The 110,854-nt window shown below is 63.4% G+C and carries 113 protein-coding genes, 1 tRNA gene and 1 pseudogene (1 of these 115 only partly in view); 52 read left to right on the top strand and 63 right to left on the bottom strand.

Going from position 1 to position 110,854, the window contains the following annotated elements:
* Nucleotides 1-39: 39 nt before the first annotated feature.
* From H1S03_RS04160 to fabF, 6 genes are all read right to left on the bottom strand, one after another.
* A complete protein-coding gene (locus H1S03_RS04160; protein WP_430693141.1) occupies nucleotides 40-597 on the bottom strand; it encodes an HK97 family phage prohead protease in 558 nt (185 codons plus the stop codon).
* 30 nt (nucleotides 598-627) lie between these two features.
* Nucleotides 628-873, bottom strand: a complete 246-nt coding sequence (locus H1S03_RS04155; protein ID WP_166191951.1) for a GTA head formation protein, RCAP_rcc01685 family — start codon at nucleotides 871-873, stop codon at nucleotides 628-630.
* On the bottom strand, nucleotides 870-2,006 hold the full coding sequence (locus tag H1S03_RS04150) for a phage portal protein (RefSeq protein ID WP_185803282.1): 1,137 nt from the start codon (nucleotides 2,004-2,006) through the stop codon (nucleotides 870-872). The genes H1S03_RS04155 and H1S03_RS04150 overlap by 4 nt, the downstream gene beginning before the upstream one ends.
* 82 nt (nucleotides 2,007-2,088) lie before the next feature.
* Nucleotides 2,089-3,492 (bottom strand): DNA-packaging protein, encoded by a 1,404-nt coding sequence (locus H1S03_RS04145; RefSeq protein ID WP_430700872.1) that lies wholly within the window; start codon nucleotides 3,490-3,492, stop codon nucleotides 2,089-2,091.
* Between the two features lie 497 nt (nucleotides 3,493-3,989).
* Complete coding sequence (mltG, locus tag H1S03_RS04140; RefSeq protein WP_185803281.1) at nucleotides 3,990-5,150, bottom strand: endolytic transglycosylase MltG; 1,161 nt, start codon at nucleotides 5,148-5,150, stop codon at nucleotides 3,990-3,992.
* A 6-nt stretch (nucleotides 5,151-5,156) separates the two neighbouring features.
* Nucleotides 5,157-6,413, bottom strand: a complete 1,257-nt coding sequence (gene fabF / locus H1S03_RS04135; RefSeq protein WP_185803280.1) for a beta-ketoacyl-ACP synthase II — start codon at nucleotides 6,411-6,413, stop codon at nucleotides 5,157-5,159.
* Here fabF and H1S03_RS17340 point away from each other — a divergent pair.
* Nucleotides 6,412-6,579 carry a hypothetical protein gene (locus H1S03_RS17340; RefSeq protein ID WP_221892587.1) on the top strand — a complete coding sequence of 56 codons (168 nt, stop codon included), beginning with the start codon at nucleotides 6,412-6,414 and terminating at the stop codon, nucleotides 6,577-6,579. The genes fabF and H1S03_RS17340 overlap by 2 nt on opposite strands.
* Nucleotides 6,580-6,616: 37 nt before the next feature.
* Nucleotides 6,617-7,186 (top strand): hypothetical protein, encoded by a 570-nt coding sequence (locus H1S03_RS04130; protein ID WP_185803279.1) that lies wholly within the window; start codon nucleotides 6,617-6,619, stop codon nucleotides 7,184-7,186.
* Nucleotides 7,187-7,383: 197 nt separating this feature from the next.
* Here H1S03_RS04130 and H1S03_RS04125 read toward each other — a convergent pair whose 3' ends face one another.
* The 4 genes from H1S03_RS04125 to H1S03_RS04110 form a co-directional block, all read right to left on the bottom strand.
* The gene (locus tag H1S03_RS04125; protein WP_166191965.1) at nucleotides 7,384-7,617 is read right to left on the bottom strand and encodes an acyl carrier protein; all 234 of its coding nucleotides are present in this window, start codon (nucleotides 7,615-7,617) and stop codon (nucleotides 7,384-7,386) included.
* Between the two features lie 212 nt (nucleotides 7,618-7,829).
* Nucleotides 7,830-8,567, bottom strand: a complete 738-nt coding sequence (fabG, locus tag H1S03_RS04120; protein WP_185803278.1) for a 3-oxoacyl-[acyl-carrier-protein] reductase — start codon at nucleotides 8,565-8,567, stop codon at nucleotides 7,830-7,832.
* Between the two features lie 5 nt (nucleotides 8,568-8,572).
* Nucleotides 8,573-9,499 (bottom strand): ACP S-malonyltransferase, encoded by a 927-nt coding sequence (gene fabD / locus H1S03_RS04115; protein WP_185803277.1) that lies wholly within the window; start codon nucleotides 9,497-9,499, stop codon nucleotides 8,573-8,575.
* A 63-nt stretch (nucleotides 9,500-9,562) separates the two neighbouring features.
* Nucleotides 9,563-10,708 (bottom strand): alpha-D-ribose 1-methylphosphonate 5-triphosphate diphosphatase, encoded by a 1,146-nt coding sequence (locus H1S03_RS04110; protein ID WP_185803276.1) that lies wholly within the window; start codon nucleotides 10,706-10,708, stop codon nucleotides 9,563-9,565.
* 62 nt (nucleotides 10,709-10,770) lie between these two features.
* Between H1S03_RS04110 and H1S03_RS04105 the strand changes: the two genes are divergently transcribed.
* Nucleotides 10,771-11,451, top strand: a complete 681-nt coding sequence (locus tag H1S03_RS04105) for a DUF1045 domain-containing protein (protein WP_185803275.1) — start codon at nucleotides 10,771-10,773, stop codon at nucleotides 11,449-11,451.
* A gap of 256 nt (nucleotides 11,452-11,707) precedes the next feature.
* A complete protein-coding gene (locus H1S03_RS04100; RefSeq protein WP_185803274.1) occupies nucleotides 11,708-12,574 on the top strand; it encodes a DMT family transporter in 867 nt (288 codons plus the stop codon).
* A 6-nt stretch (nucleotides 12,575-12,580) separates the two neighbouring features.
* Here H1S03_RS04100 and H1S03_RS04095 read toward each other — a convergent pair whose 3' ends face one another.
* Nucleotides 12,581-12,910, bottom strand: coding sequence for a DMT family transporter (locus tag H1S03_RS04095; protein ID WP_185803273.1), 330 nt, complete (start codon nucleotides 12,908-12,910; stop codon nucleotides 12,581-12,583).
* A 236-nt stretch (nucleotides 12,911-13,146) separates the two neighbouring features.
* On the opposite strand from H1S03_RS04095, the gene rpsF reads away from it, so the two are divergent.
* From rpsF to rplI, 3 genes are read left to right on the top strand one after another with little or no spacing between them, the layout of a single operon-like run.
* Complete coding sequence (rpsF, locus tag H1S03_RS04090; RefSeq protein WP_185803272.1) at nucleotides 13,147-13,545, top strand: 30S ribosomal protein S6; 399 nt, start codon at nucleotides 13,147-13,149, stop codon at nucleotides 13,543-13,545.
* Between the two features lie 17 nt (nucleotides 13,546-13,562).
* Nucleotides 13,563-13,790: a 30S ribosomal protein S18 gene (rpsR, locus tag H1S03_RS04085; protein ID WP_108781873.1), complete on the top strand. Its 228-nt coding sequence runs from the start codon at nucleotides 13,563-13,565 to the stop codon at nucleotides 13,788-13,790.
* Nucleotides 13,791-13,800: 10 nt separating this feature from the next.
* Nucleotides 13,801-14,439: a 50S ribosomal protein L9 gene (gene rplI, locus H1S03_RS04080; RefSeq protein WP_185803271.1), complete on the top strand. Its 639-nt coding sequence runs from the start codon at nucleotides 13,801-13,803 to the stop codon at nucleotides 14,437-14,439.
* A 53-nt stretch (nucleotides 14,440-14,492) separates the two neighbouring features.
* On the opposite strand, the gene H1S03_RS04075 is transcribed toward rplI, so the two are convergent.
* The 3 genes from H1S03_RS04075 to H1S03_RS04065 are packed head-to-tail and all read right to left on the bottom strand — an operon-like array spanning nucleotide 14,493 to nucleotide 15,781.
* The gene (locus H1S03_RS04075) at nucleotides 14,493-15,101 is read right to left on the bottom strand and encodes a hypothetical protein (protein ID WP_185803270.1); all 609 of its coding nucleotides are present in this window, start codon (nucleotides 15,099-15,101) and stop codon (nucleotides 14,493-14,495) included.
* A 40-nt stretch (nucleotides 15,102-15,141) separates the two neighbouring features.
* The gene (locus H1S03_RS04070) at nucleotides 15,142-15,426 is read right to left on the bottom strand and encodes an ATP-binding protein (RefSeq protein WP_185803269.1); all 285 of its coding nucleotides are present in this window, start codon (nucleotides 15,424-15,426) and stop codon (nucleotides 15,142-15,144) included.
* Nucleotides 15,427-15,469: 43 nt separating this feature from the next.
* The gene (locus tag H1S03_RS04065) at nucleotides 15,470-15,781 is read right to left on the bottom strand and encodes a hypothetical protein (protein WP_185803268.1); all 312 of its coding nucleotides are present in this window, start codon (nucleotides 15,779-15,781) and stop codon (nucleotides 15,470-15,472) included.
* Nucleotides 15,782-15,877: 96 nt separating this feature from the next.
* On the opposite strand from H1S03_RS04065, the gene H1S03_RS04060 reads away from it, so the two are divergent.
* From H1S03_RS04060 to H1S03_RS04015, 10 genes are all read left to right on the top strand, one after another.
* Complete coding sequence (locus H1S03_RS04060) at nucleotides 15,878-17,362, top strand: replicative DNA helicase (protein WP_185803351.1); 1,485 nt, start codon at nucleotides 15,878-15,880, stop codon at nucleotides 17,360-17,362.
* The gene (gene alr, locus H1S03_RS04055) at nucleotides 17,359-18,378 is read left to right on the top strand and encodes an alanine racemase (protein ID WP_185803267.1); all 1,020 of its coding nucleotides are present in this window, start codon (nucleotides 17,359-17,361) and stop codon (nucleotides 18,376-18,378) included. The genes H1S03_RS04060 and alr overlap by 4 nt, the downstream gene beginning before the upstream one ends.
* Nucleotides 18,379-18,549: 171 nt before the next feature.
* Nucleotides 18,550-19,344 (top strand): MlaE family ABC transporter permease, encoded by a 795-nt coding sequence (locus tag H1S03_RS04050; protein WP_185803266.1) that lies wholly within the window; start codon nucleotides 18,550-18,552, stop codon nucleotides 19,342-19,344.
* A complete protein-coding gene (locus tag H1S03_RS04045) occupies nucleotides 19,341-20,093 on the top strand; it encodes an ABC transporter ATP-binding protein (RefSeq protein ID WP_185803265.1) in 753 nt (250 codons plus the stop codon). Before H1S03_RS04050 ends, H1S03_RS04045 begins: the two co-directional genes overlap by 4 nt.
* A gap of 3 nt (nucleotides 20,094-20,096) precedes the next feature.
* Entirely contained in the window at nucleotides 20,097-20,522 is a 426-nt protein-coding gene (locus H1S03_RS04040; protein WP_347339205.1) for a paraquat-inducible protein A, read from the top strand.
* Nucleotides 20,519-20,827: a hypothetical protein gene (locus tag H1S03_RS04035; RefSeq protein WP_185803264.1), complete on the top strand. Its 309-nt coding sequence runs from the start codon at nucleotides 20,519-20,521 to the stop codon at nucleotides 20,825-20,827. The genes H1S03_RS04040 and H1S03_RS04035 overlap by 4 nt, the downstream gene beginning before the upstream one ends.
* Nucleotides 20,828-20,898: 71 nt before the next feature.
* Complete coding sequence (gene radA / locus H1S03_RS04030) at nucleotides 20,899-22,266, top strand: DNA repair protein RadA (protein ID WP_166192010.1); 1,368 nt, start codon at nucleotides 20,899-20,901, stop codon at nucleotides 22,264-22,266.
* A 28-nt stretch (nucleotides 22,267-22,294) separates the two neighbouring features.
* A complete protein-coding gene (locus H1S03_RS04025) occupies nucleotides 22,295-22,852 on the top strand; it encodes a CvpA family protein (protein WP_185803263.1) in 558 nt (185 codons plus the stop codon).
* A 158-nt stretch (nucleotides 22,853-23,010) separates the two neighbouring features.
* Nucleotides 23,011-24,486, top strand: coding sequence for an amidophosphoribosyltransferase (purF, locus tag H1S03_RS04020; RefSeq protein ID WP_166192016.1), 1,476 nt, complete (start codon nucleotides 23,011-23,013; stop codon nucleotides 24,484-24,486).
* Nucleotides 24,479-24,889 carry a DUF1284 domain-containing protein gene (locus H1S03_RS04015; RefSeq protein ID WP_185803262.1) on the top strand — a complete coding sequence of 137 codons (411 nt, stop codon included), beginning with the start codon at nucleotides 24,479-24,481 and terminating at the stop codon, nucleotides 24,887-24,889. The genes purF and H1S03_RS04015 overlap by 8 nt, the downstream gene beginning before the upstream one ends.
* A 70-nt stretch (nucleotides 24,890-24,959) precedes the next feature.
* On the opposite strand, the gene H1S03_RS04010 is transcribed toward H1S03_RS04015, so the two are convergent.
* Nucleotides 24,960-25,523, bottom strand: coding sequence for a biotin transporter BioY (locus H1S03_RS04010; protein WP_240910337.1), 564 nt, complete (start codon nucleotides 25,521-25,523; stop codon nucleotides 24,960-24,962).
* A 111-nt stretch (nucleotides 25,524-25,634) separates the two neighbouring features.
* On the opposite strand from H1S03_RS04010, the gene H1S03_RS04005 reads away from it, so the two are divergent.
* Complete coding sequence (locus H1S03_RS04005) at nucleotides 25,635-26,306, top strand: SDR family NAD(P)-dependent oxidoreductase (protein WP_185803261.1); 672 nt, start codon at nucleotides 25,635-25,637, stop codon at nucleotides 26,304-26,306.
* A 6-nt stretch (nucleotides 26,307-26,312) separates the two neighbouring features.
* On the opposite strand, the gene der is transcribed toward H1S03_RS04005, so the two are convergent.
* From der to H1S03_RS03990, 3 genes are all read right to left on the bottom strand, one after another.
* The gene (gene der, locus H1S03_RS04000; RefSeq protein WP_185803260.1) at nucleotides 26,313-27,731 is read right to left on the bottom strand and encodes a ribosome biogenesis GTPase Der; all 1,419 of its coding nucleotides are present in this window, start codon (nucleotides 27,729-27,731) and stop codon (nucleotides 26,313-26,315) included.
* Nucleotides 27,732-28,063: 332 nt separating this feature from the next.
* Nucleotides 28,064-29,347 (bottom strand): PQQ-like beta-propeller repeat protein, encoded by a 1,284-nt coding sequence (locus H1S03_RS03995; protein WP_185803259.1) that lies wholly within the window; start codon nucleotides 29,345-29,347, stop codon nucleotides 28,064-28,066.
* A 3-nt stretch (nucleotides 29,348-29,350) separates the two neighbouring features.
* Nucleotides 29,351-30,040 (bottom strand): tetratricopeptide repeat protein, encoded by a 690-nt coding sequence (locus tag H1S03_RS03990; protein ID WP_185803258.1) that lies wholly within the window; start codon nucleotides 30,038-30,040, stop codon nucleotides 29,351-29,353.
* A gap of 132 nt (nucleotides 30,041-30,172) precedes the next feature.
* Here H1S03_RS03990 and H1S03_RS03985 point away from each other — a divergent pair, with 132 nt between their 5' ends.
* Entirely contained in the window at nucleotides 30,173-30,502 is a 330-nt protein-coding gene (locus H1S03_RS03985) for an ArsC/Spx/MgsR family protein (RefSeq protein ID WP_185803257.1), read from the top strand.
* Nucleotides 30,503-30,583: 81 nt separating this feature from the next.
* Here H1S03_RS03985 and H1S03_RS03980 read toward each other — a convergent pair whose 3' ends face one another.
* From H1S03_RS03980 to coaD, 4 genes are all read right to left on the bottom strand, one after another.
* Nucleotides 30,584-30,982 carry an MAPEG family protein gene (locus tag H1S03_RS03980; protein WP_185803256.1) on the bottom strand — a complete coding sequence of 133 codons (399 nt, stop codon included), beginning with the start codon at nucleotides 30,980-30,982 and terminating at the stop codon, nucleotides 30,584-30,586.
* A gap of 109 nt (nucleotides 30,983-31,091) precedes the next feature.
* Nucleotides 31,092-31,625: a peptidylprolyl isomerase gene (locus H1S03_RS03975; protein ID WP_185803255.1), complete on the bottom strand. Its 534-nt coding sequence runs from the start codon at nucleotides 31,623-31,625 to the stop codon at nucleotides 31,092-31,094.
* Entirely contained in the window at nucleotides 31,622-32,131 is a 510-nt protein-coding gene (locus H1S03_RS03970) for a peptidylprolyl isomerase (RefSeq protein WP_185803254.1), read from the bottom strand. The genes H1S03_RS03975 and H1S03_RS03970 overlap by 4 nt, the downstream gene beginning before the upstream one ends.
* 102 nt (nucleotides 32,132-32,233) lie before the next feature.
* On the bottom strand, nucleotides 32,234-32,725 hold the full coding sequence (gene coaD / locus H1S03_RS03965; protein WP_166192049.1) for a pantetheine-phosphate adenylyltransferase: 492 nt from the start codon (nucleotides 32,723-32,725) through the stop codon (nucleotides 32,234-32,236).
* Between the two features lie 184 nt (nucleotides 32,726-32,909).
* Between coaD and H1S03_RS03960 the strand changes: the two genes are divergently transcribed.
* Nucleotides 32,910-33,527 (top strand): methyltransferase family protein, encoded by a 618-nt coding sequence (locus H1S03_RS03960; RefSeq protein ID WP_185803253.1) that lies wholly within the window; start codon nucleotides 32,910-32,912, stop codon nucleotides 33,525-33,527.
* Nucleotides 33,528-33,578: 51 nt separating this feature from the next.
* Here H1S03_RS03960 and H1S03_RS03955 read toward each other — a convergent pair whose 3' ends face one another.
* A complete protein-coding gene (locus H1S03_RS03955; protein ID WP_166194181.1) occupies nucleotides 33,579-34,016 on the bottom strand; it encodes a CBS domain-containing protein in 438 nt (145 codons plus the stop codon).
* A gap of 124 nt (nucleotides 34,017-34,140) precedes the next feature.
* Here H1S03_RS03955 and H1S03_RS03950 point away from each other — a divergent pair, with 124 nt between their 5' ends.
* The gene (locus H1S03_RS03950) at nucleotides 34,141-34,464 is read left to right on the top strand and encodes a hypothetical protein (protein ID WP_185803252.1); all 324 of its coding nucleotides are present in this window, start codon (nucleotides 34,141-34,143) and stop codon (nucleotides 34,462-34,464) included.
* A gap of 32 nt (nucleotides 34,465-34,496) precedes the next feature.
* Here H1S03_RS03950 and uvrA read toward each other — a convergent pair whose 3' ends face one another.
* Nucleotides 34,497-37,358: an excinuclease ABC subunit UvrA gene (uvrA, locus tag H1S03_RS03945; protein ID WP_185803251.1), complete on the bottom strand. Its 2,862-nt coding sequence runs from the start codon at nucleotides 37,356-37,358 to the stop codon at nucleotides 34,497-34,499.
* A gap of 221 nt (nucleotides 37,359-37,579) precedes the next feature.
* On the opposite strand from uvrA, the gene H1S03_RS03940 reads away from it, so the two are divergent.
* From H1S03_RS03940 to gluQRS, 7 genes are all read left to right on the top strand, one after another.
* The gene (locus H1S03_RS03940; RefSeq protein ID WP_166192061.1) at nucleotides 37,580-38,083 is read left to right on the top strand and encodes a single-stranded DNA-binding protein; all 504 of its coding nucleotides are present in this window, start codon (nucleotides 37,580-37,582) and stop codon (nucleotides 38,081-38,083) included.
* A gap of 324 nt (nucleotides 38,084-38,407) precedes the next feature.
* Nucleotides 38,408-39,589, top strand: a complete 1,182-nt coding sequence (locus H1S03_RS03935; RefSeq protein ID WP_185803250.1) for an AI-2E family transporter — start codon at nucleotides 38,408-38,410, stop codon at nucleotides 39,587-39,589.
* A 153-nt stretch (nucleotides 39,590-39,742) separates the two neighbouring features.
* The gene (gyrA, locus tag H1S03_RS03930; RefSeq protein ID WP_185803249.1) at nucleotides 39,743-42,529 is read left to right on the top strand and encodes a DNA gyrase subunit A; all 2,787 of its coding nucleotides are present in this window, start codon (nucleotides 39,743-39,745) and stop codon (nucleotides 42,527-42,529) included.
* On the top strand, nucleotides 42,519-42,884 hold the full coding sequence (locus H1S03_RS03925; protein WP_185803248.1) for a DoxX family protein: 366 nt from the start codon (nucleotides 42,519-42,521) through the stop codon (nucleotides 42,882-42,884). Before gyrA ends, H1S03_RS03925 begins: the two co-directional genes overlap by 11 nt.
* Before the next feature lie 68 nt (nucleotides 42,885-42,952).
* On the top strand, nucleotides 42,953-44,323 hold the full coding sequence (gene trmFO, locus H1S03_RS03920; protein ID WP_185803247.1) for a methylenetetrahydrofolate--tRNA-(uracil(54)-C(5))-methyltransferase (FADH(2)-oxidizing) TrmFO: 1,371 nt from the start codon (nucleotides 42,953-42,955) through the stop codon (nucleotides 44,321-44,323).
* A 43-nt stretch (nucleotides 44,324-44,366) separates the two neighbouring features.
* The gene (locus H1S03_RS03915) at nucleotides 44,367-44,969 is read left to right on the top strand and encodes a class I SAM-dependent DNA methyltransferase (RefSeq protein ID WP_166192070.1); all 603 of its coding nucleotides are present in this window, start codon (nucleotides 44,367-44,369) and stop codon (nucleotides 44,967-44,969) included.
* Nucleotides 44,950-45,798, top strand: coding sequence for a tRNA glutamyl-Q(34) synthetase GluQRS (gene gluQRS, locus H1S03_RS03910; RefSeq protein WP_185803246.1), 849 nt, complete (start codon nucleotides 44,950-44,952; stop codon nucleotides 45,796-45,798). The genes H1S03_RS03915 and gluQRS overlap by 20 nt, the downstream gene beginning before the upstream one ends.
* Before the next feature lie 3 nt (nucleotides 45,799-45,801).
* On the opposite strand, the gene hisI is transcribed toward gluQRS, so the two are convergent.
* On the bottom strand, nucleotides 45,802-46,164 hold the full coding sequence (gene hisI, locus H1S03_RS03905) for a phosphoribosyl-AMP cyclohydrolase (protein WP_221892586.1): 363 nt from the start codon (nucleotides 46,162-46,164) through the stop codon (nucleotides 45,802-45,804).
* 64 nt (nucleotides 46,165-46,228) lie between these two features.
* On the opposite strand from hisI, the gene H1S03_RS03900 reads away from it, so the two are divergent.
* Nucleotides 46,229-46,693 (top strand): iron-sulfur cluster assembly scaffold protein, encoded by a 465-nt coding sequence (locus H1S03_RS03900; protein WP_185803245.1) that lies wholly within the window; start codon nucleotides 46,229-46,231, stop codon nucleotides 46,691-46,693.
* A gap of 327 nt (nucleotides 46,694-47,020) precedes the next feature.
* On the opposite strand, the gene recG is transcribed toward H1S03_RS03900, so the two are convergent.
* From recG to sciP, 4 genes are all read right to left on the bottom strand, one after another.
* Nucleotides 47,021-49,111, bottom strand: coding sequence for an ATP-dependent DNA helicase RecG (gene recG, locus H1S03_RS03895; protein WP_185803244.1), 2,091 nt, complete (start codon nucleotides 49,109-49,111; stop codon nucleotides 47,021-47,023).
* A 59-nt stretch (nucleotides 49,112-49,170) separates the two neighbouring features.
* Entirely contained in the window at nucleotides 49,171-51,282 is a 2,112-nt protein-coding gene (ligA, locus tag H1S03_RS03890; RefSeq protein WP_185803243.1) for an NAD-dependent DNA ligase LigA, read from the bottom strand.
* Between the two features lie 62 nt (nucleotides 51,283-51,344).
* The gene (gene ctrA, locus H1S03_RS03885) at nucleotides 51,345-52,055 is read right to left on the bottom strand and encodes a response regulator transcription factor CtrA (RefSeq protein ID WP_166192085.1); all 711 of its coding nucleotides are present in this window, start codon (nucleotides 52,053-52,055) and stop codon (nucleotides 51,345-51,347) included.
* A gap of 177 nt (nucleotides 52,056-52,232) precedes the next feature.
* Entirely contained in the window at nucleotides 52,233-52,508 is a 276-nt protein-coding gene (gene sciP, locus H1S03_RS03880; RefSeq protein WP_185803242.1) for a CtrA inhibitor SciP, read from the bottom strand.
* Nucleotides 52,509-52,642: 134 nt separating this feature from the next.
* On the opposite strand from sciP, the gene mnmA reads away from it, so the two are divergent.
* Nucleotides 52,643-53,770 carry a tRNA 2-thiouridine(34) synthase MnmA gene (gene mnmA, locus H1S03_RS03875; RefSeq protein WP_185803241.1) on the top strand — a complete coding sequence of 376 codons (1,128 nt, stop codon included), beginning with the start codon at nucleotides 52,643-52,645 and terminating at the stop codon, nucleotides 53,768-53,770.
* A 151-nt stretch (nucleotides 53,771-53,921) separates the two neighbouring features.
* Here mnmA and H1S03_RS03870 read toward each other — a convergent pair whose 3' ends face one another.
* Both H1S03_RS03870 and H1S03_RS17710 read right to left on the bottom strand, forming a co-directional pair.
* Nucleotides 53,922-54,260 (bottom strand): hypothetical protein, encoded by a 339-nt coding sequence (locus tag H1S03_RS03870; protein ID WP_166187198.1) that lies wholly within the window; start codon nucleotides 54,258-54,260, stop codon nucleotides 53,922-53,924.
* A 12-nt stretch (nucleotides 54,261-54,272) separates the two neighbouring features.
* Nucleotides 54,273-54,494, bottom strand: coding sequence for a hypothetical protein (locus H1S03_RS17710; protein WP_347339203.1), 222 nt, complete (start codon nucleotides 54,492-54,494; stop codon nucleotides 54,273-54,275).
* 195 nt (nucleotides 54,495-54,689) lie between these two features.
* Between H1S03_RS17710 and H1S03_RS03860 the strand changes: the two genes are divergently transcribed.
* Nucleotides 54,690-56,069, top strand: a complete 1,380-nt coding sequence (locus H1S03_RS03860; RefSeq protein ID WP_185803240.1) for a M20/M25/M40 family metallo-hydrolase — start codon at nucleotides 54,690-54,692, stop codon at nucleotides 56,067-56,069.
* Nucleotides 56,070-56,139: 70 nt separating this feature from the next.
* On the opposite strand, the gene H1S03_RS03855 is transcribed toward H1S03_RS03860, so the two are convergent.
* From H1S03_RS03855 to queA, 7 genes and pseudogenes are all read right to left on the bottom strand, one after another.
* Nucleotides 56,140-56,460, bottom strand: coding sequence for a nitrile hydratase accessory protein (locus H1S03_RS03855; protein WP_185803239.1), 321 nt, complete (start codon nucleotides 56,458-56,460; stop codon nucleotides 56,140-56,142).
* Nucleotides 56,447-57,100, bottom strand: coding sequence for a nitrile hydratase subunit beta (gene nthB, locus H1S03_RS03850; protein ID WP_185803238.1), 654 nt, complete (start codon nucleotides 57,098-57,100; stop codon nucleotides 56,447-56,449). Before nthB ends, H1S03_RS03855 begins: the two co-directional genes overlap by 14 nt.
* Entirely contained in the window at nucleotides 57,097-57,708 is a 612-nt protein-coding gene (nthA, locus tag H1S03_RS03845; RefSeq protein WP_185803237.1) for a nitrile hydratase subunit alpha, read from the bottom strand. Before nthA ends, nthB begins: the two co-directional genes overlap by 4 nt.
* Nucleotides 57,709-57,774: 66 nt before the next feature.
* Nucleotides 57,775-58,539: pseudogene (locus H1S03_RS03840) on the bottom strand (SDR family NAD(P)-dependent oxidoreductase).
* Complete coding sequence (locus H1S03_RS03835; RefSeq protein ID WP_185803236.1) at nucleotides 58,536-58,973, bottom strand: VOC family protein; 438 nt, start codon at nucleotides 58,971-58,973, stop codon at nucleotides 58,536-58,538. Before H1S03_RS03835 ends, H1S03_RS03840 begins: the two are co-directional and overlap by 4 nt.
* Nucleotides 58,974-59,002: 29 nt before the next feature.
* Nucleotides 59,003-60,274: an MFS transporter gene (locus tag H1S03_RS03830; RefSeq protein WP_166192112.1), complete on the bottom strand. Its 1,272-nt coding sequence runs from the start codon at nucleotides 60,272-60,274 to the stop codon at nucleotides 59,003-59,005.
* Nucleotides 60,275-60,438: 164 nt separating this feature from the next.
* Nucleotides 60,439-61,485 carry a tRNA preQ1(34) S-adenosylmethionine ribosyltransferase-isomerase QueA gene (queA, locus tag H1S03_RS03825; protein ID WP_185803235.1) on the bottom strand — a complete coding sequence of 349 codons (1,047 nt, stop codon included), beginning with the start codon at nucleotides 61,483-61,485 and terminating at the stop codon, nucleotides 60,439-60,441.
* A gap of 112 nt (nucleotides 61,486-61,597) precedes the next feature.
* Between queA and bcp the strand changes: the two genes are divergently transcribed.
* The 4 genes from bcp (at nucleotide 61,598) to H1S03_RS03805 (ending at nucleotide 64,980) form a co-directional block, all read left to right on the top strand.
* Nucleotides 61,598-62,092 (top strand): thioredoxin-dependent thiol peroxidase, encoded by a 495-nt coding sequence (bcp, locus tag H1S03_RS03820; RefSeq protein ID WP_185803234.1) that lies wholly within the window; start codon nucleotides 61,598-61,600, stop codon nucleotides 62,090-62,092.
* Nucleotides 62,092-62,904 (top strand): ferritin-like domain-containing protein, encoded by an 813-nt coding sequence (locus tag H1S03_RS03815; RefSeq protein WP_185803233.1) that lies wholly within the window; start codon nucleotides 62,092-62,094, stop codon nucleotides 62,902-62,904. The genes bcp and H1S03_RS03815 overlap by 1 nt, the downstream gene beginning before the upstream one ends.
* 290 nt (nucleotides 62,905-63,194) lie before the next feature.
* On the top strand, nucleotides 63,195-64,505 hold the full coding sequence (locus H1S03_RS03810; protein ID WP_185803232.1) for a DUF5930 domain-containing protein: 1,311 nt from the start codon (nucleotides 63,195-63,197) through the stop codon (nucleotides 64,503-64,505).
* Entirely contained in the window at nucleotides 64,495-64,980 is a 486-nt protein-coding gene (locus H1S03_RS03805; RefSeq protein WP_166192127.1) for a bactofilin family protein, read from the top strand. Before H1S03_RS03810 ends, H1S03_RS03805 begins: the two co-directional genes overlap by 11 nt.
* 213 nt (nucleotides 64,981-65,193) lie before the next feature.
* Here the strand turns inward: H1S03_RS03805 and prfB are convergent, their stop codons facing one another.
* The 3 genes from prfB to H1S03_RS03790 form a co-directional block, all read right to left on the bottom strand.
* Nucleotides 65,194-66,318: a peptide chain release factor 2 gene (prfB, locus tag H1S03_RS03800; RefSeq protein ID WP_185803231.1), complete on the bottom strand. Its 1,125-nt coding sequence runs from the start codon at nucleotides 66,316-66,318 to the stop codon at nucleotides 65,194-65,196.
* A 123-nt stretch (nucleotides 66,319-66,441) separates the two neighbouring features.
* Entirely contained in the window at nucleotides 66,442-69,012 is a 2,571-nt protein-coding gene (locus H1S03_RS03795) for a penicillin-binding protein 1A (RefSeq protein WP_185803230.1), read from the bottom strand.
* Nucleotides 69,013-69,114: 102 nt separating this feature from the next.
* A complete protein-coding gene (locus tag H1S03_RS03790) occupies nucleotides 69,115-70,299 on the bottom strand; it encodes an N-acetylmuramoyl-L-alanine amidase family protein (protein WP_221892585.1) in 1,185 nt (394 codons plus the stop codon).
* Between the two features lie 482 nt (nucleotides 70,300-70,781).
* On the opposite strand from H1S03_RS03790, the gene H1S03_RS03785 reads away from it, so the two are divergent.
* On the top strand, nucleotides 70,782-73,697 hold the full coding sequence (locus H1S03_RS03785) for an Rne/Rng family ribonuclease (protein ID WP_185803228.1): 2,916 nt from the start codon (nucleotides 70,782-70,784) through the stop codon (nucleotides 73,695-73,697).
* A gap of 134 nt (nucleotides 73,698-73,831) precedes the next feature.
* Here H1S03_RS03785 and H1S03_RS03780 read toward each other — a convergent pair whose 3' ends face one another.
* The gene (locus tag H1S03_RS03780; RefSeq protein WP_221892584.1) at nucleotides 73,832-74,287 is read right to left on the bottom strand and encodes a PRC-barrel domain-containing protein; all 456 of its coding nucleotides are present in this window, start codon (nucleotides 74,285-74,287) and stop codon (nucleotides 73,832-73,834) included.
* A gap of 113 nt (nucleotides 74,288-74,400) precedes the next feature.
* Nucleotides 74,401-75,561 carry a pyridoxal phosphate-dependent aminotransferase gene (locus tag H1S03_RS03775; protein WP_185803227.1) on the bottom strand — a complete coding sequence of 387 codons (1,161 nt, stop codon included), beginning with the start codon at nucleotides 75,559-75,561 and terminating at the stop codon, nucleotides 74,401-74,403.
* A gap of 88 nt (nucleotides 75,562-75,649) precedes the next feature.
* Between H1S03_RS03775 and H1S03_RS03770 the strand changes: the two genes are divergently transcribed.
* The 5 genes from H1S03_RS03770 to aat all read left to right on the top strand — a co-directional run bounded on the left by H1S03_RS03770 (nucleotide 75,650) and on the right by aat (nucleotide 80,408).
* The gene (locus H1S03_RS03770) at nucleotides 75,650-76,984 is read left to right on the top strand and encodes a M48 family metalloprotease (RefSeq protein WP_185803226.1); all 1,335 of its coding nucleotides are present in this window, start codon (nucleotides 75,650-75,652) and stop codon (nucleotides 76,982-76,984) included.
* Entirely contained in the window at nucleotides 76,981-77,790 is an 810-nt protein-coding gene (locus H1S03_RS03765) for a DsbA family protein (protein WP_240910339.1), read from the top strand. Before H1S03_RS03770 ends, H1S03_RS03765 begins: the two co-directional genes overlap by 4 nt.
* 104 nt (nucleotides 77,791-77,894) lie before the next feature.
* Nucleotides 77,895-78,395, top strand: a complete 501-nt coding sequence (accB, locus tag H1S03_RS03760; RefSeq protein ID WP_185803225.1) for an acetyl-CoA carboxylase biotin carboxyl carrier protein — start codon at nucleotides 77,895-77,897, stop codon at nucleotides 78,393-78,395.
* A 7-nt stretch (nucleotides 78,396-78,402) separates the two neighbouring features.
* On the top strand, nucleotides 78,403-79,752 hold the full coding sequence (gene accC / locus H1S03_RS03755) for an acetyl-CoA carboxylase biotin carboxylase subunit (protein ID WP_185803224.1): 1,350 nt from the start codon (nucleotides 78,403-78,405) through the stop codon (nucleotides 79,750-79,752).
* Nucleotides 79,752-80,408, top strand: coding sequence for a leucyl/phenylalanyl-tRNA--protein transferase (gene aat, locus H1S03_RS03750; protein ID WP_430700871.1), 657 nt, complete (start codon nucleotides 79,752-79,754; stop codon nucleotides 80,406-80,408). Before accC ends, aat begins: the two co-directional genes overlap by 1 nt.
* Here aat and H1S03_RS03745 read toward each other — a convergent pair.
* From H1S03_RS03745 to H1S03_RS03720, 6 genes are all read right to left on the bottom strand, one after another.
* A complete protein-coding gene (locus tag H1S03_RS03745; protein ID WP_185803223.1) occupies nucleotides 80,391-80,903 on the bottom strand; it encodes a DUF2155 domain-containing protein in 513 nt (170 codons plus the stop codon). The genes aat and H1S03_RS03745 overlap by 18 nt on opposite strands.
* Entirely contained in the window at nucleotides 80,888-81,628 is a 741-nt protein-coding gene (locus H1S03_RS03740) for a class I SAM-dependent methyltransferase (protein ID WP_221892583.1), read from the bottom strand. The genes H1S03_RS03745 and H1S03_RS03740 overlap by 16 nt, the downstream gene beginning before the upstream one ends.
* Nucleotides 81,621-82,067, bottom strand: coding sequence for an outer membrane lipid asymmetry maintenance protein MlaD (gene mlaD / locus H1S03_RS03735; protein ID WP_185803221.1), 447 nt, complete (start codon nucleotides 82,065-82,067; stop codon nucleotides 81,621-81,623). Before mlaD ends, H1S03_RS03740 begins: the two co-directional genes overlap by 8 nt.
* Before the next feature lies 1 nt (nucleotide 82,068).
* A complete protein-coding gene (locus tag H1S03_RS03730) occupies nucleotides 82,069-82,449 on the bottom strand; it encodes an NADH:ubiquinone oxidoreductase subunit NDUFA12 (RefSeq protein WP_185803346.1) in 381 nt (126 codons plus the stop codon).
* A gap of 132 nt (nucleotides 82,450-82,581) precedes the next feature.
* On the bottom strand, nucleotides 82,582-83,847 hold the full coding sequence (gene clpX, locus H1S03_RS03725; RefSeq protein WP_166192173.1) for an ATP-dependent Clp protease ATP-binding subunit ClpX: 1,266 nt from the start codon (nucleotides 83,845-83,847) through the stop codon (nucleotides 82,582-82,584).
* A 135-nt stretch (nucleotides 83,848-83,982) separates the two neighbouring features.
* Nucleotides 83,983-84,603, bottom strand: coding sequence for an ATP-dependent Clp protease proteolytic subunit (locus tag H1S03_RS03720; RefSeq protein ID WP_185803220.1), 621 nt, complete (start codon nucleotides 84,601-84,603; stop codon nucleotides 83,983-83,985).
* Nucleotides 84,604-84,858: 255 nt separating this feature from the next.
* Here H1S03_RS03720 and H1S03_RS03715 point away from each other — a divergent pair, with 255 nt between their 5' ends.
* From H1S03_RS03715 to H1S03_RS03700, 4 genes are all read left to right on the top strand, one after another.
* Nucleotides 84,859-85,629, top strand: a complete 771-nt coding sequence (locus tag H1S03_RS03715) for a carbon-nitrogen hydrolase family protein (RefSeq protein WP_185803219.1) — start codon at nucleotides 84,859-84,861, stop codon at nucleotides 85,627-85,629.
* Nucleotides 85,626-87,278 carry a flavin monoamine oxidase family protein gene (locus H1S03_RS03710; RefSeq protein WP_185803218.1) on the top strand — a complete coding sequence of 551 codons (1,653 nt, stop codon included), beginning with the start codon at nucleotides 85,626-85,628 and terminating at the stop codon, nucleotides 87,276-87,278. Before H1S03_RS03715 ends, H1S03_RS03710 begins: the two co-directional genes overlap by 4 nt.
* Nucleotides 87,279-87,360: 82 nt before the next feature.
* Nucleotides 87,361-87,732 (top strand): hypothetical protein, encoded by a 372-nt coding sequence (locus H1S03_RS03705; protein ID WP_185803217.1) that lies wholly within the window; start codon nucleotides 87,361-87,363, stop codon nucleotides 87,730-87,732.
* The gene (locus H1S03_RS03700; RefSeq protein WP_185803216.1) at nucleotides 87,732-88,376 is read left to right on the top strand and encodes a hypothetical protein; all 645 of its coding nucleotides are present in this window, start codon (nucleotides 87,732-87,734) and stop codon (nucleotides 88,374-88,376) included. Before H1S03_RS03705 ends, H1S03_RS03700 begins: the two co-directional genes overlap by 1 nt.
* Nucleotides 88,377-88,605: 229 nt before the next feature.
* Here H1S03_RS03700 and tig read toward each other — a convergent pair whose 3' ends face one another.
* The 3 genes from tig to H1S03_RS03685 form a co-directional block, all read right to left on the bottom strand.
* Nucleotides 88,606-89,937, bottom strand: coding sequence for a trigger factor (gene tig, locus H1S03_RS03695; RefSeq protein WP_185803215.1), 1,332 nt, complete (start codon nucleotides 89,935-89,937; stop codon nucleotides 88,606-88,608).
* Between the two features lie 57 nt (nucleotides 89,938-89,994).
* Nucleotides 89,995-90,079: transfer RNA gene (locus tag H1S03_RS03690), tRNA-Leu, on the bottom strand.
* A 70-nt stretch (nucleotides 90,080-90,149) separates the two neighbouring features.
* The gene (locus H1S03_RS03685; RefSeq protein WP_185803214.1) at nucleotides 90,150-91,718 is read right to left on the bottom strand and encodes an NAD(P)H-hydrate dehydratase; all 1,569 of its coding nucleotides are present in this window, start codon (nucleotides 91,716-91,718) and stop codon (nucleotides 90,150-90,152) included.
* A gap of 166 nt (nucleotides 91,719-91,884) precedes the next feature.
* Between H1S03_RS03685 and H1S03_RS03680 the strand changes: the two genes are divergently transcribed.
* Nucleotides 91,885-92,223 carry a P-II family nitrogen regulator gene (locus H1S03_RS03680; protein WP_185803213.1) on the top strand — a complete coding sequence of 113 codons (339 nt, stop codon included), beginning with the start codon at nucleotides 91,885-91,887 and terminating at the stop codon, nucleotides 92,221-92,223.
* 45 nt (nucleotides 92,224-92,268) lie between these two features.
* Complete coding sequence (gene glnA / locus H1S03_RS03675) at nucleotides 92,269-93,678, top strand: type I glutamate--ammonia ligase (RefSeq protein WP_166192197.1); 1,410 nt, start codon at nucleotides 92,269-92,271, stop codon at nucleotides 93,676-93,678.
* Between the two features lie 43 nt (nucleotides 93,679-93,721).
* Here glnA and H1S03_RS03670 read toward each other — a convergent pair whose 3' ends face one another.
* Entirely contained in the window at nucleotides 93,722-94,483 is a 762-nt protein-coding gene (locus H1S03_RS03670; protein WP_185803212.1) for a heme-dependent oxidative N-demethylase family protein, read from the bottom strand.
* Nucleotides 94,484-94,978: 495 nt separating this feature from the next.
* Between H1S03_RS03670 and H1S03_RS03665 the strand changes: the two genes are divergently transcribed.
* The 3 genes from H1S03_RS03665 (at nucleotide 94,979) to H1S03_RS03655 (ending at nucleotide 98,533) form a co-directional block, all read left to right on the top strand.
* On the top strand, nucleotides 94,979-96,199 hold the full coding sequence (locus H1S03_RS03665) for a bifunctional alpha/beta hydrolase/OsmC family protein (protein WP_185803345.1): 1,221 nt from the start codon (nucleotides 94,979-94,981) through the stop codon (nucleotides 96,197-96,199).
* A gap of 24 nt (nucleotides 96,200-96,223) precedes the next feature.
* Nucleotides 96,224-97,102 carry an alpha/beta fold hydrolase gene (locus H1S03_RS03660; RefSeq protein WP_185803211.1) on the top strand — a complete coding sequence of 293 codons (879 nt, stop codon included), beginning with the start codon at nucleotides 96,224-96,226 and terminating at the stop codon, nucleotides 97,100-97,102.
* Between the two features lie 141 nt (nucleotides 97,103-97,243).
* Complete coding sequence (locus H1S03_RS03655) at nucleotides 97,244-98,533, top strand: HlyC/CorC family transporter (RefSeq protein WP_185803210.1); 1,290 nt, start codon at nucleotides 97,244-97,246, stop codon at nucleotides 98,531-98,533.
* Nucleotides 98,534-98,645: 112 nt separating this feature from the next.
* On the opposite strand, the gene H1S03_RS03650 is transcribed toward H1S03_RS03655, so the two are convergent.
* On the bottom strand, nucleotides 98,646-100,205 hold the full coding sequence (locus tag H1S03_RS03650; RefSeq protein WP_185803209.1) for a helicase HerA-like domain-containing protein: 1,560 nt from the start codon (nucleotides 100,203-100,205) through the stop codon (nucleotides 98,646-98,648).
* A gap of 400 nt (nucleotides 100,206-100,605) precedes the next feature.
* Here H1S03_RS03650 and H1S03_RS03645 point away from each other — a divergent pair, with 400 nt between their 5' ends.
* Nucleotides 100,606-101,223 carry an invasion associated locus B family protein gene (locus H1S03_RS03645; RefSeq protein ID WP_185803208.1) on the top strand — a complete coding sequence of 206 codons (618 nt, stop codon included), beginning with the start codon at nucleotides 100,606-100,608 and terminating at the stop codon, nucleotides 101,221-101,223.
* Nucleotides 101,224-101,276: 53 nt separating this feature from the next.
* Here H1S03_RS03645 and H1S03_RS03640 read toward each other — a convergent pair whose 3' ends face one another.
* The 4 genes from H1S03_RS03640 to H1S03_RS03625 form a co-directional block, all read right to left on the bottom strand.
* The gene (locus H1S03_RS03640) at nucleotides 101,277-102,485 is read right to left on the bottom strand and encodes a beta-ketoacyl-[acyl-carrier-protein] synthase family protein (protein WP_185803207.1); all 1,209 of its coding nucleotides are present in this window, start codon (nucleotides 102,483-102,485) and stop codon (nucleotides 101,277-101,279) included.
* 1 nt (nucleotide 102,486) lies between these two features.
* Entirely contained in the window at nucleotides 102,487-102,753 is a 267-nt protein-coding gene (locus tag H1S03_RS03635) for an acyl carrier protein (RefSeq protein WP_166192220.1), read from the bottom strand.
* 30 nt (nucleotides 102,754-102,783) lie between these two features.
* Complete coding sequence (gene lpxD, locus H1S03_RS03630) at nucleotides 102,784-103,872, bottom strand: UDP-3-O-(3-hydroxymyristoyl)glucosamine N-acyltransferase (protein WP_185803206.1); 1,089 nt, start codon at nucleotides 103,870-103,872, stop codon at nucleotides 102,784-102,786.
* Nucleotides 103,873-103,983: 111 nt separating this feature from the next.
* Entirely contained in the window at nucleotides 103,984-105,693 is a 1,710-nt protein-coding gene (locus H1S03_RS03625; protein WP_185803205.1) for a L,D-transpeptidase family protein, read from the bottom strand.
* A gap of 351 nt (nucleotides 105,694-106,044) precedes the next feature.
* On the opposite strand from H1S03_RS03625, the gene mepK reads away from it, so the two are divergent.
* Entirely contained in the window at nucleotides 106,045-106,611 is a 567-nt protein-coding gene (mepK, locus tag H1S03_RS03620) for a peptidoglycan L,D-endopeptidase MepK (protein ID WP_166192229.1), read from the top strand.
* A 60-nt stretch (nucleotides 106,612-106,671) separates the two neighbouring features.
* Here mepK and H1S03_RS03615 read toward each other — a convergent pair whose 3' ends face one another.
* The 5 genes from H1S03_RS03615 to obgE all read right to left on the bottom strand — a co-directional run.
* Nucleotides 106,672-107,028, bottom strand: a complete 357-nt coding sequence (locus tag H1S03_RS03615; protein WP_185803204.1) for a VOC family protein — start codon at nucleotides 107,026-107,028, stop codon at nucleotides 106,672-106,674.
* Nucleotide 107,029: 1 nt separating this feature from the next.
* Nucleotides 107,030-108,289, bottom strand: a complete 1,260-nt coding sequence (locus H1S03_RS03610; RefSeq protein ID WP_185803203.1) for a glutamate-5-semialdehyde dehydrogenase — start codon at nucleotides 108,287-108,289, stop codon at nucleotides 107,030-107,032.
* 14 nt (nucleotides 108,290-108,303) lie between these two features.
* The gene (locus tag H1S03_RS03605; protein ID WP_185803202.1) at nucleotides 108,304-108,834 is read right to left on the bottom strand and encodes a hypothetical protein; all 531 of its coding nucleotides are present in this window, start codon (nucleotides 108,832-108,834) and stop codon (nucleotides 108,304-108,306) included.
* A gap of 160 nt (nucleotides 108,835-108,994) precedes the next feature.
* Nucleotides 108,995-110,092: a glutamate 5-kinase gene (proB, locus tag H1S03_RS03600; protein ID WP_430700873.1), complete on the bottom strand. Its 1,098-nt coding sequence runs from the start codon at nucleotides 110,090-110,092 to the stop codon at nucleotides 108,995-108,997.
* 14 nt (nucleotides 110,093-110,106) lie between these two features.
* Nucleotides 110,107-110,854: the 3' portion of a GTPase ObgE gene (obgE, locus tag H1S03_RS03595; protein ID WP_185803200.1), read on the bottom strand. Its footprint extends 293 nt past the window's final position; only the last 748 of its 1,041 coding nucleotides appear in the window; its start codon lies beyond the right edge, outside the window; its stop codon occupies nucleotides 110,107-110,109.

Raw genomic sequence — 110,854 nt, 5'->3', positions numbered from 1 at the left:
AATCCATCCTTGAAATTACTTGGGTAAAAAGACGGCCAATCAGGCCAGCAGTGCCGCCGCGTCATCAAAAAAGGACGCGAGGTCGTTCGCCAGCGCATCGGTTTCCGTATCGTCGGATTTCGATTGCGCCCGCGCCTCGGGAAGCATCGGAAAGGTCACGAGGGACACTTCCCAAAGCTCGATCTCATGCAGCAACCGCCCGACGCCGGATTTCTCCGCGCGGATGGTGCGATATCCGATGGACAGCCCGTCGATGGCCCCGGCCTTGAGCAGCGCCAGCGCCTCTCGTCCGGCGCGAACCTCGGTCAGGATGCGACCGCGAACATGCAGCCCGGTGCCGTCCTCCTCGACCGCCTCCCACACGCCGATCGGGGTGGCGGGGTCGTGCTGCCACAGCATCTTGACGGTGCGCCCCTTGGCGAACAGACGTTCCAGCGCGCGGCCATAGGCGCCCTTCTGCACGATGTCACCGCCCTGATCGGCGATCCCGTACAGCGAGGCATAGCCCGCAATCGTCGTATCCCCGTCCAGCGCTGGCGCATCGCCCAGACCGCAGAATTTCGTTTCCAGCATTCCCGCCGGATCATATCCCGTCATCCGCACTCTCCTTTGTAAAACAATTGGTTGTCAGGCGATGCTCAGCTCACCTGTCACCACCAGAAACAGACCCTGCGCCGCCACCGTTCCGGCCACGCCATAGACGGCCATCCACATGCGCCGTTCCATCCGGTCCAGCAGCGCCTCGATCCCGCCCAGCCGCCGCTCCAGCGCCAGCCAGCGTTCCTCGCTCACACGTTCCAGCGTTTCGACCCGCGCGCTCGTCGCGTCGAACGGTTCATACAGATAGCGCGAGCCTGCCGCGCGCGCCGTCAAACCGCACGCGGCGGCAGTCCGAGCAGAGCACGCTTTTCGTCCTCGCTCAGAAAGTCCGCCTCCGCGACCCTGCGCCACTGTGCTTCACGCTCCAACGCCAAGGCCGGCACGCCGTCCAGGTCGGGTTTCAACTGCGTACCGCCCATGCCGGGCAACCACTGGCTCAACGCGCCGGTGACCTTGCTCACCAGCGGCAGAACCGTCAGGCGATAGAATGCACGGTTCGCCTCGGCATAGTTCGCATAGGTCGCGTCACCCGGCAGGCCCAGCAGCATCGGCGGCACCCCGAAGGCCAGCGCGATCTCCCGCGCCGCCGCCTCCTTGGTCTTCTGGAATTCCATGTCGGAGGGGGAGAATCCCATCGGCTTCCAATCCAGCCCCCCTTCCAGCAACATCGGCCGCCCGGCATTCGCCGCACCCTGATGTTGTCCCTCCAGTTCGTTCTTGAGCCGATCATACTGATCCGCGCCCAACACCCCGGCCCCCTCGGCGGAGCGATAGACGATCGCACCCGAGGGCCGCGCCGCGTTGTCCAGCAGCGCCTTCGACCATTTCGAGGCCGCGTTGTGCACATCCACCGCCGTCGCGGCTGCCTGCATCGGGCTCAGGCCATAATGATCATCCGTCGGATGCCAGCCCCGCACATGGCAGATCGCATCCGCCGCGAACCGGTGTTTCTTGGCCCCAACGGTGTAGTCATACCCGACCGGCCACCCGTCGCGCCCCGGCACGACCCGCATCCGGTCGGACCGCACGACATGCAGCTCCATCGGAACGTCCGCGCCGGCCACCGCCTCCATGTATCCGTTACCGCTGAGCAGAAGCTGGCCGTAGAACGCCTCGAACAGTTCTCCCGCACCCTGCCCGCCATTAGGCCGCGCCAACAGGTCGAGCACGGGATGCACGTCATAGCGCCGCTCCGCATCGGACAGCACCATGGGCACGGCGGCAGCCGCCTCCGCGATCAGCTTCACACAGCGAAACCCGACCGGGTTCGAGGTGAACCCGACCCGTGTCATCGTCGCCCCGTCGCGCCCGCTCCACATCGCGCGGCCCGCGCCGTGAAACGCCACCATGGGGCCGGCGGCACTCGCCTTGACCTCGGGGGCTTCCCTCTTGAACAAACCCAGCATCGCTTTCTCCCGTAAAAATCCGGTAAACGAAAAGGGAGCCCGCAGGCCCCCTTTTCTTCTGTCTTCAAATATCCATGAAACCCTACAACCCGCGCACCTGCGGGCGGTTCACGACCGCCTCCGCATCCTGCATCAGGTCCGTCACGGCCCAGACCAGCGCGTCCAGCCGGTCCGGCGATCCACGCCCCGAATAGCCCGAGCGCAGCATTGCCGCCATCTCGTCCTCCAGTGCGGGGAAGCTGCCCGCATGCAGCACCCGCCCTTGTTCATAGAGCGCGGCCACCGGCTCCGCCCGCGCCTGCTTGGACCGGCTGGCATGGACACCGCGATAACTGACGTTCCGATCCACCTGCCGCAGCAGGTTCTCGACCAGATCGCCGCCCTGGTTGACCTCCGCGACCACCCGGTCGGCGCTCCAGTCGTCACGCGCCGCAATCGCCGCCTTCGCCCAGGTCAGGGGCGAGGCCGCCTCCACGCTCAGATCCGCAAGGATGACCGCCTTCCAGCTGTCCCCCTGACGGTGCAGACCCGCAACGACGATGCCGCACGCGTCCGAATCCTCGCGACCCGTGACCGGCGGGTCCACCGCGACGACGATCCGCTCCAACTCGGGCGTTTCAGGCACCCGCGCTGCCTCGATCCGGTCGCGGGGCCACAATGCACCGGGCAGATCCTTGATCAGCTCCCCGTCCAGCTCCTGCCGTCCCAGCGCGGTGCCGCCATACCGCTTCGTCACCGCCTTCAGAAATCCCGGCGCCAAATTCGCCGTGTTGGCCGAGGTTGCGGCCTGCGTGACCACGGTTCCCTCCTCGCCCAGAACCTCCTCAAACAAGGCCCCCGGCGCGGGCGTCGTTGTCACCACGCAGCGCGGATCATCGCCCAGTCGCAGCGCGAATTGCAGCATGTCCCAGGCGTGTTGACCCTTTTTCCACTTGGCAAGCTCGTCGCACCAGGCCCCGTCGAATTGCGGGCCGCGCATCGCCTCTGGGTCCGAGGCGGAGAAGACCTGCGCCTCCGCTCCGTTCGGCCAGACCAGAACCCGGCGTGACGCGATCCAGCGCGGCTTGCGGTCGGGGGGGCAGCAGGCGATCAGCCCGCTGTCGCCCAGAACCATCACATCGCGCGCCTGGTCGTAGGTCTCACCGATCAGGGCGATCCGGCGGCACGCACCCGGCGCCTCCGGTGTTGGCCCCTCGACCAGACCGCGCACCCACTCGGCCCCGGCGCGGGTCTTGCCCGCCCCACGTCCGCCCATGATCATCCAGGTGTTCCAGTCCCCTTCAGGGGCGACCTGATGGCCCTCGATGGCCCAAAGCTCGAACAGATAGCTGATCGAGCGCAGGGCGTTTTCACTCAGCCCGTCCAGAAGCTCCTCGATCTCCGCGTCGCTGGCGCAGCTTAGAAATTCGCGCACGAAGCTCATCTCTAGCGGCGTCGAGGTCGAGCGGTGCTGCCGCTCCGGTTCCGTCTGTCGAATAGCGTTCATCGAATTCAGCCTCATATTCCATGAGTTGCAAGAGGGCCTTACGGTGCGTGCGCACCTCGTCGGCAATCACCTTGGCCGCTTTATCGTCGGGCTCGGACCCTTCGAGTTGCAGAATGCGGCACTTCAAAGCGCGCCCGACCGATTGATATACGATCCGGGCGCACTCGACCTTCCACCCGGGCCCGCCCGGCTGGTCTTCGATTTCAAATGTCATGAATAAAATTACCGCTGCTATTGGCGAAAATAAAAAGCGGCCCCGGTTGCCCGTGCCGCTTACCCACTTATTTCAGCTTGCAACAAGTTATGCCTGAGACCGTTCGATAGGTCAACCAAAAAATGCATTTTTACTTACTGTTAACCTTTACGTTAACGTTCTTATCTGAGAATATCATGTATATATAGGATTCAATCATCCGAAACGTTAACCTTTTACCCTCCTCGCAAAGAAAAGGGGCGCGCGCCATATGGCCCGCACCCCGAATCTCGACCGAATCTGCCTACTGGTTGCGCTGCGCCTCGATCTCACGCCACCTGGCGACATTCGCGTTGTGCTCTTCCAGCGTCTCGGCAAAGGCATGGCCCCCGGTTCCATCCGCGACGAAGTAGATATACGGCGTCTCGTCCGGCTGGGCCGCCGCCATGATCGCCTCACGCCCCGGATTCGCGATGGGCGTCGGCGGCAGGGCGTCGATGACGTAGGTGTTGTATGGTGTCGAGGCATCCAGCTCACTGCGCCGCAGCCCGCGACCCAGCACCCCCTCACCATTCGTGATGCCGTAGATCACCGTCGGATCGGTCTGCAAGCGCATGCCCTGACGCAGCCGATTGACGAAGACCGACGCGACCTGCGCCCGCTCCGCCGCGACCCCGGTTTCCTTTTCGATCAGGGATGCGAGGATCAACAGCTCCTCCGGGCTCTCGACCGGCACGTCCTCGTCCCGCTCCGCCCAGGCGGCGGCCAGAATATCCTCCTGCGCCCGCTGCATCCGCTCGATCACAGATGCGCGCGTATCCCCGGGGCTGACCTCATAGCTGTTGGGGTTCAGCGAGCCTTCAGCCGGCACCTGCGCGATCTCACCGGACAGGATATCGACCCGTTGCAGCGCATCGCGAACCTGCCAGCTGGTCACACCCTCGGCCAGCGTGATGCGGTAGCGCGGCACGGCGTCACCCTCAACCAGGGCGGTGAATTCTTCAGGAATGACCACTTCCTCGGCGGTGGGGTCGTATTCCGCGACCTCCTCGTAGCGACCGGTGGTGGGGTTCAGCTCCCGCGCGACAACGCTGATCGACGTCACGCCGACGCGAAAGTTGATCTCAGCCCCGCAGGTGCTGGCCCCGCCCTGCGTCACGGTATCGAGGATTTCGTCCATCGTGGCCCCTGCGGGCACCAGATAGTTGCCGAATTTCAGGTCCTCCGTCCGGCCCGTGTAGTTCGAGCCGATGCGAAACAGCCCGGGGCTGACGATCGCGTCCTCGTCCTCCAGCCGCTGCGCGACCACAGCCACCGAATCGCCGGGCGCCACACGCAGACAGATCGCCTGCTCCAGCGGCCCCTGCGCGACAAATGTCCGCTGCCCCCAGAAGATCGCGCCCGCCACAATGACGAGCGCCACGATCAGGAAAGTGAGCAGATTCGAGACGACGGAACGCATCATGATCCTTCAGACCTTGCGAAACAGGACGGAGGCATTGGTGCCGCCGAACCCGAAGGAGTTGCTCAGGGCCACATCGATCTTGCGCTCCCGTTTCGCGTTCGGCGCGAGGTCCAGCGCCGTTTCCACCGCCGGATTGTCCAGATTGATCGTTGGCGGCGCCACCTGATCGCGGATCGCGAGGATCGCGAAGATCGCCTCGATCGCGCCCGCCGCGCCCAACAGATGCCCGGTCGCGGATTTCGTCGAGGACATGGTCGCCTCTGCTGCCGCATCGCCCAGCAAACGCTCCACAGCGCCCAATTCGATCGTGTCCGCCATGGTCGAGGTGCCGTGCGCGTTGATATAGTCCACATCGGCAGGCGTCAGGCCCGCCCGCTCGATCGCCGCACTCATCGAGCGGTAGGCCCCGTCGCCATCGTCAGCCGGCGCAGTGATATGATACGCATCGCCCGACAGGCCGTATCCCACCACCTCGGCGTAGATCTTGGCCCCCCGCGCCACCGCGTGCTCGTATTCCTCCAACACGACGACGCCAGCGCCCTCACCCATCACGAAACCGTCGCGGTCCTTGTCATAGGGACGCGAAGCCTTTTCGGGAGTGTCGTTGTAACCTGTGCTCAGCGCCTTGCAGGCATTGAAACCGGCGATCCCCAACTCGCAGATCGCACTTTCCGCGCCGCCCGCGACCATCACGTCCGCATCGCCAAACTGGATCAGCCGCGATGCATCCCCAATGGCGTGCGCGCCTGTCGAACACGCGGTCACAACGGCGTGGTTCGGCCCCATGAAGCCGTATTTGATGCTGACCTGGCCGGAGCACAGGTTGATCAGACTGCCGGGGATGAAGAACGGAGAAACCCGTCGCGGGCCCTTTTCCTTGAGCAACAGCGTGGTCTGCGCAATGCTCTCCAACCCGCCGATGCCCGAACCGATCATCACGCCGGTGCGGTTCTGCCCTTCGACGTCTTCCGGCGTCCAGCCCGAATCCTCGACCGCCTGCGTGGCGGCGGCCATCGCGAACAGGATGAAGGTATCGACCTTGCGCGCATCCTTGGGCGACATCCAGTCATCGGGGTTGAACGAGCCGTCGCTGCCATCGCCCTTGGGCACTTCGCACGCGATCTTCGTCGCCAGATTTTCCGCGTCGAACTTGGTGATCGGACCGGCGCCCGACTGACCGTCCAACAGACGGCTCCACGTTTCCTCGACCCCGCAGGCCAAGGGCGTCACCATTCCCAGCCCGGTCACAACCACTCGCCGCATGCCCGCTCTCCTCATCGTTTTGTTGAGGGAGGATATAGCGTTCAAAGGGGGGGTGCGACAAGGGACGGATACGCGCGACAGCGACATGCGCCTCCGGCGGGGATATTTCGGGACAGAAGATCAGGCGCAGCGCCGCGATCTGGACGGCCCCGGCACCGCCAGCTAACTTCGACATAGTCCGAGAGCGATATCGAGGCCCAGCCATGCGCAGACGTCCCCTGATCCTGAGCGTGACAATCCTTGCCGCAATCCTTGGCGGTTTCACACTTGGTGCCATGCTGAGCGGTCAGAAGGAGTATCAGGACGATCCGGTATTGGTGGCGCTCGATCTGTTTCGCGAGATCTGCATTCCTGTCAGCAACGGCGCGCGTCCGCCCTTCCTTCAAAACAAGTTCGACTTCACGATCTCCGAACTGGGACCGACGTGGATCGACAGGCCAACCGGCATGTCAGCAACCGTTTCTGATCTCGGATGCAGCGTAAGCGATGTGCTCAACCCGCTTTCGATTGCGAACCGCGACAGATTCGCGGCCACTGCTGCGGCGCATACCATTGAGGTCTTTCCCCAGCTGTCCCATCACGACGTGGACGCACCCGAAGGCTGGGAATTATATCGCGCCTGGATGAGCCATCCATCGGGCGATCCCCGCCGTTGGGGGATCCTCCTGTACCGTGGCGGACAAGCTATAGGCAGACCTGAGACCTTTCTCTCGATCTCCCGCAATCCGGCGTACCACGAACGGCGGCAACGTCCCGCCCGGCGCACACCGTAGCCCCGGCCAGACGGAACGCCGTCTCCTGTCACGGCCATCGGCGTCCCCGCCTGTACCGCCCGCCCTGACTAGCGCCCAAACCTTTCTTCTGTCTTAAAATATCCCTGCCGGAGGCACTGAAACGAAAACACACAATAAAAAAAGCGCGCCCCCCTTTCGGGGAACGCGCCTTTCAAAAGCCATCAGGCGGTCGCGGGTTACTGCGCGCCCTTGATGAAGCTGACTGCGTCGCCGAACGTCTGGATCGTCTCGGCGGCGTCGTCGGGGATTTCGATTCCGAACTCTTCCTCGAAGGCCATGACCAGCTCGACTGTGTCGAGGCTGTCCGCGCCGAGGTCGTCGATGAACGACGCGTTCTCGGTCACTTTTTCCTCTTCGACGCTCAGGTGCTCGACGACGATCTTCTTCACGCGATCTGCAATGTCGCTCATATGTCTCTTCCTCGTTTCGGGTCGGCGGGCTGGGCCCGTCCGCTCTGATACCCGTTCACTATGTGACCGGGCGATGGTTCCGCCGTAACGGAAAATGGCCCACATGACAATCCGGCACGATGATGTGCGCGGCTGGCGTCGGCCCGTGTGCGGCGCGCTATAGCACACCCGTTGGGTTGCGCAAACGCTTTCGCACGGCTTGCGAAATCGGCCTAGATCATTGCCATGCCGCCATTGACGTGCAGCGTCTGTCCGGTGACGTAGGCCGCCTCCTGACTGGCAAGATAGAGGACCGCCGACGCGATTTCATCCCCCGTGCCCATGCGACCTGCGGGAATCGCGGTCAGGATGCCGTCCTTCTGCTTTTCGTTGAGCGCGTCGGTCATCGCCGTCTCGATGAAACCGGGGGCGACGCAGTTCGCGGTGATCCCGCGTGAGGCGACTTCCTGCGCGATGGATTTGGTCAAACCGATCATTCCGGCCTTGGACGCGGCATAGTTCACCTGCCCGCCATTGCCGGTCACCCCGACGACGGAAGTGATGTTGATGATCCGCCCCCAGCGCGATTTCATCATCGGGCGCATCACGCCCCGGCACAGCCGCATGGTGGAGGTCAGGTTCACCTCGATCACCCGCGACCATTCGTAATCGGTCATGCGCATGAAGATGTTGTCGGCGGTGATGCCCGCATTGTTCACCAGGATATCGAGCGACCCCATCGCCGCGATGGCCTGCTTTGGCAGGGCCTCCACCTCCACCGCTTCGGACAGGTTGCAGGGCAGGACGTGGGCCCGATCGCCCAGCGTGGTTGCCAGCGCCTGCAACGGTGCCTCGCGCGTGCCGCTCAGCCCAACGGTCGCACCGGCGCTGTGCAGGGCCGTGGCGATGGCGCCGCCGATGCCACCCGATGCCCCCGTGACGAGGGCGGTCTTGCCGGTCAGATCGAACATGATGATTACTCCTTGAGTGCGGCGATGTCGTCGGGGGAGCCGACGGCCTTGCACGCGATGGATTTGTCTATGCGGCGGATCATGCCCGACAGCGCCTTGCCCGCGCCGATCTCCCAGATCTCCGTGACGCCCTGCGCGGCCATGAAGCTCACACTCTCGCGCCAGCGCACGGCCCCTGTCACCTGATCGACCAGCAAGGCCCGGATCAGCGTCGGATCATCGACTGCGGTGGCCGTGACGTTGGCGATCAGCGGCACGCCGGGCTGAGCGATGTCCACATCGTCCAGCGCCTCGGCCATGACATGAGCCGCAGGTTCCATCAAGGCGCAGTGGAAGGGGGCGGAGACAGGCAGGATCACGGCCCGTTTGGCCCCGCGCGCCTTGGCGATCTCACAAGCCCGCTCGACCGCGCCCCTGTGGCCGGAAACGACGACCTGTGCGGGGTCGTTGTCGTTCGCGGCCTGACAGATTTCACCCTGTGCGGCCTCCTGCGCGACCTTTTTGACCGTGGCCAGATCCAGCCCCAGCAGTGCGGCCATCGCACCGACGCCCACCGGAACGGCCTCCTGCATCGCCGTGCCACGGCGGCGCAACAGGCGTGCGGTGTCGGCAAGGCTCAACGCGCCCGCGGCGCACAGCGCGGAATATTCACCCAGCGAGTGCCCCGCCACGAAGGATGCACCCTGCAGGTCGAACCCCTCGGCGGCGAGCGCGCGCATGGCCGCGATGGACGTGGCCATCAATGCAGGCTGCGCGTTCGCGGTCAGGGTCAGGGCCTCTGCGTCCCCCTCCCATATGAGGGTAGAGAGCTTTTCGCCCAGCGCGTCATCCACTTCCTGAAAGACCTGAGCGGCCTGCGGATAGGCATCGGCAAGCGTCTTGCCCATCCCGATGGTCTGGGCGCCCTGCCCTGGAAATACGAATGCCCGCATGTCGGCCTCCCCTGAATGTCTTCGCGTCATGTTTTACGCACCGTAACACGGGGGGGCAAGCGCTCAGGACACTTGCACGCCCGCCGACCACGTGCCGCGCAGCACGGGCGTGTCGTCGATCACGGCAAAGCGGATCACGTCGGCGCGCAGCCCGACCGCCAGAACCCCGCGATCCGTCAGCCCCACCGCCCGCGCGGGTGCCGCGCTGACCGTCGCCATGCCGCGCGGATAATCGCCCCACATCTGCGCCAGACGCACCGCCCCCATCAATAGGGAGGCCGGCACATAATCCGATGACAGGATGTCGAGCCGGTCGCGCCCGGCCAGTTCCGCCGCCGCGACATTGCCCGAATGTGAGCCGCCCCGCACCAGGTTCGGGGCCCCCATGATGGTCAGGAGGCCGAGCTGCCGACAGGCATTCGCCGCCTCGATCGTCGTCGGAAACTCCGCCAGCGTGACGCCATGGGCGTGGCTGGCGGCGACCTGGGTCGCGGTGGTGTCGTCATGGCTGGCCAGCGTCGCGCCCAGCTTGCGCGCGGCGGCGACGGTCGCGGCCTCATGCTTCGCGCCGTATTCCGCGTGAATCCCGCGCAGGAACGCGACGTAGTCCTCGAACTCATCGGCGGGCAGACCGTGCTTGCCGCAGACGTAATCCTTGTATTTGCCCATATCCGAGAATTGCCGCTGCCCCGGCGTGTGATCCATCATCGACACGATTCCGATCCGGTCGCGGGGATCGAACTCCGCCAATTCCTCGACCAGGGTTTCCGAACAGGTCTCCGCCCTGAGATGAATGTGGTGGCTGATGCGCAAGGCCCCGGCGGCGCGCATCGCGATGATCTCATCCGCCATGCGGCGCGCATACTTGCCGTAGCGCCGCTGCCCGCCCGATACGATGGAACCGACGCGGATCGCGTCGAACACCGTGGTGATGCCCGCCCCGGCCAGCTCGCGATCATGTGCGACGATGGCGGCGCCGTGGGGCCAGTCCACCTTGGGGCGCGGCGACAGATGCCGCTCCAGATTGTCGGTATGCAGCTCCACCAGACCGGGGGCCAGCATGTCGCCCTGACAATCCACGGCACCCTCGGGCACCCCGCCGCCGCGCGTGATACCGGCGATCAAACCTTCCCGCAGGTGTAAAGTTCCCGTGATAACCTCGTCTTTCAGGATCAGGCTTGCATTTGAAAGCAGAATATCTTGAGTCATTTGAGCGTCACGCTGAGTTGGCAGTCTCGGCGGACTGCGTGAGTATGTTGGGAAGTATGTTCATGTACGCACGATACGCGATTTTCTACACCCCTGCACCCGGCAGCGATCTGGCCGTTTTCGGCGCGCGTTGGCTGGGATGGGACAGCGCGAAGGGCCGGACGGTCGCGCATCCTTTCGCCCACGGGCTGGACGTTCAGACCATCACGAAAACGCCCCGCAGATACGGCTTTCACGCCACGCTGAAGGCACCGTTCCACCCGGCGGCGGGCCTGATCGAAAGCGATCTGATCGCCTGCGTGACCGATTTCGCCGCGGCGGCCCGCGTCGCCCCGCTGAACGGTCTGGTGCAGGGTTATCGGAGCGGCTTCGTCGCGCTTCGCCCGGCGGGCGATACCAGCGAAATCAATAGATTGGCCGAAACCATCGTGCGCGAACTAGACATGCTGCGCGCCCCGTTGAGCGAAGCGGACATCGCGCGACGGCGCAGGGCCGGCCTGAGCGCGAAGCAGGACGCACAGATGCTCGACTGGGGCTATCCCTACATCTTCGACGATTTCCAGTTTCACATGACGCTGAGCGGCCCGTTGGACGAGGAGACCGCCAACCGCGTGATCGATTCCATCGCCCCGCATGCCGCCCGCGCCATTCCCGATCCGCTCAGCATGGATGCGATCACCTTGATGGGAGAGGACGCAGCAGGCCAGTTCCATCAGGTCCGCCGCTGTTCACTGACCGGGTAGAGCCGCGCCCGCACCGCCTTCACGCAATCGCCGCCTTCACGCAATCGTCAAGGGTGCCTCGTTGCCGATGTGGTGCACCTTGCCCCCCACGAAAGCCGAATGTCGGCCACCTGATGCCGCGCCATCATGCCTGATGGCATCGGACTGTCCCGGCACGGCGCTGACACCGGGCTTCGCGCCTCGATCACGATTGCCTGAATGGAGCGGACGTGACAGGTCTGCCGGGTGAGGCGGACACGCTGGAGCGGAGGGCGTTATGGATCAAAAGCGACACGGCGCGGCCATCGCGGTGATGTGCCTTGGGGTGTTCAGCCTGGTGCTCAGCGATACGGCGGCCAAGGAACTGGCGCAACGCTACGAGGCGTTGCAGATCATGTTCCTGCGCTCATGCATCGCCCTGCCCATCGTCACCGCCATCGTCTTGCAGGCAGAGGGGTGGGGCGCTTTGCGCTCAAAACGGCCCGGCGTGCATCTGCTGCGCGCGGTGCTGACGCTGGGCGCGGCCTATACCTTCTTTACCTCGCTGCGCACATTGCCGCTGGCCGGGGCCACGGCGCTGGCCCTGACCGCGCCGCTGTTCGTCACCGCCCTGTCGGTGCCCTTGCTGGGCGAGAAAGTCTGCAGGTTGCGCTGGGGTGCGTTGATCGTCGGTTTCGGCGGCGCGATGGTGATCGTGCAACCGGGGGCGGAAACCTTGCAACCCGCCGCCCTGCTGGCGCTGGGAACCGCGCTTTGCTACGCGCTGGTGATGATCGCGGCCCGCTGGATCGACGCGGATGACAGCGTGCGCACAGTGATGTTCTACCTGACCGCGCTGCCGGTGCTGCTGACCTCATGGACCTTGCTGCTGGACTGGCCTGCAATCACCGGCGTGGACCTGAGCCTGTTCGCGACGATGGCCATTTGCGGCACGATCGGCATCACCTTCATCACGCAGGGGTTTCGCATGGCCCCCGCCGCCATCGTGGCACCGTTCGACTATACCGCGCTGGTCTGGGCCTCCATCACGGGCTGGCTGTTTTTTGGGGAGTTGCCGCAAATCGCCACCTATATCGGGGCCGCGATCATCGTGGCGGCGGGCCTGTTCGTGATCTGGCGTGAGGCGCAACTGGCAAAACGTTGAGCGGCCTCAATGCCCCGATGTGCCCGACATCGTGTTGAGCACGACCACACCCGCAGCGATCAGCGCGATGCCAATGATCGCGGCCGGATCCAGCCTTTGCCCGAACATCACCAGTCCGATAAGGGCCATCGCCGCCACCCCGACGCCGGACCAGACCGCATAGGCCACGCCGATGGGAATCGTGCGCAGCACCATCGCCAGAAAGTAGAATGCCACCGCGTAGCCGATGATTGCGACGATCCCCGGCAAGGGTCTGGTGAACCCCTCCGACAGCTTCAGCGCCGTGGTGCCCACAATTTCGCCGATTATGGCCAGCGTCAGCAGGAACCACGGCATAAACATCTCCTCTTTCCCGGTATACGCGATCCTATGTCACGATCCCGTCCGGCGGCGCACTTTGCCCGGTCGGTGACACTGGGGCAATCGGGCAATGCCGCCAGCCCCCTTGCCACGGGCGATCACCTATGTATAACGCCCCATCCGGTGCAATTCGTTGAATCGCGACGCCCCTCGTATGTGCCTGCCCGGTGATCTCCGGCACGTTTTGAAGCGCGCAAGCAAATGGTGAACTCATGGCTCTGTACGAGCATACCTTCATCGCGCGGCAGGATCTGTCCACCGCGCAGGCCGAAGGCCTTATCGAGCATTTCTCCCAGGTCCTGACCGACAATGGCGGTTCCGTGGCTGAGAGCGAATACTGGGGCCTCAAGACGATGGCCTACAAGATCAACAAGAACCGCAAGGGCCACTACGCCTACCTGCGGTCCGACGCCCCCTCCGCCGCCGTGCAGGAGATGGAGCGTCTGATGGGCCTGCACGAGGACGTCATGCGCGTTCTGACCGTGCGCGTCGATAAGCACGAGGAAGGCCCCTCCGCAGTGGTTCAGGCAAAGAACTCGCGCGATGAGCGTGGCCCCCGCCGTGACCGCGGCGACCGTCCGGACCGGGGCGACCGCCCCCGTCGCGATTGATCAGGAGTATTTGACACATGGCACGTAAACCATTCTTCCGCCGTCGGAAATCCTGCCCGTTCTCGGGTGAGGGCGCTCCCACGATCGACTACAAGGACGTGAAACTGCTTCAGCGCTACATCTCCGAGCGCGGCAAGATCGTTCCTTCCCGTATCACCGCAGTGTCGGCCAAGAAGCAGCGCGAACTGGCGAAAGCCATCAAGCGCGCCCGTTTCCTCGCCCTGCTGCCCTACGCCGTGAAGTGAGGGTCTGAACATGGACGTTATTCTTCTTGAGCGCGTGGCCAAGCTCGGCCAGATGGGCGAAGTGGTCACGGTGAAATCCGGCTACGCCCGCAACTTCCTGCTGCCGCAGGGCAAGGCGCTGCGCGCGAACGATGCCAACAAGGCACGGTTCGAGGCACAGAAGGCACAGCTCGAAGCACAGAACCTGGAAACGAAGAAGGAAGCCGAATCGCTCGCAGCGAAACTCGACGGCCAGACCTTCGTCGTCATCCGTTCGGCCTCGGACGCGGGCGGGCTCTACGGCTCCGTCACCACGCGCGACGCGGCCGATGCGGCGACCGAGAACGGCTTCACCGTCGAGCGTCGCCAGATCGTGCTCGACCAGCCGATCAAGGAACTGGGCCTGCACGACATGGAGGTGGTGCTGCACCCCGAAGTGTCCGCGACCATCACCGTGAACGTCGCCCGTTCGGTTGAAGAGGCCGAGATTCAGGCCTCCGGCAAATCCATCGCGGACATCCGCGCCGAGGAAGACGCCGAAGCCGAGTTCGATATCGCCGAGCTGTTCGACGATGTCGGCGGTGCCGCGAACGACTTCGACGACGACGAAGACGAGCGCGCCCCGATCGAGGACGCCCCCGCCGAGGACGACGATCAGCCCGAGGTCTGAGACCTTCCGGCCCGGTTATGATTTTGACCCCGTCCGCTGTAAAGCGGGCGGGGTTATTTCGTTAATTCAGGAACTAAAGGAACCCCTTCGGCCTCGGCGCGGAGTCTAACATATCCGCGAACAACATTTTCTCTAAATTCAAACCACCCGGAACCAGTACCTACAATGATATTAGAATGACTGTCCTTACGGAGGGCGAGCATACGTCCATTTAGCTTCTCGCGAGACAGCTTCTCAGTTACACCTCGGTGAGAGTTCACTCTTAGATAGGAATTTTCATAAATATCTTTAATTTGCCGTCGGGTTGCTGTGCGGTCGGCAAGTGCCCATAGCGCTTCTTCATAATCTTTAGTGGCACTACTCTTTTGTGTAGCTAAATCATAAATAGAGCGTAATGATGGCTCTGCTTTTGCTAAACTAACACTCAACGCAGATTTGAAATGATCTTCTGTACATTCCTGAATTGAATCTTCATCATCATAAATCTGATAGAATATACTCTCGCCAATGAGGTGTACAAAGTGCGGGAAGCTGTCACTTATTATGCCTATTCGCATCAAAAAACCTTGCGGAATTTTTATCGATAATTCATCCGCAACGCTACTTATTATGTTCCAGAGCTGATCGTGATGCAGTTTCTTCACTTCAACAGGCTCAAACATTCTACCAACTGATAAATGCTGCCCTATAATTTCATCTACATTAAATAGCTTCTAGAAAAGTAGTTTCTTCTCCGCAGGGAATGTAGATAAAATTTTCAGGCGAAGTGACACACATATGTGCCGCTGTAACGGCCAGAGAAGTCTTCCCCACACCGCGTTCACCATAAATAAAAACATGTCGGCTCTCTGAAGATAAAGCACGACGTATATTTTTAAGATTTTTCTGCCGTCCAATTAATCTTTTTGGATCTTTAATCTCTGATGATGGCGTGAAGTTTTTGCTCAGAACCTCAATCAGATCAGCTTCGGAGAGGTTTTCTATCATAATGTGCCATCCTTAGGGATACGTTCTGTTTATTCACATTAGCTTAAATTAGATAACTCCACCACTCCGCATAGCTGGAATTCCACGGCGCCCGCCCCGTCTCGTCTTCCGCGCCATCATCCCACCACACCGGGCCGCGTTCGCCCAGACGGACTTTCGCGTCTTGGACCGCATCGCGCGCCGCGCGCGTCTCATCCTCGGTCTTTGCAAACCGCACCGCGCGGCGCGCCTTCATCAGATCGCTGACCGCCGCTTTGCGATCGTCCTCGCTCAGGCGTGGATCGGTCTTGCGCCACAATCTTTCCTTTGCCACGAAGTAGCGCCCGTCCGGCGTTTCGGGGTAGGATGGTTTCAAAACACGACTCCCTGACTTATCCCCGTTCTTCACATCGTGGGGATCAAGGTAATCCAGGGTATAAGATCGGCAAATCAGGCGTAGCGGGTGAGCAGTATGGCGGATGGCGGTTATCAGGCGGCGGACAAGGCGGATGAGATCGCCCTGCCGCACAATATCGAGGCGGAGCAGGCGCTGCTGGGTGCGCTGCTGGTCAACAACGAGATCTACGACAAGGTCGCCGCGATCGTCGAGCCGGTGCATTTCTACGATCCCGTGCACCGGCGCATCTATGACGTGGCCGCGCAGCGCATCCAGAAGAACGCCTTAGCCTCACCAGTAACGCTGAAGGCATTTCTGGCGGATGATCCGGGTCTGGCGGAACTGGGCGGTCCGGCTTACCTCGCGCGGCTCGCGGGGGCGGCGATCTCGATCTTTGCGGCGCGCGACTACGCGCAGATGATCTATGACCTCGCCATCCGCCGTGCCCTGATCGAGATCGGGGAGGAGATCGCAGGCACCGCGAAATCCATCACCGTGGATAACGAGCCGAAGGCCCAGATCGTCGAGGCCGAGGCGCGGCTTTATCAGTTGGCCGAGCAAGGCCGCGTCGAGGGCGGTTTCCAGTCGTTCCTGCGATCGCTGACCACCGCCGTGAATGTCGCCAACTCCGCCTATCAGCGTGAGGGAAAGCTCGCCGGCGTCTCCACCGGGTTGCGCGATCTGGACAGCAAGCTGGGCGGTCTGCACAAATCCGACCTTCTGATCCTCGCCGGGCGGCCCTCGATGGGAAAGACGGCGCTGGCCACGAACCTCGCCTTCAACGTCGCCAATGCCTACAAGAAAGGCATGCGCTCCGACGGGGTGGAGGGCACCATCGACGGCGGCGTCGTCGGCTTCTTCTCGCTGGAGATGAGCGCGGATCAGCTTGCCTCACGTATCCTGGCCGAGCAGGCGGAGGTGGACAGCCACAAGATTCGCGACGGTTCGCTGGATGCCGATGAATTCCGCCGGTTTATCGAGGCGTCCAAGACGCTGGAGCGGATCCCGCTTTATATCGACGACACCCCGGCGCTGAAAATCTCGACTGTCGCGGCACGCGCAAGGCGGCTGAAGCGCCAGCACGGGCTGGACCTGCTGGTCATCGACTATCTTCAGTTGCTCAAAGGCACGAACACCAAATCCGACAACCGGGTGAACGAGGTTTCAGAGATTACCCAAGGTCTGAAGGCCATCGCCAAGGAGCTGGAAATCCCTGTGATCGCCCTGTCGCAGCTGTCGCGTCAGGTCGAAAACCGTGAGGACAAGCGCCCGCAACTCAGCGATCTGCGCGAATCCGGCTCCATCGAGCAGGACGCCGACGCCGTGATGTTCGTCTACCGCGAGGAATATTATAAAGAGCGTGAAATGCCCTCCGAAACCGATCTGGAGGCCACGGCCCGCTGGCAGGAACTGATGGAACAGGTCACGGGCAAGGCCGAGGTCATCATCGGAAAACAGCGCCACGGCCCGATCGGATCGGTCCAACTGGCGTTCGAGGGACGCTTCACCCGCTTCTCCGACCTCGCGCAAAGCTGGCAGCAGCGGCCCGACGATTATTGATGCAGGCCGGGCTGCACATCGACCTGAACGCGATCCGCGCGAATTGGCGGGCGCTCGACCTGGCGCCCGAAACCGGCGCGGTGGTCAAGGCGGACGCCTACGGGCTGGGGCTGGACCGGGTGGCACGGGCCTTGGCGCAGGCCGGGGCGCGCAGCTTCTTCGTGGCACAGGTTGAGGAGGGCGTGGCGCTGCGTGAGGCCTTGGGCAATGGGCCGGAGATCTACGTCTTTTCCGGGCTGATGTGCGCCTCGGACGCCGTGCATTTTCGGTCAAACGCGCTGACCCCGTGCCTTAACTCCCTGCCGCAAGCCGCTGATTACAGGGCCAATATGGCGGGGCATCCCTTCGCCCTGCAATACGATACTGGCATGAACCGTCTGGGGTTCGAGGCAACGGATCTGGCGCATCTGCCCGATCTGGGGACCCCCCGTTTGATCCTGTCGCATCTGGCCTGCGCGGACATGCCGGACCATCCGCAAACCCTGCGGCAACTGTCCGCGTTCACCGCCATGGCACCGCAGGGCCGCCGATCCCTGTCGGCGACCGGCGGGATCGGGCTTGGCCCCGATTATCATTTCGACATCACGCGCCCCGGTATCGGCCTGTATGGCGGTGCGCCGTTCGATGCCGCCCGTCCCGTGGTGACACTGCGCCTGCCGGTCATCCAAACGCGTGATGTCGCCATCGGGGAAAGCGTCGGCTACGGTGCCACGTGGATCGCCAAGCGGCCCTCGCGCATTGCCACGATCTCCTCCGGCTATGCGGACGGGTTGATCCGGGCCATCGGTGGTGGCGGGGCAAGCCTGTGGTCCGACGACACGCCCTGCCCCCTCGCCGGTCGCGTGTCGATGGATTTGATCGGCGTGGACGTGACAGATCTGGATCACGACCCGCAATCGCTCGACATCCTGGGGCCGCATCAGGGCATTGACGCATTGGGCAAGGCCGCGGGAACCATAGGCTATGAAATACTGACTTCGCTCGGCGCGCGCTATGAGCGGCATTATATCGGGTGAGGTTATATCGGGTCGTGATCCACGTGTAAGATGTGCTTTCGCGCCGCGCCGCCTGCATAAGACAGGTTCGCCCCGCGCGATGATCGCCGGTCGCATTTGCACGGCAATGCGTAACAACTCTTGGCCTGCACGTCCGGTCAGGGTAGGTCTGCGCGAACGATGGAGGCTTGAATGGTCGTTTTAAGGTATGCGCAGGAGATTCTGGCCAGCATCGGCGCGGCCGTTCTGGCCCTGTGCGCGGCAACCGGCGCGCTGCTGATCTTCGCGGCGACGGCTGTCAGTCATCTGGTGCGGCCGCCGTTCTATCCGGTGGAGATCGGGCGGCAATTGCTGCGGATCGGCTGGTTCTCGCTGCCGGTGGTGGGCCTGACGACGCTGTTCACCGGGGGGGCGCTGGCGCTGCAGATTTTCGCAGGCGGCGCGCGCTTCAACGCGGAATCGGTGGTGCCGTCGATCGTGGCGATCGGCATGGTGCGCGAACTGGGGCCCGTTCTGGGCGGGCTGATGGTGGCGGGGCGGGTCTCTGCCTCCATCGCGGCGGAAATCGGCACGATGCGCGTGACGGAGCAGATCGACGCGCTCAGCACGCTCAGCACCAACCCGATGAAGTATCTGGTCGTGCCGCGCCTGATCGCGGCGGTCATCGCCCTGCCCCTGCTGGTGCTGATCGGGGATATCATCGGGGTGATGGGCGGATTTATGGTCGGCGTCGGGCGGCTCGACTTTAACGCCGCGACCTATATCAACACGACCGCGGATTTCCTGACGACGGCGGATGTCGTCTCCGGTCTGGTCAAGGCGGCGGTGTTCGGCTTCATCCTGGCGTTGATGGGCTGCTATCAGGGCTATCATTCGCAGCGCGGCGCACAGGGCGTCGGGCGGGCGACCACGAACGCTGTCGTGTCCGCATCGGTGCTGATCTTCGCGGCGAACTACATCCTGACGGAGGTTTTCTTTACCTCATGAGCACGCAAATCACTCTCAAGAACCTGACCAAATCCTTCGGTCGCAAGCATGTCCTGCGCGGCGTCGATCTGGTCGCGCCGGCGGGCCAGAACACGGTCATCATCGGGGAGTCGGGTTCGGGCAAGTCCGTGCTGCTGAAATGCATCCTGGGGCTGGTAAAGCCCGACGCGGGCGAGGTTCTGCTGGATGGGCAACCGGCGGATCGGGATCGCGATGCGTTCCTCGCGCGGTTCGGAATGCTGTTTCAGGGCGCGGCGCTGTTCGACAGCCTGACGGTCTGGGAAAATGTCGGCTTTCGTCTGGTACGGGGCAAAAACAAGCTCAACCGCAGCGACGCGCGCGATGTCGCGGTCGAAAAACTGCGTCGCGTCGGGCTGAGCGCGGACGTGGCGGACCAGTTTCCCGCTGAACTGTCAGGTGGAATGCAAAAACGTGTCGGTCTGGCGCGGGCCATCGCGGCGGACCCGCAGATCATCTTTTTCGATGAGCCGACGACCGGCCTCGACCCGATCATGGCCGGTGTCATCAACGACCTGATACGCGAGATCACGGCCGAGATCGGCGCCACCGGCATGACCATCACCCATGACATGACCAGCGTTCGCGCCATCGCGGATCAGGTGGCGATGCTGCACAACGGCAAGATCCGCTGGATCGGTCAGGCGGATCAGATGGACACTTGCGGCGATCCCTATGTGGAACAGTTCGTCACCGGGTCCGCCGATGGTCCGATCGAGGCGGTCCGATAGGCGGTGCGGCTGGCACGGGGCATCAACCTGGCACTGTTGGTCGCGTATCCAATCGCCTGGCTGGCCCCGCTGATGCAGGCGCGGGTGCTGTGGTTTCTGGGCGGGGACCGTGTTTCGATGCTGGGCGGTTTGCGCGCTTTGTGGGGGTCTGACGCCGTTCTGGCGGGGCTGGTGGCCCTGCTCGCCATCGTTATGCCCTATGCCAAGGTCATCGCGACGGAACTGCACTTCGCCGGTCGCCTGCCCGCGCGTCTGGCCCCCGCGCTGCCCTATATCGCGCGGTTGTCGATGGCCGATATCTTTCTGATCGCGCTCTACGTCGTGCTGGCCAAGGGCATCGCGGGCGCGAACGTAACGCCGCTATGGGGTCTGTGGCTGTTCACGGGCTGCGTGGTGACCTCCCTGGGATTGAGCATGGTGAAGAGATGACGATATTCGAATTGATGGGGGGCATCCTGATCGGCTTCGGCGCGTTCGGCGCGATGGGGTGGAGCGTATGGCGCGCGATATCCGCGCAGCCCATCCGGCGCGGATTGTATATCGGCACGGTGGTCTTCACGCTGCTGGGCATGGCGTCGATCTCCCTGCTGTCGCCGCCGCTGGCACTTTTTGCGGGCGGGGCGCTGGCGTTCTGCGCGGCGAGCCTGTTTTGGGCGGAGCGCGGGTCGGAGCGTGTGCTGCCCCTGTTCCAGATCGCCTTCGGCGTGATCCTGATCACCGGCGCGCCTTTCTGAAATCCTCACTGAAATGGCGCGCATCCCGCACAAATGTTGCGGTTTCGTTCCGGTCGCGATAGACCCGTCACATGGCAAGACAGACGAACAATTTCAGATGCACGGAATGCGGCGCAACCCACAAGAAGTGGGCCGGGCGCTGCGATGCCTGTTCAGCGTGGAATTCCATTGTCGAGGATGCAGGCACCGGATCCTCCGCCCCCAAGGCGCTGGGAAAGGCGCGGGGGCGCACCGTCGCGCTGAGCGATCTGAGCGTCGAGGATACCGCCCTGCCGCGCGAATTGTCGGGCATTGCTGAACTGGACCGCGTGACCGGCGGCGGGCTGGTTCCGGCCTCCGCCACTTTGGTGGGCGGTGATCCGGGCATCGGCAAATCCACCCTGCTGTTGCAGGCGGCGGCGGCCTATGCCCGCAACGGCGCGAAGGTCGTCTATGTTTCGGGTGAGGAAGCAGCGGCGCAGATCAGGATGCGGGCCAAGCGTCTGGGCCTCGCCGATGCGCCGGTCAAGCTGGCGGCGGAGACGAACCTGCGCGACATCCTGACCACGCTGGAGGCGGAGCAGCCGCGCCTGGCCATCATCGATTCAATCCAGACAATGTGGTCCGATCACGTGGACAGCGCCCCCGGCTCCGTCTCGCAGGTCCGGGCGGCGGCACATGAGCTGGTGACCTTTGCCAAGCGCAAGGGGATCAGCGTCATCCTCGTCGGGCATGTGACCAAGGACGGGCAGATCGCCGGCCCGCGCGTCGTGGAACACATGGTCGATACCGTTCTGTATTTCGAGGGGGAGCGCGGCCACCAGTTCCGCATCCTGCGCGCGGTCAAGAACCGGTTCGGCCCGGCGGATGAAATCGGCGTGTTCGAGATGACCGGCGCCGGGCTGGCGGAGGTATCCAACCCGTCAGCCCTGTTCCTGAGCGAGCGTGGCAAACCGGCCAGCGGTTCGGTCGTGTTTGCGGGAATCGAGGGGACGCGCCCGTTGCTGTGTGAAATTCAGGCGCTGGTCGCGGCCTCCCCGCTGGCCACGCCACGGCGCACGGTCGTGGGCTGGGATTCGCAACGGCTGGGCATGATCCTCGCCGTGTTGGAGGCGCGGGCCGGGATCGGCTTTGGCGGGATGGATGTCTTTCTCAACGTGGCGGGCGGGCTGCGCGTCAGCGAACCCGCCGCCGATCTGGCAGTTGCCGCCGCCCTGATCAGCGCACGGCAGGATCACGCCCTGCCGCCCGAGACGATCCTGTTCGGAGAGATCAGCCTGTCCGGTGCCCTGCGCCCCGTGCCCCAGCCCGAGGCCCGCCTGCGCGAGGCGGCGAAGCTTGGCTTTACCCGCGCCATCGCACCCGCCGGCATGCGGCGCACCGGAAGCGACCCGATCCAGGTGGAAACCCTTGACGATTTGCCCGGCTTTGTGGAAAGCGTATTTGGTCAACTCGACTAAAACTCAATAACCAACGGGACCGCGTCGCATGGATCAATTCACTCTGGTGGACGCCGGTGTCGCGGGCATCGTCATCATTTCGGCCCTGCTGGCCTATTCGCGCGGTTTCGTGCGGGAGGTTCTGTCCATCGCGGGCTGGGTGGCGGCGGCGATCGTCGCCTTCCTCGTGGCCCCCTCGGTCGAGCCGATCATCTCGGAACTGCCGGTCATTTCCGACATTATCGGCGGATCGTGCCAGATTGCGATCATCGCCGCATTCGGCATCGTGTTCGTCCTGGCGCTGGTGGTCATTTCGCTGTTCAGCCCGCTGATCTCCGGCACGGTTCAGAAATCGGCGCTCAGCCCGATCGACAGCGGTCTGGGCCTGCTGTTCGGCGTGGCGCGCGGTCTGCTGTTGGTGGCGATCGCCTTCGTGATCTACGATCAGGCGCCGGTCAGCGACAGTGCCATCGCGATGGTGGACAATGCAGCCAGCCGCGATCTGCTCGCCGCGCTCAAGGACTGGGTGATCGACCTGCTGCCGACCGAGGTGCCGCCCCAGATCGTCGAGAGCTACGATCAGCTGATGGGCCGCTGCTCCAGCTGAATTGGCCAAAGACCAGCCTGCCGGGGCGCGAACCCGCCCCGCCCCGGATATCGTTCACATTGACGTGCGGCGCGACACAGTCAGGTGGTGACAAGCAGGTGACGCGCAGCTACAAGGCGCGAAAGTCATCGCAAAGCGCGCCTGTGGGAGACTTCGCCATGTCCACGATCCCTGATTTTCCAGCTCACCCATTCGACGCACGGGGTGACGACAAACCGCGTGAGGAATGTGGCATCTTCGGTGCGACAGGCGTTTCGGACGCGGCGAATTTCGTCGCCCTCGGCCTGCACGCCCTGCAACATCGGGGGCAGGAGGCTGGCGGCATCGTCAGCTTCGCACCCGGTATCGGGTTCTCCTCCGTCCGGCGGTTCGGCTATGTACGCGACAACTTCACCTCCGCCAAGGTGATGGAGCAGTTGCCCGGTCAGATCGCCTGCGGGCATGTGCGCTATTCCACCGCCGGGTCCAAGGGCGCCGCGATCCGCGACGTGCAGCCGCTGTTCGCGGAATTCGCCATGGGCGGCTGTGCCATCGCGCATAACGGCAACCTGACCAATGCCGAGGCGCTGCGCGCGGAACTGATCGACCGCGGCTCGATCTTCCAGTCGTCCAGCGATACCGAATGCATCATTCACCTGATGGCGCGGTCCATCCAGCGTTCCATCCCCGAGCGGATGAAGGACGCCCTTCGCCGGGTCGAAGGTGCGTTCAGCGTCATCGCCATGACCCGAACCAAGCTGATCGGCGTGCGCGACGCGCGCGGCGTGCGCCCGCTGATGCTGGGCCGCTTGACCGGCGGCGGCTGGTGCCTCGCGTCCGAGACCTGCGCGCTCGACATCATCGGTGCGGAATTCGTGCGTGAGGTTCAGCCCGGCGAGATGGTGATCTGCACCCCCGACGGCATCGAATCCTCCTTTCCGTTCGAGGCGAAGCCCAAGAAGTTCTGCATTTTCGAATATGTCTACTTCTCCCGCCCCGACAGCGTGATCGGCGGGCATTCCGTGTACGAAACCCGGCGTCGCATCGGCGTGGAGCTGGCGCGTGAGGCCCCGGTCGAGGCCGATCTGGTTTGCCCGGTGCCGGATTCGGGCACGCCTGCGGCCATCGGTTATTCGCAGGAAAGCGGGATTCCCTACGCGATGGGCATCATCCGCAACCAGTATATGGGCCGGACCTTCATCGAGCCGACAGCGGAGATCCGCAATATGGGCGTACGGTTGAAGCTGAACGTCAACCGCGCCCTGATCAAGGGCAAGCGGGTCATTCTGGTCGACGACTCGGTCGTGCGCGGCACCACCAGCCAGAAGATCAAGGACATGGTCCTGGACGCGGGCGCGGCGGAGGTGCATTTCCGTATCGCCTCCCCCCCCACTCAGTGGCCATGCTTTTACGGCGTGGATACCCCGGATCGGGAAAACCTTCTGGCCGCGCAGATGACGGTGGAGCAGATGCGCGATCACCTTGGCGTGGCCAGCCTCAGCTTCGTCTCGATGGACGGGCTTTACCGCGCATGTGGTGAGAAGAAGCGCGCGGCGGAACCGCAATTCTGCGACGCCTGCTTCTCCGGCGATTATCCCGTGCGCCCCAGCGACGTGGTCGATTCCGGCCGTGTGAAGCTGAAGGCGGATGCCTGATCCCGTCCTCTTTCGCGCACATCACTTCCTGTGCGCGTTGGGGTTCGAGGGTAAGGGCTATTCCAACGGCTTCGTCGCCAACATGGCGCAAATCGTCCAGCGTCTGTGTGACGCGCCCGACACGATGATCGAGGTGATCGCGCAGACCGACGACATCTGCGCCCCCTGCCCCAAGCGCCGCGATACCTCCTGCCTCAGCCAGACGCGCATCATGACGCTGGACCAACGGCATGGTGCGGCATTGGGTTTGCAGGCTGGCGATCGGTTGAGCTGGGCCGAGGCGCAGCAGCGGATGCGTGACAGGATCACACCAGATACATTGGAGCGGATCTGTGCAGGCTGTGCCTGGCTGGATCACGGCATGTGTCGCAACGCCGTCGCGCGCCTTCACCAACCGGCCTGAGCGAGCGGAAGCCCCAAACGCAAAACGCCGCCCCGGATGGAGCGGCGTCTGAGATCGTTATGGGGTCGGATCAGCGGCGGGCGATTTTGAAGCCTGCCGTGACGATCAGCGCCGCAATCACCAGCTTGACCAGATCGCCGATGATGAAGGGCGTCATGCCCGCAGCGACCGCACCGTTAAAGTCGAGCCCGGTGGCCGCGTTGAGGTACAGCACGCCCGGCACATACAGCGCCACATTCGCCACGAAACCCGCGATCAGCAGGCCGACGAGGGTCTGGCCGGACACACGCTCCGCCATGAAGCCTGCAATGCCGGCCATCGCAACGAAGCCGTAGAGGAAACCAGCGGTCGGGCCGAACAGGGCTGCACCGTTCATTCCATTGGCGAAGACCGGCAGGCCCATCGCGCCCTCGGCCAGGTACAGCGCCAGAGCGGCCGCACCGCGCCATGCGCCCAGGCTCAAGCCCACGAACAGGATCGCCAGCGTTTGCAATGTCATCGGCACCGGGAACATCGGCACGGAGATTTGCGCGGCCATCGCCACGATCATCGAGCCGCCGACGATCAGTGCAGCGTCACGCAGCATGGAGTTAGACTGCCACAGCGTTGCGGCCATAGGGGTTTGACGGGTCATAGAGAAAATCCTCGGCTGAATTATGTTGCCACAGGTCTGCCGTTCCTGCGGCACAATGTCAACGTGCAGGGTGACTTGCGCCGGTCGAAGAAGCGGGGCAGAAAGCCGCCCATGACACAGGAAACCACACAGAATCTGGCCGGGCGCATCGTGCTGGTCACCGGGGCCTCACGCGGGTTGGGGCGCGGTGTCGCGATCGCTGCCGCGGCGGGCGGGGCGCATGTCGTGGCGCTGGCACGCACCGTCGGCGCGCTTGAGGAACTGGCAGACGAGATCGACGCCCTGCCCGGCGGCGTGACGCTGGTGCCGCTCGATGTTACGGACGATGCGGGCTTGCAGCGCATGTGCCTCGCCCTGCATGAGCGTTGGGGCCGGGTCGATGCCTGGGTTCATACCGCGATCTATGCCGCGCCGCTGTCGCCTGCCGCGCATGTCGCGGTCAAGGAGCTGGACAAGTCCATCGCGACCAATGTGCGCGCCGCGCAACGTCTTGTAACGATGGTGGAACCTCTGCTGAAGGCCTCCGATAGCGGGCACGCGATCCTGGCCGACGATCCGGCGGCGGGAACAGCTTACCATGGCGGCTATGGCGCGTCGAAGGCAGCGCAGCGCGCACTGTGGCAAAGCTGGCAGGCCGAGACGCAGAAGCTGGGGCCGAAGGTCACGCTGCACGTGCCCGCCCCGATGGCCACTGCGGTACGGGCGCGGTTTCATCCCGGCGAAAACCGGGACGTGCTGGCAGATGTTCGTGCCGAGGGGGAGAAGCTGGTCGCGCTTTTGTAGCCGCGATCAGTACTCGTTATCCTTGAACCCGGAGCGTTTGCGCAGTTTCGTGGCGCGGTGCACCTTGCGATCGGCATAGGGGTTGTCGCGCTTGCGCAATTCCAGTCGGATCGGCACGCCCTGCATGTCAAAGTCGCGGCGCAAGCCGTTGACCAGAAAGCGTTTATAGGCCGTTGGCAGATCCTCCGGCAACGAACAGAACGCGATGAAGGTCGGCGGGCGCGATTTGGCCTGCGTCATGTAGCGCAAGCGGATGCGGCGACCGCCCGGTGCGGGGGGCGGATGGCTGGCGACCATGTCGATCAGCCACTGGTTCAGCTTGCCGGTCGAAATCCGCTTGTTCCAGATCTCATGCTGCTTCTCGATCGCCTCACGCAGGCGGTCAAGCCCGCGCCCTGTCAGGGCGGAGACGGTAATCAGTGGCGTGCCGGACAGTTGTGGCAGCAAGCGGTCGAGCTGTTCCTTCATGCTGGCCAGCTTTTCGGAGCGGTTGTCCTCGGCGTCCCACTTGTTCGCGGCGAAGACGACGGCGCGGCCCTCACGCTCGGCCAAATCCGCGATGCGCAGGTCCTGGCTCTCGAACGGAATGGAGGTATCGAGCACGACCACCACGACCTCCGCGAACTTGACCGCGCGCAAACCGTCGGAGACGGAGAGTTTCTCGAGCTTCTCCTGCACCTTCGCCTTGCGCCGCATTCCGGCAGTATCGAAGATGCGGAATTCGCGCTGGCCCCAGGTGGTGGACACGGCGATGGAATCGCGGGTGATCCCAGCCTCGGGCCCGGTCAGCAGACGATCTTGGCCCAGAATCTTGTTGATCAGGGTGGACTTGCCGGCATTCGGGCGCCCGACGACGGCGATTTGCAGGGGGCGGTCGCTGGGATCCACGCCCTCCTCCAGATCGGTTTCGGCGACTTCTTTCTCGAACTTCCTGGCCCATGGCTCCAGCATGGAGCGCAGTTCGTCCATCCCCTCACCATGTTCGGCGGAGATGGCGATCGGCTCTCCCAATCCCAGGGTGTAGGCTTCGTAAAAACCGGCATCGCCGGCGCTGCCCTCGGCCTTGTTCGCGGCGAGGATGACGCGGCCATTGGCGCGCTTGCGCAGGATGTCAGCAAAGACGAGGTCCTGGCGGGTGATTCCGGTGCGGGCATCGACAATGAACAGGCACAAATCGGCCTCGGATACGGCGCGTTCGGTCAGCGCGCGCATCCGGCCAGGAAGGCTCTCATCATCCGCCTCCTCCAACCCTGCGGTATCCATCGCGGTAAAGCGGAGGTTGCCGAGCCGCGCCGCACCCTCTCTCAGGTCACGGGTCACGCCGGGCTGGTCGTCCACCAGCGCGAGGCGTTTGCCCACGAGCCGGTTGAACAGCGTGGATTTGCCGACATTCGGACGACCGACGATGGCGAGGGTAAAGGACATGAGCTCACTCGAATGATGCGAAGCGTGGGCTTTAACGCCTTTGCGACCCGATGGAAAGGGGGCGGCGTTAACGGGGCGGTAGGGAATCGGGCAGATGGTCGTGACGAAGGAGAACGCCATGCTGATCTATCTGGCAATCGCGATTGCCGCAAACTCGGTCGTGACGGGCGGATATGTACCGTTGCCGCCCGAAAGGCCCGTGCGCGGCGATCTTGCCGCCGGATCGTGGGCCCGGGGCAGGAAAACCGTGCGTCCCCGATGGCTCAGGTTGCCATGGCGCACCGGATCGGCACAGGTCCGCCGGGGCGGAGCTGCTTCATTGCGCCGGGTTTCTAACGAAAGGCGTGCAGCGTGCCGCTGTTGGACAGCACGTAAAGGGTGTTGTTGATGACAGCAGGCGCACCCGCAACACCATCCGCCACGTCGAGGCGGCCAAGGGAGCTGCCATCCGTGGGCGAGAAGACCTGTACCCCGTTGTGACCGTTCGCAACATAGACTTGCCCGCCTGCAACGACCGGCCCGCGATAGCGTGCGGCGAGGTCGTCATCGCGCGGGTTGAGCAGGTTCAGCTGCGTGCGCCACACCACCGCGCCTGTCGAGCGGTCGAGGCGGATCAGCTCCGCCTGATCGGTCACGAAGAAGACGCCCTGTCCGACCACGGCGGCGGCATCCTGCGCCCCGTCCGGGTGGGTCCAGTTGCGGCGGCCGGTGCGCGCGTCAATGGATACAAGGCTGCCGGACTGGTTGCCGGCAATGACATCCACGTCACCGAACACCGGATCGCCGGTCACATCCCCGATGGACGACCGGGCAAGCCCGCGACGCCCCGCCGTGATCGCGGCGGCCCATGCCCGCCGCCCGTTCCGCGCGAAGGCCGCGACCAGCTCACCTGAGGAGAAAGGCAATACCACCAGTGCCCCGTTGCTGGCCGCCTGTGCGCCACCCAGCACACCCGCGTCACCGCGCGCACCTGTCAAACGCCACAGGATTTGCCCGGTCTGCACGTCATAGGCCGTGGCGACGTCGTTGCGCGCAACCGCGATGACCCGGCGACCGGCGACGGTCGGGGGCGCGCGGAACGGGGCGTCAGCCTGCTGTTGCCACTGCACGGCACCGGTCGTGGCGTCGAGGGCATAGATCTCACCAAACCCGGTGGTGACGAAAACGGACCCTTGCCCCAACGACACGCCCCCGCCGAAACCATCGGATTCGGGCTGTCCCTGCGCGACCAGAGAACGGCTCCACAATCGTTCACCGCTGGGTGAGGTCGCGGTGATCTGCGCCCTTGCATCCAATGTGTAGATCGCGGTGGCGTTTCCTACGGGACCGGACGTGATGCGGGCATCCTTTCCGCCGCCCTGGCCCACGGATACGGCGAAGACGCGGCTCGGCGCAGTTCCCAGGGCGGGGTGGGGTACGAGATGGCTCTCACTGCCGCCCTCATGCGTCCAGGCTGCATTGGGTGACGCGGGAGGCAGCGCGCCGGGGGTCGCGCCAGTGCTGACGACATCGTGAGGGCGCACGGCGATGCGTTCACCTTGCAGGATCTCCTCGTCATCGCCGCAGGCGGTCAGAAGCAGCGCGCCGAGCGCAAGAAGCGATGCACGAAGGATCATGGTTCAGTTCCCGTCAATCTGGCCTTGCGGCGTGGTCAGTTCGGCTGCACCCGGAGTGCCACCCGTCGCGATAATCATCTGCGTCACCCGGTCCCGCAGCGCCGCCGTGGCGAGCGGATCGCCCAGAATGAACCGGAAATCGTCATGCGCGGATTTTATGTTACCGGCCTCGACATGGGCCAGCCCACGTTGTTCCAGTGCAAGCAGGCTCATCTGGCTGCCCTCGTCGATCACGGCGCTCAACGCATCGATTCGCGCCTCCACCGGGGGCAGCGCGCCGGGAACAACGGCCCATTTCAACGTGGCCAGCGCGGTATAGAGCGGCGGCAGATCGGGGGCGTTGCGCAAATCGTCCAGCAGGGCCGACGCCTGGACGGGCTCACCCGCCTCGACAAGAGCCTGCGCGCGGGCGAAGGCTGCGAGCGCCGCAGCATCGCCATCGGCCTCAATGGCATCGAACGCCTCGGCACGCTGTTGCGGATCGGATTGCAGACGCGCCTGATCCAGCGCCAGACCGAAGGATTCCGCGCTCGTCCGGGTGGAGGCTTCGCGATACTCGTTATACGCGGCCCCCCCGACGATCCCCAGAACCACCACGACCGCGATCCAGCCGTAGCGGCGCGCGTAGGTATAGAGCTGGTCGCGGCGGACCTCTTCGCTCACTTCGTCGATAAATGAATCGGTATTGCTCACCGGAAGCCTCACTCTGTTTTCTGCGCGACACTAGCCGACAGGGGCGAAGGGTGCAAAGCGGTTTCCCCCGCCGCTTGCCTTCACCCCGTCGATGAACGAGATTGCCGCATGGCCTGACGGGAGATTTTCGCCGTGATCATCTATGGACTGAACACCTGTACGGTAAGCCAGCGCGCGCGCAAGACGCTGGAGGCCGCAGGGCATGACGTGACCTTTCGCGATATCCGAGAGGAACCGATGAGCGAGGCCGAATGGGCGGAACTGATCGCTGAATTCGGTGACGCGCTGGTGGATCGAAAGTCGAACGACTGGCGAATGCTCAGCGACTGGCTCAAGCATTCCGAGGTGGAGGACCAGCTGGCCGCGAAGCCGAAGCTGATGCTGCGCCCGGTGATCCGCGATGGCGATTCCCTGTATCTGGGCTGGAACGAGGATGTCGAGCGGGCGCTGGTCGCAAACTGACAGCCCTGTGTTGTGGGGGACGCGCGCGCGGCTGATGCAGTACTGATACCGTTCAAACCGCGCGCGCAGGGCGTTCGCCCCTCAGAACAGGGCGTGGCCGATCAGCCCCAGCGCGCTGAGCACCAGGACCGCCAGGGTGGCGATGGTGCCGTACATCCGCTGCCAACCCGGCGCATCCTCGGAAATGAAGTGCATCGCGTGGATCAGACGGCCCAGCGTCAGCACGATACCAGCGATATGAACAGCCAGTGCAGGCGCACCCTGCAAAGCCATGATCGTCAGCATTATCAGCGCCATCGGCACATATTCGACGAAGTTCGACTGACCGCGCTGCGCCCGGATAAGCGGCATATAGCCCCCATCCCCGATGGAGATTTTCCCCTCGCTGCGTTTCTTGCCGACGTTCACGGCAAGCCACAGGAGGATGAACGTGTTGAATGCGGCATAGAGCGCCACGGCGTTCAGGGCGTTGTCTGTCATGGGATATCCTGTCCAGGCTGAAGTTCAGCATACAGTGACAGGAACGCGATCATACGCAAGCCCCGGCAGGGGCATGGCAGCGCGCCGTCGGTCGGCGCGCTGCGAGGGATCATTCAGCGATGCGCGCCGAAATGATCCGGTCGGGATCAGCCACGGAGCCACCACGGCCCGAGCCGCGCGTGATGCCGTTCACCACATCCATACCTTCGGTCACTTCACCCACGACGGTGTACTGGCCGTTCAGGTGCGGCGCGGGGGCGAACATGATGAAGAACTGCGAGTTCGCGGAATCAGGATTCTGCGAGCGTGCCATGCCCACGACGCCCGGCTCGAAACTGCGGTCGGAAAACTCCGCCGGCAGATCGCCCATGTCGGAGCCGCCGGTGCCTGCGGGGCAGGATGCGCCCTCGACACCGCATTCCACATCGCCGGTCTGGGCCATGAAGCCCTCGATCACCCGGTGGAAGGCGACGCCGTCATAGGCCCCGGTTTGCGTCAGCTCGACAATGCGTTCGACATGCTGGGGTGCCGCCTCGGCGTCGAGAGCGATGGTGATCTCGCCGCTTTCCATTTCGAGGACCAGATCCTGTGCCGCCAGCGGCGTGGCCAGCACAGCCGCCAGAAGTGCGAGGCGCGCGATCATACCGTATCCCCCATGCGCACGGTGATCATGCGGTCGGGATCGGTCACGGCACCGGAGCCGCCTGCCCCGCGCTTGATCTTGTCCACATGCTCCATGCCTTTGATGACCTGGCCGAACACAGTGTACTGACCGTTCAGGAAGGCACCCTGATCGAACATGATGAAGAATTGCGAGTTCGCGGAATCAGGGTTCTGCGACCGCGCCATTCCGGCGGTTCCACGCTCGAACGGCACCTTGGAGAATTCGGCCGGCAGATCGGGCAGATCGGACCCGCCGGTGCCCGCGCGACGGGGATCGCCGCCTTCCTTGCCATGCTCCACGTCGCCGGTCTGGGCCATGAAGCCGTCGATGACGCGGTGGAACGCAACGCCGTCATAGGCCTTTTGCGCAACGAGGGTCTTCATCCGCTCGACATGCTTGGGCGCGACATCCGGCATCAGTGCGATATGCACCTCGCCTGCGGGCAGCGTGATGATCATGGTGTTTTCGGGCGTAGCGTCGGCCATGCGGGTCTCCTCGCGTTTTCGGTTCGCGCCTTATGTAGGGGCGCGGGCGCGGTTAGGCCACCCTTGCGCGGCGGGGATCTGGTGCAAAGCGGGTGGGCGGTGCTATCCGAGCCGTTCGCGCAGGGCATCCTCGACCGCCTGCGGAACGAAGGAGCTGATATCGCCGCCCAGACGGCAGATTTCCTTGACCAGACGCGACGCGATCGCCTGATGCTGCGCATCCGCCATCAGGAAAACCGTTTCGATGTCGTTGTCCATCGCCCGGTTCATGCCGACCATCTGGAACTCGTACTCGAAATCGGAAACCGCGCGCAGCCCGCGTATGATCATGTTGGCGCTGACATCCTGCGCGCAATGGATCAGCAGGTTTTCGAACGGATGCACGACCAGTTCGCATCCCGCGGCCTTGGCCAGGGGGGTGACTTCGGCCTCGATCATCGCGACGCGTTCCTCCAGGGTGAAGAGCGGCCCCTTGTCGCGGTTGATCGCCACGCCGATCACCAGCCTGTCCGTCAGCTTCATCGCGCGACGGATCACGTCGAGGTGTCCAAGGGTGACCGGATCGAAAGTTCCGGGGTAAAGGGCAATACGCATGTCAGCTCCCATCGGGCTTGTTTTCGTGACGCAACAATATTGCGCAGCGCAGGTCAAGCGGGGAAGCGCGAAATCTAGCACAAGAGGATTCCGGTTGACGTAGCACTATTTTGGGAACAGACACCTTTTTACAACATTTCCGCGGGGAGCGAAGCATCCTCGCATGAATATGAAAGGGATCGTGATGAGCGACACCTACTCCCCCCCGGCAAGACAACGTGTGCGGATCATAACCTTGCGGATCGCGCTGCTGATGGCGGTTCCGCTCATCATATTCAGCACGCCCGCCTGGGGGAACGAGACGCTGACGCTGGAAATCTTCGAGAATATCGGCATCCTGCTGCTGATCGGCGGGGTGATCGGGCGGTTGTGGTCGATCCTCTATGCCGGTGGGCGCAAGAACGAGATGATCGTGCAGGTCGGGCCATATTCGATCTGCCGCCACCCGCTTTACCTGTTTTCGACAATCGCGATGCTGGGTCTGGGCATGATGCTGGGCAGCATCGTGTTGACGGTTCTGCTGACGGGTACGGTCTTCGTTGTTTTGAGTGCAACCGCGCGTCGTGAGGAAAAGCACCTGCGGGCGAAATTCGGGGCCGCCTATGACGAATATGCCTCGCGCGTGCCGCGGATCCTCCCCAGCCCCTTCGCCTATGTCTCACCTCGCGAAGTGACGGTGAACCTTAGCGCATTTCACAGCACCATGCTCGACGCAGTCGGTTTCCTGATGCTGATCCCGTTTGCGGAATTCGTGGAATTGCTGCGCGAAGTCCAGTCAGTCCCGCATTTCGTGATCTGGTAACGGCGGATGAAACGAAGGTCGCGCGGGCGCGACAGTTAATAGGAGCGTCTCTCAATAGCCACGGATCATGTCGGACAGGGCGGAATTCTCGTTCTCGACCTCACCCAGGCGCGCCTTGACCACATCCCCGATCGAGATGATTCCAACGACCGCGCCGTCATTTCCACGCACAGGCATGTGGCGGAACCGTCCGCCGGTCATGCGGGTCAGCACGGCGACGGCCTCATCCGAGGGGGTGCAGAACTGGACCTTGGCCGTCATGATGTCCATCACGGAATCGGACAGAGCCGCGGCCCCGCGTGCCCCAACCTCACGCACGATATCGCGTTCAGACAGGATGCCCCGGATCGTGGCCCCATTGTCGTCGGAGACGATCAGCGCGCCGATTTTCTGCGTGGAAAGCTGCTGCGTGGCCTCGGATACAGACGCACTCGCAGGGATGGTCTGGACCCCAGCCGCCTTGGACGTCAAAATGTGCTGTACGAGCATCATGGTTCCTCCTGCTTTGCTCAACTGTGACGCAGGTGTCACGGAGCCGTCAAGCAAGCCGTCACGTCCTCGTGAAAATTGATGCTTTACGGATCTGACGCAACGTGATGAACGTTACATACCCATGAAACGTATTCGCCCACTGATGTCTGTTCTGCTTGCCACGGCGATCCTGCTGCCGCTGACGCCTGCTGTGGCGCAGGTGGATTGCATCCCGCCGCAACTGGACACGCAGAGAGGATGCATCTGGCCCGAGCAATTGGGCCTGGCGGTCATTCTGGGGCAGCCCCTGCGGGGGGCGGCCATCCTCACCGTGCTGTCGGCCGATCTTGTCGGACCGAAATACGAGGAGGAGTTCACCTATTACCGCGTGGGGGATTCAAGCCTGGTTCTGGCCCTCGAAGGGGAAAATCTGGTGGTGCGGGACATGTTCTACATCTCCCGCTGAGCCACCCCCGCTGAGCCCACCCGGTCAGGCGCTCATTCCGCTGCGATCTTTCGCTTTGCCAGCACCTCACGCAGGTAGTGGCCGGTATAGCTGCCCTCGGTTCTGGCGACCTTCTCCGGCGTTCCGACAGCAACCAGTTCACCGCCGCCATCGCCGCCCTCAGGCCCGATGTCGATGATCCAGTCCGCACATTTGATAACGTCGAGATTGTGTTCGATAATCACCACGGAATTGCCCTGGTCCACCAGTTCCTGAATCACTTCGAGCAGCTTTTTCGTGTCCTCGAAATGCAGACCCGTCGTCGGTTCGTCGAGGATATAGAGCGTGCGGCCCGTTGCGCGCTTGCTCAGCTCCTTGGCCAGCTTGACGCGCTGCGCCTCACCGCCTGACAGCGTGGTCGAAGATTGGCCCACCTTGATATAGCCCAGACCGACCCGCTTGAGCGTTTCCATCTTGTCGCGGATCGCGGGGACGGCCTGAAAAAGGTCCGCCGCATCCTCGATCGTCATGTCGAGCACGTCGGCGATGGAGTTGCCCTTGAACTTCACCTCCAGCGTTTCGCGGTTATAACGTTTGCCGTCGCAGGTTTCGCAGGTGACATAGACGTCGGGCAGGAAGTGCATCTCGATCTTGATGAGGCCGTCGCCCTGGCACGCCTCGCAGCGACCGCCCTTGACGTTGAAGCTGAACCGGCCCGCCTTGTAGCCACGGGTCTTTGCCTCGGGCATTCCGGCGAACCAGTCGCGGATCGGGGTGAAGGCGCCGGTATAGGTGGCGGGGTTGGAGCGTGGCGTGCGGCCGATGGGCGACTGGTCGATGTCGATGACCTTGTCCAGATGCTCCAGCCCCTTGATCTGCTCACAGGGCGCGGGGGTTTGGCGGGCACCGTTCAGTCGCATGGAGGCTGTCTTGAACAACGTCTCTATGGTCAGCGTGGACTTGCCGCCGCCCGATACGCCGGTGACGCAGCAGAGCAGGCCGAGGGGGAATTCCGCGGTCACGGTCTTGAGGTTGTTGCCGGTCGCCTTGACCACCTTGACCTTCTTGCCGGAACCTTTGCGCCGCTTGGCCGGGACGGCGATTTCGCGCACGCCGGTCAGGTATTGCCCGGTAATGGACTCAGGCGTGGCGGCGATTTCCGCCGGCGTGCCGGAGGCGATGATCTGGCCGCCATGCACACCCGCGCCCGGTCCGATGTCGAGCACGTAATCCGCCTCGCGGATCGCCTCCTCGTCATGTTCGACCACGATCACGGTATTGCCCGCATCGCGCAGATTCTTCAGCGTGGTCAACAGGCGGTCATTGTCGCGTTGGTGTAGGCCGATGGACGGCTCATCCAGAACGTAGAGCACGCCCGTCAGGCCGCTGCCGATCTGCGAGGCGAGCCGGATCCGCTGGCTCTCCCCCCCAGACAGGGTGCCCGAATTGCGGCTGAGCGTCAGGTAATCCAGACCCACATTCACCAGAAAGCCAAGCCGCTCGCGAATTTCCTTGAAGATCGCGCGGGCGATTTCCTGCCGTTGTTTCGTCAGGGTTCCGGGGGCCTTCTCGATCCAGTCGAGCGCGTCGCGGATGGACAATTGCACCACCTGCCCTGCGTGCACGCCGTCGATCTTGACCGCCAGCGCCTCGGGCTTGAGCCGGTAGCCATCGCAGGCCCCGCAGGCGCGGTTGTTCTGATAGCGCTCCATTTCCTCACGGCTCCACGACGAATCCGTCTCGCGGTAGCGACGTTCGAGGTTGGGCACGACCCCTTCGAACACGCGTGAGATTTCATAGACGCGCCCACCCTCATCATAGCGGAACTTGATCTTTTCCGTGCCCGTCCCGTGCAGAATCAACTGTTTCACATGCGGCGGCAGGCTGTGCCAAGGCGCGTTCTTGTCGAACTCGTAATGATTGGCCAGCGCGTCGATGGTCTGGCGGAAATAGGGGGATTTGGATTTCGACCACGGTGCGATCGCGCCCTTGTACAGGCTCAGCGATTCGTCCGGCACAATCAGGCGCTCGTCAAAGAACAGCTCCACCCCCAGCCCGTCACAGACCGGGCACGCGCCGAACGGCGCGTTGAACGAGAACAGGCGCGGCTCGATCTCGGGGATCGTGAAGCCGCTGACAGGACAGGCGAAGTTTTCGGAGAAGGTCGTGCGTTGCGGTTCCTCATCCCCGGTGACGGCGGTTTCCAGAACGGCGATGCCGTCCGCAAGGTCGAGCGCGGTGCGGAAGCTGTCGGCCAGCCGCGTCTCCAACCCCTCCTTCACGACCAGGCGATCGACCACGACGTCGATATTGTGGCGGAACTTCTTGTCCAGCACGGGCGGTTCATCCAGCTCGTAGAACGCGCCGTTGACCTTCACCCGTTGGAAGCCCTGCTTCTTCAGCTCGGCGAATTCCTTGCGGTATTCCCCCTTGCGATCGCGGATGATCGGGGCGAGCAGATAGGCGCGGGTGCCCTCCTCCATCGCCATCACTCTGTCCACCATCTCGGACACTTGCTGCGCCTCGATGGGCAGGCCGGTGGCGGGGGAATAGGGCACGCCGACGCGGGCGAACAGCAGGCGCAGGTAATCGTAGATCTCCGTCACCGTGCCGACGGTGGAGCGCGGATTCTTCGAGGTCGTCTTCTGCTCGATGGAAATCGCGGGGCTGAGGCCGGTGATGTGATCCACATCCGGCTTTTGCATCATGTCGAGGAACTGCCGCGCATAGGCGCTGAGCGATTCCACGTAGCGTCGCTGCCCCTCAGCATAGATGGTGTCGAAGGCAAGCGAGGACTTGCCCGATCCAGACAGACCCGTGATGACGATCAGCGTGTCGCGCGGCAAATCCACATCAATGGATTTCAGGTTATGCTCCCGCGCACCCCGGATCGAAATCGTCTTCAGCTCGGCCATGCCACACTCCGTTTATGTCCAGCCGCTTCATGTAGGGTCCGCAGCCGCGTTTACCATAGAACAAAAATGGAACACTTGGAAGCGCGTCATAACGTTCCGTTAACCTGTGGCGGTCTTGATGGCGGCACGGAATCTGGGCAAAACGCCAAATTGCGGGGTGCATCGGGTCGCAGGCGGCCATATCGTCGGTCCTCAAACAGAATCATGAGCGGAGAAGCCCCATGGCAGGCAGCGTCAACAAGGTCATCCTGATCGGCAATCTGGGCCGCGACCCCGAGGTCCGGTCCTTCGCCAATGGCGGCAAGGTGTGCAACCTGCGCATCGCCACATCCGAAACCTGGCGCGACAAGCAGTCGGGCGAGCGGCGTGAAAAGACGGAGTGGCATTCCGTCGCAATCTTCCAGGAGGGGCTGGTCCGCATCGCGGAGCAATACCTCAAGAAGGGCTCGAAGGTCTATATCGAGGGCAAGCTGCAAACCCGCAAGTATCAGGATCAATCCGGCGCGGACAGGTACTCGACCGAGGTTGTCCTGCAAGGTTTCGACGGCACCCTGACCATGCTGGACGGGCGCGACGGCGGCGGGTCCGGCGGGGGCGGCGGTGATTACGGCGGTGGCGGGGGCCGCAGCGGCGGTGGCGGCTCCTATGGCGGCGGGTCTTCCTCGGGCGGGGGTGCGTCAGGCGGCAATTACGGCTCCGACATGGATGACGACATTCCGTTCTGATACCGAAATCCGGCGGGCCTGACCCTTTTGCCACCGCGGTGGCAAGGGGGGGCGGCCCGCCCGGAGACCTGCTGCGGCGAACGCGGCAGGCCTCACCACATCATACAAGGGACGCAAGATTCCTTTGTTTAGAAGAGCCTGCCGGCAGCCGCAGGGTGCCGGTACGCAGGTCAGGTTCCTGACGGCGCAGTTCAGTCGGGCTTCGCAAACCCTAATGTTATGCGGTCCGATCCCGCCCCGTGCACACGCCACACAGGAAAATGTGCCATTGAAGGCTACGACAATGCGTCTAGGTTCCCCCTCAGGCACAGGGGGCGGTACGAAATGACGCAGTTGGATCGAGGGATCGAAGGACGGGTGATCGCCTGGGCCGTCACCATTATCGCGATCATCATGCTTACGGGCGCCCTTGCCTCGGCACGTGATTTCCTGATGCCGGTGCTGGCCGCGATTCTGTTGGCGCTGGTCTTTCGCCCGGTTCGCAGGGGCATGAACCGGATCGGGCTTTCCGATGGGATCGCTGCCTTGGTAATCACGCTGACGCTGGTCAGCGGTCTGGCCGCTCTGGTCACCGCGCTCGCCCAGCCCGCCAGCGACTGGATCGACGACGCCCCCAACATCGCCTTTCGCATCGAACGTAAGCTGGCGAGCCTGCAAGGAACCGTCGAGGCCGTGAACGAGGCCGCCCAGAAGATCGACGAATTGGCGGAGACAGGCGGCGCCAGCGCCAGCACCGAAGTCGCGTCCCAGGACCCCGACGGGATGCAATCCGTGCAGGTCGAGGTCAGTGAACGTGACGGCAACATCGCCGCACAGATCGCCGCCACCGCCCCGCTGGTGCTGGGCCAGATCGTCTTTACCCTCGTGTTGCTGTTCTTCATCCTCGCGTCGGGCGACCTGTTTCGCAAACGCGTGGTCGAGGTCATCCCGAAGCTGCGCGACAAGAAGCGCGCGATGGCGATTGCAGACGATATAGAACGGCGTCTGGGCCGCTACCTGTTCACCATCACGGTTATCAACGCCGGACTGGGCGTGGTGGTCGGCCTTGCCATGTGGGCATTGGGCATGCCGGATCCGCTGTTGTTCGGGGTTGCGGCCTTCATCCTGAATTACATGCCTTATGTCGGCGCGATCATCGGCACGGCCGGGGCGCTGATCATCGGACTAATCGCGCTGCCCGATATCTGGATGGCAGCCCTGACCGCTGGTGTCTATTTTGGCTGCACCTCGGTGGAGGGACAGCTCGTGACACCCTATTTTGTCGGTCGATCGTTGAAGCTGAACCCGGTGGTGGTGTTCCTGTCAGTCGCGTTCTGGGCTTGGCTGTGGTCGGTCGTGGGAATGGTCGTCGCCGTGCCCATGTTGGTGGTAATCCGGGTGTTCAGCGAACATATGCCGGTCCTGTCGAAGTTGGGGCGCTTTCTGGCGTCGGAGACGGATGGCGCGCACGCTGACGATGGGCAGGACGCGCCTGCCGCTGACCCCCCCTCCCCCGACACGCGGTAGCCCGAAATCGCGCGCAGCGCCTCCTGTTTGTGAAACCGGGGTGTCGAGCGTTTATTTACAGGGTGTTTTTGCCCCATACAGATTGCCTTCCCCGCCCCGTTGTCGCATAAGAGACACACAATATATAGCGGCACGGGATAGGCAGGACCACGAGTGAGCGATACGCCAGACACACCCGAAAACAACGACGATCATCCGCAACGCCCCGTCTATGACGGGCCCAGCATCACGATCGAGGAGGAGATGAAACGCTCCTTCCTCGATTACTCGATGAGCGTCATCATCTCTCGCGCGATCCCGGATGTGCGCGACGGCCTGAAGCCGGTGCACCGGCGCATCCTCTACGCGATGCATGAGACGGGAAACACCGCCGACAAGGGCTATCGCAAATCCGCGCGGCCCGTCGGCGACGTGATCGGTAAATATCACCCGCACGGCGATACCGCGATCTATGATGCACTGGTGCGCATGGCGCAGGACTTCTCCATGCGACTGCCGCTGCTGGACGGTCAGGGCAACTTCGGCTCGATGGACGGCGACAGCCCGGCCGCGATGCGATATACTGAGGTGCGCATGGCGCCCCCCGCGGACGCGATGCTGGCCGATATCGACAAGGATACCGTCGATTTTCAGGCCAACTATGATGGCAAGGACATCGAACCCACGGTCCTGCCGGCCCGCTATCCCAACCTGCTGGTCAACGGGGCGGAGGGGATTGCCGTCGGCATGGCCACACGCATTCCGCCGCACAATCTGGGTGAGGTGCTGGACGCCGCATCCGCCTTGATCGACAACCCCGATCTGACCTCCGAGGATCTGATCGAATACGTCCCTGCCCCGGATTTTCCGACCGGCGGCATCATCATCGGGCGTCAGGGCGCGCGCAAGGCGTATACCGAGGGGCGCGGCTCCGTCGTGATCCGGGCCAAGACCGAGGTCGAGGAAATCCGCAAGGATCGCTACGCCATCGTCGTGCGCGAAATCCCCTATCAGGTGAACAAGTCCACCATGATCGAGCGGATCGCGGAACTTGCCCGTGACAAGAAGATCGAGGGCATCGCCCACGTTCAGGACGAATCCGACCGCTTCGGCGTGCGGGTGGTGATCGAGCTGAAGCGCGACGCGACGGCGGATGTGGTGCTGAACCAGCTTTACCGTTTCACGCCGCTGCAAACCAGCTTCGCCGCGAACATGCTGGCCCTGAACAATGGCCGGCCCGAGCAGTTGACCCTGCGCGGCTTCCTGACCGCCTTCGTCGCGTTCCGTGAGGAGGTCGTCGCCCGCCGCACCGCGTTCGAGTTGAACAAGGCCCGCGAGCGCGCCCACATCCTGTCCGGTCTGGCCGTCGCCGTCGAAAACGTCGATGAAGTGGTCGCGACCATCCGATCCTCCGCCGATCGGGGCGAGGCGCGTGAGAAACTGATGACCCGCCGCTGGCCGGCGGAGAAGATCGCCGAATACATCCAGTTGATCGACGATCCCAGCCACACGATGAACGAGGATGGCACCTATAACCTGTCGCTGGAGCAGGCGAACGCGATCCTCGAATTGCGTCTGCAACGCCTGACCGCGCTGGGTGTCAAGGAAATCACCGATGAGTTGGAGGTGCTGGCGGTCAAGATAGCGGATTACCTCGATATCCTGCGCTCCCGCGATCGGATCATGACGATCATCCGCGATGAGATTGCGGAAGTGCGCGAAAAATACGCAACGCCACGCCGCTCCGAAATCGTCGATTACGCAGGTGATATGGACGACGAAGACCTGATCGAACCGGCGGAGATGGTCGTGACCATCACCAATGGCGGCTATATCAAGCGCACCCCCCTCGACGAATTCCGCGCGCAACGGCGCGGTGGCAAGGGGATCGGCGGCATGAACATGAAGGACGAGGATTTCGTCACCACGCTGTTCGTCGCCAACACGCATACCGCGATCCTGTTCTTTACGACGACCGGGATGGTCTATCAGCTCAAGACTTGGCGCCTGCCGCAGGGCGGTCGCAATGCACGGGGCAAGGCGCTGGTGAATATCCTGCCGATTCAACCCGGTACGGGGATTGCCGCAACCATGCCCGTTGACCGGGATGAGTCCGATTGGGGCGATTTGCAGGTCGTCTTCGCCACTTCGGCGGGTGACGTGCGCCGCAACCGGCTCAGCGATTTCACCAATATCATGCGCAACGGCAAGATCGCGATGCGTCTGGCCGATGACGGCACCCGTCTGGTCAATGCCCGCATCTGCGGCGAGGATGACGACGTGATGCTGGTCACGGCAATGGGCCGGGCGATCCGCTTCCCGTCCACGGCGGTGCGTGTCTTCAACTCCCGTACCTCGACCGGGGTGCGCGGCATCCGCCTGGCCGAGGGGGACGCGGTCGTGTCCATGTCGGTGATCCGCCACTTCGAGGCCGATCCGGCGGAGAGAACCGCTTATCTGAAACGGCGTCGCGCGACCGAAGGTCTGGTCGATGAAGATGAGGTCGATACAGATGAAGAGACCGTTGCAGAGGCTGGGCCTTTGTCGAACGAACGCTATGCCGAGATGTCCGCATCCGAGGATCTGATCCTGACCCTGACGGAAAATGGCGCGGGTAAGCTCAGCTCCTCGCACGATTATCCGGTGCGCGGGCGCGGGGGCCAGGGCGTGATGGCGATGGACAGGGCGCTGCGCGGCGGGCGTCTGGTCGCCAGCTTCCCGGTGGATATCCACGATCAGATCATGCTGGCAACCGATGCGGGGCAGTCGATCCGTACCCCGGTCGCGGACATCTCGTTCCGGTCCCGCTCCGCCGGGGGTGTGCGCGTGTTCAACACCCGCGAGGGGGAAAAGGTCGTCAGCGTCGCCTGGATCGCCGAGGCGGAGGAGGCGGACATCCTGCCCGATGTCGGACCCGACACGACGCAGGACACCGGCCCCGATACGCCGAATGCCGAATGATGCGCTGATGCTGGCGGGCCGGGTTCTGCTCGGCCTGCTGTTTCTGGCCGGGGCGGTGCAAAAGGGGCTGGACCCCGCGCCCGCCGCCGACCTGCTGACTGAGCGCGGCCTGCCCGGTGCGCTGACCTGGCCTGCTTTGGCGTTCAACGCACTTGGCGCCCTATGCCTGTTTCTGGGCCTGTGGACACGCCCAATGGCACTTGCACTGGCGGCGTACTGCATGATGACCAGCATCTTTCACCTGATCCCGTCCGATCCGTGGCAGATGAGCATCTTCGTCAAGAACTGGGCCATTGCGGGCGGGTTGCTGATCCTCGCCGCGCAGGGGCCGGGGCGGTTCGCGCTGCATCGGTGAAAGCGCCCGGCGCGTAAAATTCACATGCGCCGCTTTTCAATTCGCATCGGGGGGCGTACATGGCGCACATGAAAACACCCATCCATATCATCGGCGGCGGCATGGCCGGTTGCGAGGCTGCCTGGCAGGCCGCGACCCTCGGCGTGCCGGTCGTGCTGCACGAAATGCGACCCATGGTCGAGACGTTCGCCCACCAGACGCAGGGCCTGGCGGAGCTGGTGTGTTCCAACTCCTTCCGCTCGGACGATGATGAGAGCAACGCCGTCGGCCTGCTGCATTGGGAAATGCGTCAGGCGGGCGGGCTGATCATCTCCACCGGCGACCGGCACAAGCTGCCCGCAGGTGGCGCACTGGCCGTGGACCGCGATGCGTTCTCGGATGAGGTCACGGCGAAGATCGAGGCGCATCCCTTGATCGAGATCGCGCGCGGTGAAGTCGCCGGTCTGCCGCCCGAGGATTGGGGCAGCACCATCATCGCCACCGGGCCGCTGACCTCACCCGCCATGGCGGAGGCTTTGCGCGCGCAGACGGGTGAGGAAAGCCTCGCCTTCTTCGACGCGATTGCGCCCATCGTCCACGCCGACAGCATCGATCTGAGCAAGGCGTGGTTCCAGTCCCGCTATGACAAGGGCGAGACGGAGGAGGAGCGCACCGCCTACCTCAACTGCCCGATGGACCGCGACCAGTACGAGGCCTTCATCGACGCGCTGTTGTCCGCCGACAAGACCGAGTTCAAGGATTGGGAGCGCGACACCCCCTATTTCGACGCCTGCCTTCCCATCGAGGTGATGGCAGAACGCGGGCGCGAAACCCTGCGCTGGGGCCCGATGAAGCCGGTCGGCCTGACCAATCCGCACCAGCCGGACATCAAGGCCCATGCCATCGTCCAGTTGCGCCGGGAAAACGCGCTCGGCACGCTCTACAACATTGTCGGCTTTCAGACCAAGATGAAGTACGGCGCGCAAACAGATGTTTTTAAAAGCATTCCTGGGTTGGAGAATGCTGAGTTCGCGCGGCTGGGCGGCATTCATCGCAATACGTTCCTGAACTCCCCCCGGTTGCTCGATGGTCAGATGCGGTTGAAATCCCGGCCCGATCTGCGTTTTGCCGGGCAGGTCACCGGGGTCGAGGGATACGTGGAATCCGCCGCGATGGGCCTGCTGGCCGGGCGTCTGGCGGCCTATGAAAAGCTGGGTGTCGATGTGCCGACACCGCCCCAGACCACCGCCATCGGTGCCCTGCTCGGCCACATTACCGGCGGCGCCGAGGCTGAGACCTTTCAGCCGATGAACGTCAATTTCGGCCTGTTCCCGCCACTCGACGCGCCAAAGAAGGGGCGTCGTGGCAAGAAGGACCGCAAGATCGCCTATACCGACCGCGCCAAGGTCGCCTGGGCAGAGTGGTTGAACAGCCTTCCATCTGAGATCGCTGCACAATAGCCCTCGCCGTCGAACCCCGTTAGGATGGGGGAAGGAGGTGACGATGGCCAAGAAGTTTTTCGAAGAGGTCTACACGCTGGAGGGCGACGCGCGGGATTTGTACGCGCAATGGGCGACCAGCTATGACGAGGAAGTGACGCAGAACGGCTATGTCACACCGGAACGCTGCGCGGTGGCCCTGCGTGAGGCCGGGGCGGACCCGGCGCAACCGGTTCTGGATCTGGGCTGCGGCACCGGGCTGGGAGGTCTGGCGCTGAAACTGGCCGGGTTCGAGACTGTGGACGGCGTCGATCTGACCCCGCAGATGGTGGATCAGGCGCGCGAACGTGGCATCTATCGCAACTTGAGCGTCGGGGATGCGGACGATGCGATGCAGGGGCAAAGCTATCACAGCGTGTCAGCCATCGGATTGTTCAGCCCCGGTCATGCCCCTGCCAGCCTGATTGATACGGTTCTGCAAGCGTTGCCCCACGATGGCCTGTTCGTTTTTTCCCTGAACGATCATGCGCTTGCGGACAAGAGTTATATCGGTCGCATCATGGCCTGGGTCGATGCCGGCGCGGCGCGCTGTCTGCTGCGCGAGCATGGTGAGCATATGCCGGGGCAGAATGTCGGGGCCACGATCTATGTCCTGCAAAAAAGTTGAGCGGTTCGCGCCCTCTCCGACCGGGCCGTTGCATCTGGGACATGCCTTTTCCGCGCTGACCGCCGCACGGCATGCCGACCGGTTCCTGCTGCGAATGGAGGATATCGACACCGCCCGTTGCCGGCCTGAATGGGAGGCTGCGATCCTCGACGATCTACACTGGCTGGGCCTGACCTGGCAGGAGCCGGTGTTGCGGCAGTCCGAGCGTTTGCATCTGTATCGCGATGCGGTCGGCCGGTTGACCGAGGCGGGCCTGACCTATCGCTGCACTTGCACCCGCGCCGATATCAAGGCCGCGTTGAGCGCCCCGCAGGAGGGGGCCCCGATGCACGGGCCGGACGGTCTGATCTATCCCGGCACCTGCCGGAACGCCGGACATGTGGCGATGGATGCCACGATCCGGCTGAACATGGCCGCCGCAATCGGCGCCATTGGCGGCGTTTCGCGGATCGGTTTCACGGAACTCGACTTTGAGCCGGGGCGGCACGCGCTGGATGCCGAGGCGCTGTTGCATAATGTGGGCGATATCGTTCTGGCCCGTCGGGATATCGGCACGTCATACCATATCGCCGTGGTGATCGACGATGCCGCCCAGGGGGTTACGCATGTGACACGCGGGCGCGACCTGTTCGCCGCTACGCCCCTGCACCGACTGTTGCAAGTGCTGCTGGACCTGCCCGAACTGCTATATCGCCATCACCGCCTGATCCGCGACGAAAACGGCAAGCGCCTGGCGAAGCGGGACGATGCGCGCGCGCTGGCTACTTTGCGCACCGAAGGGTGGAGCCGCGAGGACGTGCTGCGCGCGATCGGCTTTCAAGCCGGGTGAGGGTCAGACCTCGGGGGCCATCAACTCCACCTCCGCCCCGTCGCGAATCGCGGTGTAGAAGCAGGAGCGGCGGTTGGTGTGACAGGCCGGGCCCGCCTGATCGACAATCATCAGCAGGCAATCGCGGTCACAATCCACGCGCATCTCGATCAGGGTCTGAACGTGGCCCGAGCTTTCGCCCTTGCGCCAGATCGCCTGCCGGGAGCGGGACCAATAGGTGACCTGCCCGGTGGTCAGCGTTTCCTCCACCGTTTCGCGGGTCATCCATGCCATCATCAAAACGGCACCCCCGGTATCCTGAGCGATGGCGGGGATGAGACCTTCGGCGGTATAGCGCAGGGTGGCGGGGTCGAATATCACGGTCATGTCGGGTCTTTCCGTAAGCGGTGTCCGGACCTATCTAAGGGGCAGAACAGCGAAAGGCGAGAGCATGAGCGAGCGCGACGACGAGATGATGAAGCTCTATTCCCAGCGGATCCTCGCGCTGGCCTCCGCCATTCCGCATCAGGAGCGGCTGGACAGCCCGGATGCGAGTGTGACCAAGCGGTCGCCGCTGTGCGGATCGACGGTGACGGTCGATCTGGACATTGCCGACGGAAAAATCGTCCGGTTCGGCCAGGATGTGAAGGCCTGCGCGTTGGGCCAAGCCTCGGCTGCGGTGTTCGGGGAACAGGCCGTCGGGCTGAGCCTGGAGGAGGCCCGAGCCGGCCGCGATGCCCTGCGCGCCATGCTGCGTGAGGACGGCCCGGTGCCGGATGCCCCCTTCGACGGCTACGCGGCGCTGGAACCGGCCCGCGCCTATCGCAACCGCCACGCCTCGATCCTGCTGGTGCCGGACGCGACGGTCGCGGCATTCGAATCCATCGCAGACAAAAAAATCGCCGCAACGTCCTGAGACGTGCGGCGAGTTGGGTTGCATCGGGTCGCGGCCAGAATGACGCGGAAACCCGCATCGTGAGGGACAACTGGACCGCGCGGCATCCCGATTGCGGCAGAAACTTCGTTACGGGCTCAGATCACCAACGCGCCGACGATCATCACGCAGATCGCGGCGAGGCCGATGGCATCCCCCAGCATTTCCGATCCATGGTGGCGGGCGGTGTTCAGCATATGCGGGATCATCGTGGCAACCTCCTGTTCCGTGTTGCCTTAATGTTCCGTTAACTCGGCCCTAAGGTCAAGACAAAATGAGAACATTTGCGAACTTTTGGGGATAACTGCGTTAACCTACTGATAGCAAACGGATCGCGCGATCCTGCTCCATCAGGTAAAGAAGCGTTCGCACCGCCCTGCCTCGATCCGTTGTCAGGTCAGGATCCCGGTCCAGCAACAGGCGCGCATCCTTGTGCGCAAGGGCCAGCAGGGCGGTCTGACGCTCCAAATCCGCGATTCGGAACCTCGGCAGCCCGGATTGCGCCGTTCCCAGAACATCCCCCGCCCCGCGCAGGCGCAAATCCTCATCCGCGATGCGAAAGCCGTCCTCGGTTTCTCGCATGATCTCCATCCGGGCGCGTGCGGCCTCACCCAGGGGCGGTTGATACATCAGCAGGCAGGTGGATTTTTCGGAGCCGCGTCCGACACGCCCGCGCAACTGGTGCAGTTGCGCCAGCCCGAAACGCTCCGCCTGTTCGATCACCATGATCGTCGCGGCGGGCACGTTCACGCCAACCTCGATCACTGTCGTGGCGACCAGAACGCGGGTGCGCCCGGCGATGAAATCAGCCATTGCGGCGTCTTTCTCTGCCGGGGGCAGTCGCCCGTGGACCAGGCCGACATTCTGCTCGCCCAGGGCGATACGCAGGGCACGGTGGCGTTCCTCCGCCGCTGTCGCCTCGACCACCTCGCTTTCCTCGACCAGCGGGCAGACCCAATAGGCCTGCCGCCCGGCGTCCAGAGCGGATCGCAAGCGCGCGACCACCTGATCCATCCGCTCGGCCGAGACGAGCGCCGTCTCGATCGGCTGGCGGCCGGGTGGCTTTTCGTCCAGCACGCTGAGGTCCATATCCCCGTATTGCGCAAGGCTGAGCGAGCGGGGAATCGGTGTCGCCGTCATCACGAGGATGTCCACCGCCCGCCCCTTCGCCCCCAGGGTCATCCGCTCCCGCACGCCGAAGCGGTGCTGCTCATCTATGATGGCGAGGCGCAGATCGGCGAAATCCACGTCCGATTGGAACAAAGCGTGCGTTCCCAGCAGGATGTGGATCTGACCATTGGCGAGGGCTGACAGCTTCTCCTGCCGGGTGGTCCCCTTGTCGCGCCCGGTCAAAAGAACGATCCGCAGGCCAAGTGGCGCGATCAGGGGGGCGAGCGCCTCCATATGCTGCCGTGCGAGGATTTCCGTCGGGGCCATCAGTGCCGCCTGCCCGCCCGCCTCAACCACAGCCAGCATGGCAAGCAGGGCGACCAGCGTCTTGCCCGAGCCGACATCGCCCTGCAACAACCGGTTCATGCGGAGAGGGGCGGCGAGATCCTCGACGATCTGCTGCACCGCGCGGGTTTGCGCGCCCGTCGGTCGATACGGCAGGGCCGCCAGCGCCCGTTCGCGCAGATGACCATCCCCTGATGAAGCGCGGCCCGGCTTGCGGCGCGCCCGTGCCCGCGCCAGGGTCAGCGTGACCTGATGCGCGAACAACTCGTCATAGGCGAGCCGTTGACGCGCCGGTGTCGTATCCGCCAGATCGGCACTGGAATCGGGCGCATGCGCGGATTTGAGCGCTGCGCTCCATCCCGGCCAGCCGCGATCCGCAACGATCTGCGGGGCGATCCATTCCGGCAGGTCCATCACCCGGTCGAGCGCGCCGCGCTGCGCCTTGACCACCGTTTTCAACGTGAGGCCAGCCGTCAGGGGATAGGTCGGCTCGAACGGTAGCAGCGCCTCGGCCTGCGCCCGATGCAGAACATGATCCGGGTGCACCATCTGCGCGACACCATCGAAAAGCTCCACCCGGCCCGAGACGACCCGACGCTCACCGGGGGGGAGATGACGCTCCATCCAGTCGTCGCGAGCGTGGAAATAGACGATCTGGAAGTCGGTTTTTGCGTCGCGCACGCTGACGCGATAGGGGTGGCCCTTGGCCGAGGCCGGTGCGTGACGCCCGATCTCGACCTCCACCGTTACGGTCGCGGGCAGCGGCACGTCGAGGATCGAGGGCTTCAACCGCCGGTCGGTTCCGCCGGTCGGCAAGGTCATCAGCAGGTCGCGCGGGCTCTCCACCCCGATCCGGGCGAATAACGGCGCGGTTTTCGGACCGATGCCGGGCAAACCGGTCAAATCGGCGAACAGGGGAAACAACACTTCGGGACGACCAGCCATGCCCTATCTGGCGCAAGTATGGAACGCGGTGCAAGGTGGACTTATCCGGGTTGGGTGCGTCACCCGATTAACTCCAGCCATTCCGCCTCGCTCAACACGGTCAGGCCCAGATCGCGGGCCTTCTTCTCCTTCGATCCGGCGCCGGGACCCGCAATGACGATATCGGTCTTGGAGGAGACGGAGCCGGAGACCTTCGCACCCATTTCCTCCGCCCTGGCCTTTGCTTCGGCGCGGGTCATCTGCTCCAACGTGCCGGTGAACACCACGGTCTTGCCCGCGACGGGCGATCCGTCGGTGGCGGGGGCGGCGACATCCTCGATGGTCAGCCACTCGGTCAGGGCATCCAACTGCGCGCGGGCGGTGTCGGAGGCAAAGAAATCGGCGATCGCCTCGGCCATCACATCCCCGATTCCGTTGATCGCGACCAGTTCGGCCCGTTCGGTGCTGTCGGGGGTCGCGGCCTCCATCGCGCGGCGGAACGTCTGCCAACTGTTGTAGTGGCGGGCCAGCAGCATGGCGGAGCTTTCCCCGACATGGCGAATGCCCAGCCCGAAGATCAGCCGGTTGAGCGGGATCGTGCGGCGGTCGCGGATCGCCGCGAACAGCGCATCGGCCGATTTCTGGCCCCACCCTTCACGATTTTTCAGTTGCTTGAGGCCGGAACCGTAGCGGTCCTCCAACGCGAAGATATCGGCCGGAGAGGCGATCCAGCCGTCGGCGTGGAAAGCCTCCACCTGCTTGGCGCCCAGACCGTCGATATCGAATGCCATGCGCGACACGAAATGCTTGAGCTTTTCGACAGCCTGCGCCGGGCAGGTCAAAGCGCCGGTGCACCGGTGCACTGCCTCACCGGGTTCGCGCAGGGCCGGGCTGCCGCAAACCGGGCAATGCGTGGGAAAAACATAGGGTTCCGCGTCATCGGGCCGGCGGTCCAGCAACACGCCGCGCACCTTGGGAATTACATCGCCGGCGCGGTAGATCTCGACCATGTCACCGATACGGATGTCGATGCCGTCCCGAATTTCCGCCCCCTTGGAATCGCGCCCTGCGATATAATCGGCGTTGTGCAACGTCGCGTTTGAAACGACGACGCCGCCCACGGTCACAGGCTCCAACCGAGCGACGGGGCTGAGAGCGCCCGTGCGTCCCACCTGAATCTCGATGTCGCGCAGACGGGTCGCTGCGATCTCCGCCGGGAATTTATGGGCGGTGGCCCAACGTGGATTGTTCGACCGGAACCCGAGCCGTTTCTGCAAGGCCAGATCATCGACCTTGTAGACCACACCGTCGATATCGTAGTCCAAATCAGGCCGCGCGATGCCGATCCGGTGATAATGCGCGATCATCTCCTCGGCCGAATGACACAGTTTCGTCAGGGGGTTGGTGCGAAATCCCAGCTCCGCCAGCTTCGCGATGGCGTCCGCTTGCGTTTCAGCCAGAGGGGCGGAAAGCGCGCCCCAGGCATAGGCGAAAAAGCGCAGCGGGCGGGATCTGGTAATCTCCGCATCCAGTTGGCGCAAGGATCCGGCGGCGGCATTGCGCGGATTCGCGAAGGGCTTGGCACCCGCTTCGATCTGACGGGCGTTCAGGGACTGGAAATCGGCGTGGTCCATATAGACCTCACCCCGGACCTCCAGCACATCGGGTGCATCGGTGAGGGTTTCGGGAATATCGTCGATCGTGCGGGCGTTGGCGGTCACATTCTCACCCGTTTCGCCGTCGCCGCGTGTGGCGGCCTGCACCAGAACGCCGCTCTCATATCGCAAGGACAGCGACAGCCCGTCGATCTTGGGTTCCGCAGTATAGTCGATCGCATGTTCGACGCCGAGAAACCGCCGCACACGGGCATCGAATTCCGTCACGTCCTCATCCGAAAAGACGTTGGAAAGCGAGAGCATCGCGACCGTATGCGCAACCTTGCCGAATCCCTCCGCCACCGGCGCGCCGACCTTGCGTGAGGGGCTGTCCTCGCGGATCAGTTCGGGGAACCGTTCCTCCACCGCCAGCGCAAGCGCCTTGATCCGGTCGTACTCCGCGTCGGACATGATCGGATCGTCGTCCTGATGATAGGCCGTATCGGCAGCCCCCAGCCGATCCGCGAGCTGTTCGAGAAGTTCGGCGGCCTGCGAACCGTCCAGTGCGGTCACATCAATGTTCAAGTCGTCCATCATCGTCCCCTGCACCCGATAGCAGGAGAGTTAGGCCCGCTATGCCTGCTGGTCCAGCAGGTTTTTCAGGCGCGGCGGGCCGGCTGTTCGATGGTTTGCGGGACGGGATCGCGCAGGACATAGCCCCGGCCCCAGACGGTTTCGATATAGGTCTCACCCCCGGTTGCCTGGCTGAGCTTCTTGCGCAGCTTGCAAATGAAGACGTCGATGATCTTCAGCTCCGGCTCATCCATGCCGCCATACAGATGGTTGAGGAACATTTCCTTCGTCAGGGTGGTGCCCTTTCGCAGGCTGAGCAGTTCGAGCATCTGATATTCCTTGCCGGTCAGATGCACCGTCTTGCCCTCAACCTCCACCGTTTTGGCATCCAGATTGACGCAGACGAGTCCGGTTTCGATGATCGACTGCGCGTGCCCCTTGGACCGGCGCACAATCGCGTGGATGCGTGCGACCAGTTCCTCCCGATGGAAAGGCTTGGTCAGGTAATCATCGGCACCGTATCCGAAGCCGCGGATTTTCGTGTCCGCGTCATCCATCCCCGAGAGGATCAGGATCGGTGTGTCGATCTTTGCCAGGCGCAGTTGCTTGAGCACCTCATGCCCGTGCATGTCCGGCAGATTAAGATCGAGGATGATGAGGTCGTAGTCGTAGAGCCGGGCGAGATCGACGCCCTCCTCCCCCAAATCCGTCGCGTAGACGTTGAAATTGGCGTTCGCCAGCATCAGTTCGATATTCCGGGCTGTCGCCGGATCGTCCTCGACGAGAAGTATGCGCATTACAGGACCTCCGGGTCACGTCGAGCGTTCTGCTCAACTCATGATCCACCATCAGGTCATAAAGGTTAATGTCTGGTAAACTTACCAGAAGATATTAGGAACACCGGAATTTTTCACGGTGCGGGATTTTCGCAATTCCAGTTTTCATGGCGTGGAATCTGATGCCCACGCGATAGCTCACTTGCGGTATCGCTGAATGGAGGTCACGCGCAACGCGTTCAGACCGTGCTTTCCCAGCGCCTCACGCCACTGGTCCAACTCCTCCTCGGTCAGGTCGTACATCTCGTACGCCTCCTCATGTGTCAACATTCCGCCATCGACCGCTGCCACCACCACAGCCTTGCGCCGGGCGACCCAGCGCTTGACATCGGGGGGGGGCAGATCGGTGCGGGCGATACTTCGCCCCAGATGATCCTTCACGAAGATTGGCCTGTCAGTCCGTTTTAGGTACATTGGTCCGCCTCAGTTGCTTTTTGTGCAGAGACATTCGACGCACCGGATGAACTGGGGGTTAAGCCGCAGGTTGTCTAAACGCGCAATTTGATTATATACCGCGCGACTTCCGTAATGTTCTGGCAGGCAATGACATGACCGCACTCAACAGCCTCGGCTTCGCGAAAGCCCCCAGGGACACCCGCGTCGTGGTGGCCATGTCCGGCGGTGTGGACAGCTCCGTCGTCGCGGCGGAGCTTGCAGCCGAGGGATATGACGTCGTCGGCGTCACCTTGCAGCTATACGATCACGGCGCGGCGCTGGCCAAGAAGGGCGCGTGCTGTGCGGGCCGCGACATTCATGATGCGCGCCGCGTGGCGGAGGTCATGGGATTTCCGCATTACGTCCTCGATTATGAGAACAAGTTTAAGGAAAGCGTGATCGACGAGTTCGCGGACGCCTATCTGGCCGGCGCCACTCCGATCCCGTGCATCCGCTGCAATGAGCGGGTGAAGTTCCGCGATCTGCTGGAAACCGCCAAGGATCTGGACGCCGATTGCATGGCCACCGGCCATTACATCCAGCGCAAGCAAGGCGACAAGGCCGAGCTGCACCGCGCCGCCGACCCCGATCGCGACCAAAGCTATTTTCTATTTTCGACGACCCAGGATCAACTGGATTATCTGCGCTTCCCCCTCGGCCATCTGAAATCGAAGGCCGAGACGCGGGCGTTGGCGGTCAAGCACGGGTTGAGCGTCGCGGACAAGCCGGACAGTCAGGACATCTGTTTCGTGCCCAACGGCTCCTACGCTGCGGTGATCGAAAAGCTGCGCCCCGGTTCCGTCGAGCCGGGTGAGATCGTGCATCTGGACGGGCGCGTTCTGGGAACGCATCGCGGTGTGATCCACTACACCATCGGACAGCGCCGTGGCCTCGGCATCGGGGGGGGTGAGCCGCTCTACGTTGTCAAGCTGGACGCCGATGCGCACAAGGTCGTGGTCGGCCCCAAGAAGGCGCTGGCCGTGCGCCGTGTCCCTCTGAAGGAAACGAACTGGATCGGTGAGGGCGCGATCTCGGATCTGCCCGAGGAAGGGATCGAGGTTCTGGTCAAGGTCCGCTCCACCCGCCCCCCGCGTGAGGCGGTCCTGCGCCCCCTGCCCGACGGGCGGGCTGAGGTTGAACTGGCGCTGGCCGAGGAAGGCATCGCACCGGGGCAGGCCTGCGTGTTCTACGCGACCGAAGGGTCCCGTGTATTGGGCGGCGGCTGGATCGCCACCACTTGAGCTTCGCTGTGCACGACGGGGCACATTCGGCGGACATGGAAAGCTCCAATTCAGTGGCCGCCGTTCGACGAACCCCCAACCGTCAGGGCATGGCCCCTTCGCAGCATGGAGGGGCCGAAGCGTAGCCTCGGCCACCCCACTCAATCCCCGCTCAGTTCGCGTTGCGGATCAGGCGTTGCGAGCTGCCGATTTGTTCACCTGCGGTGACGTTGGGCCCGTCGCAGCGCGGTGTTCCATCAGGATTCAGGCGGTTTGACAGATAGCCCTCAAGGCCATCGTCGATCAGCCAATGCTGACAGCCCAGTGGATCGACCCAGATGGTGGCGCGCATGTCCGACAGGCGGTGCGCATCCAGGCCGCGATCCACGTCGGGATCGTTGGCATCGAAACGGGTGGCGGTCGAACCGCCGACGCCGACGGAACCGCCCGACTGACATGCCGCGAGCGGAATCAGAACGGCGAGGAACAGGCCCTTGTACAGAATGCTCATATACTCATCCCCCTATTGCGTTGCCGCGCTGCTGCGCCCACAGATCGGGCGGCCGTCGGGCTGAAGCTTGGGGGTCATGTACCCTTCCGCGCCCGTGTCGAAGACCCAATGCTCACATCCGTCGGGATCGACCCAGGTTGCAGACCTGACAACGGCGAAGGCCTCACCCTCCGTCCGGCTGGCAGCGGAGGAAAAATCCCCCTGATTACAAGCCGTAAGGGTGATTGCAGTCATGCAAAGACCCAAACCCCTGAGGCCTGAACTGATAGAAATCGCCATGCGCGTCCCCATTCCAGTTTGCGTTACAATATCGTCCTATTACATCACACGTATCGTAGGCGTACCAGAAAGTACGCACTTTCGAATTATGTAATAAACAAAAGTGAATGAATTCTGACCAAACGCGCAATCCGCGCAAGCGAGGCAACCATGAGCTCGATCGAATCCGTCCTTGAAACCGCCGATAGCAACACCGATGCCGCGTTGGAGCGGCTGTTCGCGCTGCTGCGGATGCCCTCCATCTCGACCGATCCGGCCTATCACTCCGATTGCGTGGCGACCGCGGACTGGTTGGTGGCGGAACTGTCGAGCCTCGGCTTCGATGCCTCGCGCCGCGATACGCCGGGCAAGCCGATGGTGGTGGCGCATGGTGGGCCGCAGGACGGGCCGCACGTGCTGTTCTACGGCCATTACGACGTTCAGCCCGCCGATCCGCTGAACCTGTGGAAATCCGACCCCTTCGACCCCCAGATCGAGGAGCGCGACGGGGCCAAGGTGATCCGCGCCCGCGGTGCGGCGGACGACAAGGGGCAGTTGATGACCTTCGTCGAGGCCTGCCGCGCCTGGATCGAGACCTCGGGCGCCCTGCCCCTGCGCGTCACCATCCTGTTCGAGGGTGAGGAGGAGAGCCATTCCCCGTCGCTCGTCCCGTTCCTGAAGGAAAATGCGGAGGAGTTGACCGCGGATATCGCCCTGATCTGCGATACCGGCATGTGGGACACGCAAACGCCGTCGATCTGCACGATGCTGCGCGGCATGGTCGCGGAGGAGATCATCATCCGCGCCGCCGACCGCGATCTGCATTCTGGCGGTTACGGCGGACCTGCGGCAAACCCGATCCGGGTGCTCAGCCATATTCTCGCCAGTCTGCACGACGATCAGGGGCGCGTGACCCTCGACGGGTTCTATGACGGCGTGCACGAGGTTCCGGGCGAGCTTGCCCAACAATGGGAGAGCCTCGGCTTCGATGCGGAGGAATTCCTGGGCAAGGTCGGCCTGAGCGTACCCGCAGGCGAACAGGGCATTTCGGCGCTGCACCAGATCTGGGCGCGCCCGACCTGTGAGTTCAACGGAATCCTCGGCGGCTATACCGGCGACGGGTTCAAGACGGTTTTGCCGGCGGAGGCAAGGGCGAAGATCTCATGCCGGCTGGTCTGGGATCAGGATCCGCTGGCCATCCGCGAGGCGCTGCGCGCCCGGGTCCACCATTTGCTGCCCGCCGATTGCGAGGTCGAGTTCATCCCCCACGGCGCGGATCGTGCCAGCGTCATGGCCGTCGACAATCCCGCATTCGAGGCCGCACGTCAGGCGCTGGCCGACGAATGGCCCAAGGAGGCGGTCTATACCGGCGGCGGCGGCTCGATCCCCATCGCGGGGCATTTCAAGCAGGTGCTCGGCCTCGATTCGATGCTGATCGGGTTTGGACAGGATGACGACGCGATCCATTCGCCGAACGAGAAATACGATCTGAACAGCTTCACCGGCGGCACGCGGTCCTGGGTCCGGGTGATGGCGGCTCTGGCAAAGTAGGGTCGCTTGCAATCCAAGTTTTGCAAATCAGTCATCCCGTCCGACACCAAAAGCGGTCGGGCGGGATCGTTCAGGCCATCGGATCATTCTCCAGCGTCACCGCCTGACCATGCGGTGTTGCGTGGGCGGCCCGTTGCCAGGCCAGCGCAAGGGCGGCGATCTCCTCCGCCCCGGCGATGTCGCGGCGGCTGACCTCATCGGCCAGGGTTCGCGCCCAGTGCAGCCAGTAATCCGAGGCGTCTTCGACCCCCCCGACCCGCCGCGCGCCGAAGGCTTGCGACCAGTCCGTCCAGGGCAGATGGCCCGCCTCGTTCAGGGCCACGGTCAGGGCGAAAAGCTGTGCCTGCCAGGGTTCGCTAAAAGCGGGGGCGTTCAGGTCAGACAGCTTCAAGGTAGCTCTCCCACAAATCGGCACGGATGCTGACGCCCTCCCCCTGCCCCCAGACCTGCGCGCCGTCAAAGGCCACGGTATAGAGGTGCTGCGGCTGCTCGCCCTGGTGCACGGCGTTGCTGTCGGGAAAGACATGGGCGCCGCACTGGCTCTCGATCACGCCGACATGGTCGCGCAGATAACCCGGCACCCGGATATGCCCGGTCGGTTGCAGATTGCGCACCCGGACACGGGCGCCGATGCCGAGGCGGGGCGCGTCCTCGATTGTGCGGCGGGTGGGGGAGCCTTTGGACAGAACGCCCGCGACGCCCTGCGCGCGCAGGCACTTCTCGGGCCGCTTGCCGGGGGTCAGGGCGTGGCCGTCCACCAGTTCGCGCGCGGTCAGTTCACCGTATCGTTGCAACAACTCGATCAGAGCGGTCAGCCAGATGCGATAGTAGGGAAACCGCAGGTAGTCGGCGGGGGCGATACTCTCGCGCGCATGGCGGCTTTCGTCGATGGTCCAGTATCCCAGCGCGCCGCAACACAACACGATGCCCAGGGCGCGGGCCTCCCACTCCGCATGAAACAGCGGCTCGTCCGCCTCCGGCGCGATGGGGCCGAAGCCCATGCGCCCGCCCAGATCATGCGGCCCGTTCATGGCGCATCTGCCAGCGCGGTGCCGATCATCGCGTCACGGCTGACGAGGGCGGCAAGCCGTTCCGCGTCCCATCCTTCGGTTCCCGCAGGGCGTTCGGGGATCACCAGATAGCGCAGCTCCGCCGTGGAATCCCAGACGCGGATTTCCGTGTCCTCGGGCAGGATGGTGCCGAACTCCGCCAGCACGCTGCGCGGATCGCGAACCGAGCGGGAGCGGTAGGGCGGCGACTTGTACCAGACCGGCGGCAGGCCCAGAACGGTCCATGGATAGCACGAGCACAAGGTGCACACGACGAGGTTATGCACGCCTGCCCCGTTGAACAACGCGCGCATATGTTCCCCCTGCCGCCCGGTGAATCCCATCGAGGCGATGGCGGCCGTGGCATCTGTAGCCAGAAAATCCGCGAAGACCGGATCGGTCCAGGCCCGCGCTACGACCGAGGCCCCGTTGCGCGGCCCGACATCGTTCGAATAGGTCTCGATGATTGCATCGACGGCGGCGGGATCGACCAGACCCTTTTCCACCAGAACCGTTTCCAGCGCGCGGGTCAGGGCGGTCATCTCATCCAGATCATTATCGTGATGGTCGTGATCGTGGTCGTGGGGCATCGGGCGCTCGCTCCTCTTTTTGCCATCATGACGCCGGGGGCGGGCCGGGGGCAAGGGCCGACCCCCTCAATCGGCGGTCCAGCCCCCGTCGATCAGCAGGCTGGTGCCCGTGATCATCGCCGCCGCGTCGGATGCGAGGAAGGTTGCGGCGCCCATGATATCCTCGACCTCACCGACGCGCGGCAGCTTGATCATGCGGTCGATCCAGGCGCGCCGCTGCGGATCGGCAAAGGTCGGCTGCGTCAGCGGCGTGCGGATAAAGGTCGGGCAGATCGTGTTGACCCTGATGCCGTGCGGCCCCCATTCGATCGCCATCGCCTTGGTCATCCCCTCCACCGCGTGCTTGGTCGCCGCATAGACCGCCCGGTCGATGCCGCCGACATGCCCCATCTGACTGGAGATTTGCAGGATCACGCCGGGTTTTTCCGCCGCAATCAGCGGACGCGCGACCGCCTGTGCCAGAAAATATGCCGCCCTGATGTTCAGATCGGCCACGGCGTCGAAATCCTGTTCGGTGGTCTGCGTGGCGGGCATGTTGCGGGCCAGCCCGGCGGAGTTGAGCAGGATCTCGAACGGCGCGTCCCGGTCGCACAGGGTCTGAACCGCCGCGATGTCCGTCACGTCCAGCACCGCGGCCTGGGCCATCAGGCCGCGTTCGTGCAGGGCCGCGACGGCCTGTTGCAGGGGGCCTTAACGCCGGGCGGCCAGCGTGACCATCGCGCCGGCTTCGGCCAATGCCACGGCGCAGGCCAGACCGATGCCCGAGGACGCGCCGGTCACCAGCGCCTGCCTGCCATCCAGACAAAAGCTTGGGGTCGTGGGCAATTTCATTGCACGCCGTTCCACTGAAACGCACCGTCAGGCCCGAGGGGGGAGGCTGGATTCACAGCCACCTCCCACACATGCCCGTCAGGATCGGCGAAATGTCCGTGATAGCCGCCCCAAGCCGTGTCCTGAGGGGGCTTCACGATGCGCGCCCCGGCGCATTTCGCCCTTTCCATCAGCTGGGAAACCTCGACCCGTTCACGCAGGTTGTGACTGAGGATAATGCCGGAAAACTGCGTCTCATTCAGCGGGGCCGGGGCCAGTCCGATCTCCTCGGGCAAGCTGGACACCGGGAACAGGCCCAGCGTCTGACCGATCAGATCAAACGCCACGATGCCCGGCGGCGTTTCCACGGGTTGCCAGCCCAGCGCCTCGTAAAAGGCCTGCGCCCGCCCAAGATCCGCCACGGCCAACGTGATCAGCGATATGCGTTGCTCCATTCTCAACCTCCGCCCAGTTGTGATCCGTGTCAGGTGGACGCGGATTCCTTTTCCTGCTCCTCATGTTCCGCAAGGTCGATCGCGTATTCCTGCGCAACCTCGACCGCGACGGGCGAGGCCTGCGGAGCGACATAGGCGTAGGCCGAGGTATCCTCGACCGACGGTGCCGCACGACGGGTCATCCGGTAGAAGCCGTATCCGGCAATGATAGCGAAATTCACGCCCATGAACACAAAATAGAAATCGGCCCCCAACGCCGTCATCATCGTACCCACGATGAACGGGCCCAGAACCGCGCCGGCGCCATTGATGAACATCAAGCCGCCCGATGCGGCGGCCATGTCCTCGGGCTGTAGATAATCCGCGGTATAGGCGATCAGCAGGGAATAGAGCGGATTGCTCAACCCGCCCAGCGCCAGCGCCCCGATCAGCAGTATGACGTAGCTGTCCGCAAACAGGGCCGAGGGGATCATCGCAGCCGCCGCCGCAAGGCAGATGAAGGTGATCAGGCGGCGGCGGTCCATGCGGTCGCTCAGCCAGCCGATGGGGTATTGCGCCACCATTCCCCCGATATAGATCATCGCCACGAAGGTCGTGATGTCCGCGACGCTCAGCCCCTTTTCCGAGCCGTAGACCGCCGCCATGCCGAACATTCCCGCGAACACCGCCCCGATGAAGAACATGCCGATGCATCCCAGGGGTGAGGTTTCGTACAACCGGCGCAGGGTCATGGGCTTGGCCCCCTGAAACACCGGCGCGGGGGTCGCGCTCAACAGGATCGGGGCGAAGCTGACCGAAACCAGAACCGACATGACCACGAACAGAATATAGCTGCCCGCATCCGCGAAGTTCACGATCCCCTGCGCGGAGACGATGCCCACCATCTGCACGATCATGTAAAGCGAGAGGGTCTTGCCCCGCGTCTCGTTCGTCGAGGTGTCGTTCAGCCAGCTTTCGCAGACCACATACACGCCCGAGAAGCAGAACCCCACGACGAAGCGCATCGCGGCCCAGGCGATGGGATCGGGCACCGCGGCATACAGGATGAACCCGGCGGAGATCATCGAGGCCAGCGCCGCAAAGACCCGCACATGCCCCACGCGCTGGATCATGCCCGGCGCCATGCGCGATCCGAACATGAAGCCCGCGAAATAGGCGGACATGACCCACGCCATGACGGCGGCGTCGAATCCCTCCAACGCGCCGCGCAGACCCAGCAACGTCCCTTGCAGGCCATTGCCGATCATCAACAGCAGCAGACCCAGAAACAGTGCCCACGAGCTTGTAAAGACCTTGATCATGATGCGCCGCTCCTACTGCCAGCCTCCACGATAAATCGTGAACCGCCCGTACCAGTGATGCAGGCCCCTGTCTAAGCCCAAATCACCATCTGTCGTCGCGGCAGGGTGGCGGCGGTGTGGGCGACAGGGTAGGAGGCAGGGGGAATTGTCGCCCTTCGCAGGCTTCAGGGCAGCAGCAGCGAGCTGTCCCCGTAGGAGTAGAACCGGTATTTGTTGGCAATGGCGTGGGCGTAGACCTGCCGCATCCGCTCCACCCCCATCATGGCGGAGACCAGCATCATCAACGTCGAGCGGGGCAGATGGAAATTGGTCATCAGGCCGTCGGCGGTGCGGAAACGATAACCCGGCGTGATGAAGATGTCGGTGTCGCCGGTCCACGGCGCGATGGTGCCGTTGGCGCTGGCCGCCTCGATCAGGCGCAGGGCGGTGGTGCCGACGGGGATCACGCGGCGGCCTTCGGATTTCGCGCGGGCGATGGTTTCGGCGGCCTGGCTGCTGACCTCACCCCATTCGGCGTGCATCTTATGCTCCGATACATCGTCCACCGTGACCGGCAGGAAGGTTCCGGCCCCCACATGCAGGGTCACGCGGGCGTTCTCGATCCCCTTCGCATCCAGCCGCGCCAGCAGATCATCGTCGAAATGCAGCGAGGCCGTCGGGGCCGCCACCGCGCCCAGCGTTTTGGCGAACACGGTCTGGTAATCCTCGCGGTCGGCCTCATCCGCCGGGCGGCGGGCGGCGATATAGGGGGGCAAGGGCATTTGCCCGGCCAGTGCGATGCCCGCGTCCAGATCCGCGCCCGCGCGGTCGAACCGCAGGGTGACGCGCCCATCCGCGCCCTTCGCCACCAGTTCCGCCGCCAGACCGTCGAACTGCATGACGTCACCGACCGCCAGCTTGCGGCCCGGGCGGGCCAGTGCGGACCATGTGTCGGGGGACAGACGCTCCAGCAACGTGGCCTCGACCTTGGCCAGACCGGAGCCGTGCGTAGTCGCACGCGCGCGGGTGCCGAACAAGCGGGCCGGAATCACCTTGGTGTCGTTGAAGACCATCAGATCGCCGGGGCGCAGGATGTCAGGCAGATCGCGCACATGCCGATCCTCGGTCGCGGGGCCTTGCGTCAGCAGCAGGCGTGAGGCCGGGCGCGGGCGCAGGGGGCGCAGCGCGATCAACTCTTCGGGCAGGTCAAAATCGAAATCGCTCAGTTTCATGGCGTCCTCGCGTAGGTTGGGGCGACGGGTGCCAGCGCCGTGCGACGATGTAAAGGGGTGCGGGCCGCGCGGCCACCCTGTAAGAAGGCGCAAACACAGCGAGGAGCATTCCATGACCGTGCCCGCAAACAAGGCCGCAACTCTATCCGTCGGTGACACCGCCCCTGAATTCAGCCTGCCGGCCTCGGGCGGTCAGACCGTATCCCTGTCCGGCCTGAAGGGCGTGCCGGTGGTGCTGTTCTTCTACCCCAGGGACGACACGTCGGGCTGCACGAAGGAGGCGGTCGGCTTCACCACCGCTTTGCCGGAATTCGAGGCGTCGGGCGTCACGGTGCTGGGCTGCTCGAAGGATACCGTCGCCAAGCATGACAAGTTCGTGGCAAAGCACGACCTGCGCGTAACCCTGCTGTCCGACGCGGATGGCAGCACATGTGAGGATTACGGCGTCTGGGCGGAAAAGCAGATGTACGGCAAGACCCATATGGGCATCGTGCGCACAACTTTCCTGATCGACGCCGAGGGCCGCATCGCGCAGGTCTGGCGCAAGGTGAAGGTGCCCGGCCATGTCGATACGGTTCTGGACGCGGTCAAGCAGTTGGGCGCGTGATGGATATTCCCGCGACCCTGGCCGAATGTGCGGATGCGGTTCTGCGCATGCCCGATGCGCGCGGCAAAACGGCGTTTTCGCGCGCCTGCGCCGCCGAATGGCAGCGGCGCTGGGAGGGCGACCGGATGCCCGTCGGCAGCGCCTCACCTCCGATGCAGCCCGCCCGACCGGAGAGGCCGGAATTGCTCAGCCCGCGCGACGTGCCGCGCCGCCGCCCCGGCACGCCCGAGGGGCGCATCGCCATCCTGCACGCCATCGCCCATATCGAACTGAACGCGGTCGATCTGCATTGGGACATCATCGCACGGTTCACGCATGTGAAGATGCCGCCCGGCTTCTACGATGACTGGGTGCGCGCGGCGGACGAGGAATCGAAACACTTCAATCTGCTGGCCGACCGGCTGGAGGCGATGGGCAGCCATTACGGCGCCCTGCCCGCCCATGCCGGCATGTGGCGCGCGGCGGAGGATACGGCCGAGGATCTGGAGGCCCGGCTCGCCGTGGTTCCCATGGTGCTGGAGGCACGGGGCCTGGACGTGACCCCCGGCATGATCACCCTGTTCGAGAAAGCCAAGGACGCGGACACGGTCGCCGCGCTCAACACGATCTATGCCGAGGAAGTCGGGCATGTCGCCTACGGCTCGAAATGGTTTCACTACCTGTGCGGCCGACATGAACGCGATCCGCGCGATGCCTTTCATGATCTGGTGACACGCTATTTCCACGGGCCGCTGAAACCACCTTTCAACGATGAGAAGCGAGCGGAGGCGGGCCTGCCGCTCGATTTCTACTGGCCACTTGCGGAGTCCTGAGCATTTGAGGATTCGGGGATTTTTTTTGCAGCGTAAAGCCACATATGCGGATTGACTTTTCGAGAAATAAATTTCCCAAACAGGGAATCGGCAGGTTTCCGCCGAATTTCCCCTCAAATGCCGCTAATCTGCCCCTCTAAACGCGCGGAGCCCATGAGAGGTTCCAGTAAAAGTTGATGTGTGACCCGTCCTTGGGGTAATCACATGCCCACGATCCGGTGCGGGGGCGCTTCGGGATCGGTGCCAGCCGACCCGGTCGGACGCACACACCAAGGACAAGGGACTGGTATATGGGTTTGAACGGTATTCTGGGGCGGATCGTATCAGAGCGACGCGTCTACGTTGCCACCGGCGATCAGACGGCACATGCCCGCCTGACCCCGACACGCCAAATCGGACTGGGACTTCTGTGTACCGCTCTGGTCGGATGGACGGCGTTCGCGACAATTCTGGTCGCGACGGACGCGATGGCGCCGCGAACCGCCGATTCCGCGATCCTGGTGCAGGGCGTACAGCAAAACCGCATCGACAATCTGCTGGAGGAACGCGCGAACTATGCCGCGCAGGCCGAGGCCGCGCGCGTCCGCTACGAACGCGCGGCACAGATCATGTCCGCCCAGCAGGCGCAGATCGTGGGCCTGCAAACCGATATTGCCGAGGCGACCCGCGTCACGATGGAGCAGCGTGACACGCTGGACCGTCGCCAGATGGCGCTGGTCGCGCGTGAGGATGCGCTGAAGGTCGCATTGGGTCAGGTCGAAACCCTGGCCGAGGATCTGACGCTGCGCTCCGATCAGGCGGAGGATCTGGGTCGCACCGTGAACGTCCTGCTCGACGGGTTGAGCCGCACGGCACAGGATCGCAACGGCATGGCGGCGGAACTGGCGGGCTTCGCCTCGGAACGCGCCGCTCTGGAGGCACGCGCCACCCTGGCCGAACAGCGGCAGGAACGTGTGGTCGATCGTCTGGAACGTGCCGTCGAAGGGTCCATTGCCGAACTGGAACTGGTCTTCACCGCGGCGGGGGCGAACATTCAGGCCATGTTCCCGACGGGCGCGGGATATACCGGACAGGGTGGCCCCGATGTCCTGATCCACGACCACGACGCATATGGCGACCCCTCGCTGGACCGGGTGGGTCTGCTGCTCAACCGCATCGCCGACCTGAATGCACGGCGCAACGCGCTGGGGCAGATGCCCTTCGCCGGACCGGTTCACGCCGCCTATCGCCAGACCAGCAGCTTCGGCACCCGGCGCGATCCGATCAACGGCCGCACGCGCAACCATAACGGGCTGGATTTCGCCGCCCCGGTGGGCACGCCGCTCTACGCCACCGGCGCGGGTGAGGTCGTGACGGCGGGGCGCAGCGGTGCTTTCGGCAATCTGGTCAGAATCCGGCATGCGTTCGGCTACGAAACGCTTTATGCTCACATGAGCCGGATTCGCGTTGCGGTTGGTGATCGTGTCGAAGCTGGGGATCGGATCGGGGATATGGGCTCAACAGGCCGCTCCACGGGTTCCCACCTGCATTACGAAGTTCACCGCGACGGACGGCCCGTGGACCCGATGACTTATTTGAAGGCAGCCGAAGATGTTCTCTAAGAGCAAGATCAACGACCCCATTGATGCGCCCAAGGCGGACGACGTGAAGCCGACCGTCCCCACAGCGCCGAAAAGCTCTGCTCCCGCAGCGGCACCCAAGCCGAAGCCCTCCCCCTCGGTTCTGGCTTCGGATCTGACGATCAAGGGCAACCTGGAAACGACAGGCGACATCCAGATCGAAGGCACGGTCGAGGGCGACATCCGCGCGCACCTGCTGACCGTAGGTGAGGGCGCCACCGTGCGCGGTGAGGTCATCGCAGACGATCTGGTCGTGAACGGCCGCGTCGTGGGCCGGGTCCGTGGCCTGAAGGTCCGCCTGACATCCACCGCCCGGGTCGAAGGTGACATCATCCACAAGACCATCGCGATCGAGAGCGGCGCGCATTTCGAGGGGTCGGTTCAGCGCAACGACGATCCGCTGAGCACCGGCAACTCCGCCCCGCCGCAACTGCCCCCTATGATGGACGGCAACTGATCCACGCACATAGCGCGTATTCAAAAAGCCTCGGAGGGTGAACCTCCGGGGCTTTTTTCGTTCGCACGTGCAGGGCCGATTTAGATGCTCGGTCCGACTTCATACACGTGGCGATGCTGATGGAGCCGACGTTAGCTGGCGCGCTGCAACCTGATGCGGGTTCCGGTGCGTCACGCCAGTTGGGCGAACCGGCCTCGCTCGTTACACCGGCTATCAATCCTCGGCGTTCGCCTCGGCGCGGCTCTTGCCGGTGGCGCCTTGCGCCAGGGTGGCGGCCATGAAGGCGTCCAGGTTGCCGTCCAGCACGCCCTGGCTATCGGAGGTTTCGACCCCCGTGCGCAAATCCTTGACCATCTGATAGGGTTGCAGGACGTAGCTGCGGATCTGGTTGCCCCAGCCTGCATCGCCCTTCGCCTCATGCGCCTCGTTGATGGCGGCGTTCCGGCGGTCCAGCTCCATCTGGTACAGACGCGATTTCAGCGCCTTCATGGCGATGTCGCGGTTCTGGTGCTGGGATTTTTCGGAACTCGTCACCACGATATTGGTCGGTATGTGGGTGATGCGCACCGCGGAATCGGTGGTGTTGACATGCTGCCCGCCCGCGCCGGAGGATCGGTAGGTGTCGATGCGGATGTCGGAGGGGTTCACCTCGATCTCGATCGCGTCATCCACCACCGGATAGACCCAGACCGAGCTGAAGGAGGTGTGCCGCCGCGCAGCACTGTCATAGGGTGAGATGCGGACCAGACGGTGCACGCCGCTTTCCCCCTTGAGCCAGCCATAGGCATTGGGGCCGCTGATCTTGTAGGAGGCGGATTTGATGCCCGCTTCCTCCCCCGCGCTTTCGGATTGCAGCTCGACCTTGTAGCCGCGCTTCTCCGCCCAGCGGACATACATACGCGCCAGCATGGACGCCCAATCGCAGCTTTCCGTGCCGCCCGCGCCGGAGTTGATCTCGATAAAGGTATCGTTGCCGTCCGCCTCACCGTCGAGCAGCGCCTCCAGCTCCTTTTCGGCGGCGATGTCGCGGAGTTTGCGGATGGCGGTCTCGGCCTCGGTCACGACGTCTGCGTCGCCCTCGGCCTCACCCATTTCGATCAGTTCGAGGTTGTCGGCAAGCTCCTGCGCCAGCCCGTCACGGGTGTCGATGGAATCGGAGAGCAACTGACGCTCTCGCATCAGCTTCTGCGCCTTGGCCGGGTCGTTCCACAAATCGGGATCCTCGGACATGGCGTTGAGTTCTTCGAGCCGGTAGGCTGCCGCTTCCCCCAGACGCTGGCTGAGCAAGGCGACGCTCTTCTCGATTTCGGAGGCGAGGGTTGCGATTTCGGCGCGCATGGGTCCGGTCCTGTCAATCAGAGCATCGGCGAAGGGCCAATGCGGCATTCGTGGTGGCGGATAGATAACGAGGCTGCGCGGTGAGGTCAAAGGGGCTGCCCCCGGACCCCACCCCGCGATGGATCAGTACAGCCCGCCGCCGCCCAGATCGCCAAGGTCCGCAGGCGGTGTGGGAACGGCGACCGGGGCCCCGCCCCCGTTGTTTATGGTCACGCTGGGCGCGGGCTCGATCCGGTCCGGCAGATCGGACAGGTCGTAGGCCGTGGTTCCGATCGTCGCGGCGGCTGCACCGATGGAGGGGGCCTGCCCCTCAACGAACAGCTCGTAAACCGCATTTTCCGAATTCGCATCGGTGATCCGCTGACCCGTCGTTCGGTCGATCAGCACAAATTCCGTGCCCTCTGGCGGTTGGAATTTGCCCGGGCTGGCCGGACGCAGACGCAGGTATTCCTCCATGAACTGACCGAAGACCGGGGCGCACAGACCACCCCCGGTGCCGCCGCGCCCCAGGCTGCGTGGATTGTCGAAGCCGATATAGCAGCCCGCGACGATGTTCGGGGTAAAGCCCACGAACCAGGCGTCCTTGCTGTCATTGGTCGTTCCGGTTTTGCCCGCCAGAGGCACCGGCAGATAGCTCAGAGAGCGGGCCGTGCCGCGATCCACCACGCCTTCGAGCATCGAGATCAGGCGGAAGGCCGTGATCCGGCTCATCGTGCGTTCGGCGGTGGAATAAAGGTACGGCTCCGGCTGATCGTTATACTCAGTCTGGTCGCATCCGATGCAGCCGCGCTGATCGTGGCGATAGATCGTATTGCCGCGACGATCCTGAATCCGGTCCACCAGGGTCGGCTCCACCCGCTGCCCGCCATTGGCGAACATCGAATAGGCGGAGATCAGGCGGAACAGCGTGGTTTCCTGCGCCCCCAGGCTGATCGGCAGATATTCCTGCATGTCGTCATAGATGCCGAAACTCTCGGCATAATCGGCCACCACGTCCATTCCGATCGTGTCCGCGATGCGCACCGTCATCAGGTTCAGCGATCGTTCCAGCCCGACCCGCATCAGGGTCGGACCGTTGAACGTGCCCTCCCCGGAATAGTTCTTTGGCGTCCAGGGCGCCTGCCCCGGAATGTTGAGGACGAACGGAGCATCCAGAATGATCGAGTTCGGCGTGTATCCCTGATCGAGTGCGGCGGCATAGACGAACGGCTTGAATGCCGAACCCGGCTGCCGCGTCGCCTGTGTCGCGCGGTTGAAGCTGGAAGCGTCGTAGGAGAAGCCGCCCTGCAGCGCCAGCGTGCGCCCCGTGCGGTGATCCATCACCATGAAACCGCCCTGAACCTCCGGCACCTGGCGCAGGTTCCAGTTCGTGAAGGTGCCCGCCTCATCCCGGCCCGGTGTCACCAGGATGATGTCGCCCACCTCGAACAGATCCGAGGGCGCGCTGGGCGCAGCCCCCACGCGGGTGCCCGCAAGGCGCGGACGCGCCCATTGGAAATCGCTGACATAAAGCGTCTGCGCCGACACGTCATCAGGCAGATCGGAGGGGGGATCCTCCACACCGATAAGCGCGCCCTGCGCGTCCATGTCCAGCACGACGGCCATGTGGAAATCGGGCACGTCGCGCACACCGCGGGTGCGCCGCAAAGCCTCGCGCCATGCGGCCTCATCCGTCAGATCGACCTCATCGGGGTCGAGCGCACCCAGCGGGCCGCGATAGCCGCCCCGCTCCATGTCATAGGCGATCAATGCGGTGCGCAATGCTTCGGCCGCGGCGGCCTGCAACTCAGGCTCGATGGTGGCGCGAATGGTCAGGCCGCCGGTCAGAACCCGTTCGGAGCCAAGCTGCTGCGACACGCGACGGCGGATTTCCTCGGTGAAGTAGTCGCGACCGGGCAGATGCTGGGTCAGCGGAATGTAATCGCCATTCTGGACCGACAGCAGCGGCGCGTTCTGGGCTTGGGTCACCTGCTCCGGCGTCAGATAGCCGTTCTCCCCCATTTCGCGCAGCGTATTGTTGCGCCAGAAGGTCGCGATTTCCGCATCGTTCACCGGATGGCGGTCGGACGGAGCCTTGGGCAAGGCGGCCAGATATGCGGCCTCCTGCGGGGTTAGCTCCTCCAACGTCTTGCCGAAATAGTTGTTGGCCGCAGCCACGATGCCGTAGCTGTTCTGACCCAGATAGATCTCGTTCAGATAGAGTTCGAGGATCTGATCCTTGGTCAGCACCCGCTCCAGCCGGGTTGCCAGGATAACCTCGCGAATCTTGCGCTCTATCTCACGCTCACCATCCAGCAGGAAGTTCTTCACCACCTGCTGCGTAATGGTCGAGGCCCCGCGCAAACGGCCGCCTTGCGCCGCGTCCAGCACGGCGGAAATGATGCCCCGCACGTCGAAACCCGGGTGGGAGTAGAAGGTCCGGTCCTCGGCGGAGATGAACGCCTGAATCACCAGCGGCGGAACCTCGTCGATGGGCACGAAAACGCGGCGTTCGCGCAGGAATTCGTCGATCAGCGCGCCTTCCTGACTGTAGACGCGCGTCAGGGTTGTCGGTTCGTACTGGGCCAGCTCCTCAGGGTCGGGCAAACCGGCGGAATAGGACCAGACCACGGCACCCACGATCAGAACGCCGAAGACGAGGCCGATGACCAACGCGCTGAAAATCCAGCCGAAAAAACGCAAAATATAGATCATACCCTGATCCTCGATCCCTTACCTGCAGCGCGGTTCGGATGCCCGCACGGCCCTACTCGTCGTCTCATAGCACTCGATTCCGGGAAAGTCAGGGCCGATCGTTCAGTCCCCGTTCGCGCCTGCGACACGTGCCGGGGCGGGCCGGACCTGCGCCGACAATACCCCGTCCCGCTCCACCCAATCATCGAGTGCGGCCAGGATACCCTGCGCGGCATGGCCCCGCCAGCGGGGTGAGATCATGTTTGCGCGATCCGTCGCATCCGACAGAAAACCCAGCTCGATCAGCATGGAGGGTATGTCCGGCGCCTTGAGCACGCGAAACCCGGCGGAGCGGTGCGGGTTGGAGCGGATAACCCCGACAGCGTGGCGCATCGCCTCAACCGTGGCGCGGGCCAGCATGGCGGACCTCGCGTTCGTCTCACGCTGGGCCATGTCGGTCAGAAGCAGGGCCAGATCGTCATCCTCCACCCCCAGATCGACCCCGCCCAGCGTGTCGGCGCGGTTCTCCAACTCCGCCAGGGCGGCGGCCTCGGCGGAACTGGCGTCCTCGGACAGGGTATATATAGCCGAGCCGGAGGCATTGCCCCGTGTGACCGTATTGGCGTGAAGCGAGATGAACACCGCCGCGCCGGATTCACGCGCAAAGCGAACGCGGTCGCGCAGCGTCACGAACACATCGGTATCGCGGGTCATGCGCACGTCGAACCTGCCGCTCTCCAGCAACACGGCGCGCAATTCCTGCCCAAAGGCCAGCGCGATATCCTTTTCAGCGATGTCCAGACGCACTGCGCCGGGATCAATGCCGCCATGCCCCGGATCCAGCACCACCAGCGGCAGCGCGGTCGCGCCCCGCCTCGGTGCGTCGTGAGGGGACCGGGAAAGCCGCGATCCAGCGGCGAAGGTCAGGATCAGCCGCGCCGCGCCGCCCGAATTGGTCATAGAGGCAGTTTGCAACGTCAGCATGCGCTGCGCCTCCAGCGAGATGACAGCGCCCTCCTGTGCACCTGACAGATTATAGCGGTTGATAACGGTGTCGGGATGAAATGCCGGCTGGCTGTGAGGGTCCGCGCCGTTCAGGGTGACGGCAACCCGCCCGTCCTGCGGTGCGGACACGCGAAAGGGAATCGCCTGATCCAATGCTATCGTTACGGTTGTGGTGCGGTTCAGCCAGCCCTCCGTCTGACTGTCGATGGAGAGAACGCTCACATCGCCGAGCGCGGCCTGCCCCCACAGACAGATCGCCACGACCGCGGCAAAGCGACGTGAAACCCGCATTAACATCTGCATCATATTGCCCCGAAGCCCCGCGTGGATCGCGGGTATATTGCCCTGCAAGCTATCACCGTGTGTGGTACGCGCGCAAAAACAAATTGTACTTCCCGCCAATCTGTTCCTATATCGTGCTATGCGATTGCGGGACATCCGCCCTCGCCGAGATAGAATTCGTCGCAGAACGACACCCGCCCGCATGGACCGCTTTGTAAACGAAGCGAAGGGTTCAGGGCCCGTGGAACGCTCGCGACTGGCGCTTGCGCCGCCCCGAAGTATGCCGGACACCCGGCCACAACAGGGCCACTTCGCCAAGGCGAGGGGGCTCAGGACGTAAAAACCGCGATGAAACGCGTACAGGCAACAGCTACGATCAGATTGCACGGTGAGATTCCGCGTCTGCCCGCATGTCTGGACCGCATCGCCCTTCATACAGAAAGTGCGCCTGCGCGCCTCCCGACTGACACTCGGCGTGGCCCCAGGCGTGTTGCAGATGCTCAATGCCCAAGAAAATGCTTATCGATGCCACCCACTCAGAGGAGACACGGGTTGTCGTCGTCGATGGAAACAAGGTCGAAGAATTCGATTTTGAAAGCCTGAACAAGCGCCAGATTTCAGGCAATATCTACCTGGCCAAGATTACACGGGTCGAACCCTCGCTTCAGGCAGCGTTCGTGGATTACGGCGGGAACCGTCACGGTTTCCTGGCGTTTTCGGAAATTCATCCTGACTATTACCAGATCCCCGTTGCGGACCGTGAGGCGTTGATTGCCGAGCAGGAAGCCGAGGAAGAGGCGCGTCGCGTCGAGGAAGAGGAAGAGGCCCAGCCAAAGCCGCGCCGTGGTCGCTCGCGCAGCCGTTCACGCTCCGTCGCATCAAGGGACGGCGCCCCCACGGATGAGACGACGACCGCACCCGTCGATCTGCCCGAAACCACCGCCGAGGTCAGCGAAACCGCCGCCCCGGTCAGTGCGGATCCCGCAGACAACCCGGTTGAGGGCAGCGGCGCGGACGCCGCCATCGCCGAGGCTGCGACCGACCCCGCCGCCGACGTGACCGCCCCGCTGGATGCCGTCATCTCTGACGAGACTCCGGCCGCCGCCACCGATCAGGGCCTGCCTGAGGAAGCCGTGCGCGGCGATCTGGAGCAACCCATGCTGGAGGGCGAAGGCCCCGATGTCAGCTCCGGCCTGGGTGAGTCTGCCGATCTGGTGGACACGCCCGAGGGGCAGACACCGGTCAAGGGTGAGAACCCCGACACCAGCGCCGATCCCTCGGACGCGGATGCCACAGCCGATCCCGAAACAACGCTTGAGGCGGACGCCGAGGATGAGGCCGAGGAGGTGCGCGCCGAACAGCGCCGTCGCCGCCCCAAGATGCGACGCTACAAGATCCAGGAGGTCGTCAAGGTTCGGCAGATCATGCTGATCCAGGTCGTGAAGGAGGAGCGGGGCAACAAGGGCGCCGCGCTGACCACCTACCTGTCGCTGGCGGGCCGCTATTGCGTCCTGATGCCCAACACCGCACGCGGCGGCGGCATCAGCCGCAAGATCACCAACGCCGTGGACCGCAAGAAGCTCAAGGATATCGCGGGTGAGATCGAGGTGCCCAAGGGCGCCGGTCTGATCATCCGCACCGCCGGGGCCAAGCGCACCCGGACGGAGATCAAGCGCGACTACGAATATCTGATCCGCCAGTGGCAGCAAATCCGCGACCTGACGATGAAGTCGATCGCACCGACCCCGATCTATGAGGAAGGATCGCTGATCAAGCGGTCGATCCGCGACCTGTATTCCCGCGACATCGATGAGATTTTCGTCGAGGGGGCCGAGGGCTACCGCGAGGCCAAGGAATACATGCGGATGCTGATGCCCAGCCATGCCCGCAACGTGAAGCTGTATCAGGACCCCGTCAGCCTGTTCGGCCGCTATCAGGTCGAAAGCTATCTGGGACAGATGTTCAATCCGACCGTGCAGTTGAAATCCGGCGGCTATCTGGTGATCGGCGTGACCGAGGCGTTGATCGCGGTGGACGTGAACTCCGGCCGCTCGACCAAGGAAAACTCGATCGAGGATACCGCGCTCAAGACCAATCTGGAGGCCGCCGACGAGGTGGCGCGTCAGTTGCGGTTGCGCGACCTTGCCGGTCTGATCGTCATCGACTTCATCGACATGGATGAGCGGCGCAACAACTCCGCCGTCGAAAAGCGGATGAAGGATGCGCTGAAACCGGATCGCGCCCGCATTCAGGTCGGGCGGATCTCGTCCTTCGGCCTGATGGAGATGTCGCGCCAGCGGCTGCGCCCCGGTATGCTGGAGGCGTCAACGCAGGCTTGCCCGCATTGCCACGGAACCGGCCTTGTCCGCTCGACCGACAGTCTGGGCCTGTCCATCATCCGCGAGCTTGAGGAAGAGGGCGTGCGCCAGCGCTGCAAGGAAATCGTGCTGACCGCGCCGGTCGATGTCGCGAACTATCTGCTGAACTCCAAGCGTGAGCATATCGCCCTGATCGAGACCCGCTATGGCATCGCCATTCAGGTCAATGGTGACGCGCATCTGATCAGCCCGGAATACAAGATGGAGCGGTTCAAGACGGCCAGCCGCGTCGTCACCGCCGATCCGACTGCGGGTGTGATCCAGATGGACAGCCTGGACCTGGCGGAAGATTATATCGATGAGGCCGAGGAGATCGAAGAGGAAACTCCCAAGCCCGAGGTCAGTGAGGACGATCAGCCCAAAAAGAAAAAGCGGCGGCGGCGGCGGCGGCGGGGCGGTCGTGGTCGCGACAATGAGAACGATACGGAAAATGGTACTGATGAGGAGGATTCCTCGAACGACGCCTCCGACGCGCAGGACAAATCCGCATCCGGCAAGGATGATGGCGAGGAAGCGAAGCCTTCCCGTTCGCGGTCGCGGTCCCGCACACGCAGCCGCAAATCGGCCGAACCCAAGGAAGACAAGGATGCTTCCGCCACGACCGAGGAGCCGAAGGAGGAGGTAGAGGCCGCTGAAAAGCCCGCCAAACCCGCCCCGAAACCCCGTGCGTCGCGTGCCCGAAAAAAGCCTGCGGAACCCGAAGCGGTCGAAACCACCCCGGTGGCCGAGGTTGCAACCACCGAAGAGGTCGCGCCCGCGATCAGCGAACAGCCGCCCGTGGATGCAGTCGTCGCGCAGGACACTCCCGCAGCGGCAACCGACGCCATTCCCGACGCTCAACCCACGGACGACACAGGCCCGGCGCCGGAGGTAATGCCGGATATGGAAACCCCGGAAGAGGTCGCGACATCCCCGGAGGAGCCTAAGCCCGCCGAACTGCCTGATGCAGCGGCGGAGGACGGCCCGAAGGAAGGCGATTCCAAGGAAGACGAGGATCAGCCGAAACGACGCGGCTGGTGGGCACGCACCATCGGCAGCTGATCGAGCAGCCCCCCGATCGCCCGGGCAACAGGCGATCGGGGGATTCGCAGACGAGCGCCTTTACCAAAATGCGGACACAAAAAATGCGGGTAGGTTTCCCTACCCGCATTCCCTAGTTCAATCTTTGGGCTGTATCAGTCCCAGAAGCCCTCATCCACATCGGGCAGTTCTTCGAGCTGCTCTTCGCTCAGACGCGTCACATAGGCGTAGGACTGGTCATCCACGGCCACCAGGCTGACGTCGGAAATCGAGATCATGACATGCTTGTCACCGATGTCGAGGAAGCCACCGACTTCAGCGACGATGCCGATCATCTGACCGTCACGGGACAGCACGATATCTTCGATTTCACCGATGTCGTTCCACTCGGTGTCAACGGCGTCGTAGACATATGCCGAGTCCCACTCGGTATATTCCGTGGAAACCGAATAGACCTCACCACCGGTGATGTCGCGCGACCGGATCAGATCGCCCTGAAGCTCGGTCAGGTCCATGCTGCCCATCGCGGTGTGTGCTTCGGCGTGTGCGGCGGTCGCGCCCAGACCAAATGCGAGGGCGGCGGCGGAAACGGATGTGATAATGCGGTTCATAAAAAACTCCTTATTCAGCTTATCGCTGCATTATCAACGACGGGGACAAACCAACGTTCCATTATCGGGCATTTTTCTTTCCATGCCCCCCGGTGCCATGCCCGATGGATCGGTCACTCCTTCTGCGCGCTATCCGACAGCGACGCCATAAAGCGGGCGATGCGAACAGCGCCCTCGGCGATTGCGGCGCTGGGTCCAGCGTAGGAGAATCGGACGGTTTCGTGCCCCCGCACAGGGTCGAAATCCAATCCCGGCGTCGCGGCTACGCCCTCCTCCGCCAGCAGACGCGCGGTGAAGCTCCGGCTGTCCAGTCCGGTATGGGCGATATTTGCGTAGATGTAGAACGCGCCGTCAGGCGGCGCGATGTCACGCAGGCCGGCCTTGGGCAAGGCATCGAGCAGAACCGCGCGGTTGCGGGCATAAACCTTGGCGTTCTCGTCCAGCTCCTGCCCGGCATCCATCGCGTGCAGGGCGGCGATCTGGCTGGCATGGGGCGGACAGATGAACAGGTTCTGGGCAAGACGTTCCAGCACGCGCACATGACTGTCAGGCACGACCATCCAGCCGATGCGCCACCCCGTCATGGAGAAATACTTGGAAAAGGAGTTGATGACAAAAACGTCGTCGGTCAGTTCCAGCGCGGTGACGGCGCGGCCTTCGTATTCGATACCGTGATAGATCTCGTCCGAGATCAGCGCCACGTCCGCCGCTTCGCAAGCCTGCACCAGCGCACCCAACGCGGCGCGATCCAGCATGGAGCCGGTGGGGTTCGCGGGACTGGCCACCAGCAGCCCGTCCAGATCGGGGGTGATGTCCGCCACCGTCGGCTGAAACCGGTTGGCCACGGTCCCCTCGATGCGCACGGCCTGTAAATCAAGCGCGCCCAGAATGTTGCGATAGCTGGGATAGCCGGGATCGGCGATGCCAACCCGCTGCCCCGCGTCGAACAGCGACAGAAAGCTGAGGATGAACCCCGCCGAAGATCCCGAGGTCACGACGATCCGCGAGGGTGCAACGTCCACGCCGTAAACCTCACCATAATGACGGGCGATCCGTTCGCGCAGTGCGGGCAGGCCGAGGGCAACCGTATAGCCCAGGGGCCCGGCCTCCATCGCGCGGTTCAGACCGTCGCGCGCCAGTTTGGGCGCCGGAGTGCCGGGCTGGCCGACCTCCATGTGGATCACGTCCTGGCCGGTCGCCTCCGCTTCGCGGGCGGCCTCCATCACGTCCATCACAATGAAACTATCGACGGCGCTTCTTCTTGATGTCCGCATCGGTGGCCCCTACCCTTTTTCATGAATGGCCCGCCGGTTGTCGCGGGCGCGGGCGGGGGCGTCAAGCCTTCGGCCGCAAGGGGGGAGTATGTTTTCAAGACGTATATTGTTGACCGTCGCGGCACTGGTGATCGCGACAGTACCGGCGAACGCCCAGGGTCTGATCCGCGATGCGCAGATCGAGCGGACGCTGGACAGCATGGTCGCACCGCTGGTCAGCGCGGCGGGCCTGCCGCCCGGCAGCGTGGAGATCTATATCGTCGATAACCGCGAAATGAACGCGTTCGTCATACCGGGCGGGCGCATGTTCATCCATTCGGGGCTGATCCAGCGGTTGGAGCGTCCCGATATGCTGCAAGCGGTCATGGCGCACGAAATCGGGCACGTGGTGTCAGGGCATATCGCGCAACGCTCGGTCGAGGCGGAGCTGAACTCGCGTGCCTCGCTGGCCGGTATTCTGCTTGGGGTCCTGGCCGGAGCCGCCGGAACACCCGAGGCCGGCATCTTCATCGCGCGGGGCGCGGCGGGGGCGGCTGCCTCCGGCATGTTGGCCTATTCGCGCAATCAGGAATCGAGCGCGGATCAAAGCTCGGTCCGCTTGCTGGAAAGGGCGGGAATCGATCCGACGGCGGCTCTGGACACGCAGAACCTGTTTCGCGGGCAGGAATTGCTGTCCTCGGCGCGAATCGATCCCTATGCGCGATCCCACCCGCTCAGCTCCGACCGCTTGGATTTGATGCGACGCAGCGCAGAAAACTCCTCGATGCGCGGGGCGCGCGTGTCGCCGGCGTTGCAGGATGAATATGACAGGATGCGGGCCAAGTTCGACGGGTTCACATTGTCGCCCCGCACCGCGCTGGACCGGGTCGAGGGCCGCACGGACATGGCGGCGCGCATCCAGCGGGCGGTCGCCCTGCACCGCCTGCCCGCCCCCGCCGCCGCAATTGATGAGATAGACGCGGCCATCGCGATTGAACCGCGAAACCCTTGGCTGCATGAGTTGAAAGGGCAGTTCCTGATCGAGAACGGCGATGCACAGGCCGCGATTGGCCCGTATCGACAGGCCGTCGCCCTGGCACCCGATGCGGCCCTGCTGCGCGCGGGTCTGGGTCAGGCGCTGCTCTCGCTCAACACCGATGCCGCGAACCGCGAGGCGTTGCAATTACTGTCGCAGGCCCGCGAAACCGTGGTCGGGACGCCCGTTTCACTGCGCGCCCTGGCGGAGGCATATGCCCGCACCGGCGATAAACCTCGCGCGGCGCTCTACACTGCGGAACGCTACGCGCTGGGCGGGGCGGTCACGGATGCGCTGCGCTTCGCCAGAATTGCCCGCGATGGGTTGCCCAACGGCTCCCCCGGCTGGATAAGGGCCACGGAATTGATGAGCACACTCGAACGAATTCAGGAGCGCAGAGGCGAATGACCGGAACCAACTGGATGACGGGCGCAATCGGCGTCGTGGCTATCGCCGCCCTTGGGCTGGGCCTCTACGGCTTGCGCGATACCGATACGCCTGCCCCCGCCGCCCCGGTGGAGGGAGCGTCCGATCCTGTAAGCGACCTCGACCGCGAGATCCTTCAGGCGGAGATGCGTCGCTATTTGCTGGAAAACCCCGAAATCATCATGGAGCTGGTCAGCGTGCTGGAATCGCGCCAGACCGCCGATGCACAGGCGGTGGAGCAGCAGATGCTGCGTGAGAACGCGGATCAACTGCTCGACGATGGCTATTCGTTCGTCGGTGGCAATCCCGAAGGCGATGTCACGCTGGTCGAATTCCTCGACTATCAGTGCAGCTTTTGCAAACGCGCCCACCCCGAGGTCGCCAGCCTGCTCGCCCAGGACGGCAATATCCGCCTGATCGTCAAGGAGTTTCCGATTCTGGGACCGGTCAGCGAAACGGCGTCGCGCGCGGCGATGGCGGTGCTTCTGGAACAGGGACCCGACCTTTACGAAACCTTCAACGACGCGATGATGATGTTTCCCGGGCGTCTGGACGATGCGATGATCGACCGGCTGGCCGAACGCTCCGGCGTGGATGTCGCGGCGATGCGTGCGCGGATGGACGATTCCGACATCACGCGCCAGATCGCGCAGAACAAGCAGCTGGCCGAACAGTTGCAGATCACCGGCACACCCACCTTCGTTCTGGGCGATACGATGATCCGTGGCTACCTGCCGGCGGAGCAGATGGCCGATGCGGTACGCTTGACCCGCAGCGCGATGCGTTGAACGCTCTTTCACGCTACGTCACTTAGACGTATAGATCATTTAGGAATGAGCACGATCCACAAATGCACCCCACCTGCGGGTCGGGCAAAAAGATGCGAGGATGCATGGGCACGAAACATGACGCGGACACCGCCTTCATCAAGGCACTGGCAGATCTTCTGAAGGACAGCGATCTGACCGAAATCGAAGTTTCCCGCCGGTTCGGTGAGGATGACAAGCTGGAGGTCCGCGTTTCGCGTCAGACCATCCAGCAGGTCATGACCAGCCAGCCCGCCGCGCCGGTTGCGCACAGCCCCGCACCGCAGGCGGCCAGCGCCCCGGCGGCCCAGGCGGCAGCGGCGGAGCCTGCTTCGAACGATCCGGTCGATCATCCGGGGGCCGTGACCTCCCCCATGGTGGGCACGGTGTATCTGCAGGCGGAACCAGGCGCGCCCGCGTTCATCTCCGTCGGGGATACCGTGTCCGAGGGGCAGACCCTGCTGATCATCGAGGCGATGAAGACCATGAACCAGATCCCTTCTCCGCGTGCGGGCAAGGTGACACGGATCGTCGTGGGCGATTCGGAGCCTGTGGAATTCGGCGCTCCCCTCGTCGTGATCGAGTGAGGCCAGCATGTTCAAGAAGGTCCTGATCGCCAACCGGGGTGAGATCGCCCTGCGTATTCACCGTGCGTGCAAGGAGATGGGCATTCAGACCGTCGCCGTGCACTCCACCGCTGACAGCGACGCGATGCATGTGCGCATGGCCGATGAAAGCGTCTGCATCGGTCCGCCGCCGGGCGGGCAAAGCTATCTGTCGATCCCCAACATCATCAGCGCGTGTGAGATTACGGGCGCGGATGCGGTGCATCCCGGTTATGGCTTCCTCAGCGAAAACGCCAATTTCTCGCAAATTGTGCACGACCACGGCATCACCTTTATCGGCCCCTCGGCCGAGCATATCAACGTCATGGGTGACAAGATCGCGGCCAAGGACACGATGAAGCGGCTTGGCGTGCCCTGCGTTCCCGGCTCCGACGGGGGTGTGGACACTGTTGAGGACGCGCGGCGCATCGCGGCGGACATGGGCTATCCCGTCATCATCAAGGCGGCCTCAGGCGGCGGCGGGCGCGGCATGAAGGTCGCGACCTCAGCCGATAATATCGACGTCGCCTTCCAATCCGCCCGGTCCGAGGCGAAGGCCGCCTTCGGTGACGATGTCGTCTACATGGAGAAATACCTGCAACTGCCCCGCCATATCGAGATTCAGGTCTTCGGTGATGGCAAGGGCAATGCAGTGCATCTGGGGGAGCGGGACTGCTCGCTGCAACGCCGCCACCAGAAGGTGTTCGAGGAGGCCCCCTCGCCCGTCATCACGGCGGAACAGCGCGCGCGCATCGGCAAGACCTGCGCGGACGCGGTCGCGGCAATCGACTATATCGGCGCGGGAACCATCGAGTTTCTGTATGAGAACGGAGAGTTCTACTTCATCGAAATGAACACCCGCCTGCAAGTCGAGCATCCCGTGACGGAGGCTGTCTATAACGTCGATCTGGTGCAGGAACAGATCCGCGTCGCGGCGGGGCTGCCGATGAGCTTCACGCAGGATGAGCTCAAGCCACTGGGCCATGCCATCGAATGCCGGATCAACGCGGAGAAACTGCCTGCCTTCCGCCCCTCGCCCGGTACGATCAAGACCTTTCATGCACCTGGCGGGCTGGGCGTTCGGATGGACAGTGCGATCTATGCCGGCTACCGGATTCCGCCCTATTACGACAGCCTGATCGGCAAGCTGATCGTTCACGGGCGCAATCGGGATGAGGCGCTCGCGCGGCTTCACCGTGCGTTGAGCGAGTTCGTGGTCGAGGGGATCGACACCACCCTGCCCCTGTTCGACCATCTGTTGGCGGCCCGGGATGTGCAGACCGGCGATTACGACATCCACTGGCTCGAAAAATGGCTTGAGGCGGAATTCGATACCTGATGCATCAGGATGATATGGAAATCACGCCCGCGCTGTTGCTGAACGCGTATGCTGCGGGCGTTTTTCCCATGGCGGAACATCGGGATGGGCAGACCCGCTGGGTCGATCCGCATCGGCGGGGGATCATCCCGCTCGACGGGTTGCACGTTTCACGGTCGCTGCGAAAACGGATCCGTCAGGGCGGGTTCGAGGTGCGCGTCGATACCGCCTTCGACACCGTGGTCGATGCCTGTGCCAGCCGGTCCGAGACGTGGATCAACGATGAGATTCGCGGGCTCTACACCGAATTGCACGACATGCGTCAGGCCCACTCCGTCGAATTCTGGCATGAGGGGCGTCTGACCGGGGGGCTGTACGGCGTGCGCCTGGGGGCAGCATTCTTTGGCGAAAGCATGTTCAGCACACAGACCGATGCGTCGAAGATCGCGCTGGTCTGGCTGGTGGCGCGCCTGCGCGCAGGCGAATTTCACCTGCTCGACACGCAATTCGTCACCGATCATCTGTTGAGCATGGGGGGCGTCGAAATCGGTCGGAGCGCCTATCGTCGGCGTCTGGCCTATGCGACGCACCGCATCGCGGACTGGAATGCCCTGCCCGAGGACCTGCCCCCGCAGCATGTGCTGGACATCGCCACCGGCTCAACCGTCGTCAGGTAACGTTTCCTCATCAAGAGGTTCGGGCACCGGATCTTCGACAGGTTCGGAACCGGCGGTGTCGTCCGGCATCGCATCGATGCAATCGGTGACCCAGATATCGTAGCGCGGGTGATCCATAGCGTTGAGCGCCGGGCTGGACGCGATCATCCAGCCGGCAAAGCGGGGGTCTTCCTCACGCGCGTCCTGAATTTCGACAAATGCGTAGGCGTCCTGCGTCTCACCCTCCGCCGGGATGCGGCATGCGTCCAGCAGAATGGACAGACGCTCATAAGTGACCGTCTCCCCCGCCATGACGGGTATGTCCACGGCACGACCCGTCATCTTGTCCAGACCGCGCAACATCGCGCCGGCCTGCAATCGGGAGGTGACCGGGCCACGCTCCGGCACGCCACCGACGCCGCCGAAATCGCGCTGGAGATCTTCGAGAATTCCCTGCTCCACCTGTGCGGACGCGGCGGTCGCACTCAGCAAGATTGCAATCAGGATTTTACGCATGAAAACCGTATCCTTACATAATCGGCCGTCCAGTTACCCCGTCCGTCGCACAGGGCCGGGGCCAGCAGGTCCGTCACACGATCCAGGAAAGCCGCCCGATCCCCCTTAACCTTCCCCAGAACCGGCACGGCCAGGGTTTCGATCCAGGCGCGCATTCCTGCCGCAACCGGGGTCGGGCGCGGAATCAGCTCGCATGTCTGCACGTCCAAGCCAGCCTGCCGCAACAGGTCGCTATATTCCGCGACGGAGGGGAAATACCAGATATCCTTCAGGTCAGCCGCGACCCCGTCTTCGGCCAATGTCGCGATCAGGGCGGTGCGGATCGCGGCGACGTTGCCCATGCCGCCGAACTCCCCCACGAAACGCCCGCCGGGTTTCAGGGCGCGGGCGACCCCCGCGATCACGTCGGCGGGTTGGACCATCCAGTGCAGGGCGGCATTGCTGAAAACGGCGTCGAACGCAGCGTCGAAGTCCAGCGCATGTGCATCGACGACTTGCGCATCCAATCCCAGCGCACGCGCGGCGGCGACCATATCCGGGGAACCATCGACGCCGAGCACATCCGCCCCGGCATCGCGCAGCTTGACCGTCAGCGCACCGTCACCGCATCCCAGGTCGAGAATCCGCTCGCCCGGCATCGGTGCCAGCAATTGCACGACAGGCATTCCAAGGTCGGAGACGAACCGCGCGTTCGAATCATAGTCGCGGGCCGACCAATCACTCACTTGCACCGGTTCCGAAGCTGATGAGCAGGTCGAGCAGGCTGACCGAGCCTTGCGTATTGAGGATTTCATCCCCCGGTTCCAGCATGAATTCCGAACCGCCGGGGGTGAGCGAGACGTAGTTGCCGCCCAGCAGGCCGTCGGCGGAAATCTTCGCGTCCGAATCCTCGGGCACCTGAACGTCGCTGCGCAATGCCAGTGTGGTGACCGCCTGATAGGTCTGCGGGTCCAGAGACATGCTCGACACCGTGCCGATCTTTACGCCGGACATGCGCACATCGGTTCCCGTACCGATACCCGAGGCAGACCGGAACGCCGCGTCGAGTGTATAGGTGTCACCCCCGCCGCGCATATCCGTCGTCTGCGCCGCATAGGCGAGGAAGCCGCCCGCAGTGACCAGCACGACTGCGCCGATGATCGTTTCCGCTAGATTACTGGCCATTTTATTCCGGGCTCCATGCCTCGTAATCGCCGCGTGCGAGCGGGCGGGTTTCCGGCGTCAGGATCGAGCCGGGGGGGTGGTAGGCAAGGGCGGTGCCGGTCAGGTTCGGCAGATGCGGCTTTTCCCAGACCTTGCGGATCAGCGGCGCCTCAGACGGGGTTTCATCCCATGTGTGATGCAGCCACCCGTGCCATTCGGGCGATACGCGCGTCGCCTCCACGTCACCCTTGTAGATCACCCAGCGCCGCTTTCCGCCGTCCTTTTGGTAATAGACGTTGCCGTCGGCATCCTCTCCGACCTTCTCACCGAACCGAGCGGTGAAGATCTGGGTGCCGATGGTGGACCCATGATACCAAGTCAAAAGGCGCAGGATGAAGTTCATGGTGTCGCTCCGCTGGATCGTTGGCAGCATATGTACGTAAACGATGCGGCAACGTCCAGTGGTCAGGCCGATACCGACATGTCTAGCGGGAATGGCCCCGGATGCAGGGGCCATTCCGATAGAGTTGCCGCATTATCCTGCGGTTGCAGGCTCGGCCTTGTCCTTGTCGGAATAGACATAGATCGGCTTGCCGTCGCCGTCGATCGCGTCCGGCTTCACGACGACTTCCTCCACCCCTTCCAGGGCGGGCAGGTCGAACATGGTGTCCAGCAGGACGCCTTCGAGGATCGAGCGCAGGCCACGCGCGCCGGTCTTGCGTTCGATTGCCTTCTTGGCGATGGATTTCAACGCCTCGTCGGTGAAGGTGAGCTTGGCGCTCTCCATCTCGAACAGGCGCTGGTACTGCTTGACCAGAGCGTTCTTCGGCTCGGACAGGATCGTGACCAGCGCCTCCTCATCCAGATCGCGCAAGGTGGCGATGACCGGCAGACGGCCGACGAATTCCGGGATCAGGCCGAATTTCAACAGATCCTCGGGCTCCAGCTCCATGAACAGGTCGCCGATGCCCTTCTCGTCCTTGTCACGCACATCCGCGCCGAAGCCCATGGCGGACCCGCGCCCGCGCTGCGCGATGATCTTGTCCAGCCCGGCGAAGGCGCCGCCGCAGATGAACAGGATGTTGGTCGTGTCCACTTGCAGGAATTCCTGTTGCGGATGCTTGCGACCGCCCTGCGGCGGGACGGAGGCGACTGTGCCCTCCATGATCTTGAGCAAGGCCTGCTGCACGCCCTCCCCCGACACGTCGCGGGTGATGGAGGGGTTGTCGGACTTGCGGCTGATCTTGTCCACCTCGTCGATATAGACGATGCCGCGCTGCGCACGCTCGACGTTGTATTCGGCCGATTGCAGCAGCTTGAGGATGATGTTCTCGACATCCTCACCGACATAACCCGCCTCGGTCAGCGTCGTGGCATCCGCCATCGTGAACGGCACGTCGAGGATGCGCGCCAGCGTCTGCGCCAGCAACGTCTTGCCGCAGCCGGTCGGGCCGATCAGCATGATATTGGACTTCGCCAGTTCCACGTCAGTGTTCTTGGACGCATGGTCCAGCCGTTTGTAGTGGTTGTGCACCGCGACGGACAGAACCCGCTTCGCCTGCTCCTGCCCGATGACGTAATCGTCGAGCACCTGACAGATTTCCTGCGGGGTCGGAACACCGTCCGAGGATTTCACGAGGCCGGATTTCGTTTCCTCGCGAATTATATCCGTGCACAGGCCGACGCATTCATCACAGATGAAAACGGTCGGACCCGCGATCAGTTTGCGGACCTCATGCTGGCTCTTTCCGCAGAAGGAGCAATAGAGGGTGTTCTTCGATTCGCCGCCTGATTTGCTCATCGTATTCTCCTCTCACCGGGCTTGGCCTAAGCCGGTGGTCCGTACATTGGAACCTTACCGTTCCGAAATGACAAGGTGTCGGGGCGATTTCGCCCCGGTCCTGTCACATTTTCGTGCCGTCACTTGCGCGAAGGATCACTCCTCCTCCTGCCCGCGCGGCTTTAGAACCTTGTCGATCAGGCCCCATTCCCTGGCATCCTCGGGCATCATGAAGTTGTCACGCTCCAGCGCCAATTCCACCGTCTCGTAATCCTGCCCGGTATGTTCGACATAGATTTCGTTGAGCCGTTTCTTGAGCTTCTCGGTGTTGCGGGCATGGATCATGATATCCGTTGCCTGCCCTTGATACCCGCCAGAAGGTTGATGAACCATTATCTGGCTGTTGGGCAGCGAGAAGCGCATGTCCTTCGCGCCCGCGGTCAGCAGCAGCGACCCCATCGAGGCCGCCTGACCCACGCACAGGGTTGAGACCTTGGGCTTGATATATTGCATCGTGTCATAGATCGAGAGGCCCGACGTCACCACGCCACCGGGCGAATTGATGTACATCTGGATCTCGGTCTTGGGGTTTTCCGCCTCAAGCCACAGCAACTGTGCCACGACGAGAGACGCCATACCGTCATGGACCGGTCCGTTCACGAAAACGATCCGCTCCTTGAGCAGTCGGGAGAAAATGTCGAACGCGCGTTCACCGCGGGCCGACTGTTCCACGACCATAGGCACGAGGTTCATGTAGGTATCGATCGGGTCTTTCATGGCCTGTGCCTCATCCTTCGGCTGCGCGGATTGCAACCTTGTCCTTGGGAAAGTCCCGATAGGTGTAATGACGCGCCGGGGGGTCTGCAAGGGCACCTCGGACATGTTGGTCAAAGGCACGTAGGGTAGCGCCCCTGCGGCGGGCAGATATTTGGCCCGGCGATGGCTTGCGGATGCTCTGAGAGAAATCCTTCGTTGACCTTGCCGCCGGGCGGGCGAAACTCGTGACACGTGCAGATCAGCCAAGGAAAGCCCATGCGCCTCGCCCTGATGCAAGCCCCGCCCACCGTCACACCCGCGCGTGCGGTCAAACGCCTGTCCGACGCTGCGGCGGAGGCAAAGGCAAGCGGCGCGGACCTGCTGATGACGCCCGAGATGTATCTGAGCGGCTATACGGTCGGCCGCGCGGCCCTGGATGAACGGCAGAGCACGCTGGACGCCGGTCTGTGGGAACAGGCTGCCGGGATCGCGCGAAAGCACGCCATCGCGATACTGGTCGGCGGGCCGGAGGCCGGAGGTTTCAACACCGTCGCCCTGTTCGACGCCAGCGGCACGTTGATCACATCCTATCGCAAGACGCATCTTTACGGCGATGTGGACCGCGCGCAATTCGTCGCAGGGGATGCCTTGTCCGAGGTCTTCGACTTTTGCGGATTGCGATGCGCGCTGGCGATCTGTTTCGACATCGAGTTTCCCGAACTGGCTCGCAGCCTGGCCCGGCGCGGAGCGGAGGTGTTGCTGGTTCCGACCGCAAACATGCATCCCTATACCGGCGTCGCCACGCGGCTGGTGCCCGCGCGGGCCCACGAAAACGGTCTGGCCATCGGCTACGCCAATTTCACCGGCCCCGACGGCATGTTCGACTATTGCGGGCTGAGCTGTATCGTGGGACCGGATGGTGAGGATCTGGCCCGCGCGGGGGATGCAACGGGCTTGGTCCTTGGCAATATAGACCGGGACGATGTGACGCGGGTCCGCGGCGATCTCGATTATCTCTCCCAGACCCGGACGGAGCTCTACGAATGAGCCCAGATACCGTAACCGCATTCGGTCCCGATTTCCCGTTTTCCTACGACAAGTGGCTGGGCCACCCTGCCGGGCTGGGGGCCGTACCGGCGAAAATGCACGGGGCGAAGGTCGCGGTGATCGGCGCGGGCATGGCGGGCGTTACCGCGGCTTACGAATTGATGCGCATGGGTCTGCATCCCGTCATCTATGAACCGGGCCAGATCGGCGGGCGTCTGCGCTCACAGCCCTTCGTCGGGCAGACGGATATCGTGGCGGAACTGGGCGGAATGCGGTTCCCGAAATCGTCGCGGGCCTTTTACCACTACGTCAACAAACTGGGGTTAAAGACGCGGCCCTTTCCAAACCCGCTGACCCCAGCCGCAGGTTCGACGGTGATCGAGATCGAGGGGCGCAGGCACTATGCCGAAACGCTGGACGATCTACCCGACCTCTACCGCGAAGTGGCCGAGGCCTACGATTCCGCGTTGGAGGAAGGGGCAAGGTTCTCGGACCTGAAGGCGGCAATCGCGGCCCGCGAGCCGGCGCGGATCAAGACGATCTGGGACCCGTTGGTCGCCGCGTGGGATGAGCGGACCTTCTACGATTTCGTCGTGTCCTCGGATGCGTTTCAAAAGCTGTCCTTCCACCATCGGGAGGTCTTCGGACAGGTCGGATTCGGCACTGGGGGCTGGGACAGCGACTTTCCGAACTCGATGCTGGAGATTCTGCGCGTAAACCTGACGGAACTGGACGAGAATCAGCACATGATCGCGGGTGGCGCGGCGCAGGTGCCGCAGGGACTGTTCGCCCATTCCCCTGTCCGGCCCGTGCACTGGCCCCACGGCACGTCCCTGAAATCGTTGCACAATGGCGCCCCGCGCCCGGGTGCGGCGAAGATCTTCCGCGACGATGCCGGCAGGCTGTCCGTCACAGATGTCTGGGGCAGCACGCAGACATTCGAGGCGATGATCGTCACCTGTCAAAGCTGGCTGATGACCACCGCCATCGACACGCAGGAGGAGCTGTTCTCACCCAAATTGTGGATGGCGCTGGACCGGACCCGCTACATGCAAAGCTCCAAGACCTTCGTGATGACGGACCGGGCGTTCTGGCGGGATCGGGACGCGGACGGGCGCGAAGTCATGTCCATGACCCTAACCGACCGGCTGACGCGCGGCACCTATTTGCTGGATCAGGGTGAGGGGCGGCCCGGCGTGATGTGCCTCAGCTATGCCTGGATGACCGACGCGCTGAAGATGTTACCCCTGCCGACCGAAAAGCGCGTCGCACTGGCCCTGGGCGCGTTGGAGAAGATCTATCCCGACGTGGACATTCGCGGCCACATCATCGGCGATCCCATCACCGTCAGTTGGGAGGCGGACCCCAATTTCCTCGGCGCCTTCAAGGGTGCCCTGCCCGGTCATTACCGATACAACCACCGGATGTATTCCCACTTCATGCAAGACCGCCATGCCCGCGCCGAAAAGGGTGTCTTCCTGGCGGGGGACGATGTCAGCTGGACACCCGGCTGGGTCGAGGGGGCAGTATCCACCGCCCTCAACGCCGTGTGGGGTGTGATGCATCATCTGGGGGGCCAGACGGAACGCAACAATCCCGGTCCCGGCGACTGTTGGAAGGATCTGGGGCCGGTCGAATTGGGAAACTGAGTTAAAAAATATATTTGTAAAAAAAGATACAGAATTCGGAGGGGACTTGGGGTAATATAAGCTTGAATGGAGGAGGTATGACATGATAAATTTCAATCGTATTGCATCTATTGGATTGTGCTTTCTCCTTTTATCTGCGTCAACTTGCACTTGGTTCGATGACGAGAATGACCAAGTTACCGAAGAATTCTCGCAGTCGCTGCAAACTGGAATTGAGACAGGTCAGCAGGTCATGGCCGCGACTTGCAATGCAATTGCCGCCGCAGCTGATCTTTCCGCGATCATCGCGCCGCTCATTCCGCAGATGGGTGCAATCGCTGCGGGCACCCAAGCTGCCAATATGGTTTGCGAAGGATTGGCAGTGGCCTTCGCGGATTCTGGCGGCGCGATTGCGGGCAATTCTCTTACCGTGGAAATCGACGGCAACGCGGTCGAAGTCTTCCTGTTGCGGTAATGGCGACGCGCGCGACCATTCTGATGGTGATCTGCGTTCTGCTCGGCACCGGGCCTTCGTTTGCGCAGGACATAGATCCCATCAAAATTGATGTGGTGATCCCGGCTGGCCTCGATCATCTCGCGGGTGACACGCATGATGTCTTCGAAGTCATCAACACGATTGTGTCGGAAACCTTCTGTGACGGCACGTGTGTGACCCTCATACCAATCGTGCATCTGGACAGTACGCTGCAGCTTGGACGCGCTTTGCAGACAGCTGAGCATTTCACAAAGCCGCGGCACGATCTGCTCACGCTCGAAATCGTCGAGAAGATTGCGGGCTGTCCAAAACTCGGCGACGAAACCATGAGGATGTCCATCAGAACGTTCGATGGCTGTGCGGTCCAAAATTCAGGAAGTTATCTGATCGGCCAAAGGTTGGACTGTGCATCGCTGGTACATCCCAAGAATGATATCTGCCGGATCTTCGCGGCCCGCCTGATCCTTCATGAGCTGCTACACAGTCACGGCGTGGATCACGTTACTCAATTCGACCAGTCGAGTCGATTGATGTACGGGCTGGTCCCGGTGCCGAGCCGACGCCTGAAATACGAACCATTCCTGGTTACCCACCATATGGTTGGCGACATCAGGACCTATTGATTGAAGGGCCAAGGTTTTTCGCTATGTCGGGAGACAGCCCTGCCCGAGACCCGAAGATCCGTTCCCACCCAACGCACGTTAACCTTTCGCCACCTCTGGCAAACCTGCCAGCCGCTTGCCATTGCGATGCCAGTCACATGCGCCCCTGTGCATAATCGCATTTATCAATCAAAAGGGCGCCCCCCGGATTATCTGGAGGACGCCCTTTCCTATTTCGAAATGGAGAGGATTACTCCTCGTCCATGTCCTCGATCGCCTTTTGAAGCTCGTCCTTGGTGACGGTCTTCTCCTCGATCTTTGCCTGCTCCAAGATGTGATCCACAACCTTGTCCTCGAACAGGGGTGCGCGGATTTGCTGCAGCGCCTGCTGGTTGGACTGGATGAAGTCGAAGAACGCCTTTTCCTGACCGGGATATTGCTGCGCCTGACGGAACACCGCCTGTTGCAGTTCCTGATCGGAGACCTGGATTTCCTGCTTCTGACCGACCTCGGCCAACAGCAGGCCGAGGCGGACGCGGCGGGTGGCCAGCGCGATGTGCTCCTCGGTCGGTTCGATCTTCTCGTGGTTGTGGCCCTCGACCTCGGGGTTTTCCTCATGCCAGAGCTGATGCGCGATCTGTTGCGCCTCGGAGTCCAGCATCGAGGGCGGCAGGTCGAAGTCCACGGCCTTGTCCAGCGCATCCAGCAGATTGCGCTTGGTCACGGTGCGCGCGGCATTGGCGTATTCGGCGGCCAGACGTTCGCGCAACTGGCCCTTCAGCGCCTCAAGATCCTCGGCACCGTATTTCGTCGCCAGCTCGTCATTGACCTCGGCCGGCTTCGGCTCGGACACAGCCTTGATGGTCACGTCGAACACGGCGGCCTTTCCGGCCAGGTTCGGGGCCTGATAGTCCTCGGGGAAGGAAACCTCGACGGCTTTCTCCTCACCTTCCTTCACGCCCACCAGCTGCTCCTCGAAGCCGGGGATGAACTGGCCGGAGCCGAGCACCAGCGGGAAATCCTCGGCGGAGCCGCCCTCGAATGCCTCACCGTCGATCTTGCCCACGAAATCCATCGTGACCTGATCGCCGTCCTTCGCCTTGGAGCCCTTGCGCCGCTTCTCGAAATTCTGGGCAGTGGCGGCGAGGTTGTTCAGCGCTTCGTCCACGGCCTCATCATCGACGGTGGCGGTCATCTTCTCGACGGTCAGGGAGGCGAAATCGACCTCGGGGATTTCGGGCAGTTTTTCGTAGGACACATCGACGACGACATCGTCGCCCTCTTTCCAGTCCTCGTTCTTCATCGTGACGTTGGGCTGCATGGCGGGACGATCGCCGGTGGAGTCGAAATGCGACTTCAGCGCCTCGTCGATCCCTTCCTGCATCGCCTCGCCCAGAACGGACTTGCCGAACTGTTTTTTCAGCAGCGCCTTGGGGACCTTGCCCTTGCGAAAGCCCTTCATCTGTACTTCGGGACGTGCCGCTTCGAGCTTTTCGTCCACCTTGGCTTCCAGCTCGGACGCCGACATCGTGATCTCGTAGCCCCGCTTCAGGCCTTCGTTCTGGGTCTCGTTGACCTGCATTCGTCTCACCTCAGTCTATGCCCACAGGGGGCGTCACATCTTGTTCCGGCGGCCCGTTGGTGCGGGCGAAGGGACTCGAACCCCCACGCCTTGCGGCACCAGAACCTAAATCTGGCGTGTCTACCAATTCCACCACGCCCGCATCGGGCCGTAATCCGCTGAAGTTTCCTTCGCGAAATCCGGCCTCGGATAGCAGAGCGCCGGGGGGGACGCTAGGGGGAATTGGCGCTGAGCCGCCGCAGAACCGCCGGGATCTGCTCCGGCAGGTCCTCCGCGATCAGGCCGGGGCCGAATTCCAGGGCACATTCCGTATGCAGCCAGGCCGCCGTGGCAGCGGCCTCATGGGGGGTGTCGCCCCGGGCGAGCAGCCCTGCGATCATGCCCGAAAGCACGTCCCCCGAACCTGCAGTGGCCAGCCACGGCGCCGCACGGGCGTAAACGGCGGGATTGAGGCTGACGCGTCCGTCCGGATCCGCGACAACGGTATCCGGCCCCTTAAACAAGACGGTACATCCCGCGCGTGCGGCGGCTGCGCGCGCCGCATCCATTCTGGAAAAGGCCGGGCCGCGCGCCGGCATCGCATCGAGCCGGTCGGCGATGTCGGGAAACAGACGCGCAAACTCGCCCCCATGGGGTGTCAGGACGCATCTGCCGTGCAGCATCGCGAACAATTCCTGCGGTTCGTCGGCAAAGGCGGACAGGGCGTCAGCGTCCAGCACCGTGCCACGCGATGCGGTCAGTGCCACCGGGACCAGATCACGCGCGCGATCCCTGCCAAGACCGGGGCCGAGGCACAGGGCCTTGATCCGCTCATCCGTCAGCATCTCCTCCAGCCCACGGGCATCACGGATGGCGTGCAGCATGATCGCGTCGAGATGCGCGGCATTCTCGATCAACGCGGCGGGCGGAGGGGCGACCGTGACCAGCCCCGCCCCGATCCGAAGGGCGGCACGCGCCGACAGCCGGGCTGCCCCCCCCTTTCCGACGGAGCCTGCGGCGATCACCGCATGACCATGCGAAAACTTGTGCCCTCCAGCAGCCTTACCCAGAGAGGGAACCTGTCCCCGTTTGAGTGTATCCTCGCCGATAAGAGTGGCGGGAACGATTTCATGCGGATGATCGAGGTCGAGCGGCTGGACGCTCAGCCGTCCGCAATGCGCCGGTCCGTCCGAAAGGTAATGCCCCGGTTTGGCCCGGTGGAACGTGACCGTCAGATCGGCCCGCACCGCACGCCCGAGCGGACGCCCACTGTCCGAGCACAGACCTGTCGGCAAATCCACGGAAACGATTCGGCGGTTGCCGCCGGGCTTGCGTTCGCCGGGCTTATATTCATTGAGGAACTTCACCGTAGCCTCGATTGCGCCCTGCAAGGGACGGGTGGCACCGATTCCCAGAATCGCATCGACGATAAGGTCGTATTCCCCGCGCAGGTCAGTGAACAAGGATGCGGGCTGAACGGGCGCGGCATCGGTCCAACGTTGCGCGTTGATCGCGGCATCCGGGGGCAGTTTCGCAACCTCGCCATAGGCGAACACCGTCACGTCCCAGCCCCGGTCGCGCAGCAGCCGCGCCACGACGAACCCGTCCCCGCCATTGTTACCGGGTCCGCACAGCACGGCGGCCCTGCCCGGGGTCACTGCGAAATGCGGCCAGTGTTCCAGCACCGCCGCGATCACGCCGCGTCCGGCGCGCTCCATCAGATCAAGCCCGGTTACGTGGCCAGTGTCGATTGCTGCCCGCTCCACGGCGCGCATCTGGTCGGCGGTCAGGAGTTCGGGCATGGTGCTTCCTTCTCAAATCGCCCGGTTTTCAGGCACATTGCACAAACTTTGTGCAGAAACTCGGGAATCGACAAATGGACGTATCGCCTCATTTATCACAGGATTGAAATGCCGGACGCCCGGTGTTTGGTATCCGTTCAAAGAACCGTCGTAGAGGACCCTACCCATGAAGAAGATCGAAGCGATCATCAAACCCTTCAAACTCGACGAGGTGAAAGAGGCGCTTCAGGAGGTCGGCATTCAAGGCCTCTCCGTGATCGAGGCAAAGGGTTTCGGTCGGCAGAAGGGTCACACCGAACTGTATCGCGGCGCGGAATACGTCGTGGATTTCCTGCCCAAGGTTAAGATCGAGGTCGTGATCGACGACGCGATGGTAGACCCCGCGATCGAGGCGATCGTGAATGCAGCCAAGACCGGCAAGATCGGTGATGGCAAGATTTTCGTGATGGACGTGAGCCACGCCATTCGTATTCGGACCGGAGAAGAGGGCGCCGACGCGCTCTGATCTCCGACGCAACCCCCCCTAAGAATAAAGCTGAGAGGAAAACCGATGAGTGCAAACTCCGATCTCGTGAAGATGATCAAGGATGAGGATATCGCCTATGTCGATATTCGTTTCACCGACCCGCGCGGCAAATTGCAGCACGTGACCGTGGTCAGCGATCTGGTCGATGAGGACTTCCTCGAAGAAGGCTTCATGTTCGACGGCTCGTCCATTGCGGGCTGGAAGGCGATCAACAATTCCGACATGAAACTGATGGCGGACGTGTCCAGCGCATATCTCGACCCGTTTTATGCTGAGAAGACGCTGTGCGTGCACTGCACCGTGGTTGAGCCGGACACCGGCGAGATCTATGATCGAGACCCGCGCGGCACCGCGGAGCGGGCCGAGGCATACCTGAAATCCTCCGGCATGGGCGACGTGTTCTATTGCGGCCCCGAGGCGGAATTCTTCATCTTCGACGACGTGCGCTACTCCGTCGCGATGAACAAGGTGTCCTTCGAGGTCGATGCGGTTGACGGCGCCTGGAACACCGACGCCCAGTACGAAATGGGCAATACCGGCCACCGTCCGGGCATCAAGGGCGGCTACTTCCCCGTGAACCCGGTCGATCCCGCACAGGATCTGCGCTCGGAAATGCTGTCCACCATGAAGCGGATGGGCATCAAGGTCGACAAGCACCACCACGAGGTCGCGTCGAACCAGCACGAACTGGGCATGATCTTCGACTCGCTGACCAAGCAGGCCGACAACCTTCAGAAATACAAGTACGTCATCCACAATGTGGCCGACGCCTATGGCAAGACGGCGACCTTCATGCCCAAGCCGATGGCAGGCGACAACGGCACCGGGATGCACGTGAACATGTCGATCTGGAAGGATGGCAAGCCGCTGTTCGCAGGCGACAAATACGCCGACCTGTCGGATGAGGCGCTGTATTTCATCGGCGGTATCCTCAAGCACGCGAAGGCGCTGAACGCCTTCACGAACCCGTCCACCAACTCCTACAAGCGTCTGATCCCCGGCTTCGAAGCGCCGGTCCTGCGTGCGTATTCCGCGTCCAACCGTTCGGGCTGCGTGCGTATTCCGTGGACGGAAAGCCCCAAGGCAAAGCGTGTCGAGGCCCGCTTCCCCGATCCGTCCGCCAACCCGTATCTGTGCTTCGCGGCCCTGCTGATGGCCGGCCTGGACGGCATCGCCAACAAGATCGATCCCGGCGAGGCGAACGACAAGGATCTCTACGACCTGCCCCCCGAGGAACTGGCCGAGATCCCGACCGTCTGCGCCAGCCTTCGTGAGGCGCTCGACGAACTTCAGAAGGATTATGAATTCCTGACGGCGGGCAACGTCTTCAGCAAGGAACAGATCGACGCCTATTGCGATCTGAAATGGGAAGAGGTCTATGCCTACGAGCACACGCCGCACCCGATTGAGTACAAGCTGTACTACTCCTGCTAATTCATTGAAATCGAAACGAAAGGGTGTCCCACGGGGCGCCCTTTTACGTTAGCAGCGCCCGAACCCGATCCCCGCCCTTGTATGCGCGCTGTACAGGCGGCAGATCGTCGAACGCGGCGAGAAGCCCTGCCCGCTGCGCCGTGTTCAGCCCAGCCAGCGGGCAGATATCCGTCTTGATGCTGAAAACGATCGCACCGGTTTGCGGCAGCTTGACCAGGCTCTGCCGTTCGACACGGATGTAGAGTTCACCAGACCAGTCAGCGCGCTTTTCCTCATATTCCCGACGAGGATGGAACAGGTCCGCATCCGGGTAGATCAGCCAGTTCGCCCGCCACAGCGGCTGTTCCACGCGGATCGCATCGAACAGCCGCTGTACCCGCCGGGCCAGATCGCCGGCATAAAACGGCACCGGTTCGTGGATCGCGTCCAGCGGTCGGCCCAGCTTTTGCGACAGCGTCCAATGGGAGGGGAAGCACAGAACGCCGTCGGTCAGCACCCAGTCCTCGCCCTGTCGTTCCTTGCCCTGGCGTTGCAGGATCAGCAGATCCTCCTGAACCTGTCGCGCGGCACGGATCAACGGATGATCGCCGTCCGGCGGTATGTCCACGCCCAGCGTCCGCCCAACCAGTTCGCACACCTCGACCGAGGGCGCCATGTCATCGCCACAGCCGAAAACCTGCTCGCGTCTTGTGTCGATCAGATGGTTTCGCAATGCCATCTGATCCGCATGACACGCATCGCGCTGCAACCAGTCATGCGGATCGAGCGGTTGCACACCGGGATTGCGGCGTGTGGCAGGCTTCATCCACGGGGTTTGCACGGGATGTTGCAAGATCAATGGCATGGCGCGGGTTCAGCCCCGCGGCGCGTCGTCGAATCGGACCGGCAAGAATGCAGGATCCTGCTCGACCTCCAGCATTTCGACCGCCAGTTGCAGCGCCTGTGCCGTTGCGAGACACCCGTTCCGGCTGGCCCGTTCGTGCGCGCACAGCAAGTCATTCCGCAACTTTTCAAGAACCGGTACATGCGTCGGCTGAGGCAAAGCGTTCGGGTGCCGTGACTGTTCCAAGGTTGATCCTTCGCAGATTTCACGAAGGAGCGTAGTCCATTACGTCAGTCTGACAACGAATTTGTGATATCAGGCCACCTTTTGTTGATTTCCCACCTTTAACTGATTTCATCATGCAAACGCACGGCCTTCTGAAGTAACGCGACTTGGTCATTGGCGGATGCGATCTGTCCAACGCATCGGGGCCGTGCCTAAATGGAGCCCGATGAATCAGCAATGAACGGGGATGTCATGGCGACGGAAAAACTGACGTTCGAGGGGCATACGGGTCAGATGCTGGCCGCGCGACTGGATCGCCCCGAGGGGCCGCATCTGGCGACGGCGATCTTTGCCCACTGCTTCACCTGCTCCAAGGACATTCCCGCGGCCCGCCGAATCGCGGCCCGGCTGGCGCAGGAGGGCATTGCCGTCCTGCGGTTCGACTTCACCGGGCTGGGACATTCCGAGGGTGAGTTCGCCAACACGCATTTCACCTCGAATGTCGAGGATCTGCGCCTGGCGGCCCGTCATCTGAGCGGCATGGGAATGGCCCCTGACCAGCTGATCGGGCATTCGCTGGGCGGGGCGGCCGTTCTGGCCGCCGCACCCGATATCGTCAGCGCCAAGGCGGTCACCACCATCGGCGCGCCTGCCGATCCGCACCACGTCACCGTCAATTTCGGAAACCAGATCGAGGAGATCGAGCGAACCGGTCAGGCGCAGGTCGATCTGGGCGGACGCCGGTTCACGATCCGGCGCGAATTCCTCGACGATGTGAAGGCCGCGCGTCTGACCGAGGCGATCAGCAAGATGAAACGCGCGTTGCTGATCCTGCATGCGCCCAGTGATAGCGTGGTTGGTATAGACAACGCATCGGACCTGTTCATGGCCGCGCGCCACCCCAAGAGCTTCGTGACGCTCGACGGGGCAGACCACCTGCTGACACGGGGTGAGGATGCCGAATACGCGGCGGAGGTCATTGCAAGCTGGGCCGCGCGCTATATCGACCTGACCCCGCCTGCCAGACCCGCTGGCGCGCCCGACGGGATCGTGCGGGTTTCGGAGGCGGATCCGGACGGCTTCCTTCAGGACATCAACGCCGGCCCCCGGCATCATATTCTGGCGGATGAACCCAAATCCCATGGCGGGACCGACCGTGGACTGACGCCCTATCAGTTGCTGGGGGCCGGGCTGGGGGCCTGTACCTCGATGACCCTGCGCATGTATGCGCGGCGCAAGGGGCTGGCCCTGTCGCATGTCTCGGTGGATGTGACGCATGACAAGGTCCACGCGGCGGACTGCGCGGCCTGCCCTCAGACAGATGCCCGCATCGACCATCTGCATCGCGTCGTCCGGCTGGAGGGTGAGTTGAGCGAGGCCGAACGTGCGAAGTTGCTGGAAATCGCGGACAAATGCCCGGTCCACCACACGTTGAAGGCGCAGGCCCATATCACCACGCAGCTTGCAGATTGAGGCGTGGCGCGCCACGCTGGCCCCATGCACGAAACCACGCTCAACATTGACGGCCACCCGACCCGGCTGATCCACAGCGGGCCGGAGGGGGCGCCGGTTCTGGTGTTCCTGCACGGTTTTCCCGAACATGCCCTGGCTTGGCGGCAGGTGATGCGGGCGCTGCCGGAATATCGCTGCTTCGCCTTCGACCAGCGGGGCTTTGGTGTCAGCCGCAATCCCGCGCCCGACCTAGACGGATTCGCGATGAAGCACCTGCTGACCGACCTGTTGGCGGTGATCGAACATACCGGGCAGGACCGGATCAAGCTGGTCGGGCATGACTGGGGTGCCGCCGTCGCCTATGCCGCTGCATTCGCCCTGCCGGACAGGATCGAGGCACTGATCGTGATGAACGGGGTGCATCCGGTCTGCTTTCAACGTGCGCTCAGCGCAGGAGGGCCGCAATCCACCGCCAGCGCCTATATCGACTGGCTGCGCGAACCCGGGGTTGAGGACGTTCTGCGTGCCGATGATTTCGCCCGGCTGTCAGGGTTGTTCGCGGCAAATATGGACATGGGCTGGATGGATGGCCCGACCCGCGACTTCTATGTGCGTGAATGGTCCCGTCCAAACGCGGTGGAGGGGATGGTGAGCTGGTATCGCGCCTCTCCGGTGGAGGTGGCACCCCTGGGCCAGCCCCGCCCCCTGCCCGACTGGGCGCAGGCGGACCTGCGCGTGACCATGCCGCATTTGCTGATCTGGGGCGCGGGCGACACGGCCCTGTTGCCCGAGGCGACGCACGGGCTGGACGAGCTGTGTGACGATCTGACCCGCGTGTCGTTTCAGGACTGCGATCACTGGCTGCACCACCAGCGACCGGCGGATGTGGCGCAAACCATGCGGGATTGGCTGCGCAAAGTTTGAGCCAGCTGTTTTGTCAGGTCAGGCTGGCCGCCGGGCGGGCTTTTGCGCCGCCCGCATATCGCGCAGCCGCTTGTCGTGTTCCGCCTGAGACACCATAAGAAGGGGGCACGCAACGACCAGTCACATTCGGGAGAATGAAGCATGGAAGAAACCTTGAGCATCACGGACGCCGCGATCTGGCTGCCGGCGCTGGCGATCCTGGTCCTGCTATTCGTGTCCGCCTTCTTTTCCGGTTCCGAAACCGCTCTGACAGCGGCGAACCGTGCCAAGCTGCACGGGATGGAGGGGGAAGGCTCCGCGCGCGCGCTGCATCTGAAGGAAGATTCCGAGCGTCTGATCGGGGGCATCCTGCTGGGCAACAACCTCGCCAACATTCTGGCGACCTCGCTGGCGACCGCTTTGTTCACGACGTTGCTTGGCGAAAACGGGGTTGCGGCGGCGACGCTGATAATGACCGCGCTGGTCCTGATCTTTGCCGAGGTTCTGCCCAAGACCTATGCCATCATCAATCCTGAGAGGATGGCCGCCTTCGTCGCGCTGCCTATCGGGCTGATCGTCAAGATTCTGGCCCCCGTCGTCAATTTCGTGCGCTTCATCGTGCGGGTAACATTGCGGATCTTCGGCGTGCCGACCGATCCGGAGGCGCAGATCATGGCCCATGAGGAAATCGCGGAGGCGATCACCCTTCACGCATCCGAGGGGACCGTGGAAAAGGACGACCGCGACCGCTTGCTCGCCGCGCTCGACCTGAAGCTGCGCACCGTGGAGGAGATCATGATCCACCGGCGCAATATCGAGATGATCGACGCCGAATTGCCGCCGGAGCAGATCCTCGACACCTGCCTCCGCTCCCCCCACACCCGCATTCCGGTGTTCCGCAACGAGCCGGAAAACATCGTCGGCGTGATCCATGCAAAGGACTTGCTGCGCGCGGTGGACAAGCTGATCCGTGGTGAGGGTGGTCTGAGCGCGCTGGCCAATTTCGATGTGATGGACGTGGTGATGGAACCGTGGTTCGTCCCCGACGCCACCACACTTGACGACCAGATGCGCGCGTTCCTGCACCGCCACAGCCATTTCGCACTGGTGGTCGATGAATACGGCGCCCTGCAAGGATTGGTGACGCTGGAGGATATTCTGGAGGAGATCGTTGGTGACATCACCGATGAGACCGATGTGGAGGTCGAGGGTATCGAGCGTTTCGCAGACGGAACCGTGCTGGTCGAGGGCACGATGAGCATCCGCGACCTGAACCGCGCAACCGACTGGTCCCTGCCCGATGAGGAGGCGAACACCATCGCCGGGCTGGTCATACACGAGGCGCAGACGATCCCCACCACGGGTCAGGTCTTCTCGTTCGGCGGGTTTCGCATCGAAGTGGTGGAGCGGGAACGCAATCGCCTGCACAAACTGCGCATTCGCCCGCTGTAGCCTTCGCCAGCAACGCGCGACTGTTAAACCGGCATCGGGGGCTAGGGGAGCCCACCTGGCCCGGCCCTAAAGACATAGCCGAACGCTCCACCGGCCAGCGTCGCGCGCCTCACTAGCGCCCGCGGAACAGGCCACCCAGGACGCCCCGCGTGATCTGACGCCCCATTTGCGTGCCGAGCTGACGTGCGAGGGATTTTCCGAACGTTTTCGCAACGCTGTCCGAGCGGGAGCGGCTGCCGCCGGTCTTCACCGATCCGGGGCTGTAGCGACGCCCGCTGTTATATTCACGTGAGGTCGGCGCGCTGTGACTGCCGCGATAGGATCGGTCGGGGGCGGGTGCCTCGACTGGCTCCTCCTCCGCCTCGACAGCGGACTCGGCGCGTTTTCTCAGGATCTCGAACGCGCTTTCCCGGTCGAGCGCCACATCGTATTTCGCCCCCAACGCCGAGGCGGCCATAACGCCCCCGCGTTCCGCATCGGTGATCGGTCCCATGCGTGAGGATGGTGGCCGGATCAGCGTGCGTTCGGCAATGCCGGGCACGCCCTTCTTTTGCAGATAGCTGGTGACGGCCTCACCTATGCCGACCTCGCGGATGGCATCCTCCGTATCGAAGCGGGGATTGGGGCGGAACGTTTCGGCGGCGGCGCGCAGGCCCTTTTGATCGCGCGGGGTGTAGGCGCGCAGGGCGTGCTGCACGCGGTTGCCCAGCTGACCCAGGATGTCAGGCGGTATGTCATCGGGGTTCTGCGTCACGAACCAGACGCCGACCCCTTTGGACCGGATCAGACGGGCCACCTGCTCAACCTTGTCTATCAGCGCGTCCGGCGCATCGTCGAACAGCAGGTGCGCCTCGTCGAAGAAGAACACGAAACGCGGCTTGTCGGGATCGCCTACCTCGGGCAATTGCTCGAACAGCTCACTGAGCAACCACAGAAGGAAGGTCGCGTAAAGCCCCGGTGCCTGCATCAACCTGTCTGCGGCCAGCACGTTGATCCGCCCGCGACCGTCCGCGTCGAGCGCGATCATGTCATCGAGGTTGAGCGCGGGTTCCCCGAACAGCAACGCGCCGCCCTGATTTTCCAGCACCAGCAACCGGCGCTGAATGGTCCCGACCGAGGCGCGAGAGACATTGCCGTAGCGCAAGCTAAGCTCGGACCCATTTTCCCCCACCCACACCAGAAGCGCCTGTAAATCCTTCAGATCCAGCAGGGCCAGCCCCTGTTCGTCCGCGACGCGGAACGCGATGTTGAGGACCCCCTCCTGCGCCTCGCTCAGCTCCAGCAAGCGGGCCAGCAGCAACGGCCCCATCTCCGCGACGGTGGTGCGCACGGGATGGCCTTTCTCACCGAACATGTCCCAGAACGTGACCGGAAAGGCCGCATACTCGTATGGGTCGAGGCCGATGGTGCCTGCGCGTTCCATCAGATTGGCGTGCATGGGCGACGACGCCGATCCGGGCTGGCACAAACCGGCCAGATCGCCCTTCACGTCGGACAGGAAAACCGGTACGCCCGCAGCCGAAAACCCCTCGGCCAGAATCTGCAACGTCACCGTCTTTCCCGTACCTGTGGCCCCCGCGATCAGGCCATGGCGGTTGGCGTATTTCAGTTTCAGCAGTTGCGCCTGATCCTGTGCCGGACCACCGCCGCCGGTAAAAATACTGTCGTTCATCATGCTCTCCTGCCGCTGCGGTGTCGGGACAGATTACAGGTTCGGGCCGCTCAGGCCATTGCCAAATCGCGTCGCACAGCTTCGTTACAGGGTTTGCGTACACGGCCTATTGACGGGTTCGCATTCATTACGTAGCGTTCATTCATGGCAACGGTACGCCCAGTCTGACAGGGATATAACCGCGAAACGCGGATGTGGAAAAGGGCACCCGATCGGGTGTCCTTTTTTCGTTCTGGACTAGGTGTATCCTACGGCAATGGCATCGCGTTGACAGCGCATGGCTAAGCTGACAGGTCTTTGCGGCGACAGCCTGTCCGGTGGGCGCACGCGGCGTATATCGGTCGGCACGATTGGCCATAGGCCTGAGTGATAATTGGTTTGACATAAAACGGGGTCCGACATGACTTTTCGCGCCATCGCTATAACAGCACTTCTGTGCTCCCTGGGCACAGGCACCTTCGCCCAGGACGGCCCGACCACCGGCTTTTCCGCACCAGCGCCTGCGCCTGCGCCCGCTCCGGCCCCCGCGCCACAGCCTGAGCCGGAACCGGAAGCCCCGGCGACCCCCGCGGTGGAGCGGACGGGCGGCGTTCCCGATACGGTGGTGAACCAGTTCAACGATTGGGAACTGCGTTGCGTGGGCGATACGGATGAATGCATCCTGTTCCAGATCGCGAACAACGATCTGGGTCGGCCTGCTGCCGAATTCTCGCTGCTCAAGCTGGCAGCCGGCTCCCCCGCTGCTGCCGGGATTACGGCTGTGTTCCCGCTGGGCGTCATCCTGCCCGAGGGCGTGGTGTTTCGCGTCGATCAGGGTCGTGCCCAGCAATTCCAGTACAGCTTTTGCGTCGAAAGCGGCTGCGTCGCACGGTTCGGCCTGAACCAGGGTCAGGTGGACGCGATGAAGGCCGGCAACAACCTGACGCTGACCGTGTCCGCGATCAACGTACAGGAAAACCCGATCGAGCTGACGATCAGTCTGGCGGGCTTCACCGCCGCCTACGAGGCACTGCAATAGAAGCCGATAACGATCATTCGGGGGAAAGGGGCGCTGCGGCGTCCCTTTTTCGTTCAGACCCGCTGCAAGGCCAGAACCGCGTTCAATCCGCCAAAGGCAAAGGCGTTGCTCAACACCAGTGAGACATCGGCATCGCGCGCCTCGTTCGGCACCACGTCCAGATCGCAATCCGGGTCCGGCAGCTCATATCCGATGGTCGGCGCGATGACCCCCTCACGCAGGGCCATGATGCAGGCCAACAGCTCCACCGCGCCGGTGCCGCCGATCAGATGACCGTGCATCGACTTGGTGGCGGAGATCATCAATTCGTCCGCGTGAGCGCCGAAAACTTCACGCACCGCCGCACATTCAGAGCGGTCATTCGCAGCCGTTCCTGTGCCGTGCGCATTGATATAGCCCACCTTCGAAGCATCCGCCCCCGCCGAGCGCAGGGCGCCGCGCATGGCGCGCACGGCCCCCTCGCGGCTGGGCATCACGATGTCCGAGGCGTCCGAGCTCATCGCGAAGCCCGTGACCTCGGCCAAGATCTCGGCCCCGCGCGCGCGGGCATGCTCGTATTCCTCGAAGACGAAGACCGCCGCCCCCTCACCCTGCACCATGCCGTTGCGGTTCTTCGAGAAGGGGCGGCAGGCGTCACGCGACATGACGCGCAGCCCCTCCCACGCCTTGATCCCGCCGAAGACCAGCATGGATTCCGATCCACCCGTCAACATCGCGTCGGCATTGCCCAGCTTGATCGTCTCGAACGCCTGTCCCATCGCATGGTTGGACGACGCACAGGCGGTGGACACGGTATAGGTCGGTCCCTTCAACCCGTAGGTCATCGAGATATGGGAGGCAGCGGCATTGTTCATCAACCGGGGAATGACGAAGGGATGAACGCGGTTCTTCCCCTCCTCATACACCGTACGGTAATTCTCATCTATGGTTTGAAGCCCGCCACCGGAATTGCCCATGACAACACCGGTTCGCGGGGCCAGTGCGTCGTCGATCTTAAGCCCTGACTGGGCCATGGCCTCGGCGGCCGCGATCAGGGCGAACTGGGTGTTGGGATCGTAGAGCGACAGCTGCTGACGGCTGAACCGCGTGGCCGGGTCGTAATCGCGCACCTGCCCGCCGATCTGGATCGACAGACGTTCCACGTCGCGGAAATGCAAGCGGCCGATGCCGTTGCGCCCCTCGCGCATCGCGGCGCAGGTTTCCCCCGCACTGTGGCCGAGCGCGTTGATCGCACCCTGCCCTGTTATGACGACACGGCGCATCCTAGGCCGGCTTTGCCGCGACCAGTTGCTTGACCGCGTTCACCATGCTCTGCACGTTCGAGATGTCGAACTGCGAGTCCTGCGGATCATTCGCGTTGAACGGAACCTGTACGTCGAATTCCTCTTCGATCGCGAACACCGCCTCCACCAGTCCCAGACTGTCGATCCCCAGATCGTCCAGCGTTGCATCCATGCTGACCTCCGAAGGGTCCAGAACGGCTTGCTCCGCGATGATCGCGCGCATCTTTTCGGTAACTTCATCGGACATCGGTCGGCCCTCGTTGCGTCGGTTCGGGTCTTAGCTTTTGTTTTCGGTGTTTGAAACCAATTTGTGAAGCGCGTTCAGTTTCTCGGACATCATCGGCAGGCGACGCATAGCCTTGAACATCTTCATGAACGTTTCCTGCTTCAACGCGGGATAGCCCATGACGACAGTGCGTTCGGGAACCCGTGTGGTCACGCCCGAGCCTGCCAGCGCGATGGAATCGTCCCCGATGCTGATATGATCCGCGACACCGACACGCCCGCCCAGAACGACCCGTTTGCCGATCTTCGTCGAACCGGCGATGCCGACCTGCGCGCATAACAGCGTCGTATCGTCCACCTGCACGTTGTGACCGATCATCACATGCGCATCGACCTTAACCCCGTTGCCGATGCGCGTGTCCGAAACGGTGCCCTTGTCGATGACCGAGCAGGAGCCGACCTCCACATCGTCGCCGATCACGACCGACCCGAGGGAGTTGATCCTTTCGTGCCGGTCCGGTTTCATCGAGGCGCTGATCGTGCCGGCGGCCATGTAATCCTCAACCGCGCTGGGCTGGGCCGTGACGAAGGAGAAACCGTCGCCGCCGATCACCGCGTTCATCTGGCCGATGAAACGATCCCCGATGCGCACCTCGCTGCCGATGCGGCAACCCGCCATCAGACACGCATCCTCGCCTATCGTTACATCGTCACCGACGGTAACCTGCGGATCAATGCGCCCCCCGGCACCGATGCGCGTGCGGGCCCCGATCACGGCCAGCGCGCCGACGGTCACGTCCGGGGCAAGCTGGGCGGTCGGATCGACGATGGCGCTGGGATGTATCCCGTCCCGCGCGGGTTTGCGCTCGAACAGGCGTGAGAGACCGGCCATCGCGTAGCGTGGTCTGCTGACCAGAACGGCCGCAGTCAGGCCCAGGGCCTGCCAGTCGGTGCCCTCACGCAGAACCGCCATGCGCACGGGACTGTCGGCAAGCTGCGCCACGAACGCATCATCCATCGCCAGGGCCAGATCATCGGCTCCGGCCTCATCCGGCTGACGCGGGCGAACCGGTCGCAGGGTGATATCCCCAACGGCCTCTGCGCCGATCTGCTCGGCAATCTTTTCTATCGTAAGGTCCATCGTCCGCACTCCATTTCAGCACTGATATAAAGTGCGAACGACGATGATGAAAGGCGTGGCTGGCCTGCGTGCGGCCAGTCGCGGCGGCCGGACGCAGGGTCAGCGGGGAAATCAGCCCTGCGCCATGCCCACCCGGACACCCAGTTCCTGCAAGGCATCCAGCACCAGTGCATCGCGACCATAGATATCGTCGCGATACTGAACCTGCCCGCTGTCGTCGATCCAGACCGTGCGATAGTCGATATGTACCGCGGGGCGGCTGTTCAGATTGACCGTCGTTTCCCGACCCGTCGCGCGATGACGCTCAAACTCCGCCAAGGGATCGCTGGCCTGCGGGCTCAGCAACATTTCGGCCAGACCTGTGGGGTCCGCGACGCGAACGCAGCCGTGGCTAAAGGCCCGCGCATCCCGAGCAAACAGACTGCGGGAAGGCGTATCGTGCAGATAGATCGCGAACTGGTTGGGGAACATGAACTTCACATTGCCCAGCGAGTTGCCCGGCCCGGGCTGTTGGCGCACCCACCACGGAAAATAGCTCTGCGAGAAGTTATCCCAGTTGATGAGCGAGGTATCTGGCGGGGTCCACACACCGGTTCCGTCATCTATCAGCGTCATGTTGTTTTCGTTCAGATAGTTCGGGTTGCGCCGCAGCGCCGGCAGGATCTCCTCCGTCGCGATGGAGCGCGGAACCGTCCAGGTCGGATTGACCACCATATGCGTCATGGTGTCCGAGAATTCGACGGTCTGGTGCTTGGGCAGTCCGATGACGACGCGGGTGGTGAACAGCTCCTCGCCCCCCTCGCGCAGGAACATGCGGTAGTCGGGCAGATTGACGTAGATCTGCTTTTCCTCCAGATCCCAGTTGGTCCAGCGAATGCGTTCCAGATTGACCATGACCTGCTGCAAACGATCACCCGCAGTCGTGTTGAGCGCGGCGAGCGTTTTCGGGCCGACGACACCATCGTCGTTCAGGCCGTGGCGGATCTGAAATGCCTTCAGCGCGGCGACCGTTGCCTCATCCATCAGGTTAGATGACTGGGCAGAGCCGGAAACAGTCTCAGCCCCTGCGGGCAGTGGCTGCGCATCCAGCGGTGTATCGTCGAACGCATCGGGATCCGCAGCGCGAGCGGTGACCCGTCCTTCCTCTATATCACCCAGCGCCGCAAGCCTGGCACGGATCGCCGGAACGCGGCTGTCCCTCTCACCCGGACCGACGGACGGGCCAGACGGTATATCGGCGGCACCCCAGCCCCCGTTGGCGACGACCTGCTCCAGATCAGCCCGCAGTTCCAGCAAGGGGGCATAATCGGGGTGGTCAGGTGACAGGTTGACAATATGACGTATCGGATCGGCGGACGCGGCCAGATCGGACAGCAGATCGCGCGCCTCGATTTCCGGGGGAAACACATGCATGTCCGCGCTCAATCGTGTCGGCACGACCACACCGGCGAGCCGGGATTTGCCCAGAGCGACGAATGCATTCGCAAAGGCAAGCTCCCCCTCCGCCGTCAGTTGACCATCCAGGGCAGCCGCGACGTGGCGGCTCAACGGTTGCATCCGCTCCACCCATTCGGGCAGCGCATGGGCCCGCTGCTGATCCAGCGCGTCGATCACGCCGCGCGCCAATTCGGCGTCATTCGCCATGAACAGCGGCTGATAGTCCCGTCCGGCATAGAACGCGGCCACATCCTGCGGCGCCTCGGCCTGCATCAGATCGGCCAGTTCCTGCCATGCCGGCGCCGCGGAAACAGCCGCGTCCAGAGGGTCACTTTCCAGATTCGATTGTGCGAAGACGCCGCCTCCCGCCACGAGTGCGAGCATGGAAACCGCGCCGAAAATCGATGAGTTGCTAAATTGGTACACTGCATATGTCCTTTGACACAGTTTTCGGTCACCACATTTCCGGCGGAACTTTGCCGATCAATACGTGGTGACCATCCTCAACTGGCGAATTACCGCCGAAACTTTGCCGAGCCCTCCTCACACTCCGTAAAATACGGAACAAATGCGAACGAACTACGGCGCCTGTGACTCTGTATAACGCAAAACTTCCAAATTCGTTGCTGCACAACTGCCACTTGGTCGAAAAAAAGCCCTGTGGCATAACATTCTCAAGCGGCCACGGGCACCACCGAAGGCCGCAACCACTGGGACAGACTAAGGATTTTGATTATGACCGAGACGAGTATCGTTTCCCGACGTAATGTACTGGGTGGTCTTGTCGGCCTGAGTGCAATTGCCGCGGCTCCCTCCTTCGCCGGTACTCCCGGTGTTTTGACCGGGGCCGGCGACATCCGCAGCATCAAGATTTACAACCCCCGCACGGGTGAGCGTCTCGACAGCGTTTACTGGGTCGAGGGTGAGTACATTCCGCAGGTTCTGGACGAAATCAACTTCCTGTTCCGCGACTGGCGCCGCAATGAATTGCGTGCCGTCGATGTGCGGACCATCGACATCATGGCCGCCGCATCGCGCATGATGGACACGACGGAACCTTACCAGCTGATGTCCGGCTATCGCAGCCCTGAGACAAACAACGCCCTGCGTGCCACGACGCGCGGTGTCGCGCGCAATTCCTACCACATGCGGGCCATGGCGGCGGATCTTCGCCTCTCCACCCGGTCGGTTCAGAACATGTATCAGGCTGGTGTTGCCTGTAATGCCGGTGGCGTCGGGCGCTATTCCCGCTCCAACTTCGTGCACTTCGATTGCGGCCCGGTCAGAACCTGGCGCGGCTAATACCAGAAAATTTACTGCACTTGAAAAGGGCCTCGCCACCACGGCGAGGCCTTTTCGTATTCAGTCCCGTTCAATGTGGGTCAGCACGTTCAGCAGATAGCCCGCCGGATCGCGCAGGAAGAAGCGGCGCACGCCCCAATCCTCGACCACCGGCCCGTAGGTGATCTCCGCTCCCACAGATCGGGCCCGCGCCAATGTGGCATCCAGATCGTCCACCTCGATCGAGATATCGGGGGCGGGATTGCCCGATCCCCCGGCGGAGGCCAGCCCCAGTTGCACGGATTGACGCGCCGGGGCCGCGACAAAGCGGATCCAGCCCAGATCCATCATGACGTTGAGATCGAAGACGGCCCTGTAGAAATCGGACAGCGCCGGCGGATCGCCATGGATATGGGGAACGATCCGCAGCACCGCCATGTCAGGGCCGGATCGTTCCGTCGCCGGTGACGAGGTATTTGAAGCTGGTCAGCTGCTCCGCCCCGACCGGGCCGCGTGCGTGGAGCTTGCCTGTCGCGATGCCGATCTCCGCCCCCATGCCGAACTCGCCCCCATCCGCGAATTGCGTCGAGGCGTTCCGCATCAGAATGGCACTGTCCAGCCGTTGGAAGAACCGCTCCGCCACGGCGTCATCCTCGGTTATCACTGCATCCGTGTGGTTCGAGCCGTAGGTGCGGATATGCGCGATTGCGCCATCCACCCCGTCCACCACCTTCGCCGCGATAATCATGTCGAGGAATTCGGTGCCGAAATCGCTGCCCTGCGCGGGCGTGACGCCGGAAATCTTCGCGATGTCCGCATCGCCCCTGACCTCCACCCCGGCATCCAGCAGGTCGCGGATGATCGCCTCGTGCCGGTCCAGGAACGCGCGATCAACCAGCAACGTCTCGGCCGAGCCGCAGATGCCGGTGCGCCGGGTCTTGGCGTTCAGCACGACGGCACGGGCCTTTTCCAGATCGGCAGCGGCATCGACGTAAACGTGGCATATCCCTTCGAGATGGGCAAAAACCGGCACCCGCGCATCCGCCTGCACACGCGCGACCAGCCCCTTGCCGCCGCGCGGAACGATCACGTCGATATGGTCGGTCATCGTCAGCATCTGCCCCACCGCCGCGCGGTCGCGGGTGGGGACCAGTTGTATCGCCGTTTCGGGCAAGCCCGCGGCCCGCAACCCCGCGATCAGGCAGCCGTGGATCGCAGTGGAGGAATGGAAGCTCTCGGACCCGCCGCGCAAAATCACCGCGTTGCCGGCCTTCAGGCACAAGGCCCCAGCATCCGCTGTCACGTTGGGGCGGCTTTCGTAGATGACGCCGATCACGCCGATCGGTGTGCGCACTCTGCGGATGTTCAGGCCGGAGGGCATGTCCCATTCCGCGATCACCGCGCCCACGGGATCATCCTGCGCCGCAATGGCGCGCAAACCGGCGGAGATGCCCGCGATTCGCGCCGCGTTCAGCTCCAGGCGGTCCAGCATCGCGGCAGACAGGCCCTTGTCGCGCCCGAACGCCATATCCTCGGCATTGGCGGCGATGATCGCCTCTACCGACGCGTCCACGGAAGCGGCGGCGGCGTTAAGCGCATGGCGTTTGCTTTCGGCTGGCGCAAAGGCCAGCTCCGCCGCTGCCATCCGTGCCGCCTCGCCTATCGCGGCCATCATGCCGCGCACATCCATGTCGTTCATCGCCCTGTCCGCGCTCAGTTTCGACGCGCCGTGAAATACGGCTCGTATACCGTTCCTTCTATGAGGCGCGAAAATTCGTAGCGCAAGACCCGTACCGCCCGCACGGCGGCGGCGTTCGTCGCAAAACGGTCGGGAACGAAGGCGATCCACACCTGATCGAAGTCATGCGCACCCGCCAGCCCACCACGATACATCGCGATCAGATCCGCGCTGGGTGTGATCCCCAACAGCTCACACCTACGGATTTCGCTCATCTCGGGCGAGCGGGTCAGCAGGACGATATCCGGCGTTTCCTGCGAAACCGCGCAAAGGTCGTGCATTGCGGCGCGTTCCCCCCTGCTCTGAACCACCACATGCGCAACCCTCGCCCGATCCGCGAGGAGATCCGGCATCGTCTGCGGTTGCGCGAACATCGAGTTTTCCAGCGGGACCAGAACATCGCTTCCCGCAACGACGATCTGCCCCCGGCCGGGCCGATCCGCAGCGACCCCAAGGGCGCTGCAGCTTGTCAGGACGAACAGAAAGAGTAGCGGGAGCAGGCGCATGGGCGAAACCGGGGTGAATACGTGGTGTGTATTCGTATCATGCGAGGACGCGAAACCGCGCGCCGAAATCCGGCAACAGATTGTAAATCAATCCACAATACAGCCCGTGGGTGAGCGGTCAGACGCGCCCACAGCCGGTGCTTGCACCGTCGCGCCGATGCTAGATCGCCATATCGTCGCGATGCACGACATATGCGCGCCCCGGATAGCCCAGAACCGATTCGATTTCAGCGCTTTGCCGCCCGACGATACGTTTGAGCTCAACGCTGTCATATCCGGCCAGCGCCCGGGCCACGGTTTCCCCGCGTGGGCCGGTGATATCCACCGGATCGCCCCGGCTGAAGCTGCCCTCGACGCGAACCACACCGGCTGGCAACAGGGAGCGCCCCTGCACCAGCGCGGTGGCCGCGCCGGTATCTATGCGCACCGTGCCGCGCGGACGCATTGCCGCGATCCACAGCTTTCGCGCCTTGGCAGGGTCATCCGTCGGAACGAACCAGCTGGCCCGCGCCCCGTGAAGCAGGGCCGAGATCGGACGCATGGCGTCCCCCCGGCAAATCGCCAGCGTACAGCCCGCCTGCATCGCGGTTTCGGCGGCCAGAACCTTGGTGCGCATCCCGCCCTTGGCCCCGTCGGTTCCCGCCCCGCCGGCCATTGCCATGATCTCAGGCGTGATCCGCTCGATCAGCGGAATGTGTTGAGCGGTCTCGTCCTGTCGTGGGTTCGCGGTATACAGACCGTCCACATCCGACAGCAGGATCAGCGTATCCGCCCCGGCCAGCGACGCGACCTGAGCGGCCAGCCGGTCATTGTCGCCATAGCGGATTTCATCGGTGGCGACCGTGTCATTCTCGTTCACGATGGGCACGACACCCAGCCCCAGCAAGGTGCGCAACGTCGCGCGGCTGTTGAGGTATCGACGCCGATCCTCACTGTCCTCCAGCGTCATCAGAACCTGCGCCGTGGTGACGCCGTGGGGGCGCAGGCCCTCCTCATAGGCGCGCGCCAGACGGATCTGCCCGACCGCGGCTGCGGCCTGCGACTGTTCCAGCGGCAAAGCGCCCGATGACAGCTTCAGCACCCGCCGCCCAAGCGCGATCGAGCCGGAGGAGACGAGCAGCACCGACTTGCCCTGCCCCCGCAGCATCGCCACGTCTTCGAGCAAGCCTGACAGCCATTCCTGACGCAAGGCACCCGTCGTGGCATCGACCAGCAAAGCGGAGCCGATCTTGATGACGACCGTGCGCGCCGTGTCGATCCGTTCCGAGGCGTTCAGACCGGTCGCCAAGGTCCGTCCTCCTCACCCTCGGCAGCTTCGGCATTCGCCCTTGCAACGATCTGCGCCCGCAACGCGCGCAGAACCTCGGTCGTGCCCGATTGTGCAGCGCCGGACATGGTCAGAACCGGACCGTCGCAAACCTTGCGCAACTCGGCCAGTTGCATCTCCACCAATTCGTCGTCCAGCGCGTCGATCTTGTTCAGCACGGTGACGCGAGGCGTATCGGCCAGCCCGCCGCCATATTGCTCCAACTCGTTGATGATGGTGTGATAGGCCTCGGCCACATCGTCCTGCGTGCCGTCGATCAGATGCAGCAGCACGGCGCAGCGTTCGACATGGCCCAGAAACCGGTCTCCGATCCCCCTGCCCTCATGCGCGCCGGCGATCAGGCCGGGAATATCCGCGATGACGAACTCCGCCCCGTCCACGGCGACAACCCCCAGGTTCGGGTGCAGCGTGGTGAATGGATAGTCCGCAATCTTGGGCCGCGCGTTCGAGGTCGCGGCAAGGAACGTCGATTTTCCCGCATTGGGCAAACCCAGCAGACCGACATCCGCGATCAGCTTCAACCGCAGCCACAGAACACGCTCGATTTCGTCCTGGCCTGGATTGGCGCGACGGGGCGCCTGATTGGTCGAGGATTTGAAATGCAGGTTGCCGAACCCGCCATTGCCGCCCTTGGCCAGCAGAACCCGTTGGCCCACCTCGGTCAGATCGGCAATCACCGTTTCCTGATCGTCG

Origin of the sequence: Pontivivens nitratireducens, from assembly GCF_014235845.1 — a bacterium.
Taxonomy (GTDB): domain Bacteria; phylum Pseudomonadota; class Alphaproteobacteria; order Rhodobacterales; family Rhodobacteraceae; genus Pontivivens; species Pontivivens nitratireducens.
Note: the sequence above shows the minus strand (reverse complement) of the source record. Positions and strands in the feature narration are given on the sequence as shown.

Excerpts from the sequence above, each read along its gene's own strand:
- H1S03_RS04160 (WP_430693141.1), bottom strand. The coding sequence starts at position 597 with ATGACGGGATATGATCCGGCGGGAATGCTGGAAACGAAATTCTGCGGT.
- H1S03_RS04150 (WP_185803282.1), bottom strand. The coding sequence starts at position 2,006 with ATGCTGGGTTTGTTCAAGAGGGAAGCCCCCGAGGTCAAGGCGAGTGCC.
- H1S03_RS04145 (WP_430700872.1), bottom strand. The coding sequence starts at position 3,492 with ATGAACGCTATTCGACAGACGGAACCGGAGCGGCAGCACCGCTCGACC.
- mltG (WP_185803281.1), bottom strand. The coding sequence starts at position 5,150 with ATGATGCGTTCCGTCGTCTCGAATCTGCTCACTTTCCTGATCGTGGCG.
- H1S03_RS17340 (WP_221892587.1), top strand. The coding sequence starts at position 6,412 with ATGCCCGCTCTCCTCATCGTTTTGTTGAGGGAGGATATAGCGTTCAAA.
- fabF (WP_185803280.1), bottom strand. The coding sequence starts at position 6,413 with ATGCGGCGAGTGGTTGTGACCGGGCTGGGAATGGTGACGCCCTTGGCC.
- H1S03_RS04130 (WP_185803279.1), top strand. The coding sequence starts at position 6,617 with ATGCGCAGACGTCCCCTGATCCTGAGCGTGACAATCCTTGCCGCAATC.
- H1S03_RS04125 (WP_166191965.1), bottom strand. The coding sequence starts at position 7,617 with ATGAGCGACATTGCAGATCGCGTGAAGAAGATCGTCGTCGAGCACCTG.
- fabG (WP_185803278.1), bottom strand. The coding sequence starts at position 8,567 with ATGTTCGATCTGACCGGCAAGACCGCCCTCGTCACGGGGGCATCGGGT.
- fabD (WP_185803277.1), bottom strand. The coding sequence starts at position 9,499 with ATGCGGGCATTCGTATTTCCAGGGCAGGGCGCCCAGACCATCGGGATG.
- H1S03_RS04110 (WP_185803276.1), bottom strand. The coding sequence starts at position 10,708 with ATGACTCAAGATATTCTGCTTTCAAATGCAAGCCTGATCCTGAAAGAC.
- H1S03_RS04105 (WP_185803275.1), top strand. The coding sequence starts at position 10,771 with ATGTACGCACGATACGCGATTTTCTACACCCCTGCACCCGGCAGCGAT.
- H1S03_RS04100 (WP_185803274.1), top strand. The coding sequence starts at position 11,708 with ATGGATCAAAAGCGACACGGCGCGGCCATCGCGGTGATGTGCCTTGGG.
- H1S03_RS04095 (WP_185803273.1), bottom strand. The coding sequence starts at position 12,910 with ATGCCGTGGTTCCTGCTGACGCTGGCCATAATCGGCGAAATTGTGGGC.
- rpsF (WP_185803272.1), top strand. The coding sequence starts at position 13,147 with ATGGCTCTGTACGAGCATACCTTCATCGCGCGGCAGGATCTGTCCACC.
- rpsR (WP_108781873.1), top strand. The coding sequence starts at position 13,563 with ATGGCACGTAAACCATTCTTCCGCCGTCGGAAATCCTGCCCGTTCTCG.
- rplI (WP_185803271.1), top strand. The coding sequence starts at position 13,801 with ATGGACGTTATTCTTCTTGAGCGCGTGGCCAAGCTCGGCCAGATGGGC.
- H1S03_RS04075 (WP_185803270.1), bottom strand. The coding sequence starts at position 15,101 with ATGTTTGAGCCTGTTGAAGTGAAGAAACTGCATCACGATCAGCTCTGG.
- H1S03_RS04070 (WP_185803269.1), bottom strand. The coding sequence starts at position 15,426 with ATGATAGAAAACCTCTCCGAAGCTGATCTGATTGAGGTTCTGAGCAAA.
- H1S03_RS04060 (WP_185803351.1), top strand. The coding sequence starts at position 15,878 with ATGGCGGATGGCGGTTATCAGGCGGCGGACAAGGCGGATGAGATCGCC.
- H1S03_RS04050 (WP_185803266.1), top strand. The coding sequence starts at position 18,550 with ATGGTCGTTTTAAGGTATGCGCAGGAGATTCTGGCCAGCATCGGCGCG.
- H1S03_RS04045 (WP_185803265.1), top strand. The coding sequence starts at position 19,341 with ATGAGCACGCAAATCACTCTCAAGAACCTGACCAAATCCTTCGGTCGC.
- H1S03_RS04035 (WP_185803264.1), top strand. The coding sequence starts at position 20,519 with ATGACGATATTCGAATTGATGGGGGGCATCCTGATCGGCTTCGGCGCG.
- radA (WP_166192010.1), top strand. The coding sequence starts at position 20,899 with ATGGCAAGACAGACGAACAATTTCAGATGCACGGAATGCGGCGCAACC.
- H1S03_RS04025 (WP_185803263.1), top strand. The coding sequence starts at position 22,295 with ATGGATCAATTCACTCTGGTGGACGCCGGTGTCGCGGGCATCGTCATC.
- purF (WP_166192016.1), top strand. The coding sequence starts at position 23,011 with ATGTCCACGATCCCTGATTTTCCAGCTCACCCATTCGACGCACGGGGT.
- H1S03_RS04015 (WP_185803262.1), top strand. The coding sequence starts at position 24,479 with ATGCCTGATCCCGTCCTCTTTCGCGCACATCACTTCCTGTGCGCGTTG.
- H1S03_RS04010 (WP_240910337.1), bottom strand. The coding sequence starts at position 25,523 with ATGACCCGTCAAACCCCTATGGCCGCAACGCTGTGGCAGTCTAACTCC.
- H1S03_RS04005 (WP_185803261.1), top strand. The coding sequence starts at position 25,635 with ATGACACAGGAAACCACACAGAATCTGGCCGGGCGCATCGTGCTGGTC.
- der (WP_185803260.1), bottom strand. The coding sequence starts at position 27,731 with ATGTCCTTTACCCTCGCCATCGTCGGTCGTCCGAATGTCGGCAAATCC.
- H1S03_RS03995 (WP_185803259.1), bottom strand. The coding sequence starts at position 29,347 with ATGATCCTTCGTGCATCGCTTCTTGCGCTCGGCGCGCTGCTTCTGACC.
- H1S03_RS03980 (WP_185803256.1), bottom strand. The coding sequence starts at position 30,982 with ATGACAGACAACGCCCTGAACGCCGTGGCGCTCTATGCCGCATTCAAC.
- H1S03_RS03975 (WP_185803255.1), bottom strand. The coding sequence starts at position 31,625 with ATGATCGCGCGCCTCGCACTTCTGGCGGCTGTGCTGGCCACGCCGCTG.
- H1S03_RS03970 (WP_185803254.1), bottom strand. The coding sequence starts at position 32,131 with ATGGCCGACGCTACGCCCGAAAACACCATGATCATCACGCTGCCCGCA.
- coaD (WP_166192049.1), bottom strand. The coding sequence starts at position 32,725 with ATGCGTATTGCCCTTTACCCCGGAACTTTCGATCCGGTCACCCTTGGA.
- H1S03_RS03960 (WP_185803253.1), top strand. The coding sequence starts at position 32,910 with ATGAGCGACACCTACTCCCCCCCGGCAAGACAACGTGTGCGGATCATA.
- H1S03_RS03955 (WP_166194181.1), bottom strand. The coding sequence starts at position 34,016 with ATGCTCGTACAGCACATTTTGACGTCCAAGGCGGCTGGGGTCCAGACC.
- H1S03_RS03950 (WP_185803252.1), top strand. The coding sequence starts at position 34,141 with ATGAAACGTATTCGCCCACTGATGTCTGTTCTGCTTGCCACGGCGATC.
- uvrA (WP_185803251.1), bottom strand. The coding sequence starts at position 37,358 with ATGGCCGAGCTGAAGACGATTTCGATCCGGGGTGCGCGGGAGCATAAC.
- H1S03_RS03940 (WP_166192061.1), top strand. The coding sequence starts at position 37,580 with ATGGCAGGCAGCGTCAACAAGGTCATCCTGATCGGCAATCTGGGCCGC.
- H1S03_RS03935 (WP_185803250.1), top strand. The coding sequence starts at position 38,408 with ATGACGCAGTTGGATCGAGGGATCGAAGGACGGGTGATCGCCTGGGCC.
- H1S03_RS03925 (WP_185803248.1), top strand. The coding sequence starts at position 42,519 with ATGCCGAATGATGCGCTGATGCTGGCGGGCCGGGTTCTGCTCGGCCTG.
- trmFO (WP_185803247.1), top strand. The coding sequence starts at position 42,953 with ATGAAAACACCCATCCATATCATCGGCGGCGGCATGGCCGGTTGCGAG.
- H1S03_RS03915 (WP_166192070.1), top strand. The coding sequence starts at position 44,367 with ATGGCCAAGAAGTTTTTCGAAGAGGTCTACACGCTGGAGGGCGACGCG.
- gluQRS (WP_185803246.1), top strand. The coding sequence starts at position 44,950 with ATGTCCTGCAAAAAAGTTGAGCGGTTCGCGCCCTCTCCGACCGGGCCG.
- hisI (WP_221892586.1), bottom strand. The coding sequence starts at position 46,164 with ATGACCGTGATATTCGACCCCGCCACCCTGCGCTATACCGCCGAAGGT.
- H1S03_RS03900 (WP_185803245.1), top strand. The coding sequence starts at position 46,229 with ATGAGCGAGCGCGACGACGAGATGATGAAGCTCTATTCCCAGCGGATC.
- recG (WP_185803244.1), bottom strand. The coding sequence starts at position 49,111 with ATGGCTGGTCGTCCCGAAGTGTTGTTTCCCCTGTTCGCCGATTTGACC.
- ligA (WP_185803243.1), bottom strand. The coding sequence starts at position 51,282 with ATGATGGACGACTTGAACATTGATGTGACCGCACTGGACGGTTCGCAG.
- ctrA (WP_166192085.1), bottom strand. The coding sequence starts at position 52,055 with ATGCGCATACTTCTCGTCGAGGACGATCCGGCGACAGCCCGGAATATC.
- sciP (WP_185803242.1), bottom strand. The coding sequence starts at position 52,508 with ATGTACCTAAAACGGACTGACAGGCCAATCTTCGTGAAGGATCATCTG.
- mnmA (WP_185803241.1), top strand. The coding sequence starts at position 52,643 with ATGACCGCACTCAACAGCCTCGGCTTCGCGAAAGCCCCCAGGGACACC.
- H1S03_RS03870 (WP_166187198.1), bottom strand. The coding sequence starts at position 54,260 with ATGAGCATTCTGTACAAGGGCCTGTTCCTCGCCGTTCTGATTCCGCTC.
- H1S03_RS17710 (WP_347339203.1), bottom strand. The coding sequence starts at position 54,494 with ATGACTGCAATCACCCTTACGGCTTGTAATCAGGGGGATTTTTCCTCC.
- H1S03_RS03860 (WP_185803240.1), top strand. The coding sequence starts at position 54,690 with ATGAGCTCGATCGAATCCGTCCTTGAAACCGCCGATAGCAACACCGAT.
- nthB (WP_185803238.1), bottom strand. The coding sequence starts at position 57,100 with ATGAACGGGCCGCATGATCTGGGCGGGCGCATGGGCTTCGGCCCCATC.
- nthA (WP_185803237.1), bottom strand. The coding sequence starts at position 57,708 with ATGCCCCACGACCACGATCACGACCATCACGATAATGATCTGGATGAG.
- H1S03_RS03835 (WP_185803236.1), bottom strand. The coding sequence starts at position 58,973 with ATGGAGCAACGCATATCGCTGATCACGTTGGCCGTGGCGGATCTTGGG.
- H1S03_RS03830 (WP_166192112.1), bottom strand. The coding sequence starts at position 60,274 with ATGATCAAGGTCTTTACAAGCTCGTGGGCACTGTTTCTGGGTCTGCTG.
- queA (WP_185803235.1), bottom strand. The coding sequence starts at position 61,485 with ATGAAACTGAGCGATTTCGATTTTGACCTGCCCGAAGAGTTGATCGCG.
- bcp (WP_185803234.1), top strand. The coding sequence starts at position 61,598 with ATGACCGTGCCCGCAAACAAGGCCGCAACTCTATCCGTCGGTGACACC.
- H1S03_RS03815 (WP_185803233.1), top strand. The coding sequence starts at position 62,092 with ATGGATATTCCCGCGACCCTGGCCGAATGTGCGGATGCGGTTCTGCGC.
- H1S03_RS03810 (WP_185803232.1), top strand. The coding sequence starts at position 63,195 with ATGGGTTTGAACGGTATTCTGGGGCGGATCGTATCAGAGCGACGCGTC.
- H1S03_RS03805 (WP_166192127.1), top strand. The coding sequence starts at position 64,495 with ATGTTCTCTAAGAGCAAGATCAACGACCCCATTGATGCGCCCAAGGCG.
- prfB (WP_185803231.1), bottom strand. The coding sequence starts at position 66,318 with ATGCGCGCCGAAATCGCAACCCTCGCCTCCGAAATCGAGAAGAGCGTC.
- H1S03_RS03795 (WP_185803230.1), bottom strand. The coding sequence starts at position 69,012 with ATGATCTATATTTTGCGTTTTTTCGGCTGGATTTTCAGCGCGTTGGTC.
- H1S03_RS03790 (WP_221892585.1), bottom strand. The coding sequence starts at position 70,299 with ATGCAGATGTTAATGCGGGTTTCACGTCGCTTTGCCGCGGTCGTGGCG.
- H1S03_RS03785 (WP_185803228.1), top strand. The coding sequence starts at position 70,782 with ATGCCCAAGAAAATGCTTATCGATGCCACCCACTCAGAGGAGACACGG.
- H1S03_RS03780 (WP_221892584.1), bottom strand. The coding sequence starts at position 74,287 with ATGAACCGCATTATCACATCCGTTTCCGCCGCCGCCCTCGCATTTGGT.
- H1S03_RS03775 (WP_185803227.1), bottom strand. The coding sequence starts at position 75,561 with ATGCGGACATCAAGAAGAAGCGCCGTCGATAGTTTCATTGTGATGGAC.
- H1S03_RS03770 (WP_185803226.1), top strand. The coding sequence starts at position 75,650 with ATGTTTTCAAGACGTATATTGTTGACCGTCGCGGCACTGGTGATCGCG.
- H1S03_RS03765 (WP_240910339.1), top strand. The coding sequence starts at position 76,981 with ATGACCGGAACCAACTGGATGACGGGCGCAATCGGCGTCGTGGCTATC.
- accB (WP_185803225.1), top strand. The coding sequence starts at position 77,895 with ATGGGCACGAAACATGACGCGGACACCGCCTTCATCAAGGCACTGGCA.
- accC (WP_185803224.1), top strand. The coding sequence starts at position 78,403 with ATGTTCAAGAAGGTCCTGATCGCCAACCGGGGTGAGATCGCCCTGCGT.
- aat (WP_430700871.1), top strand. The coding sequence starts at position 79,752 with ATGCATCAGGATGATATGGAAATCACGCCCGCGCTGTTGCTGAACGCG.
- H1S03_RS03745 (WP_185803223.1), bottom strand. The coding sequence starts at position 80,903 with ATGCGTAAAATCCTGATTGCAATCTTGCTGAGTGCGACCGCCGCGTCC.
- mlaD (WP_185803221.1), bottom strand. The coding sequence starts at position 82,067 with ATGGCCAGTAATCTAGCGGAAACGATCATCGGCGCAGTCGTGCTGGTC.
- H1S03_RS03730 (WP_185803346.1), bottom strand. The coding sequence starts at position 82,449 with ATGAACTTCATCCTGCGCCTTTTGACTTGGTATCATGGGTCCACCATC.
- clpX (WP_166192173.1), bottom strand. The coding sequence starts at position 83,847 with ATGAGCAAATCAGGCGGCGAATCGAAGAACACCCTCTATTGCTCCTTC.
- H1S03_RS03720 (WP_185803220.1), bottom strand. The coding sequence starts at position 84,603 with ATGAAAGACCCGATCGATACCTACATGAACCTCGTGCCTATGGTCGTG.
- H1S03_RS03715 (WP_185803219.1), top strand. The coding sequence starts at position 84,859 with ATGCGCCTCGCCCTGATGCAAGCCCCGCCCACCGTCACACCCGCGCGT.
- H1S03_RS03710 (WP_185803218.1), top strand. The coding sequence starts at position 85,626 with ATGAGCCCAGATACCGTAACCGCATTCGGTCCCGATTTCCCGTTTTCC.
- H1S03_RS03705 (WP_185803217.1), top strand. The coding sequence starts at position 87,361 with ATGATAAATTTCAATCGTATTGCATCTATTGGATTGTGCTTTCTCCTT.
- H1S03_RS03700 (WP_185803216.1), top strand. The coding sequence starts at position 87,732 with ATGGCGACGCGCGCGACCATTCTGATGGTGATCTGCGTTCTGCTCGGC.
- tig (WP_185803215.1), bottom strand. The coding sequence starts at position 89,937 with ATGCAGGTCAACGAGACCCAGAACGAAGGCCTGAAGCGGGGCTACGAG.
- H1S03_RS03685 (WP_185803214.1), bottom strand. The coding sequence starts at position 91,718 with ATGCCCGAACTCCTGACCGCCGACCAGATGCGCGCCGTGGAGCGGGCA.
- H1S03_RS03680 (WP_185803213.1), top strand. The coding sequence starts at position 91,885 with ATGAAGAAGATCGAAGCGATCATCAAACCCTTCAAACTCGACGAGGTG.
- glnA (WP_166192197.1), top strand. The coding sequence starts at position 92,269 with ATGAGTGCAAACTCCGATCTCGTGAAGATGATCAAGGATGAGGATATC.
- H1S03_RS03670 (WP_185803212.1), bottom strand. The coding sequence starts at position 94,483 with ATGAAGCCTGCCACACGCCGCAATCCCGGTGTGCAACCGCTCGATCCG.
- H1S03_RS03665 (WP_185803345.1), top strand. The coding sequence starts at position 94,979 with ATGGCGACGGAAAAACTGACGTTCGAGGGGCATACGGGTCAGATGCTG.
- H1S03_RS03660 (WP_185803211.1), top strand. The coding sequence starts at position 96,224 with ATGCACGAAACCACGCTCAACATTGACGGCCACCCGACCCGGCTGATC.
- H1S03_RS03655 (WP_185803210.1), top strand. The coding sequence starts at position 97,244 with ATGGAAGAAACCTTGAGCATCACGGACGCCGCGATCTGGCTGCCGGCG.
- H1S03_RS03650 (WP_185803209.1), bottom strand. The coding sequence starts at position 100,205 with ATGAACGACAGTATTTTTACCGGCGGCGGTGGTCCGGCACAGGATCAG.
- H1S03_RS03645 (WP_185803208.1), top strand. The coding sequence starts at position 100,606 with ATGACTTTTCGCGCCATCGCTATAACAGCACTTCTGTGCTCCCTGGGC.
- H1S03_RS03640 (WP_185803207.1), bottom strand. The coding sequence starts at position 102,485 with ATGCGCCGTGTCGTCATAACAGGGCAGGGTGCGATCAACGCGCTCGGC.
- H1S03_RS03635 (WP_166192220.1), bottom strand. The coding sequence starts at position 102,753 with ATGTCCGATGAAGTTACCGAAAAGATGCGCGCGATCATCGCGGAGCAA.
- lpxD (WP_185803206.1), bottom strand. The coding sequence starts at position 103,872 with ATGGACCTTACGATAGAAAAGATTGCCGAGCAGATCGGCGCAGAGGCC.
- H1S03_RS03625 (WP_185803205.1), bottom strand. The coding sequence starts at position 105,693 with ATGCTCGCACTCGTGGCGGGAGGCGGCGTCTTCGCACAATCGAATCTG.
- mepK (WP_166192229.1), top strand. The coding sequence starts at position 106,045 with ATGACCGAGACGAGTATCGTTTCCCGACGTAATGTACTGGGTGGTCTT.
- H1S03_RS03615 (WP_185803204.1), bottom strand. The coding sequence starts at position 107,028 with ATGGCGGTGCTGCGGATCGTTCCCCATATCCATGGCGATCCGCCGGCG.
- H1S03_RS03610 (WP_185803203.1), bottom strand. The coding sequence starts at position 108,289 with ATGAACGACATGGATGTGCGCGGCATGATGGCCGCGATAGGCGAGGCG.
- H1S03_RS03605 (WP_185803202.1), bottom strand. The coding sequence starts at position 108,834 with ATGCGCCTGCTCCCGCTACTCTTTCTGTTCGTCCTGACAAGCTGCAGC.